This window comes from Paenibacillus borealis, assembly GCF_000758665.1.
Classification (GTDB): domain Bacteria; phylum Bacillota; class Bacilli; order Paenibacillales; family Paenibacillaceae; genus Paenibacillus_AQ; species Paenibacillus_AQ borealis.
Genome location: NZ_CP009285.1, coordinates 5,587,707 through 5,703,049, shown reverse-complemented (window position 1 = coordinate 5,703,049; position 115,343 = coordinate 5,587,707). Strand labels below are relative to the sequence as shown.

Annotated in this window: 95 protein-coding genes and 1 pseudogene (2 of these 96 cut by a window edge); 64 read left to right on the top strand and 32 right to left on the bottom strand. The window is 52.7% G+C overall.

The genetic code is table 11. From position 1 onward, the window contains the following. A protein-coding gene (locus PBOR_RS24475) for a glycoside hydrolase family 2 TIM barrel-domain containing protein (RefSeq protein WP_042216210.1) crosses the window boundary here: on the top strand, positions 1 to 3,066 show its 3' portion. The gene continues 423 nt to the left of window position 1, outside the view; 3,066 of the gene's 3,489 nt are visible here — the last part of the coding sequence; its start codon lies beyond the left edge, outside the window; the stop codon is at positions 3,064 to 3,066. Between the two features lie 96 nt (positions 3,067 to 3,162). On the opposite strand, the gene PBOR_RS24470 is transcribed toward PBOR_RS24475, so the two are convergent. Continuing rightward, positions 3,163 to 4,488 carry a sugar phosphate nucleotidyltransferase gene (locus tag PBOR_RS24470; protein ID WP_042216207.1) on the bottom strand — a complete coding sequence of 442 codons (1,326 nt, stop codon included), beginning with the start codon at positions 4,486 to 4,488 and terminating at the stop codon, positions 3,163 to 3,165. 14 nt (positions 4,489 to 4,502) lie between these two features. Beyond that, the gene (locus PBOR_RS24465) at positions 4,503 to 5,318 is read right to left on the bottom strand and encodes a DUF6492 family protein (RefSeq protein WP_042216206.1); all 816 of its coding nucleotides are present in this window, start codon (positions 5,316 to 5,318) and stop codon (positions 4,503 to 4,505) included. A 211-nt stretch (positions 5,319 to 5,529) separates the two neighbouring features. Between PBOR_RS24465 and PBOR_RS24460 the strand changes: the two genes are divergently transcribed. Next, a complete protein-coding gene (locus PBOR_RS24460) occupies positions 5,530 to 6,285 on the top strand; it encodes a YheC/YheD family protein (protein WP_042216204.1) in 756 nt (251 codons plus the stop codon). Between the two features lie 61 nt (positions 6,286 to 6,346). Here the strand turns inward: PBOR_RS24460 and PBOR_RS24455 are convergent, their stop codons facing one another. Together PBOR_RS24455 and PBOR_RS24450 are read right to left on the bottom strand one after the other, a co-directional pair. After that, the gene (locus PBOR_RS24455) at positions 6,347 to 6,925 is read right to left on the bottom strand and encodes a TetR/AcrR family transcriptional regulator (RefSeq protein WP_042216202.1); all 579 of its coding nucleotides are present in this window, start codon (positions 6,923 to 6,925) and stop codon (positions 6,347 to 6,349) included. Positions 6,926 to 7,016: 91 nt separating this feature from the next. After that, the gene (locus PBOR_RS24450) at positions 7,017 to 7,850 is read right to left on the bottom strand and encodes an SDR family oxidoreductase (RefSeq protein ID WP_042216200.1); all 834 of its coding nucleotides are present in this window, start codon (positions 7,848 to 7,850) and stop codon (positions 7,017 to 7,019) included. 355 nt (positions 7,851 to 8,205) lie between these two features. Between PBOR_RS24450 and PBOR_RS24445 the strand changes: the two genes are divergently transcribed. Together PBOR_RS24445 and PBOR_RS24440 are read left to right on the top strand one after the other, a co-directional pair. Next, a complete protein-coding gene (locus PBOR_RS24445) occupies positions 8,206 to 8,637 on the top strand; it encodes a MarR family winged helix-turn-helix transcriptional regulator (protein WP_042216198.1) in 432 nt (143 codons plus the stop codon). Positions 8,638 to 8,676: 39 nt separating this feature from the next. Next, positions 8,677 to 10,065: an MATE family efflux transporter gene (locus PBOR_RS24440; RefSeq protein WP_042216197.1), complete on the top strand. Its 1,389-nt coding sequence runs from the start codon at positions 8,677 to 8,679 to the stop codon at positions 10,063 to 10,065. A gap of 899 nt (positions 10,066 to 10,964) precedes the next feature. On the opposite strand, the gene PBOR_RS37105 is transcribed toward PBOR_RS24440, so the two are convergent. Beyond that, positions 10,965 to 11,162, bottom strand: a complete 198-nt coding sequence (locus tag PBOR_RS37105; protein WP_157764116.1) for a hypothetical protein — start codon at positions 11,160 to 11,162, stop codon at positions 10,965 to 10,967. Between the two features lie 63 nt (positions 11,163 to 11,225). Here PBOR_RS37105 and fabZ point away from each other — a divergent pair. The 7 genes and pseudogenes from fabZ to PBOR_RS24405 all read left to right on the top strand — a co-directional run bounded on the left by fabZ (position 11,226) and on the right by PBOR_RS24405 (position 19,209). Then, positions 11,226 to 11,736 (top strand): annotated as a pseudogene (gene fabZ, locus PBOR_RS38155) (3-hydroxyacyl-ACP dehydratase FabZ). Positions 11,737 to 11,847: 111 nt separating this feature from the next. Next, complete coding sequence (locus PBOR_RS24430) at positions 11,848 to 12,867, top strand: LacI family DNA-binding transcriptional regulator (protein ID WP_042216195.1); 1,020 nt, start codon at positions 11,848 to 11,850, stop codon at positions 12,865 to 12,867. A 183-nt stretch (positions 12,868 to 13,050) separates the two neighbouring features. Then, positions 13,051 to 14,031, top strand: coding sequence for an ABC transporter permease (locus tag PBOR_RS24425; RefSeq protein ID WP_218918855.1), 981 nt, complete (start codon positions 13,051 to 13,053; stop codon positions 14,029 to 14,031). A 15-nt stretch (positions 14,032 to 14,046) separates the two neighbouring features. Further along, the gene (locus tag PBOR_RS24420; RefSeq protein WP_042216193.1) at positions 14,047 to 14,934 is read left to right on the top strand and encodes a carbohydrate ABC transporter permease; all 888 of its coding nucleotides are present in this window, start codon (positions 14,047 to 14,049) and stop codon (positions 14,932 to 14,934) included. 60 nt (positions 14,935 to 14,994) lie between these two features. Further along, positions 14,995 to 16,635, top strand: coding sequence for a type 2 periplasmic-binding domain-containing protein (locus tag PBOR_RS24415; RefSeq protein ID WP_174479830.1), 1,641 nt, complete (start codon positions 14,995 to 14,997; stop codon positions 16,633 to 16,635). Positions 16,636 to 16,697: 62 nt separating this feature from the next. Then, positions 16,698 to 18,047 carry a glycoside hydrolase family 30 protein gene (locus PBOR_RS24410; RefSeq protein WP_042216191.1) on the top strand — a complete coding sequence of 450 codons (1,350 nt, stop codon included), beginning with the start codon at positions 16,698 to 16,700 and terminating at the stop codon, positions 18,045 to 18,047. Between the two features lie 169 nt (positions 18,048 to 18,216). Continuing rightward, positions 18,217 to 19,209, top strand: a complete 993-nt coding sequence (locus tag PBOR_RS24405; protein WP_042216190.1) for a Gfo/Idh/MocA family protein — start codon at positions 18,217 to 18,219, stop codon at positions 19,207 to 19,209. A 126-nt stretch (positions 19,210 to 19,335) separates the two neighbouring features. On the opposite strand, the gene PBOR_RS24400 is transcribed toward PBOR_RS24405, so the two are convergent. The 3 genes from PBOR_RS24400 to PBOR_RS24390 form a co-directional block, all read right to left on the bottom strand. Further along, on the bottom strand, positions 19,336 to 20,352 hold the full coding sequence (locus PBOR_RS24400) for an ABC transporter substrate-binding protein (protein ID WP_042216188.1): 1,017 nt from the start codon (positions 20,350 to 20,352) through the stop codon (positions 19,336 to 19,338). Between the two features lie 420 nt (positions 20,353 to 20,772). Continuing rightward, on the bottom strand, positions 20,773 to 22,383 hold the full coding sequence (locus PBOR_RS24395) for a response regulator (protein ID WP_042216185.1): 1,611 nt from the start codon (positions 22,381 to 22,383) through the stop codon (positions 20,773 to 20,775). Then, entirely contained in the window at positions 22,380 to 24,119 is a 1,740-nt protein-coding gene (locus PBOR_RS24390; protein ID WP_042216182.1) for a cache domain-containing sensor histidine kinase, read from the bottom strand. Before PBOR_RS24390 ends, PBOR_RS24395 begins: the two co-directional genes overlap by 4 nt. Positions 24,120 to 24,436: 317 nt before the next feature. Between PBOR_RS24390 and PBOR_RS24385 the strand changes: the two genes are divergently transcribed. The 6 genes from PBOR_RS24385 (at position 24,437) to PBOR_RS24360 (ending at position 32,802) form a co-directional block, all read left to right on the top strand. Continuing rightward, positions 24,437 to 26,041, top strand: coding sequence for an extracellular solute-binding protein (locus tag PBOR_RS24385; RefSeq protein WP_042216181.1), 1,605 nt, complete (start codon positions 24,437 to 24,439; stop codon positions 26,039 to 26,041). Beyond that, positions 26,038 to 26,655 carry a LacI family DNA-binding transcriptional regulator gene (locus PBOR_RS24380; protein ID WP_052429623.1) on the top strand — a complete coding sequence of 206 codons (618 nt, stop codon included), beginning with the start codon at positions 26,038 to 26,040 and terminating at the stop codon, positions 26,653 to 26,655. The genes PBOR_RS24385 and PBOR_RS24380 overlap by 4 nt, the downstream gene beginning before the upstream one ends. Beyond that, a complete protein-coding gene (locus PBOR_RS24375) occupies positions 26,648 to 27,931 on the top strand; it encodes an alpha-amylase family glycosyl hydrolase (protein WP_042216179.1) in 1,284 nt (427 codons plus the stop codon). Before PBOR_RS24380 ends, PBOR_RS24375 begins: the two co-directional genes overlap by 8 nt. 541 nt (positions 27,932 to 28,472) lie before the next feature. After that, positions 28,473 to 29,396, top strand: a complete 924-nt coding sequence (locus PBOR_RS24370) for an ABC transporter permease (protein ID WP_042216178.1) — start codon at positions 28,473 to 28,475, stop codon at positions 29,394 to 29,396. A 16-nt stretch (positions 29,397 to 29,412) separates the two neighbouring features. Then, positions 29,413 to 30,336 (top strand): carbohydrate ABC transporter permease, encoded by a 924-nt coding sequence (locus tag PBOR_RS24365; protein WP_042216177.1) that lies wholly within the window; start codon positions 29,413 to 29,415, stop codon positions 30,334 to 30,336. A 36-nt stretch (positions 30,337 to 30,372) separates the two neighbouring features. Next, positions 30,373 to 32,802, top strand: coding sequence for a glycoside hydrolase family 31 protein (locus PBOR_RS24360; protein ID WP_081972162.1), 2,430 nt, complete (start codon positions 30,373 to 30,375; stop codon positions 32,800 to 32,802). Positions 32,803 to 33,405: 603 nt separating this feature from the next. Here PBOR_RS24360 and PBOR_RS24350 read toward each other — a convergent pair. Continuing rightward, positions 33,406 to 34,830 carry an alpha/beta hydrolase family protein gene (locus tag PBOR_RS24350; RefSeq protein ID WP_042216175.1) on the bottom strand — a complete coding sequence of 475 codons (1,425 nt, stop codon included), beginning with the start codon at positions 34,828 to 34,830 and terminating at the stop codon, positions 33,406 to 33,408. A gap of 227 nt (positions 34,831 to 35,057) precedes the next feature. Here PBOR_RS24350 and PBOR_RS24345 point away from each other — a divergent pair, with 227 nt between their 5' ends. Beyond that, entirely contained in the window at positions 35,058 to 35,573 is a 516-nt protein-coding gene (locus PBOR_RS24345) for a stalk domain-containing protein (RefSeq protein ID WP_042216174.1), read from the top strand. 150 nt (positions 35,574 to 35,723) lie between these two features. Here the strand turns inward: PBOR_RS24345 and PBOR_RS24340 are convergent, their stop codons facing one another. Together PBOR_RS24340 and PBOR_RS24335 are read right to left on the bottom strand one after the other, a co-directional pair. After that, positions 35,724 to 36,998: an MFS transporter gene (locus tag PBOR_RS24340; protein WP_042216172.1), complete on the bottom strand. Its 1,275-nt coding sequence runs from the start codon at positions 36,996 to 36,998 to the stop codon at positions 35,724 to 35,726. Positions 36,999 to 37,011: 13 nt separating this feature from the next. Next, positions 37,012 to 37,647 (bottom strand): TetR/AcrR family transcriptional regulator, encoded by a 636-nt coding sequence (locus tag PBOR_RS24335; protein WP_042216170.1) that lies wholly within the window; start codon positions 37,645 to 37,647, stop codon positions 37,012 to 37,014. A 190-nt stretch (positions 37,648 to 37,837) separates the two neighbouring features. Here PBOR_RS24335 and PBOR_RS35690 point away from each other — a divergent pair, with 190 nt between their 5' ends. The 14 genes from PBOR_RS35690 to PBOR_RS24260 all read left to right on the top strand — a co-directional run bounded on the left by PBOR_RS35690 (position 37,838) and on the right by PBOR_RS24260 (position 58,896). Beyond that, on the top strand, positions 37,838 to 39,616 hold the full coding sequence (locus PBOR_RS35690; RefSeq protein WP_052429622.1) for a sensor histidine kinase: 1,779 nt from the start codon (positions 37,838 to 37,840) through the stop codon (positions 39,614 to 39,616). Further along, positions 39,609 to 40,670 (top strand): response regulator transcription factor, encoded by a 1,062-nt coding sequence (locus PBOR_RS24325; RefSeq protein WP_042216168.1) that lies wholly within the window; start codon positions 39,609 to 39,611, stop codon positions 40,668 to 40,670. Before PBOR_RS35690 ends, PBOR_RS24325 begins: the two co-directional genes overlap by 8 nt. Positions 40,671 to 40,775: 105 nt before the next feature. Continuing rightward, a complete protein-coding gene (locus PBOR_RS24320; RefSeq protein ID WP_042216166.1) occupies positions 40,776 to 42,098 on the top strand; it encodes an ABC transporter substrate-binding protein in 1,323 nt (440 codons plus the stop codon). Positions 42,099 to 42,131: 33 nt separating this feature from the next. Next, the gene (locus tag PBOR_RS24315) at positions 42,132 to 43,019 is read left to right on the top strand and encodes a carbohydrate ABC transporter permease (protein WP_042216164.1); all 888 of its coding nucleotides are present in this window, start codon (positions 42,132 to 42,134) and stop codon (positions 43,017 to 43,019) included. Then, positions 43,016 to 43,888 (top strand): carbohydrate ABC transporter permease, encoded by an 873-nt coding sequence (locus PBOR_RS24310; RefSeq protein WP_042216162.1) that lies wholly within the window; start codon positions 43,016 to 43,018, stop codon positions 43,886 to 43,888. Before PBOR_RS24315 ends, PBOR_RS24310 begins: the two co-directional genes overlap by 4 nt. A 15-nt stretch (positions 43,889 to 43,903) precedes the next feature. After that, the gene (locus PBOR_RS24305) at positions 43,904 to 45,727 is read left to right on the top strand and encodes a cellulase family glycosylhydrolase (RefSeq protein WP_052429621.1); all 1,824 of its coding nucleotides are present in this window, start codon (positions 43,904 to 43,906) and stop codon (positions 45,725 to 45,727) included. Between the two features lie 1,072 nt (positions 45,728 to 46,799). Beyond that, positions 46,800 to 47,678 (top strand): ABC transporter permease, encoded by an 879-nt coding sequence (locus PBOR_RS24300; RefSeq protein ID WP_245648294.1) that lies wholly within the window; start codon positions 46,800 to 46,802, stop codon positions 47,676 to 47,678. Then, complete coding sequence (locus PBOR_RS24295) at positions 47,672 to 48,532, top strand: carbohydrate ABC transporter permease (RefSeq protein ID WP_245647887.1); 861 nt, start codon at positions 47,672 to 47,674, stop codon at positions 48,530 to 48,532. Before PBOR_RS24300 ends, PBOR_RS24295 begins: the two co-directional genes overlap by 7 nt. Before the next feature lie 80 nt (positions 48,533 to 48,612). Continuing rightward, complete coding sequence (locus PBOR_RS24290; protein WP_042216156.1) at positions 48,613 to 50,157, top strand: extracellular solute-binding protein; 1,545 nt, start codon at positions 48,613 to 48,615, stop codon at positions 50,155 to 50,157. A gap of 80 nt (positions 50,158 to 50,237) precedes the next feature. Then, complete coding sequence (locus tag PBOR_RS24285) at positions 50,238 to 51,992, top strand: sensor histidine kinase (protein ID WP_042216154.1); 1,755 nt, start codon at positions 50,238 to 50,240, stop codon at positions 51,990 to 51,992. Then, entirely contained in the window at positions 51,970 to 53,520 is a 1,551-nt protein-coding gene (locus PBOR_RS35685) for a response regulator transcription factor (protein ID WP_052429620.1), read from the top strand. The genes PBOR_RS24285 and PBOR_RS35685 overlap by 23 nt, the downstream gene beginning before the upstream one ends. Positions 53,521 to 53,628: 108 nt before the next feature. Beyond that, positions 53,629 to 54,666: a LacI family DNA-binding transcriptional regulator gene (locus PBOR_RS24270; RefSeq protein ID WP_042216152.1), complete on the top strand. Its 1,038-nt coding sequence runs from the start codon at positions 53,629 to 53,631 to the stop codon at positions 54,664 to 54,666. Between the two features lie 149 nt (positions 54,667 to 54,815). Further along, on the top strand, positions 54,816 to 58,001 hold the full coding sequence (locus PBOR_RS24265) for an alpha-mannosidase (protein ID WP_042219852.1): 3,186 nt from the start codon (positions 54,816 to 54,818) through the stop codon (positions 57,999 to 58,001). A 295-nt stretch (positions 58,002 to 58,296) separates the two neighbouring features. Next, positions 58,297 to 58,896, top strand: coding sequence for a chloramphenicol phosphotransferase CPT family protein (locus PBOR_RS24260; protein WP_042216150.1), 600 nt, complete (start codon positions 58,297 to 58,299; stop codon positions 58,894 to 58,896). Positions 58,897 to 59,344: 448 nt separating this feature from the next. On the opposite strand, the gene PBOR_RS24255 is transcribed toward PBOR_RS24260, so the two are convergent. After that, positions 59,345 to 61,084: an ABC-F family ATP-binding cassette domain-containing protein gene (locus PBOR_RS24255; RefSeq protein ID WP_042216148.1), complete on the bottom strand. Its 1,740-nt coding sequence runs from the start codon at positions 61,082 to 61,084 to the stop codon at positions 59,345 to 59,347. 138 nt (positions 61,085 to 61,222) lie between these two features. Continuing rightward, positions 61,223 to 62,125 carry an AraC family transcriptional regulator gene (locus tag PBOR_RS24250; protein WP_042216147.1) on the bottom strand — a complete coding sequence of 301 codons (903 nt, stop codon included), beginning with the start codon at positions 62,123 to 62,125 and terminating at the stop codon, positions 61,223 to 61,225. A gap of 150 nt (positions 62,126 to 62,275) precedes the next feature. Here PBOR_RS24250 and PBOR_RS24245 point away from each other — a divergent pair, with 150 nt between their 5' ends. Continuing rightward, positions 62,276 to 64,936 carry a glycoside hydrolase family 78 protein gene (locus tag PBOR_RS24245; RefSeq protein ID WP_042216145.1) on the top strand — a complete coding sequence of 887 codons (2,661 nt, stop codon included), beginning with the start codon at positions 62,276 to 62,278 and terminating at the stop codon, positions 64,934 to 64,936. Positions 64,937 to 65,330: 394 nt separating this feature from the next. Here PBOR_RS24245 and PBOR_RS24240 read toward each other — a convergent pair whose 3' ends face one another. Beyond that, on the bottom strand, positions 65,331 to 66,212 hold the full coding sequence (locus tag PBOR_RS24240) for a LysR family transcriptional regulator (protein WP_245648293.1): 882 nt from the start codon (positions 66,210 to 66,212) through the stop codon (positions 65,331 to 65,333). A gap of 157 nt (positions 66,213 to 66,369) precedes the next feature. Here PBOR_RS24240 and atoD point away from each other — a divergent pair, with 157 nt between their 5' ends. From atoD to PBOR_RS24215, 5 genes are all read left to right on the top strand, one after another. After that, positions 66,370 to 67,029: an acetate CoA-transferase subunit alpha gene (atoD, locus tag PBOR_RS24235; RefSeq protein WP_099052490.1), complete on the top strand. Its 660-nt coding sequence runs from the start codon at positions 66,370 to 66,372 to the stop codon at positions 67,027 to 67,029. A gap of 1 nt (position 67,030) precedes the next feature. Continuing rightward, positions 67,031 to 67,702 carry a 3-oxoacid CoA-transferase subunit B gene (locus tag PBOR_RS24230; protein ID WP_042216138.1) on the top strand — a complete coding sequence of 224 codons (672 nt, stop codon included), beginning with the start codon at positions 67,031 to 67,033 and terminating at the stop codon, positions 67,700 to 67,702. Beyond that, positions 67,699 to 68,889 (top strand): acetyl-CoA C-acetyltransferase, encoded by a 1,191-nt coding sequence (locus PBOR_RS24225; RefSeq protein WP_042216136.1) that lies wholly within the window; start codon positions 67,699 to 67,701, stop codon positions 68,887 to 68,889. Before PBOR_RS24230 ends, PBOR_RS24225 begins: the two co-directional genes overlap by 4 nt. A 502-nt stretch (positions 68,890 to 69,391) precedes the next feature. Beyond that, a complete protein-coding gene (locus tag PBOR_RS24220; protein WP_042216134.1) occupies positions 69,392 to 69,895 on the top strand; it encodes an RNA polymerase sigma factor in 504 nt (167 codons plus the stop codon). After that, on the top strand, positions 69,888 to 70,928 hold the full coding sequence (locus PBOR_RS24215; RefSeq protein ID WP_042216132.1) for a hypothetical protein: 1,041 nt from the start codon (positions 69,888 to 69,890) through the stop codon (positions 70,926 to 70,928). The genes PBOR_RS24220 and PBOR_RS24215 overlap by 8 nt, the downstream gene beginning before the upstream one ends. Positions 70,929 to 71,024: 96 nt before the next feature. Here PBOR_RS24215 and PBOR_RS24210 read toward each other — a convergent pair whose 3' ends face one another. Then, complete coding sequence (locus PBOR_RS24210) at positions 71,025 to 71,810, bottom strand: 3-hydroxybutyrate dehydrogenase (protein ID WP_042216130.1); 786 nt, start codon at positions 71,808 to 71,810, stop codon at positions 71,025 to 71,027. 26 nt (positions 71,811 to 71,836) lie between these two features. Continuing rightward, complete coding sequence (locus tag PBOR_RS24205; protein ID WP_042138820.1) at positions 71,837 to 73,216, bottom strand: GntP family permease; 1,380 nt, start codon at positions 73,214 to 73,216, stop codon at positions 71,837 to 71,839. Positions 73,217 to 73,564: 348 nt separating this feature from the next. Here PBOR_RS24205 and PBOR_RS24200 point away from each other — a divergent pair, with 348 nt between their 5' ends. The 3 genes from PBOR_RS24200 to PBOR_RS35680 all read left to right on the top strand — a co-directional run bounded on the left by PBOR_RS24200 (position 73,565) and on the right by PBOR_RS35680 (position 75,546). Beyond that, positions 73,565 to 73,966, top strand: coding sequence for an RrF2 family transcriptional regulator (locus PBOR_RS24200; protein WP_039295309.1), 402 nt, complete (start codon positions 73,565 to 73,567; stop codon positions 73,964 to 73,966). Between the two features lie 77 nt (positions 73,967 to 74,043). Beyond that, the gene (locus PBOR_RS24195; protein ID WP_042216129.1) at positions 74,044 to 74,949 is read left to right on the top strand and encodes a methyltransferase domain-containing protein; all 906 of its coding nucleotides are present in this window, start codon (positions 74,044 to 74,046) and stop codon (positions 74,947 to 74,949) included. Positions 74,950 to 75,105: 156 nt separating this feature from the next. Then, on the top strand, positions 75,106 to 75,546 hold the full coding sequence (locus PBOR_RS35680; RefSeq protein WP_157764114.1) for a GreA/GreB family elongation factor: 441 nt from the start codon (positions 75,106 to 75,108) through the stop codon (positions 75,544 to 75,546). Between the two features lie 87 nt (positions 75,547 to 75,633). On the opposite strand, the gene PBOR_RS24185 is transcribed toward PBOR_RS35680, so the two are convergent. After that, positions 75,634 to 77,571, bottom strand: a complete 1,938-nt coding sequence (locus tag PBOR_RS24185) for an NAD(+) synthase (protein ID WP_042216127.1) — start codon at positions 77,569 to 77,571, stop codon at positions 75,634 to 75,636. 487 nt (positions 77,572 to 78,058) lie between these two features. Further along, positions 78,059 to 78,400 (bottom strand): antibiotic biosynthesis monooxygenase family protein, encoded by a 342-nt coding sequence (locus PBOR_RS24180; protein WP_042216125.1) that lies wholly within the window; start codon positions 78,398 to 78,400, stop codon positions 78,059 to 78,061. 268 nt (positions 78,401 to 78,668) lie between these two features. On the opposite strand from PBOR_RS24180, the gene PBOR_RS24175 reads away from it, so the two are divergent. Further along, positions 78,669 to 79,517: an MBL fold metallo-hydrolase gene (locus PBOR_RS24175; protein ID WP_042216123.1), complete on the top strand. Its 849-nt coding sequence runs from the start codon at positions 78,669 to 78,671 to the stop codon at positions 79,515 to 79,517. Positions 79,518 to 79,683: 166 nt separating this feature from the next. Here the strand turns inward: PBOR_RS24175 and PBOR_RS24170 are convergent, their stop codons facing one another. Next, positions 79,684 to 80,454, bottom strand: a complete 771-nt coding sequence (locus PBOR_RS24170; protein WP_042216121.1) for a DeoR/GlpR family DNA-binding transcription regulator — start codon at positions 80,452 to 80,454, stop codon at positions 79,684 to 79,686. Between the two features lie 333 nt (positions 80,455 to 80,787). On the opposite strand from PBOR_RS24170, the gene PBOR_RS24165 reads away from it, so the two are divergent. The 4 genes from PBOR_RS24165 to fucU are packed head-to-tail and all read left to right on the top strand — an operon-like array spanning position 80,788 to position 85,201. Further along, positions 80,788 to 82,554, top strand: a complete 1,767-nt coding sequence (locus tag PBOR_RS24165) for an L-fucose isomerase (RefSeq protein WP_042216119.1) — start codon at positions 80,788 to 80,790, stop codon at positions 82,552 to 82,554. Positions 82,555 to 82,580: 26 nt separating this feature from the next. Then, entirely contained in the window at positions 82,581 to 84,074 is a 1,494-nt protein-coding gene (locus tag PBOR_RS24160) for a rhamnulokinase (protein ID WP_042216117.1), read from the top strand. Next, positions 84,071 to 84,721 carry a class II aldolase/adducin family protein gene (locus tag PBOR_RS24155; protein WP_042216115.1) on the top strand — a complete coding sequence of 217 codons (651 nt, stop codon included), beginning with the start codon at positions 84,071 to 84,073 and terminating at the stop codon, positions 84,719 to 84,721. The genes PBOR_RS24160 and PBOR_RS24155 overlap by 4 nt, the downstream gene beginning before the upstream one ends. A 39-nt stretch (positions 84,722 to 84,760) precedes the next feature. After that, a complete protein-coding gene (gene fucU, locus PBOR_RS24150; RefSeq protein ID WP_042216112.1) occupies positions 84,761 to 85,201 on the top strand; it encodes an L-fucose mutarotase in 441 nt (146 codons plus the stop codon). Positions 85,202 to 85,566: 365 nt separating this feature from the next. On the opposite strand, the gene PBOR_RS24145 is transcribed toward fucU, so the two are convergent. The 6 genes from PBOR_RS24145 to PBOR_RS24120 form a co-directional block, all read right to left on the bottom strand. Further along, the gene (locus PBOR_RS24145; protein ID WP_042216110.1) at positions 85,567 to 86,409 is read right to left on the bottom strand and encodes a sugar phosphate isomerase/epimerase family protein; all 843 of its coding nucleotides are present in this window, start codon (positions 86,407 to 86,409) and stop codon (positions 85,567 to 85,569) included. Positions 86,410 to 86,505: 96 nt separating this feature from the next. Continuing rightward, positions 86,506 to 87,192, bottom strand: coding sequence for a rhamnogalacturonan acetylesterase (locus PBOR_RS24140; RefSeq protein WP_042216108.1), 687 nt, complete (start codon positions 87,190 to 87,192; stop codon positions 86,506 to 86,508). Positions 87,193 to 87,205: 13 nt separating this feature from the next. Next, a complete protein-coding gene (gene uxaC / locus PBOR_RS24135) occupies positions 87,206 to 88,630 on the bottom strand; it encodes a glucuronate isomerase (RefSeq protein ID WP_042216106.1) in 1,425 nt (474 codons plus the stop codon). Between the two features lie 36 nt (positions 88,631 to 88,666). Beyond that, positions 88,667 to 90,154: a UxaA family hydrolase gene (locus PBOR_RS24130; RefSeq protein ID WP_042216104.1), complete on the bottom strand. Its 1,488-nt coding sequence runs from the start codon at positions 90,152 to 90,154 to the stop codon at positions 88,667 to 88,669. Between the two features lie 32 nt (positions 90,155 to 90,186). Beyond that, a complete protein-coding gene (locus PBOR_RS24125; protein WP_081972161.1) occupies positions 90,187 to 91,599 on the bottom strand; it encodes a tagaturonate reductase in 1,413 nt (470 codons plus the stop codon). Positions 91,600 to 91,774: 175 nt separating this feature from the next. After that, positions 91,775 to 92,770, bottom strand: coding sequence for a LacI family DNA-binding transcriptional regulator (locus PBOR_RS24120; protein ID WP_081972160.1), 996 nt, complete (start codon positions 92,768 to 92,770; stop codon positions 91,775 to 91,777). Between the two features lie 217 nt (positions 92,771 to 92,987). On the opposite strand from PBOR_RS24120, the gene PBOR_RS24115 reads away from it, so the two are divergent. Both PBOR_RS24115 and PBOR_RS24110 read left to right on the top strand, forming a co-directional pair. After that, entirely contained in the window at positions 92,988 to 94,103 is a 1,116-nt protein-coding gene (locus tag PBOR_RS24115) for a glycoside hydrolase family 88/105 protein (RefSeq protein ID WP_042216098.1), read from the top strand. Positions 94,104 to 94,140: 37 nt separating this feature from the next. Further along, positions 94,141 to 95,121, top strand: coding sequence for a pectinesterase family protein (locus PBOR_RS24110; RefSeq protein ID WP_042216097.1), 981 nt, complete (start codon positions 94,141 to 94,143; stop codon positions 95,119 to 95,121). Between the two features lie 193 nt (positions 95,122 to 95,314). Here PBOR_RS24110 and PBOR_RS24105 read toward each other — a convergent pair whose 3' ends face one another. Beyond that, a complete protein-coding gene (locus PBOR_RS24105) occupies positions 95,315 to 95,542 on the bottom strand; it encodes a hypothetical protein (protein ID WP_052421961.1) in 228 nt (75 codons plus the stop codon). A gap of 459 nt (positions 95,543 to 96,001) precedes the next feature. On the opposite strand from PBOR_RS24105, the gene PBOR_RS24100 reads away from it, so the two are divergent. The 3 genes from PBOR_RS24100 (at position 96,002) to PBOR_RS24090 (ending at position 98,078) form a co-directional block, all read left to right on the top strand. Further along, on the top strand, positions 96,002 to 96,532 hold the full coding sequence (locus tag PBOR_RS24100) for a hypothetical protein (RefSeq protein WP_042216095.1): 531 nt from the start codon (positions 96,002 to 96,004) through the stop codon (positions 96,530 to 96,532). 140 nt (positions 96,533 to 96,672) lie between these two features. Continuing rightward, entirely contained in the window at positions 96,673 to 97,800 is a 1,128-nt protein-coding gene (locus PBOR_RS24095) for a DNA alkylation repair protein (RefSeq protein ID WP_042216093.1), read from the top strand. Next, on the top strand, positions 97,797 to 98,078 hold the full coding sequence (locus tag PBOR_RS24090; RefSeq protein ID WP_042216092.1) for a Dabb family protein: 282 nt from the start codon (positions 97,797 to 97,799) through the stop codon (positions 98,076 to 98,078). The genes PBOR_RS24095 and PBOR_RS24090 overlap by 4 nt, the downstream gene beginning before the upstream one ends. A 179-nt stretch (positions 98,079 to 98,257) precedes the next feature. Here PBOR_RS24090 and PBOR_RS24085 read toward each other — a convergent pair whose 3' ends face one another. The 3 genes from PBOR_RS24085 to PBOR_RS24075 form a co-directional block, all read right to left on the bottom strand. Next, positions 98,258 to 99,160 (bottom strand): manganese catalase family protein, encoded by a 903-nt coding sequence (locus PBOR_RS24085; RefSeq protein ID WP_042216090.1) that lies wholly within the window; start codon positions 99,158 to 99,160, stop codon positions 98,258 to 98,260. A gap of 93 nt (positions 99,161 to 99,253) precedes the next feature. Next, the gene (locus PBOR_RS24080; RefSeq protein WP_157764113.1) at positions 99,254 to 100,528 is read right to left on the bottom strand and encodes a metallophosphoesterase; all 1,275 of its coding nucleotides are present in this window, start codon (positions 100,526 to 100,528) and stop codon (positions 99,254 to 99,256) included. A 172-nt stretch (positions 100,529 to 100,700) separates the two neighbouring features. Continuing rightward, positions 100,701 to 101,267, bottom strand: a complete 567-nt coding sequence (locus PBOR_RS24075) for a hypothetical protein (RefSeq protein WP_042216086.1) — start codon at positions 101,265 to 101,267, stop codon at positions 100,701 to 100,703. A gap of 139 nt (positions 101,268 to 101,406) precedes the next feature. Between PBOR_RS24075 and PBOR_RS24070 the strand changes: the two genes are divergently transcribed. The 4 genes from PBOR_RS24070 (at position 101,407) to PBOR_RS24055 (ending at position 104,003) form a co-directional block, all read left to right on the top strand. Continuing rightward, positions 101,407 to 102,006, top strand: a complete 600-nt coding sequence (locus PBOR_RS24070; protein ID WP_342671086.1) for a TetR/AcrR family transcriptional regulator — start codon at positions 101,407 to 101,409, stop codon at positions 102,004 to 102,006. Positions 102,007 to 102,162: 156 nt separating this feature from the next. Further along, positions 102,163 to 102,828 carry a ribonuclease H gene (gene rnhA / locus PBOR_RS24065; protein WP_042216082.1) on the top strand — a complete coding sequence of 222 codons (666 nt, stop codon included), beginning with the start codon at positions 102,163 to 102,165 and terminating at the stop codon, positions 102,826 to 102,828. Positions 102,829 to 102,898: 70 nt separating this feature from the next. Next, complete coding sequence (gene ung, locus PBOR_RS24060; RefSeq protein ID WP_042216080.1) at positions 102,899 to 103,567, top strand: uracil-DNA glycosylase; 669 nt, start codon at positions 102,899 to 102,901, stop codon at positions 103,565 to 103,567. 31 nt (positions 103,568 to 103,598) lie between these two features. Continuing rightward, the gene (locus tag PBOR_RS24055; protein ID WP_042216079.1) at positions 103,599 to 104,003 is read left to right on the top strand and encodes a hypothetical protein; all 405 of its coding nucleotides are present in this window, start codon (positions 103,599 to 103,601) and stop codon (positions 104,001 to 104,003) included. 76 nt (positions 104,004 to 104,079) lie between these two features. Here the strand turns inward: PBOR_RS24055 and PBOR_RS37770 are convergent, their stop codons facing one another. Continuing rightward, positions 104,080 to 104,502: a hypothetical protein gene (locus PBOR_RS37770; protein WP_157764112.1), complete on the bottom strand. Its 423-nt coding sequence runs from the start codon at positions 104,500 to 104,502 to the stop codon at positions 104,080 to 104,082. 515 nt (positions 104,503 to 105,017) lie between these two features. On the opposite strand from PBOR_RS37770, the gene PBOR_RS24040 reads away from it, so the two are divergent. Together PBOR_RS24040 and PBOR_RS24035 are read left to right on the top strand one after the other, a co-directional pair. Next, complete coding sequence (locus PBOR_RS24040) at positions 105,018 to 105,314, top strand: transposase (RefSeq protein ID WP_042210202.1); 297 nt, start codon at positions 105,018 to 105,020, stop codon at positions 105,312 to 105,314. Next, the gene (locus PBOR_RS24035; RefSeq protein WP_157764190.1) at positions 105,311 to 106,183 is read left to right on the top strand and encodes an IS3 family transposase; all 873 of its coding nucleotides are present in this window, start codon (positions 105,311 to 105,313) and stop codon (positions 106,181 to 106,183) included. Before PBOR_RS24040 ends, PBOR_RS24035 begins: the two co-directional genes overlap by 4 nt. A 271-nt stretch (positions 106,184 to 106,454) precedes the next feature. On the opposite strand, the gene PBOR_RS24030 is transcribed toward PBOR_RS24035, so the two are convergent. Continuing rightward, positions 106,455 to 107,594, bottom strand: a complete 1,140-nt coding sequence (locus PBOR_RS24030) for an AI-2E family transporter (protein WP_081972159.1) — start codon at positions 107,592 to 107,594, stop codon at positions 106,455 to 106,457. Positions 107,595 to 107,805: 211 nt separating this feature from the next. Between PBOR_RS24030 and PBOR_RS24025 the strand changes: the two genes are divergently transcribed. Beyond that, entirely contained in the window at positions 107,806 to 108,282 is a 477-nt protein-coding gene (locus PBOR_RS24025) for a general stress protein (RefSeq protein ID WP_042216072.1), read from the top strand. 49 nt (positions 108,283 to 108,331) lie between these two features. On the opposite strand, the gene PBOR_RS24020 is transcribed toward PBOR_RS24025, so the two are convergent. Beyond that, positions 108,332 to 108,631: a hypothetical protein gene (locus PBOR_RS24020; RefSeq protein WP_042216070.1), complete on the bottom strand. Its 300-nt coding sequence runs from the start codon at positions 108,629 to 108,631 to the stop codon at positions 108,332 to 108,334. Between the two features lie 399 nt (positions 108,632 to 109,030). On the opposite strand from PBOR_RS24020, the gene PBOR_RS24015 reads away from it, so the two are divergent. The 6 genes from PBOR_RS24015 to PBOR_RS23990 all read left to right on the top strand — a co-directional run. Continuing rightward, on the top strand, positions 109,031 to 109,792 hold the full coding sequence (locus tag PBOR_RS24015; protein WP_174479829.1) for a DeoR/GlpR family DNA-binding transcription regulator: 762 nt from the start codon (positions 109,031 to 109,033) through the stop codon (positions 109,790 to 109,792). Positions 109,793 to 109,832: 40 nt separating this feature from the next. Beyond that, a complete protein-coding gene (gene pfkB / locus PBOR_RS24010) occupies positions 109,833 to 110,747 on the top strand; it encodes a 1-phosphofructokinase (protein ID WP_042216067.1) in 915 nt (304 codons plus the stop codon). A 44-nt stretch (positions 110,748 to 110,791) separates the two neighbouring features. Next, positions 110,792 to 112,744 (top strand): PTS fructose transporter subunit IIABC, encoded by a 1,953-nt coding sequence (locus PBOR_RS24005; RefSeq protein ID WP_042216065.1) that lies wholly within the window; start codon positions 110,792 to 110,794, stop codon positions 112,742 to 112,744. Positions 112,745 to 112,886: 142 nt separating this feature from the next. After that, on the top strand, positions 112,887 to 113,387 hold the full coding sequence (locus tag PBOR_RS24000; protein ID WP_042216064.1) for a Crp/Fnr family transcriptional regulator: 501 nt from the start codon (positions 112,887 to 112,889) through the stop codon (positions 113,385 to 113,387). Positions 113,388 to 113,704: 317 nt separating this feature from the next. Next, positions 113,705 to 114,388 carry a YitT family protein gene (locus tag PBOR_RS23995; RefSeq protein ID WP_042216062.1) on the top strand — a complete coding sequence of 228 codons (684 nt, stop codon included), beginning with the start codon at positions 113,705 to 113,707 and terminating at the stop codon, positions 114,386 to 114,388. Positions 114,389 to 114,814: 426 nt separating this feature from the next. After that, positions 114,815 to 115,343 carry the 5' portion of a TIGR00266 family protein gene (locus tag PBOR_RS23990; protein ID WP_042216060.1) on the top strand. 269 nt of this gene lie beyond the right edge of the window, so only the first 529 of its 798 coding nucleotides appear in the window; its start codon is at positions 114,815 to 114,817; the stop codon falls past the right edge of the window.

The following is a 115,343-nucleotide window of genomic DNA, read 5'->3' as shown; positions in this document are numbered from 1 at the left end:
AAGACGGCGCCGAAGACGCATATCGCCGCTGACGGGATCTATATTGCGGCCAGAGCAGCGGATGGTGAGGCCTGGACTGTAGACGTGGATGTTGAGCTGCATATCGCTGAAGCTGCGGCGGCGGGCACGAAGCTGAAGCTGCGGCATAGTATTCTGGATGCGCAAGGAACGGTAATTGCCGCAGGAACCTCTGAGGTACCTGCGCTTCAGGGCGGTTTAACCGTACATACCCACAGCCGTCTGACTGTTGACCAGCCTCTGCTATGGGATATTACCAGTCCCCATCTCTACACACTGCAATCAGAACTGCTGGCAGACGATGAGGTTATTGAAGTGGAGAAGGAGCGCTTCGGCTTCCGGACGATGGAGCTGGACAGCGACAAGGGCTTCTTCCTCAACGGCCGTCATGTCAAAATATACGGAGTCTGCCAGCATCACGACCTTGGCGCTCTGGGCGCTGCTGTGAACAAGGCGGCGCTGCGCCGCCAGTTCGTCCTGCTGCAGGAAATGGGCGTCAATGCGATCCGTACCGCGCATAATATGCCCGCTGTGGAGCTTATGGAGCTGGCCGATGAAATGGGGCTGCTGATCGTGTCGGAAGCCTTCGACATGTGGGAGCGCAGCAAGACGCCTTATGACTATGCCCGGTTCTACCCGGAGTGGTGGAAGCGCGATATCGCCAGCTGGGTGCGGCGTGACCGCAACCGTCCAAGCCTGCTGATGTGGAGCATCGGCAACGAGATTTACGATACCCACGCTGACAGCCGCGGCCAGGAGCTTACCCGGGAGCTGCAGGAGGAAGTGCTGGTTCATGACCCGAGGGGCAATGCGTTCGTTACCATCGGCTCAAATTATATGCCTTGGGAGAATGCGCAGAAATGCGCTGATATCGTCAAGGTGGCAGGCTACAACTATGCGGAGAAATATTATGAGCAGCATCACCGGGAGCATCCGGACTGGATAATCTACGGCAGTGAGACCTGCTCGACAGTGCAGAGCCGGGGAGTCTATCATTTCCCGCTGGCTCAATCTGTTCTGGCCGATGATGATCAGCAGTGCTCTTCTCTAGGGAACAGTTCTACCAGCTGGGGCGCCAAAAGCACGGAGGCCTGCATCACCGCAGACCGGGATGCTTCCTTCTCGCTGGGGCAGTTTCTCTGGACGGGCTTTGACTATATCGGGGAGCCTACTCCTTATCACACTAAGAACTCTTACTTCGGACAGCTGGATACCGCCGGTTTCCCTAAGGATTCCTATTATATCTATCAGGCGGAATGGACAGATTACCGTACTCATCCGATGATTCATATATTCCCATATTGGGATTTCTCGCAGGGCCAGCTGATTGATGTGCGGGTCTGCTCGAATGCTCCGCGCATCGAGCTGTTCTTGAATGAAGTCTCGCAGGGCAGCGTGGATATCGATCATGTCCACGGACATAAGCTACTTGGAGAATGGCAGCTGCCCTACGCGGACGGTGTCCTGCGTGCAGCTGCTTATGATGAGCAGGGGAATGTAATTGCGGAGGATCAGATTTCCTCCTTCGGGGATGCAGCTTCGCTGGTGTTAACTCCTGACAAGCAGGAGATTGCCGCAGACGGTACGGACCTTATCTTCGTAACGGTCAGCACGCTGGATCAGTCGGGGCGTCCGGTAGCGAATGCCAATAACCGGGTTCACCTCAGTATTGAAGGTCCCGGACGACTGATCGGTCTGGATAACGGGGACAGCACGGACTATGATTCCTACAAAGGCGTAAGCCGCCGTCTGTTCAGCGGTAAGCTGCTGGCAGTGATTGCCGGCACACTGGAGGCCGGAACCATCACCCTGCGTGTGGCTTCTGCGGATCTGGCTTCTGCTGAGCTTAAACTGCAAGCGGTGCTTCCTGCACCGGGAACGATCGCCGAAGATGAGCTGTATCTGTATGCGCATAATCCGCTGGAGGCGGATGCGTCCCCCGGTAATCCGGAGAGCAGCAAGGAAGGGGGAATCCCTGTCCGCAAGCTGGAGCTTATCTGCCCTGAGGGTAATATTCTGACGCCGGAGCGTCCGTCGCTTCCTGTCCGTGTGAAGCTTCATCCGCAGGGTGCCGCCTGGCAGGATGTCGAGTGGCGGATTACGAACGCCGCTGGCATTGATGCCAATATCGCCACCATCGAGACCAGCGGCCATGAAGCGGTAATCACGGCCTTGGGTGACGGGGATGTATACATCCGCTGCGGGACAGCCAACGGTGCTGACGGGATTCGCCTCTATTCACAAATGGAATTCAAGCTCACGGGTCTTGGCCAGGCTTATCTGAATCCGTATGAGTTTGTCTCTTCCGGATTCCACAGCAGCCACAGCCGGAATCTGACCAACGGCAATGAACGCGGTGTTGCCACAGCCCGGGAAGGGGAGAGCCGGATATGCTTCGAACGGATCGACTTCGGGGAAGATGGAGCCGATGAGATTGTTCTGCCAATCTTCTCGCTGGATGATCAGGAATTCCCGATAGAAATATGGGAAGGTGTTCCCGGGGAGAACGGTGCCGAACTGCTCACCACAGTGACTTACCAGAAGCCGTCCCGCTGGAACGTATATCAGGAGGAACGCTACACGCTGCCCAAACGGTTGACGGGCATCACTTCACTGTCCTTCGTCCTGCGGAAGAAGATTCATCTGAAGGGCTTCTCGTTTGTCCGCAGGCACAAGGCGTTCGAGCGTCTTGCTGCACTGGCCAACAGTGCGGTTTACGGGGATGCCTTCACAATAACAGAGGACGCCATTGAAGGGATCGGCAACAATGTCTCGCTTATATTTGCCGGGATGGACTTTGGCGGGGCGGAATGCTCAAGGGTAGTCATCTGCGGACGCTCAGCGCTTGCGAACAATACAATGCAGATTCTGTTCAGCGGTCCTGCCGGTGAATCCAAGCAGCTGATTGAATTTGCCGGAAGCGCCAGCTACACGGAGCGTGAATTCACTCTGGAGCCGCCGGTAAGCGGCAGCCAGACCGTCACATTCCTGTTCCTGCCGGGCAGCCGGTTTGACTTCAAGTGGTTCCAGTTTCTGCCGTCCGTATAGCAATCAGGGATATCCCAAACAGCCACCATCTGGCGTTTGAGATATCCCTTTTTGTTTGTAGCGGCGGGTGCGAAGAACAAGCCTTGAAACTTCTTATCAGCTGCCATATACACGCCCGTCATCGCCGGGCTCACTAATCCGTACCTCAATAAGCTTCATGTCGCTGAAAGCTCTGATCGCATGCCGTTCCCCACGGGTCATTGTAAATATCCCGCCAGCCGATGCAGCGGCAGCGGCTCCGTTCACCGCGACCTCTCCGTGGCCGGACACAATCATCCATGTTTTGGCAGCATGCTGACCGTCCATTTCCGGTATGCCGTGTTCCGGCAGCAGTGTCAACATTATTGTAAGTACCAGGCTGGTGCCGTTTGCCGTCCGGTCCAGGACGGTATAGCTGCCCCAGCCGGTCTCACCATACATCGGCGCCTTAACGGAATGCTCTTGCAGGATGTCCTTGATAGTATTTGCATCCTTCTTGGCCGCGATCAGGATACCTTCGGGACTACCTATGGCGACTATGCCGGGGACACCGATTACATGCAGGGGAACATTCAGTTCATTGACAACATGGGTGTCCCGGCAGTCTCCCCATAGGCCTCCTTCTCCAATCACCGGTGAGTGCAGCCGGGCAGTCAGCGTATCCCAGCTTCCCAGATCGGACCACTCCCCTTCATGCCGTACAACGGCAGCCTTGGAGCTGCGCTCCGCCACTTCCTTGTCAAAGCTGCGGACGGGGAGTCCGGGATATTGCGCAACAAATGCCGTTTGATCAGTGGGCAAGCCTATTTTCTGCAGATGTGCCAGCAGGAAGCTAAGCCGGAACGCGAATATCCCGCAGTTCCATAAAGCATGTTCCTGCATCAGCTCCCGGGCTTTGGCTATGTCCGGCTTCTCTGCAAAAGAAAGTACCCGGGCATATGCCTCCCGGCCCCCTTGCGCCGGGACAATATAGCCGTATTGATCCGAAGGATAGGCAGGTTTAGTTCCAAGCAGGAGGAGCTCTGCCTGTGAGGATGCCAGGATATCCGGAAATTGATGAAACAGCCGGAAGAAGTCTTCGTCCGCATACATATCAGCCGGAGCGACGCAGATGATATCCTCCGGTTTAGCCTTTCCTGTGGAGTGCAGATGCAGGGCACCTGACGCGGCTGCTGTAAATGTGCCGCGTTTATAAGGCTCCCCGATTACCGGATATTTGTTTCCGGTATACCGGCGGGTGATGGCCAGCTGCTCCTGATGCGCAACGAACAATACGGATCCGTCCAGTCCGGCATGAGCGAGCTGACGGCATACCCGTCCGATCATGGACTCTGTGCCTCCGTCCGGTGCAGGGAGCAGCTGGAGGAACATTTTGGACCGGATGCTGCCGGATAGAGGCCAGAGGCGCTGGCCGGAGCCACCGCATAGAAGAATAGTATGCAAGGCGTTCTGCCTCCTTAGGGCTTAGCCGGAGTGGAATACCCCTTGCGCTGATGGAAGGACAGCGAACGGTAGGTACGGGCGAGTCTTTGAATCCGTTCTTGTCCTAGTGCTGCAACCGGGGTGCTAAGGGATTTATTGTTGGCGTTTCTGAGCAGCACAGCGGCGCTGTTCCTGCTGTACACATAGTTGGCATAGGTTTCAAATTCAGAGAAGCCGAACTGTCTTTTTTTGTTGATACTGCGGAGAATGGCAGCATGCCAGGGCATCCCGTGCCGGGCTTCAATGGTTCTTTTGAGACTGGCCAGCTTCGCGGACTCGAACAGCATATAGTGTGTAACAAAAGACTTAGGGGAGGGAGCGGCGGCGCCGAGCAGCTTCCGGTAGGTGCGGAAATATTCCGGTTGGCTCCAGTTGCGGCAATAAAAGATGCTTTTCCCGCCGGAACGGAAACGATGGGGACGAATCAGCACTGTATCCGCATCAACCACCAGGAAAAATTTCTCGCGGCAAATATGATCACCGTTCATCTTAAGCAGCTGCTGGTACAGCCAGCCGGAACGGTTCCAGCGGGAAGAGGAGTAGCGGATAGCTTTTTTTGTGAACGGCAGAACGGTAGTTTCATCGACAAAGACACAATTTTTGCGGGAGCACAGCTTCCTGATCTTGCTGCTGTTCGGCGAGACAATATAAATATGGCTGATAGGGTGGCGGACGTAGCGGCGGAGACTGTCGATCACATGGGGGAGGGTAGCGAGATCTTTTTCAATAGCCGGGATCAGGACATCGATTGAAGGGCCGCTTTTTGTTACATTTTCCGAAGCATCTGACATGGTTTCATCTCCGTACCTATATTGACACTTGAGCGTCTGCATTAGTTTATGCCTGCGGATTAACGGTTGACAGGGCAATGATCATGCTGAAAGATAATCTTCCCGTAGGGGGCAAATGCTTTATTCCAATATGTTCTCTTCCGCATAGAATGCAGCGACTATGTAAATCAGGGGAGGATGAAGCCCTCATCCCGGACAGGAGAGTGCAAGCGTGCCAGTCAAGCCGGTTCTATCAGGAAAGAGTAAATGGTACAAGACCAAGCTGCTGCTTAGGAATAATACAATTAAGCCCTTCATCCCGGATACCCGGAGATTCACCAGACGCAATCTGGAGCAGATGATTCACAGCTACGGAATGATCTATGTTAAGCCGGAGCAGGGAACCTATGGCAACGGGGTTATCCGCGCTGAACGGGGAGAGCGGCAGGGGTATACGTATCAGTACGAGGAGACACTACGCCATTTCGATACGTTTGAGGCTTTTCATAACAGTCTCGCGAAGAAGATCGGCAGAAGGAGCTATCTGATTCAAAAAGGCATCCATCTGCTGAAGCATCACGGGCGCCGTTTCGATATCCGGGTGATGGTGCAGCTTAGCCCCAAGGGCGTCTGGGAAGCTACCGGGATCATTGGCCGCCTGGGGCATCCGCGCAAAATAGTGACCAATTACCACAGCGGCGGCAAACCGACCGCAGTGGAGCAATTGCTCTCAACTCATCTGTCGGCCGGGCAGCTTGTGCAGCTGAAAGGAGAGCTGAACCGGCTGGGTACACGCATCGCGGCTCAACTGCAGAAGACCTATCCGCGCCACCGGCAGTTCGGTGTAGATGTCGGTCTCGACCGGAGCTTGAAGCCGTGGATTATTGAAGTGAACATGAATCCTGACCCTTATATTTTTAATCAGCTCAAGGATAAGTCGATCTACCGCAGAGTCATGAGATACCGGAATTTCGGGTTGAAACTATAAGTAAGCATACCAAAAGAAGGCCTGCCAACCCGCGCAAGGCCTTTCTTTGTGTAACGATTATTTACAGGCTCACGCTCTGCCAGCAGGAAGCAATCAGACCTTCGATCACCTCATCGCTGATGGTCAGATAATGGTTCAATGCGCTTTTGACAACATAGACGATGGAGCCGTAATGCATCTGCACCATGAATTTGGGGTCCATATCGGCGAACAGCTTCTGCTGGACGGCTTCGGCGTAGAGCTTCTCCAGCGGGTGGCACCAGCCGCCCTCATAGACAGCTTGCTTAACTTCATCTTTAATATAGGGCGAGAACGAATACTGCTCAATAAATTGGAAGCCCTGCGGATACTCCAGTGACAGAGTAATCAGATTCCTCCAGGCCCGCTCCAGGCGGTTGCGTATGGGCTCATCGGTATAGATACCATCAAGCACTTTATGCCCGTTAAAAGTAACGATCCCCTTATACAGTTCATTAATAATGTCTTCTTTACTCTCAAAATAATGATAAATACTTCCGGTAGAGATCCCGGATTTCTTGGCAATCAGCGACATGGAAGTCGCCTGCAGCTCCTTCTCAATAATCAGACCAAGCGTCGTTTCCAGGACGGCCTGCTGAACCTTGTTATAGTTATCAAACATAAACCCGCCTCCAATCGAACATTCATTCTAATGTAAGGCAAGAGGTTACGGCTTGTCAAGGCATGTAGGGGGACGGCAGTACGGCTGCGTTTTAGCGGTTATTCTGTGCCATGGTCTCCAGATACTCTTCAATTGGCACGGAATTACGCAGCGCCATTAAGCTGTTCCCCGCAGCGCCGATCACCGTCCGGAATTTGCTGTTTACCCCGGTGGCCAGGTCTGCTATCGCATCTACAATTTCTTGCGGATCATCCAGTTGACTGTTATCACGGTTCCCCATAAGCGCACTCAGTTTATCCATCATCTCATCGTACACCGTAATCTTCTCATCTCTGTTCCAGATAATATTATTCGTGAAGTTATTGCCGGAAGAACCGCCTTGCTCGATAAGTCTCAGCTCAATATTCAGCGGCTTCAGCTCGTAGTACAGACCTTCCGTTAATCCTTCCAGCGCGAATTTGGACATATTATAGAGGGAGCCGAGCGGTACAGCGGTTGTCACGCCCATGAAAGAGCTGATGTTAATGAACATGCCTCCGCCATTCTGCCGGAAGTGCGGCAGGAACGCCCGGATCACATTGATCGGCCCGCGGGTATTGACGGCGAATTGCCAATCGATATCCTTCTCAGCAGCCAGCTCAAGCGGTCCATAGGTGCCCATTCCGGCATTATTGACGACAACATCTATTTTGCCAAAAGCCTCGATCGCCGCATCAACTGCGGTTCTCACCTGGTCAAGATCCGTAACATCCAGCTTGAACAGTCTGATATTCCCGTACTGGCGCAGCTCCTGCTCATTCTCCGGTGTACGCAGGGTGGCGGCAACATTCCAGCCCATTTTGGCAAAATGAATCGCCGTAAGCTTACCGAGCCCCGAACTGGTGCCTGTAATGAAAATCGTTTGAGCTGCTGTATTAGTAGACATAAATAATACCTCCCGGGTTATTAGATCGAACGATCATTCTAGTGTGCGATAAAAAAATATGCCGTCCATTAGAATGATCATTCTAGGGACATTATTATCCTTCCGGTGAGGATTGTCAAGGGCAAGTATACATGCTGTTTGTTTGGATTCCGTTTAAATTGAGTTTACATTCCCTAAGTACATTAGGTCTGTAGCCGTGAGATTGGCAATTCCAAAGGAGGAGAGGCCTGGTCTGCTTCGATGTCCAGATAGTTAAAAGATGTCCATTTAGTTAGAATATTGACAGTTAGAAGTCTATACATTATGCTTGGCATATTGCTTAGAATTCTATCTAAAATGACAAGGGGACACGAAGATGACCGAACCCATTTTGCATACACCGTATTCAGATTTGATCCGTGAGATTGGACTCAAGCTTAAGAGCTCTGCTGATACCCGGCTGAACGAGCTGGGACTGAATTCTGCGCAAGGCCGGATGATCGGATATATCTATGAGAATCAGGACAAAGGCGTAATCCAGAAGGATCTGGCGGAGCAGTTCAAACGGCGCGGGGCCAGTATCACCAGCATGCTCCAGGGCCTGGAGAAGAAAGGCTATATCGCGCGCGTCACTGATGAGAAGGATGAGCGGCAGAAGAAGCTGACCGTATTGGAGAAGGGAGTTGTCCTGGTGGAGGAGTTCAACCTGATGTTCTCGGATGTCGAAGCCGGCATTACCCTGCAGCTCAGCAAGGAGGAGGCAGCCACATTATTGTTGCTGCTGTCCAAAGTTAATCAAAGCCTGTAATGAATTTGATCATGAGGGTACATGTACGGAGGAATGAATATGAAACAAGAATTGTCCAATCAATATTATCTGGAGTCCGCTCCAATGAAGAAGGCTATATTCCATTTGTCGGTTCCCATGATGATCGGAATGTCGGTCGGAACGGTCTACAATGTGATCAATGCGTATTTCATCGGTTTGCTGCATAATACGGGGATGCTGACGGCGATTACGCTGGGCTTGCCGATCTTTACCGTCCTGATGGCCTTCGGCAATGTATTCGGAGTGGGCGGCGGAACCTTCGTGACCCGGCTGGCCGGGGAGAAGGATACGGAGAAGGGCAAGCGGATCGCCGGTTATACCTTCTACGCAAGCATTATCGCCGGTATCGTTATCGCAATACTGGCTCTGCTGGCGATTAATCCGCTCACCCGGCTGCTTGGTGCGGATGCGGCAACCTTTGATTACACGAAGACCTATGCCCTGACGATGTTCGCCGGAGGTTTCGCAATTGTGCTTAACTTTGCGCTCGAACAGCTGGTCCGCGCGGAGGGGGCGTCGAAGGAGTCGATGTACGGCATTTTCATCAGCACGGCACTCAGCCTGATCTTTGACCCGCTGTTTATCTTGATTCTGGGCTGGCATGTGGCTGGAGCGGCGCTGGCGATGTGCCTGGCTAACCTCGGATCGGCACTCTATTATCTCTATTATCTGGAGAAACGGAGTCAGAATCTGAGGGGATTCCTGAAGCATTTCAGAATATCCCTGCAGGATAAGCTGGAGATCTATAAAGTCGGCATCTCGGAGCTGCTGCAATGCGCTTTTCTGATCGTGACCACACTGCTGCTTAATAACTATTCCATCCAGTATGGTGAGAATGTCGTAGCCGGGTTCGGGGTGGCGCTGAGAATTGTGCAGATTCCCGAGTTCCTGTCGATGGGGCTTTTCCTGGGCCTGATCCCGCTCTTCGCCTTTAACTATGCCAGCAGGAACAGCGCCAGACTTATGTCCGGTATTAAGTATTCTTTTGCCTATATCGCAAGCATTGCGGTAGTGTTTGTAAGTCTGGTCTATGTGTTTAGAGGACCTATCCTGCATTTGTTCTCCAGCGATAGCTCGGTGATCAGTATGGGAACTTACATCCTGGCAGCCATGCTCATTTCTGCGCTGTTCAATGGTTTTACCGGTCTATTCATGAGCATTTTCCAGGCTACGGGCCAAGGTGCACAGGCGGGGATTATGGCGGTTACGCAAGGCGTGCTCTATATTCCGGTGATTATCGTGCTGCATTATTTCTTCGGCCTGCATGGTGTGATCTGGTCCATGACCGTTACCGAGGTGACCACCAGTCTCCTGGGTGTGATCCTGTTCCTCGGCTTCAACCGGAAGCTGGGGAAATTGGGTAGTGTAGACGATCCGGAGGGTGTTGCTCCGGTGGCGTCGGTGTGACGTCTTGAAGCCTTGAAGCCCTGAAGTAAATTACTTAGATTTCTTTAAAAACCTTGAATCTATATAGGGTAAACTTAGAATCTGAATTGCTGCATGGACGAACTCCTTGCTCTGCAGGAGGCCGTCCATCAGCTGACCTTTATTCTTGAGTTTAGCTATATTCAAGGTTTTTTGTCGTTTAGGAAATTATACGATGTATTCAGGGGTCCCCCAAAAGTAGGCAATTAGAGGGAATGAGGTGTAAAAGTGCTCCTGATTCCGCTGGTAGTGGCGTGTAGAGGGAAATGAGGGGCAAAAGTGCTCCTGATTCTGCTGGTAGTGGCGTGTAGAGGGAAATGAGGGGCAAAAGTGCTCCTGATTCTGCTGGGAGTGGCGTGTAGAGGGAAATGAGGGGCAAAAGTGCTCCTGATTCCGGTGGAAGTGGGCGTGTAGAGGGAATGAGGTGTAAAAGTGCTCCTGATTCAGGTGGAAGTGGCCTTGTAGAGTGAATGAGGCGTAAAAGTGCTCCTGGTTCCGGTGAGAGTGGGCTTGTAGAGGAAATGAGGTGTAAAAGTGCTCCTGATTCCGGTGGTAGAGGGCGTGTAGAGGGAAATGAGGTGTAAAAGTGCTCCTGATTCCGGTGGTAGTGGGCTTGGAGAGGGAATGAGGTGTAAAAGTGCTCCTGATTCAGGTGGGAGTGGGGCAGCGGAGATAGAAAAATAGAGGGACAAATCCCACTAATTACGCCGAAAGTAGGCAGAATGAGGGAAATAGAGGGATAAATCCCATTAAAGACGCCAAAAGTAGGCGGGACGAGTGAAATTAGTGGGATAAATCCCTTTGATTCTGCTGGAAGTGGGCTAGTGAGTGGAACAAAGGGTTGTGCAGCATCCCTCAATACGCCTCATCATCGCCTGCACCTATAACACGCCGTCCGCACTCACCTCACCACTCGTGCTCGCCCCCGCATCCGCGCCGCCCCCGCATCCGCGCAGCTCCCGCATCCGCCCCCATACCCGCACCGGCACCCATCGCCCCCGCCCGCACCACCGCCAGTCACCCGCACCATACTTCACCCTGGTTACTTGCCGCCCGAATTCGCCCGCCCAACTCCGCATAGCTAAATCCCGCTGCTTTATAGTAAAATGAGATAAATTTAATCACGGAGGAGTTACTACTGTATGCTGGACGTCAATGAAATTCAGGCGCGGATTCCCCACCGTTATCCGTTTCTGCTGGTAGACCGGATCACTGAGCTTGATGAAGGCAAGCGGGCGGTCGGAATTAAGAATGTGAGTATAAACGAACCTATTTTTTAGGGATTTATATGTTTTGGGGTCCCCGCAAAGTACCTGAGTAATCATCAAAGCTAAACACCACTTTGTGGGGGGATCGTCCAAGGGCATTTCCCCAAATATCCTGTGATGCCTGGTGTATTGATCGTTGAGGCATTGGCCCAGGTAGGCGGTATAGCCATGTCCACACAGGGAGAGGGCGGAAGCACGACCCGGACTGCTCACGGGAATCGACAACTGCCGGTTTAAGCGTCAAGTGAAGCCGGGAGATCAGCTGCGCCTTGAATTTGAAGTCACCCGCGTCAAGGGGATGATTGTAAAAGGAACCGGAACCGCCACTGTAGAGGGTGAGCGGGTGTGTGAGGCAGAGATTATGTTTGCGTTCAGCGGGCAATAACTAGCGAAAAAGGTGGCAAGAGAAAGATCATGAGAAAAAGTATTGTATTTAAAACGGTTTCATGCTATTTTATAAACTATAAAAACGTTTTTATTGCAGAGGAACAATGATATGGGAAAGATAACAATCAAAGATGTGGCCAGAGAAGCAGGCGTCTCCATCTCCACGGTATCCAACGCTTTGAATGACGTGGATGTGCTCAACCCGGAGACCAAATCCCATGTGCTGAAGGTGGCCCAGCGCCTGAATTATGTTCCGAACCTGAACGGTAAGCTGCTGAAGTCCGGTACGACGAAGATGCTTGGTTTTTTCACCACAAGTGTGTCAGGTCCATACTTTTATAAGCTGGTAGAATCCATGGCCCGTCAGTGCGACCGCCTGGGTTATGGCTTGAATGTATTTGTTACCAAGGACAAACAAGTGGTCATGAGCAACATTCTCGGACGGCGCGTGGATGGTGTCATTATCTACGAGGAGCTTGGCATCGATGAGAAGGACATTGCCGCGATGAAGAAAGACAAGATTAAGGCGGTATTTCTGGACCGGGTGCTGGAGGACGAGGGTATGGGGAGCATCATTTTTGATTCTTTTGAGTCAGGCTATGAGGCTACAAAGTATTTAATCGGCCTGGGGCATAAGAAAATTGCCTACATCTCCGGCGTAGATACGATGTTCGACAGTGTGCAGCGTAAGGAAGGTTATCTGGCCGCACTCCGCCAATATCAGCTTCCGGTGGATGAGGATTATATTATTCAGGGTTATTTTGAGGAAGACAGTACTTATAATGCCGTGAAGGCCTTTATGCGCGTGCATCCGGAGAAACTGCCTGATGCCTTCCTGGCCGGTAATGATATCAGTGCAATCGGCTGTATTCAGGCGCTTAAGAGCTACGGTTATGAAGTGCCGGAGGATGTCAGTGTAATGGGCTTCGATGATATTGATATCGCTCCATACTACTCGCCGCCGCTCACGACAGTGAGGAATCAGATCGCAAGGCAGGGCATGCTGGCGATTGACCATCTGGTGCGCATGATTCAAGAGAAAGAGCAAGGTGCCGTACAGAAATTGCAGGGTGAACTTGTTGTAAGAGGCTCAAGCCATGTAAAGATGGACCGGAATGACCGCCCATAAAGAGCAGGAGTGGTCGTTTCCAGATATAAGCATCCATATGTTTTACAATATTAGGGTTCCTTCTGTTTCTTCTTCATCCGTTTTATAAAAAAATGCACAGCAGGGGGGCTTTTTTTTGCGCGGAAATAAAAACGTTTTTATTGATTTAAACATCTGATTTCTTGATTTGGAGGGGAGAAGAACGTGAATAAAACAGCTGTAGTACCGTCAACTTCAATGCCGCCGAACGCCAAGAAGCCTATGGGGCAGCGGATCAAAGATTTTGTAATCGATTACAAAAGGCAGTGGGAGATTCAGTCCATGATTTTGCCGGGCATTATTTTTATGATTATTTTCTGCTACATACCGATTTACGGTCTGACGATTGCCTTCAAGAACTACACGGTCATAGACACACTATCTTCCGCACCCTGGGTGGGGCTGGATAACTTCAAGATTATTCTGTCTGACGAATACTTCTGGGATGCGGTCGTGAACACGCTGGGCATCAGCTTCCTGAAGCTTGGGATCGGGTTTATCATTCCGATTATTCTCGCCATTATGATTTACGAGCTGAACATGGGGCGCTTCAAAAAATTCGTCCAGACCATCTCCTACCTGCCGCATTTTCTGTCATGGATCGTACTCGGCGGGATGCTGATCACCTGGTTCTCCACCTCAGGCTTGTTCAATGAGCTGCTGCTGAATCTCGGGCTGATTTCGAAGCCGTCCAACATTCTGCTGGATTCCGGCAAGTACTGGTGGATTGCTACTTTGTCCGATATCTGGAAAGAAGCCGGATGGGGCACGATTCTGTATCTGGCCATTATGTCAAAAATAGATCCGACCTACTATGAGGCGGCCAAAATAGATGGAGCCAGCCGGCTCCGGCAAATCTGGAATATTACCCTTCCGAACATGAAGTCGATTATCAGCCTGAATCTGATTCTGACTGTAAGCGGTTTACTCGGCTCCAATCTGGATCAGACGCTGGTCCTCATGAACTCTCAGAACAGGGCCAGAGCGGAGGTCATCAATTCGTATGTATACCGCATGGGGATGACGCAAGGTGACTTCTCTTATGCTACTGCCGTCGGTTTAGGTGTCTCCATCGTATCGGTGATTCTGCTGGTTACGGCTAACAAAATCACCAGTAAGTTAAATGATAATCAATCCGTGTTATAAAAGGAGGCATTTGCTGTGAACCGAAAGGTGGTTAAAGAAGATATCGACAGCCGGATCTTTGACGCGGTCAATATGGTTCTGCTGATAATCTTCATGGTTATTATTCTCGTTCCCTTATGGAATGTAATTATTTCATCCTTAAGCTCAGGCAAGGCGCTTGCCGAGGGCGGATTTATTTTCTGGTCCAAAGAGTTCTCGCTCGAAAATTACCGCGCGGTATTCAATGACAGCAGCATCGGGCAGTCTTTCCTGGTCTCCATCTCCAAAACCTTCGTCGGGGTCTTCACCCATGTGTTCTTCTGCGCAATGATCGGCTACGGTCTCAGCAAAAGATACATCCGCGGCCGCAAGCTTTATGTGGCGATGGGCGTCATTACGATGTTTTTCTCCGGCGGGATGATTCCGACCTACCTGCTGATTAAATCGCTCGGACTCCTGAACAGCTTTTGGGTATACATCATACCCGCATTATTCAGCTATTACGACGTTGTCATTCTGATGAACTTTTTCCGGAATGTCCCGGATTCGCTTGAAGAGTCGGCCAAAATCGACGGCGCAGGCGACTGGCATATTTTCCTGAAAATCTTCATCCCGCTCTCCATGCCTGCTATGGCGACAATCGCCCTGTTCAACGGGGTGGGGCAATGGAACGACTTCATGACAACCAAACTATATATCACCAACCAGGCGCTCTACCCGCTGCAGATGAAGCTGTATGAGATTATCGTGCAGTCGCAGACCCAGTCGATGCAGAACATCGGGGGCTCCGCCGTGATTGAAACCACCACCAAAGGGGTTCAGCTAGCAACAATTGTCATTACCACCCTGCCGATTGTTGTGATGTATCCAGTGCTTCAAAGGTACTTTATCTCCGGCATGATGATGGGGGCGGTCAAAGAGTAGAGAAGAGGGGGCGTATTTTTTCAAAACCGGTTTCTAAATCATAAATTGGGAGGCTTATCAATGATTAAGATGAATAAAGTCCTGGGGAAAAAAGGTGTTAAGCTCGCGCTGCTGCTGATGACAGCAATGCTGGTTGTGGCAGGCTGCAGCTCAAACGGCGGTTCGAAGAAAGGCAGCGATGTCTCGATTGAAGACCGTTACACGGTGGATCCGGAAACCCCGGCCTGGCAGCTGGATAAGAAATCGGAGTCCACTGAATTGACCTGGTATGTGAACGCGGACTGGTGGAATACAGATTTCGGCAAGGATGTGGTGACCAAGAAGATCAAAGAGGATCTGAACATCGACATCAAGTTCATTACCGGGGACGACACCAAGCTGAATACGTTCTTCGCGGGCGGCGATATGCCGGATCTGCTGACGATCTTCGACTCGAACTCTCCGGTGGTGCAGAAAGCCGCTACCTGGGCGCTCCCGCTGAATGATCTGGCCGAGAAATATGATCCATACTTCAACAAGGTCGCTGCGGCCGACACGCTGAACTGGTTCCAACTGAAAGACGGCAAAACCTACGGCTATCCTAACTATTCTAATACACAGGCTGATTATGACAGCGGCAACATTCCGGCCAAAACGGCTTTTGTTATCCGTAAGGATGTCTATGAAGCACTGGGCAGTCCATCCTTCGGGACCCCGGAGGAATTCAAGAGTGTTATGAACCAGATCAAAACACAGTTTCCTGATATGATTCCCTTCGGCTTCAACTCCATTGGGGAAGGCACCGGCTCGCTCGGGGATGTGCTGCAGGATTTCATCGGCGTTCCACTGGAAACCGAAGACGGTAAGTTCTACAACCGCAATCTGGATGAGGATTATCTGACCTGGCTGCGGACGCTGAATGCCGTATACAGAGACGGGGCGATCAGTGATGACAGCTTCGCCGATGACGGTACAGGCTTTGAGGAAAAAGTGAAATCCGGTAAATATGCCACGATGCTGCTCGACGGTACTCCTCAGCAGGGCGGCAATCTGCAGATCTTCATGAGCGCTAATCCGGGAAAAGAGTACATTGCCATCGATGGCCCGCAGAGCACAGTAGGACATCAGCCTACACTGAATCAGTCCGGGATTACCGGTTGGATGATCAGCTACATCACCAAGGACTGCAAGGACCCGGCCAAAGCGATTCAAATCTTCACGTACCTGCTGAGCGAAGAAGGCCAGAAGCTGATGAACTACGGTATTGAAGGCGAGACCTACAAGGCAAATAGCGACGGCACGGTTGAACTGCTGCCGGAAGTGAAGGATCTGCAGCTGAATAATGCGGATAAATTCAAGAAGGATTACCGGATGGGCGAATTCATGTTCTTCGGACATGACCGCCACAAAGCGCTGAGCAAGGATGCCTTCCCTGAATCGATCAAACAAATGCAGGAATGGGGCCAAGGCAAGCTGAAACCGCATTTCATTCTGGAGAACATCAATCCGGATCAGGGTACAGCCGAAGCCCGCGGCCTGACGGCGATTAACACCACCTGGAACACAACAATGGTAAGCATGATCCGTGCCAAGGATGATGCAGCCTTTGACAGTACCCTGGCTGATTATAAAGCCTTCCTGGACAAAAACAGCTGGGATAAAATCGTAGAGATCCGCAGTGAGAAAATGAAGGCCAACAAGGAAAAGCTGGGCATTAAATAAGCAAGGCGCAGGAAGGGGGCCCGCTTTGGGCCCTTTTGCATAAAAAGATGGAGGGATAACACATGCGTGATATTACTATGTATCAGTCCAACGGGGAAAACGAGTTGTTTGTAGAGCAGTCTGTTGCACAGCTGCCACAGCTTTCTGGTGACACGGTTACTGCCACAATAGAGATAGATGCCGGCCAAACGTATCAGGAGATAGATGGTTTCGGGGCCTCCTTCACGGACTCGGCCGCCTATCTGATTCATCAGGTGCTTGACGGGGAGCAGAGAACGGAACTAATGAGCAAGCTGTTTGATCCGCAGGACGGCATCGGCTTGTCCTTCCTGCGGAATCCGATGGGGGCATCGGATTATGCCAGAACGGTCTACAGTTATAATGATCTGCCTGAGAACGGGACCGATCCCGAATTGTCCGGATTCTCCATTGCCCATGATGAAGCGGATATTATTCCTTTATTGCAGCAGGCGCTGAAGCTTAATCCGGAAATCAAGCTGATGGCTTCGCCGTGGAGTGCACCGGGCTGGATGAAGACCAGCGGGTCGATGCTTACCGGTCAGCTGAAGCCGGAGCATTATCAGGTGTATGCGGATTATTTCGTCCGCTATATCCAGGCCTTCGCGGCTCATGGTCTGCCTACCTACGCCGTCACTGCGCAGAATGAGCCGCTCTATGAACCGCAGCACTATCCGGGCATGCTGATGCTGCCGGAGGAGCAGCTGGTGTTCATCCGCGACTATCTGAAGCCAAGCTTCATAAATCATGGGCTGGATACTAGAATCCTCTGCTACGATCACAACTGGGACCGGCCGGATTATCCGCTCACAGTTCTGGAGGAGGCCGCAGCTGAAGTGGATGGTGTAGCCTGGCACTGGTACGGCGGCGCACCGGCCGCGCAGTCAGAAGTGCTGGCGGCTTATCCCGGCAAAGAGGTACATTTCACCGAAGGCTCGGGCGGGGAATGGATTCCGCCGTTTGAGCAGGCGTTCTCCAATGTAATGCGCACAGGCATTGAGATTCTGCGCAATCACAGCAAATCGTTCGTGCTGTGGAATATGGCGCTGGATGAACAGAACGGCCCCACTGTTCCCGGCTTCGGCAAGAGCACCTGCCGTGGGGTTGTGACGGTCAACCAGCAGACCAGGGAGCTTACGTATACCTTGGATTATTACGCACTGGCACATTTCAGCAAAGTCATACGGCCCAAGGCGCTGCGCCTTGATTCTGCCGCGAGCAATGAGCTTGTGCGCTCCGTTGCCTTCCGCAACCCGGACGGATCGGTTGCGGCAGTCTTGTTCAACGACGGAGAAGCAGAAGAGACTGTAGCTGTGAAGCTACAGGGTGAAGAGGTGCTGACTTTCTCCATGGCACCGAAAAGCGCTGTTTCGTTGAAGGTGGACAGCAAATAGGGAGTAGGCCGGGGTTCTGCTTCGGCAACGCGTCTTAGGCAGTCGGGATATTCCCGACAGTCTGAGGACGGAGAAAGGACAGGGACGCCTGTCCTTTTTTTAATGGCACAGCCTGCGTTAAGATATAGGCAACTAAGAAGCCTCATACGAAGAAGGAGCGATTCATCCAGTGAATACAACCAAGCTTTGTTTCATCGGGGCAGGCTTTCATGCCGCCACGAATATATATCCTGCCGCAGTGGAGGCGAAGGCGGATATTCAGGCTATTGCGACCCGTAGTCTGGAGCGTTCGGCAGCTGCGCTTCAGCGTTTCGGGAGCAGCGGGACACCATACGGGGATTATAGAGCGATGCTCCAGAATGAAGCCTGCGACGGCGTGGTTGTGGTAGCCCAGCCCGGGGATCAGCCTTCACTTGTGCTGGACTGCATCCGGGCCGGCAAAAATGTCTATGTAGACAAACCGCTGGGCTGGAATGCAGCGGAGGCGCTTGAGCTGGCAGAGGCGGCGGAGGAAGCCGGGGTTGTTCTGATGGTGGGCTTTATGAAACGTTACGCTCCGGTTTATCAGAAACTTAAAGCACTTATTGAGGATGGAAGTCTGGGTTCCGCCAGATCTTTTCAGATGAAGTTTGCCGTAGACAGTACGCCCTTCTGCAAGGATGAGGAACAGTTCATCAAGCTTGCGGCCATTCATATGGTCGATCTGATCCGTTATTTGTTCGGAGAGGCCGTTCAGGTGTCAGGTATGTCGGGCAGCAGCGGGGAGTATATCTCACAGAGTCTCTCCATAAAGTTTGCCAGCGGAGTGGTGGGCAGCCTGTATTTCTCAGGCATGAGCGCCTGGTCCAGGGAGAGCGAGAGTGTGCTGGTTACCTTCGACCAGGGGTTTGCTCATGCCGATGAGCTTAACTCGCTCACGATCCACAGAGCGTATTCCGGCAGCTCGCTGCCGTGGCAATCACTGGAGGAGCAGGATACCGTCCTGACCCCTTCGGCTTCAGCGATGTCCGGTGGTCTCCGGGATCTGTATCTCCGGGGTTTCGTCGGGGAAATGGAGCATTTCATGAACTGCTGCCGGAAAGCTCAGGCTCCGCTCTCCAGCGGACGGGATAATGTACAGACGATGGAATTATGCGGTCTAATCTTATCGGCACTGGCTTAAGCTGGCGAAGAACCCGCTAGCCGATGAAGCTGAACGGGTTAGATGAATGAGCAAAGGGATGTCCCTGCCGTTTAGTTGGCGGAGGACATCCCCTTTTAATAGGCTGGATATGGATATGAAGCGGAACTACTTAGTGCCAGAACTATTAAAAATACTGGTGATCTCGTCCAGCAGCCTGTCCAGGGTAATCGGGTCATCGAAGTTGTACTTACTGTCGAAGGTATAAACGCGGCCTTCTTTGACGGCAGGAATAGCTTTCCATAAGCCGCTGTCCATCAGTGCTGTCTGTCTCGTTACGGTTTCGCTGCTGTTGTCGGTCAGGATGAACATATGCGTGCCTATATACTGAGTCAGCACCTCGTCGGAGATGTTCGCGAACCGTTCGTCGGCATCAATCAGCTTCTGGACACCTTCTGTCGGCTTGAACCCGAGCTGCCCGTACAGCGTTTCGTTTAGGCCTTTGTTGCCCATGATATACAGGTCAGAGCCCAGGACAAGCAGGGAGGTAGCAGTTTCGCCTTCTGTTAAATTCAGCTGCTCCTTCACGGAGGCGACCTTCGCTTTATAAGCATTGAACCAGGTATCCGCCTCTGCAGTACGTCCGAACAATTCAGCTAACTGGCGGACACGTTCTTCCGTCGGGAAGGTGCCGTCCAGACCAACCACCACGGTCGGTGCGATCTGGCTTAACGCTTCAATACCCGTCTCATCCCAGTCGTCAAAGATAATCAGGTCCGGTGATAATGCCAGGATCTTCTCAGGGGAGAAAGGATACCCGATATCTTCAATGCCTTCGAGCAGATCAGGGTACGCAACCTGTGTCCCGATGACACTAAGCGAGGCACCTATAGGCTTCACTCCAAGCGCCAGCAGGTCACCGGGATTGCTGCCGACATATACAATGTGCTGCGGATCGGTTGGAATTTCAACCTCTCTCTTTTTATAATCCGTGTATAGCCGTGTTGCAGGCGCAGCGGGCTCTGTTGCCGACGGAGTGGCAGCCGGTGCTTCGGTAGCAGCCGCCGTTGCAGCTGCAGAAGCCGGAGCCGCGTTATTACTGTTGTTCGATTGTCCGCAGGAGGCCAGAATTAACGTTAGGAGCAGGAAGGTTAAAGGAAGAAATATCTTTTTTGTGCTTAGCATGGGTGACGCTCCTTTATGATGGTTTGTTATGGATCTTGCGGGAGAGGCTTCCGGTCCGTACAGAATGAGCAGACCTTATTTCTTACAACAACCTTGTTTTTCGCTAACTAGCATATCCCGCTATTTACAACGGATTTGAATGGTCCGCAGAGACAGGGGGAAAGGTTGGAGGTAAGAGCAGCCGGTCCTCAACTGTGAAATTGTTCTTGCACCTAAATGAAGATGATAATCATTATCACTGGATTATATTTTATTATAATAGAGAGGAACAGCAAGGTTGTCAATCCTCAAAGAAACTCTTCTAAGCAACAGCTCTATCAAAATCAATATAAATAAAATCCCCTACATCATTTGGAAGATGTAGGGGATGATTTTTGATAGAGATAATTTAGCTATAACTAGATGCACAATATCAAATAGCTACAGCACAGATTGAGAATGCTGATCCTTCTTATATTCATTCGGCGGCAGGCCGACCTCCTGCTTGAACAGCTTGGAGAAATAGGAGTAGTTAGAGTAGCCTACCTTGTTCGCAACGGTGTAGACGGAATGGTGGGTCGTTTCGAGCAGATGCTTGGCGGCGGCGATGCGGACCTGAATGACATAGCTGCCCAAGGAGATGCCGGTCTCCTTCTTGAACAGCCGGGCCAGATAATCCGGATTCAGGTAGACGATCTCCGCCAGATCGCCCCGGGTCAGATCATCGCCGTAATGGGTATGGATGTATTGCTTGATCTCTTCGGCTATCGACTGGGGCTGCGAGGTGAAGTCGCGGTATTTCATCGCCGTGCTGACCAGATAGTTCAGGTATTCCTCCATATCTTCAATGGATGCCAGGGAGTGCAGCAGCAGCTGATCATGGGTTTTGCCGGTATATAATTTATGGACCTGAATGCCCTTCATTTTGAGGAAGGAATAGACAAGCTGTACAATATCAAGCCGGAACAGGCTGAGGACAGAGGTGTCCAGCGCCCGGCCCCTGAGCATCCCCCGCAGGTATCCGGTCACCTCGGCCAGAAAGGCGGAAAGGTTGTTCTGGCTGAGCAGCTCTTCCAGCTGCGACAGATCCGGCGGAAGATAGGCGGCTTTGCTATGCTGCAGATACGACTCCACCAGGAAGGTATGATTCCGGCTGCGGGTGATCTCCTCGTCCATCGTCAGCGCAGCTTTGAAGATATTGCCGACGTCGCCGAGTTCACCGGATAAACCGATCGTACAGCAGGCGTCGCATTTTAAATACGGATTGGCTTTTTGAATAAAAGAAGTACAAAGCCCTTCCAGCAGCTGAAGCTCAGACGCCTGGTTCCATTTCAGAATGGCGATCCAGTTCGATTCCTTATATTCAAGAATACTCTCAATCGAGAAAAGCGGGCTCCCCAACAGCTCATACAGCACATTTAGCAGCGCGAAATCAAACAGATATTTCTCTTCCTTGCCCATGCTGCCGTTATGGGGGAACAGATTGAAGAGCACAGGCTGAATGATCTCATTCATCTGATAGCTCAGGTTCTGCTCCTCCATGGCATGGAAGATGGCTGAGGTCCGGATGGGGAAGGCCGTGCTGTCGTTGACCAGCTTGCGCCAGAAATGCTCGAGAATTTTCGCCTGATTCTTTTGCCAGTATTGCCCTTCCTGAATGGCTTTCTCGTTATGCTGCTGCTCTCTGGCACGTGCAATCGCTTTCTGGATAATCAGCATTAGTTTATCGAATTCGATCGGCTTGAGGAAATACTCGAAGCTCTGCAGCTCAATCGCCTTCTGGGCATAGTTGAAATCGGCATAGTTGGTCAGCAGGATCGTCTGGACCTGATATTGCTGCTCTCTGATCCAGGCCAGCAGCTCCAGCCCGCTCCCCTGCGGCATTTCGATATCGGAGATGAGAATCTGCACGGAATGGTTCTCCAGGATGTCCTGGGCCTGCGAGACATTATTCGCGGTGAATACAGTTTCGATCTGAAGAAGAGTCCAGTCAATTCTCTTCTGCAGCGCGGCAATTACATAGTAATCATCATCAACCAGCAAAATATTCATAAGAGTCGCTCCGTTCCTGTTGAGAGTTCCGGCAGATCCGGGAGGCAAAGGGTGATGCATGCGCCGCCTTCTGCGGGATTGGAAAAGCTGACGGTTGCTTTGCTCAAATAGAGGTATTCCAGCCGTTTAAGCGTATTCATAATGCCGATCTGGTTGCCTTTGGACTGGTCCAGCGGCTCACCCTGCACAAGCTTATCCAGCACCTCTGCGGGGAAGCCGGGACCGGTGTCGGAAATCTGGATTACGGTCATTTCTTCATCGTCTATTCTGCGGCGTTTCACAGTAAGCCGGATCTGCATCTCATTAGCTCGTGAGATAGCGTATTTGATCGAATTCTCGATAAAGGTCTGCAGCACCAGCGGAGGGATCCTCATGTCCGTGGTCTGCGCTTCCTGTTCAATCTGATAGATGAAGGCGTCGCGGTAGCGGCTTTTCTGAATATCGAGGTAGATCCGCACATGCTCAATCTCATCCGCAAGCAGGACAAAGTCCTCGCTGCCTTGAAAAATATATCTGAAATATTTCGAGGTGGACATCGCCATCTGCTCAATCTCCTCGTACATTTGAATCTGCGCCATGCTGTAGATGCTGGTCAGACAGTTAAGGAAGAAATGCGGCTTGATCTGCTGCTTCATGAAGTCCAGCTGGATATTCTGCTTCTCCAGTTCCTGCTCGTACATGGCGATTTTGATATTGCGGATCTGTTCGACCAGGCCTTTGAACTGCGCGCTGGCCTGCTCCAGCTCGATGATTTTGCTGCTCTTGAAGTCGGCCGGCTGGCCGTCTTCATTAAGATGTGCCAGATTCTCCGAGAAGCTCTGGATCGGTCCGAGCACCCTGCGGTTGAAGAACAGCATTACGGCGCACAGCGTTGAGGTGACCATGAAGAAGAGCAGCATGATGAGCAGCTGGGCAATCATAATTTTCTCAAAAGTCCCGAATTTGATCACCATCTTGGCGCTGAAGGCCGTACCCGAGAACTCACTCTTAATGGTTGTGCGCGACTGGAACAGGTTCCGGATGCCCGTTTCTTCCTGCAGCGGCTTGCCGCTGTTCGTAACCAGGGTGGAGAGGTCCGTCCCGTTCTCATCGACGAGTGAAGCGTAGCCGTTAGCGCCCAGATTAATCTGGCGGAGCGGGGTAATGAGGTTATCGGCCGAGATCATCCCGATGAAATAACGGTTGTGATAGGGAACAATGTTAATAATGTAATATTTGCCGTTCACGAGTATAGGGGTCCAGCGGGAATAGAACTTCTCATACACCTCTTTATCATCGATGAAAGAGATAATCTGCTTCTTCAACTCCCGGTAGACGGTATAATCGATGCTGATGGGGGCGCAATTCAGGAAGAAGGACTGGTTTTTTAAATAGTAAAAGAAGTTATATTCCTGCCCGTAATTCTTCTGGAGCTCCGTGAACCGTTTGTGCAGATCCTCGTTTGAATTAATGAACTCCTTGCTGGTCTTGTCGTGGGCATTCATCATATTCAGGCTCTCATCGTTCGCAAGCGTCCAGCCCATGTAATGATTAATGTAGGCAAAATCATGATTAATCCGGTTGATATACAAATCGGCGGTATCCTGCAAATACCGGGTGGACTGCTGCTTGACGATGGAAATGGAAGCAACGCTGATGACAAGATCCAGAATAAGCACAATGAATGAGATCAGAATCGTGATTTTTACATAATGGCGTATCGGGTAGGGTTTGTTTCTTGCCGGTTTTTTGGCCATAGTTGTCTGGTGAAGTCCTTTCCTGCATGTCCGTTTCCGGACGTACACTTACGAGTAGGTAACACAGTCATTATAAAACCACGGGATCAAAAATACATGGGGAAATCCCGGCTTTTCACCCCAAAGTCCGGATACAGCAACTAAAAGTCTGAATAGCGTCATGAAAAACGCCTGAAACCGGGGGCTGGCTTCCCTAAATAATGTAAGCGGATGCATAGGTCCGAATAACAGGGCGTTATTGTCCGGAATGCGGAGAAGCAAGCGGGTATCATTAGGGATGTCAAAAGGATCTAATACACCGAAACGGGGGATTATGAATGGTTAAACAGAACAGGAAGCCGGTGGCCAAGAAGTGGGCCATCTCACTAATGGCTGCAGCGATGCTTGTCGGACTGGCCGGATGCGGCGGCAACAAGGAGAATAACACGGCGGCTGTAAACACTGACAGCTTCAATAAAGAAGGCCTGCCGATTGTCAAGGAACCGGTAACGCTTAAGGTACTGACGGTACGCTGGGGCAGCATGGGCGATACCTTCACCAAGAACCAATGGCTGATTGATCTCGAGAAGAATACCAATGTCAAAATCGACTGGCAGGTCATGTCCTCTAACGACTGGGCTGAACAGAAATCCATCCTGCTGGCCAGCGGCACACTGCCGGATGTCGTGCTGGGCGATCAGACCTTCACCGACTCCGATATCGTGAACAATCTCAGCTATTTCCGTCCGCTGGATGATTATATTGATCAGTATATGCCTAATCTCAAGGCTGCGATGGAAGAAACACCGGATATGAAGAAGATCAGCACCTTCCCGGACGGTAAAATCTACTCCATGCCAACCAGACTGCCTTCGCGTCCGAAAAGCTCACGCCAGCCGGTCATCAACAAAACCTGGCTCGACAAGCTGGGCCTGAAGGTTCCGGAAACGATTGACGAGCTCTACACCGTGCTCAAAGCCTTCAAGGAGCAGGACCCGAACGGAAACGGCAAGGCGGATGAAATTCCGTATATCGAAGTAAGTAATGATATCATCAGTCCTTTTGGAATTGCCGACCTGAACACCAACAACATGCTGGTTAAAGATGGCAAGGCTGTATATTATCCGATAACGGAAGAGTACAAGGAAGGCATGAAATGGGAGAATAAGCTCTATACCGAAGGTCTGCTCGACAAAGAGCTGTTCACCCAGGATGCTACGATGATCTCGGCCAAGTTCCAGAACCCGGACGCTCCAATCGTCGGCTTCACCTACCAGTGGACGCCGGATGCCGTATTCGGCAAATGGAGCGACCAGTATGTAACGATTCCGCCGATTGCCGGACCTGACGGCAACCGTTACACCATCGGTAATCCGATCGGGATGAGCCTGAACCGCAATGAGCTGCTGATCACCTCTTCCTGCAAAACACCGGAAATTGCCGCACGCTGGGCTGACCAGTTCTACACCAATGAAGCGAGTATCCAGAACTTCTGGGGTGCGATTGGAACGGTTATCCAGAAAAATGCCGACGATACCTATACACTGATGGATCCGCCAGCCGGAACCAGCGCAGATGCCTGGTACTGGGATCAGTCCCTGCGGGATTTCGGACCGAAATATGTCAGCCCGTCCTTTGAACAGAAAATCGTACTCAACCCTGAAGCGGGTGACGGCCTCAAGCTGCAGCTCGACAAGCTGGGCAGTGAATATGTAACTACACCGTTCCCTAACGTAATGTACACCTCCGAGGAGTTCGAAGAGCTTCCAACGTTGACCACGGATATTGATACTTATGTGAACACGATGCGTGCACAGTTTATCAGCAAAGGTGATATCGACGGGAGCTGGGATGCTTATGTGAAGAAGCTGAACGACATGGGTCTGGATAAGCTGGTGAAGATCCGCACGGATGCATACAGACGTTATAACAGCGTGAAATGACGGTTACGATGAAAAAAGTCGCCCGGAGAGCGGGAGTCTCCATCTCCACGGTCTCCCGGGTGTTATCCGGCCGGCCGGCGGTCAGGGAGGAAGTCTCGCGCAAGGTGAAGCAGGTGATGGAGGAGCTTGGATACACACCGAATATCATCGCAAAAAGTCTGGTATCGAAGTCAGCCCATTGCCTCTGTATTCTGCTGCCGGGATCCTATGGGCAGGCTATCCTAGGCCTGATATTTATGGAGACCATTCGCGGAATTATAACGGAGGCGGGCAGCCTGGGATACGACATCCAGATCTGTACAGGTGCAGATGAGCAGGAGGAGCTGGAGGCTGTCTCTGGTCTCTTGAAGGGGCAGCGCGTAGACGGTGTGATTCTGCTGCCATCCAGCGGGGAAGAGGCTGTGATGGGGTATTTGCAGAGCAGCGGCTACCCTTTTGTCCTGGCAAGCCGCTGCGGCGGCGAAGGCATTATAAGTGTGGGTGCGCAGCAGAATATAGCCGCCTTTGAGGCTGCGCAGCAGCTGGTCAGGGCGGGATATGAGCTGGGAACCACGGCTGCCCGGCAGTTGATTGAGCAGATCAGGCATAACAACTGGGAGTGTAAGTATGGCTAAATTAACGGAAGTAACACTGCGCAATCAGGTGGTCTATTCGATCTATGTGCGCAATCACACCGAAGAAGGAACCTTCAAAGCGGTGGAAAAGGATCTGGAGCGCATCAAAGCGCTGGGCGTGGATATCATCTGGCTGCTGCCTGTGCATCCGATTGGCCTCGCGGCCCGCAAGGGCGGGCTCGGCAGTCCTTATGCCAATCAGGATTACCGGGAGATTAATCCGGAGCTGGGCAGTCTGGAGGATTTTCGGAATCTGACGGAGGCCATTCATGGGCACGGGATGAAATGCATCATCGATGTGGTCTATAACCATACCTCCCCCGACTCCTGGCTGGTGGAGCATCACCCTGAATTCTTCTACAGAACTCTGGAAGGCAAGCTCGGTAACCGTGTAGGCGACTGGGGCGACATTGTGGATCTGGACTATAACAATCAGGAGCTGTGGGATTATCAGATCGAATCGCTAAAAATGTGGGCGGGCATGGTAGACGGCTTCCGCTGTGATGTTGCTCCGCTGCTGCCGCTGGATTTCTGGCTGCGCGCCAGGGAAGAGGTGGCTGCGGTCAATCCCGGCTGTCTGTGGCTGGCCGAATCGATCGAACCGGACTTCACAATGCATCTCCGTTCACGGGGCATGGTCAGTCTGTCCGACAGCGAGGTGCTCCAGGCGTTTGATGCCTGCTACGACTATGATGTATACCCGTATTTCACAGGGTATCTGAACGGCAGCTGTACACTGGGCAGCTATGTCGAGAAGATCAACGCGCAGGAATATATCTTTCCCGGCAACTATGTGAAGCTGCGGTTTCTGGAGAACCATGACCGGCCGCGGGCCAAAGCGCTGTTCCCGGAAGAGAATGAGCTGATCAACTGGACGGCATTCATGTATTTCCAGAAGGGCATGCCGCTGATCTACGGCGGACAGGAAACGGAGAATGAGCTCTGTCCAGATCTGTTCGACAAATGTACTGTCAGCTGGAATACGGGCAAGGACCTGTCCTGGCTCTTCAAGGCACTGTATCCTATTAAGCACACAGAAATTATGGCCCAAGGTGTCTGCCGGTTGACGGCACATGAAGAAGACGGAATTGTCTGCGGCATTCATACCTGGGGAGAGCAGAAGCTGGCTGGAGTTTTCAGCCTGAGAGGCAGGCAGGCGGATGTGGAGCTGGAGCTTCCGGATGGAGATTATGTCAATTTGATTGACGGCAGCAGGGTAACCGTGGTTGAGGGGAAATTGCACAGCAGCGGCCAGCCGGTGATTATTGAAGCTTAGGTGAAACCCGCAATATATAAATCTTTTAAATAAGCAGTGTGAGCAAGCTTCAAGCTGCCTTTTGAGAAAATGCCGTCCCGCACCGATGTCTGCTGCAGGGCGGTATTTTTGTTGAAAGGGTAAATCCCTTTGAATGCGCCAGAAGTGGGCGGGAAGAGGAAAATAAAGGGATAAATCCCTTTAATCCCACCGGGAACGGTGGATGGGGTTAGCCTGGTTCGTGGTATGCTGCCGGATTAGTCTTCCGTGAGCTTTTATTCTCTGGTCAGGTGTCCGAAACATGGATTCTGCCCCAAAAGTCCGGATAACGTCAGCGGAAGTCTGCATACCGTCTGGCTTAGTATCTCCCGGGTAACGGGCACCTCGAGGCGCTCTCCTGCAGACGCCGAAAGTCCGGTTAACGCTGTGAGGAGGTCCGGCTGGAACGGCCGGTGGCAGGTATACTGAATGAAAATATAGATAAGCGTATGCTGCTGGAGCGAATTTGCCGAAGTCGAACAGAAGCTTATGCTACAAACTCAAACTTTTAGGAGGGGTTTCAATGAAATCCGGTCAGGCCAGTCCGGCAGCAGCCATCGGACAGATCAAACGAAATTGGGGGCTGTATTTATTACTGCTTCCGGCAGTTGTGCTTACGTTATTGTTCGCATATAAACCGATGTACGGGGTACTTATCGCCTTCAAGAATTACAGCCCGGCGCTGGGAATTGACGGCAGCCCGTGGGCGGGATTCAAGTATTTTGACAAGTTCTTCAATTCCTATCAATTCTCGAACACGATCAAGAATACGCTGATTATCAGCGTGTACAGCCTGATCACCTTCCCGATCCCGATTATCCTTGCGCTAATGGTCAATCAGATGCGGCCGAACCGGTTCAGACGTTTTTTTCAGACCGTATCGTATATGCCGCATTTCATTTCTACAGTCGTAATGGTGGGCCTGATGATGATTCTGCTCTCGCCAAGCACCGGGCTGGTCGGTAATCTGTACAGCCTGTTCGGCGGGGAGGCTCCCGATCTGATGGGCTCGACCTCACTTTTCAGCAGTGTGTATGTCTGGTCGGATGTGTGGCAGCATGTCGGCTGGGACAGCATTATCTTTATTGCCGCGCTCTCATCGGTCGATCCGAGCCTGTACGAAGCTGCAACGGTGGACGGGGCCAGCCGCTGGAATAAAGTCCGCTATATCGATATCCCGATGCTGATGCCGACGGCAATCACGCTGCTGATTCTGCGGGTAGGCGGCCTGCTGGGCGTAGGCTTCGAGAAGGTTTATCTGATGCAGAATGATTTGAATATCACCTCCAGTGAGATTCTGTCCACCTATGTCTACAAAATAGGTCTGCTCAGCAGTCAATACAGCTTCTCGTCGGCGATCAACCTGTTCAATACGGTTATTAACTTTATTCTGCTGATCATGGTAAACCAGCTTTCCAAAAAACTTAGTGAAAACAGCCTGTGGTAGAAAGGGGAGCAGCACAATGGGAGTACTAGAGCCTGCAGCCAGCAAGAGAACTGGCAAAATCAAAAATAACCGGTCCTCGGATTCGGTAATGGAAATTATTATGTATGTTATCGCCATCCTGTTTCTGATCATCCTGATCTATCCGCTGTATTTCATCGTCATTGCTTCATTCAGTGATCCGTCCGCTGTAGCGGGAGGTAAGGTCTGGCTGTTCCCCAGCGGGTTCACGCTTGACGGCTATCAGGAGCTGCTGCGGCATAAAAATATCTGGATCGGCTACCGGAATACCATCCTCTACACGGTGGTTGGGACCGCGATCGGTCTGGTTGTGAATATATCGGCAGCCTATGCGCTGTCCAGAAAAGATCTGGCCGGACGCAAAATCCTCTCGCTGTTCTTCATCTTCACCATGTTCTTCAATGGCGGGCTGATTCCGACCTTCCTGACGATCCGGGACTTCCATATGTATGATACCTTCCTGGTTATGGTGCTGCCGTTCTCGGTCGGCGTATACAACATTATTGTGGCCCGGACCTTTTTTCAGACGAGCCTTCCGGGAGACCTGTGGGAAGCGGCGCAGATTGACGGCTGCGGGAATCTGCGTTATTTCCTGCAGATCGTGCTGCCGCTGTCCAAAGCGATTATTGCCGTGCTCGGCCTGTGGATTGCCGTCGGGTATTGGAACTCCTATTTCAACGCCCTGATCTATCTGAAGAATCCGAACATGTATCCGCTGCAGCTGATTCTCCGCAACATTCTGATCACGAATCAGATGCAGTCCGGCATGGGCAGCGGTGAAGCGGCACAGATTGCCCTGCGTCTGGCCAATATGATGCGTTACTCCGTCATTATCATTGCTACCGTTCCCATTATGTGTGTGTACCCGTTCGTTCAGAAGTATTTCAATCAAGGTGTCATGATCGGTGCCGTGAAGGAATAGACAGATTGCTTATATACGCAGAAATGAGGTTTATCAATGAATAGAACAACTCAAGAGCTGCTGCCGTTGCCGGAACATTTACGGTTCGCATCTGAACCTGCCGCAAGTGCGGGTGCAGTCATTAAGGGTGACTGCTACCGGTTCACGGTGCTTACTCCGGCGCTGATCCGGATGGAGTACAGTCCGCAGGGGGGCTTCGAAGACCGGGCGACCCAAATGGTGATGAACCGTGAGTTCCAGGTCCCTGAATTCCGGGTGAACGATCTCGGAAACAGGCTGGAAATTATGACGGACCGGCTGCAGCTCACCTATGACAAAGCGCCATTCTCACGTCATGGGCTGAGCGTGAAGGTGAGGAATGCATCCGGACATTTGATGAGTGTGTGGCATTATGGTGACACCGTGCAGGACCTTGGCGGCACGGCGCGCACGCTGGATAATGCCGACGGCGCTATTCCGCTGGAGCCGGGGCTGCTGTCGCGTGGAGGCGTTACGGTGGTGGATGACAGCCGTTCTCTGCTCTTGGAAGCAGACGGGACCGTGCAGCAGCGGGAGCAGGAGGGAATCGATCTGTACCTGTTCGGCTATGGACATGAATACCTGAAGTGTCTGAAGGACTTCTACCGGCTGTGCGGCAGGACTCCGCTGCTGCCGCGGTATGCGCTTGGCAACTGGTGGAGCCGGTATTACCGGTATACCGAGGAAGAATATAAGTCGCTGATCGAACGATTCGGGCAGGAGCAGCTTCCGTTCTCCGTGGCCGTGATGGACATGGACTGGCATCTGGTCGATATTGATCCGAAGTACGGCAGCGGCTGGACCGGCTACACCTGGAACCGGGAGCTGTTCCCGGACCCGCAGCGTTTTCTGACCTGGCTGCATGGCAGGGGCTTGCGCGTAACGCTGAATGTCCATCCCGCTGACGGGGTACGGGCCTTCGAGGAGCCTTATCTGGCAATTGCGGCTGAGCTGGGCATCGACCCGGAGCATGGGGAGGCGGTGGAGTTTGATATTACGGATCCGCAGTTCTTGCAGGCCTACTTCAAGTTCCTGCATCATCCGTTGGAGGAAGAGGGCGTGGACTTCTGGTGGATCGACTGGCAGCAGGGCGGGATTACCAAGGTTCCGGGTCTTGATCCACTGTGGATGCTGAACCACTACCACTATCTGGACAGCGGGCGGCGGGGGAAGCGGCCGCTTACCTTCTCGCGGTATGCGGGTCTTGGCAGCCACCGTTACCCGGTGGGCTTCTCCGGCGATACGATCATCACCTGGGAGTCGCTGGACTTCCAGCCTTACTTCACGGCCAATGCATCCAACGCCGGGTATGGCTGGTGGAGCCATGATATCGGCGGCCACATGGGCGGGTATCTCGACGATGAGCTGGCGCTCCGCTGGGTGCAGTTCGGTGTGTTCTCCCCGTTGCTGCGCCTGCACAGCTCAGCCAGTCCGTTCAACAGCAAGGAACCTTGGCGGTTCAACAAGATTGCCGGGGAGGCCATGAAGGAATCCCTGCGTATGCGGCACCGCCTGCTGCCTTATCTGTATACGATGAACCGCTACGCCAGCCGGGAAGGACTTCCGCTGGTACAGCCGATGTATTACCATCACGCGGAGCAGCGTGAAGCTTATGAGGTGCCGAATCAGTATTATTTCGGCACGGAGCTGATCGCATGTCCGATTACGCGGCCTGTGAATGGCAAGACGGGTGTCGCGGAGTTCAAAGCCTGGCTGCCGGAAGGCCTGTGGACCGACTTCTTCAGCGGAAGAGTGTATGACGGAGGCAGAAGATTGTCCCTGTACCGCACGCTGGAGCAGATTCCGGTGCTGGCGAAGGCGGGGGCGATCGTGCCGATGGCTGATTTGAGCAGGTATACGTCATCTGTGGACAATCCGGAGCAGCTGGAGGTGCGGGTGTTCGCCGGAGCAGACGGCCAGTTCCAGCTCTGGGAGGACGCAGGTGACACTGCGGAAGACCTGGACGGGAACTGGTGTGTTACCGGGATGAACCTGGCATGGGGACAAACCGGACAGTCGGGAGTCTTCACCATTCAGCCTGCGCAGGGCAATACTGCGGTGGTGCCGGAGCGGCGGAGCTGGAAGCTGGTCTTCATGAGCTGTGCTGAGACGGAGGTGACAGTCCAGGCTGGAGGAGGAGCAGCGGTTGCGGCCGAAACCAAGTATGATGAGGCTTCGCATACCTTGACCGTGACTGTGCCGGAGCTTGAGGTGACTGAGATGCTGGAGGTAACGCTCACCGCGGCGCGGGTTGCGGTGAACCGGGTGGAGGAAGAGGTATTTGCCCTGCTAAACCGTGCGCAGATCCGGTTCGACCATAAGGAGCAAATCTGGCGGATGGTGAAGGAAGCAGCGGGTCCTGCGGCGGCGCTCGCAGCGCTGGCTTCTCTGGAGCTGGAGCCGGCGCTGTATGGTGCGATTTGTGAGATTGTGACGGCCCGGCTGTAAGCGGGCTGCGTCTCCGGATGTGAAGCGCGGAGTATAATGTGAAGCGCGAAATGTGAAGCATGGAACATGGAACATGAGGCATGAACATGAACATGAACATTAAGCATGGAGTGTTTAGTTTGTCCCCCTATGAATTCCCCGTTATAGCAGACGGGGAAATTCGTAGGGGGCTTTTTGAAGCTGGGCAGGTCATGCATTCAGGATGGAGAGTTAAGATTCTGATCGAGTGGATACGGGGAATTCTAGCGGTTTCTAGCATATATTAGCAGCCTTGTCACATGGTACAGCTGTTACGGACTGAGGAGACCTTATTTCCTCGAAAAGCATCGTTTTTCAGTGCTAACGGACACAGATGCAGCTATTTGCCAAGATTCACCGGTAATCGGCTCCATGGAGAGGCAATAAGCGCGCTGGAGTCCGTTAGCCCGGCGAATTATGCCCAGGAATGAAAATAAGCGCGGTACAGTCCGCAAGGAACAGGTGTAAGGGCTAAGCATGCCAGAAGTAAGCTGGAAGCAAGCCAGAAGCAAGCAAGTAAGAACCAAGCAAGTAAGAACCAAGCCAGAAGTAACCAGCAAGCTAGCGATTTGTGTTCCAAGGAGATTAAGGCCTAACCACCTCATCATACCCGGCAGCCGCAGGATCACCTGTATCCCGAGGAATTCCTTTCAAATGTTCGTTGAAGAAATCCAGCACAAGCTGATTCATAATTTTGTTGCTTCGCCTAACGTCAATGCTGCCCGTCATTCCGGTGTACTTCAGCAGGCTTGAATAGAGCTGCAGGTCTGTGAAGTTGAAGTGTGCTGTGCCTTTGATATAGAGCTTGCCGCCCCCGTTAAGCCCGGCATTATTCATTATTTTTTCCTCGGCATCGATATCCGGATCTGCAATCTGCTTCTTCCGCTTATAGTAATCCTCTGACTCTATGAACAAAAACGGTTTACCCGGGGACGGACCTGTGAGGGTATACAAGCTTCCATCCAGATTAATTCCGGCCTTAAGCTCTGGAATGGAGAACATCGCCTCGTACGCAGCCGCTCCACCGAAGGAGTGTCCTGCCATCCCGATTTGTTCAGCATCTATGTAATCGGCGAATTGCTGCTTCAATTGGCTGAGGACAAAGCGGTTATCGTCGTTCCATGTTTTGCCCAGCCGTGTTCCTGTTGCTATGAAATTATCGGCACTTAAAGAGTCGCTGAACCCGGTAACTGTGCCGTCTGGAAACAAGGTAGCTGCTGTACTGTAGGTATGATCTACGGCCGCTACAATATAACCGTGCGACGCCAGGTTCTCTGCAAGCGAGGTATGATACAGCAGGCTGGAGGTTCCGAGGCCATGATTAATCAGGATCAGCGGATAAGGTCCTTCTGAGCGCAGCCAGTCCGCATTCCGGTAAGCATTCGTATGAATATACGCCCAATAATCGAGGATGAAAGATGGAATTCCCCATGATCCGGCAAAAGCGGACATCAGCCTCCGGTTGCTCTGTCTATCACCAGGCAGCAATGGCGCAGTCTGGCGACCATTCCCCGCTGCGGCCGGATACCAGACATATACCATCAGCTCCCGGGAATCCTCCGGATCAGGGGTCTGAGTTTCGGAGCGGCTGCTGTCCGTGAGATGAAGAGTCTGCATTCCAACGGTAAATGGCCCTGAAGGAGCAGGTATCTCCACGACCGGGATCATGGAAGACAGTGATGCCGAGCCGATCACCACGAGTATACCTGCAATTGCACAGCTGCTTTTCAATCGGCGGAATGCAGATTTCCCGGGTTTTTGGCCAGTGGATAACAGCTTCTGCGAACGGGCTCTGATTATGCCTGCAATGCGGAGGATCATGCCAAGCAGCACAATTACATACACGCCCGCCATTTGCCAGCGGTACCCTTCGAACCCAAGCTGTGCCGCACACAATGTGCCGCTAACCGCAGTTAATGCTATTTTTACCTTGAGAACGCCCTTGCCTGACACGAAGCTGAACATTGATAATAATGCGGACACAGTCAAAATAATCTCCAATACTCTCATATGTACCTCCTATATTTACAACCACAGTAAGACCGCATGTTTCATAGATTCAGCCTTTCTAAAGTGTACATATGGAAGGTTAAATACCGGTATCTGCCGGGTTTAAATTTGGGTTAAAAGGGTTCTTCGGACAGGCGTTTCCAATGGAATCACCCGCAAATGGCGGCACAGGCGGCTGTAAAATGGTAGAATAGTAGTCAGAGTCTTTGACGGGGAGTGAATTTCTTATGAAAAAGATTGCTGCCGGATTCATTGCCGGGGCGATACTGATGGTGGGTGCGCAGGCGCTGGGCGCTTCGGCAACACTGGTAGGAAAGGCAATTCAGGCGGAGTATACCGTGAAGGTGTATGGGAAGAAGCTGGCCGATCCGGCCATAGTAATTGACGGCAAAAGCTATGCACCCGTCCGTGCAATCGGGGAATTAGCTGGATTCAAGGTTTCCGTAGAAGGCAAAACGATCAGCCTGGATGAAAAGACAGAGGGAGGCGCTTCTTCCTCAAGCGATAAGAATGCTATTCTTGGTCCTGTGCCGATTGCTACACCTGATCCCGCCTTAACCGTGACCAAGAGCAAGATTGAAGTTATCGACGCTAAAATTGATACCGCAGTCAATAATATCCTGGCCACCAGCAGCCTGCTGAAATCGAGTCCGGACAGCGCTGACTTGAAGCTGAAGCTGGAACAGTACAAAGCGGAATACGCTGACCTGCTGAAGCAAAAGGATCTGGAGCTGCAGAAATAAACTGAGGCAGCTGTGAAAAAGCATGAGGAAGAATAAAGAAGCATGAAAATTGAGACAGGATGTCCCTAAAGCCGAATGTAATGGATCATGGGCTTGGGGGCATCCTTTTTGCTGTGCATTCGATCTAAAAAACAGTTATCTTGTACGTCCTTAGCCTGCAATGTCAGCGGCTGAAGAACTCCCGTTAGGCAGGGCCAGTCTGCGGACGAGCGGAGGCAGGGCGAACCCGTAATACACGCTGACCAGCAGGGTGCATATGCCCAGAATGTAATGCAGCCAAGTGATTGACACGACGGCCGGAAAGGCAATTGCCACAAAACCAAGCGCCAGGGAGTGCCCGAGCATCATTACGGGCTCAATCAGCGCGTTGACACGCCCCATGTTCTGCGGGATGACCAGCTCCGGCAGCCAGCTGCCAAGGGCGATATTCACCGGTGCAATGCAGATGCCTTCGATCAGAACGAGCGGAAGATAGATCCAGAGGGTGTCCGCCGAGCCCAGGGCAATGATCAGCAGGCTGGATAACAGCAATCCGAAGATCAGTACCTGGGAGCGTGTGAACCGGCGGATCAACGGGGAGCCGGCGAGGCTGCCGATCAGGAAGCCGGTGCCCAGGCAGAGGGTAATCAGCGAGGCATGAAGCATATAGTTATCCGGGCTGAGCTTGTATTTCATTGCAAAAATAGGCAGGACGGCAAACACGCCGTTGACGATGCCGAAGAACAGGAAGCCGGAGATGAGTGTAAGGAGCAGCTTGTGCCCGAGGATATAACGCAGCCCTTCACGGAAATCCTTAAGCAGCTGCGGAAACCGGATATCCCGCAGTGCGTGGTGTCCGCCGGGCATCCGCACTTCAGCTGTGAACCGGCAGCTTAGGATCAGGAGTCCGGAGATAATGAAGCTCAGCGCATCGATCAGAATCGCGCCCTCAATGCCGAGGAGCCGGTAAGCTGCTGCGCCCAGACTCATTCCGAACAGCATGAACAGCCCCATAATCATCTGGTTCAGGCCCGCTGCCTGAACATATTGCTCCTGTCCGATGCTGCCCTGCAGCAGGCCCATCTCGGCGGGACCGAAGAACTTCGCGACGGCGCTGCGGAGGAACAACAGCAGAAAGCATAAGGTCAGCAGTTCAAAATGCAGGCACACCAGGAGCAGCAGCGTTAATCCGGCCCGGATCCAGTCGCTGTAAGCGGCAATCTTCTTGCGGTCGAGCAGGTCGGCGATGACTCCGACAAGCCAGAACACGGCCAGCGTCGGCAAGGAATACATCAGTTCAGCCGTTGCCGCCAGCGCCGGACGCGTGCTGAAATGGTCCACAAGATAATAGGCAAAGGCCATATTCCCGACAACTGTCCCGAGCTGTGAAGCGAAGGCGGCCAGGAACAGCCTGGTAAAGACGGGATTGCGGAAGAGTGCGGACATGTGGCGGGGCCTCCTATTCTTCAGCCGGGCGGTGCCCGGGGTTCAGCAATTGCTCCAGATATTCAAGCAGAGCTTTAATCTGGAATTCCGTGTGTGCGAGCTCAGGCCCTACGGCAAGGGTATGGGTCATGATTCCTTCCTGGTAAGAGGCGGTAATTCTTGCCAGCTGCGCCAGCGGCAGAAGCGGGCTGAACTCCCCGCGCTCTACGCCTATATGCAGCAGTGCGGCAAACCGTGCAATTCCGGTCTCGTACCGCTTCAGCAGCAGGCTTCGCCGCCGTTCATCCCTTGAACCGCCCAGGAAATATTCATAGAAGGCCGGCAGGAAACTTCCGCCCGGCGTTTGCAGAAGGTCAGCCTGCTGATCGGCGTACAACTGCCGGATGACTTCCCATACCCCAGAGTGCGACGATAACAGGGCTGCTGTATAGGCCTCATATTCACCATCCTGCTGATCCAGCAGCGCCTCAAAGATCTCTTCCTTGGTCTGAAAATACAAATAGATCCAGCCGCGGCTCATTCCGGTTTCATCAAGGATATCCTTGAAGGTAGCCGCTTCATAACTTTTGGCAATGAACACCAGCTTGGCCGCATCCAGGATCTTTTTCCGCCGTTCTTCTTTCTGCTGACCGGATATTCTGGGTGACATTCCGTTTCCCCCCTTTTTTTATAAATGACACATGCGTCATTTATATTATAATGACACGCGTGTCATTTAACAAGCGGTAATTGAAAGCAGGATGAATTCTTCTGATTAACCAGCAATATTGTCAGCACCGTATTGTCATGCTATATTTTGACGGTAAAAGCAATCCAGCTTCACGGAAAGGAATCTGCCTATGATGAAGCGGACAAGTCTCCGGGTCCGGCTCCTGGTCATCATGATTTGCCTGACCACATTGCCGGTCCTCACTGTCACCACCATTGCCACCTACAATACGAGGCAATCCGTGGAGAAGGAAATAATCAATGCGAATGACTCCCGGATGCAGTGGGCGGACCAGTATCTGGATGAGCTGATTGAACAGCTGGATACCCTGTTCTATACCCTGCAGATTAACCCGCAGCTTATGGCGGGGCTAACGGGTACGGACAGCCCGGACATTAGTGTCCAGTACCGTTCGCTGAACAATATCCGCGAAGCCATAACCTCGCAGTTCTATACGAACTCCCGGAAGGTAGACGAGCTGACACTGTATATGCATGACCAATTTAAATCGATTTCCGTTGACTTCGTGAATAGTGGAAGCGTTTCCCCGCTGGATATACACGAGGGCCCCTGGAGCCGGCTGTCGCGCGGGCCGGTCAATATGTATTTCAAGCAGAACGGCAGCGGCATCTATGCCTATCACGGCATTAACCGGTTCGAGGATCACCGGCTGCTCGGAGGTATAGGTGTGCGGATCAACACAGAGGTGTGGGAAGAGGTCAGCCATATTCTCCAGTCGGAAGACGAGAGCTCGGTCTTCCTGCTGAATGATGAGGGGGAGCTGCTCTCCGGCTCGACGATTTCCGAGAGCTCCAGTGACATCGGCAGGCGGCTGCAGGAACTTGCCGTCTCTGATCAAGAACTGGAATTCCGGCAGCAGGGCGGCTACTTCTTCTTCATGAAGAAGGTGGCAGACGGCCAGCTTACCGTTGTGAAGGCCATCCCCTTGTCCACTGTTGCCAGAAGCGCACGGCCTACGATTGCTGCCGGCTTTCTGACCGGCGGACTCTTCATGATCGCCTCCATTTTGCTGTCCATCCTGTTCTCCCTGCGGATTACCCGTCCGATTGTCAGCCTGGCGGTGTCAATGCGCAAGGCGCATGTCAGCAATTTCGAGCAGCACTCCGTGCAGAGCCGCGATGAGATCGGGCTGCTGGAGCGCGGCTATAACTCAATGATGGAACGGATCCGGGAGCTGATTGAAGTCGAGTACCGCCAGGAGATTGAGGTTAAGAATGCCCAGCTGCTCGCCTTGCAGGCCCAGATCAATCCGCATTTCCTGAACAATACGCTTCAGCTGATCGGGGGAATGGCCTTGTCGAGGAATGCCGATGATATTTATAACATCACCCGGGTGATTGGCGATCTGCTGCGTTATTCCATCAGCAATGAAGGCGGCCTGGTGAAGCTGGAGGAAGAGCTTAAGCATGTGCGCAATTATGTGTTCATTCAGGAGAACCGCTTCCTGGGGCGCTGTACGGTAGTGATTGAGGCAGATGAGTTCTCGCGCGCCAGCCTGCTGCCGCGCTTCACGCTGCAGCCGCTGGTGGAGAATGCTTTTGAGCATGGCCTGCAGCCGCAGCGCGGTCACTGGAAGCTCCTGATCCGGATCAGGACGGTCGGCAGCCGCACCGTGTTCATGGTTAAGGATGAAGGTGTCGGCATGACGCCGGAGCGGCTGGAGGAGATCCGGGCAGCACTCAGGGGCAATGTTACGATGCTGGCTGATCCCGCTGCGGCGGAGCATCCCCGGCGGAGAAAGGGCATCGGCCTGCACAATGTCCATTCGCGCCTGGTGCTGCAATTCGGAGAGAAATATGGAATGAAAATATACAGCAAGGCCGGAGCGGGAACACTGGTTGTCATCCAGTGGCCCGCGGCCGCAGAGGGGGAAGAGCGGAATGCTTAAGGTTCTGATTATTGATGATGAGCCCTGGTCCAGACAGGTCGTGAAATCGCTCGGCGCCTGGGAAGAACACGGAATGCAGGTAATCGGCGAAGCGGAGGACGGAATCGAAGGACTTGAGCTGGTGGAGGAGCTTCATCCCGAGATTGTAATTACCGATATGCGGATGCCCGGACTGGACGGGGTCGAGCTGCTGGAAAGGCTGAAGCGGCAGTATCCGGAGGTGCAGATTATTGTGATGAGCGGGTATGACGACTTCGTCTATCTGAAGCAGGCGATCCGCTCGAAGGCGGTGGAATATCTGCTGAAGCCGGTGGACCGGGCGGAGCTGAATAACGTTCTCTCCGAGTGCGCGAAGGAGCGGGAACGGCAGCGCCTAACCGGATCGCCGCTGATGCTCATGGATCAACCGCTGATGGAGCATTATCTCGCCTACCGCCAGCGGATCTATGAGCAGCTGCTGGCGCTGAACAAACAGGCGGCGAGGGAAGAGCTGGAGAAGCTGGCCCGGGAGCTGGAGCGTTCAGTGCCGCAGCATCAGCTGGAAGCGATGATTGAACGGACAGCCCGTGATCTGCTGCTGCTTGCCGGAGAAGCCGGGAAGACAAGCGGGGGATTAGCGGCGGCGGATGCGGATACGCCGGACAAGCTGTGGCCGTCGTTCCAGGCGATGGCGGCGGGGCTGGGTGATCACTTCTCGGAGATCATCAACCTGATTCTGGAGCAGCGCAGGAACCGCATCAGGCTGGATCTGGCGGAGGTAGAGGATTATATCGGCGGCCACTTTCAGGAGCCGCTGTCTCTGGAAGGCATTGCCGCGCATTTCCTGGTCACCAAGGAGCATCTGAGCCGCGCCTTCAAGGCTGCAACGGGAGAGACAGTACTCGACCGGGTCACGCGCCTGCGCATGGAGAAGGCGAGAGAGCTGATTGCCGTTCGTGACATGCCGATCAAGGATGCTGCCGGACTCTGCGGTTATGAGGATCTGGCGTACTTTTACCGTGTCTTCAAGAAACACTTCGGCATTACCCCCGGCGAGCTGCGGAATGAGAAATGAAAGCGCATCAATATAGTGCAACTCCTGATGTTAATATCCTCAAAAGACGCGGCCCCTTATATCCCCTACACTAAAGAAGCAAACACAACGAAGGGGGTAACAGAGATGAAGAAAGCGCTTAATACAGCAATGACAATGATGCTTGTCCTGGGGATTGTATCGGGGTGCAGCTCCGGTTCAAATGGAAATACGCCAAGTGAGAGTGCAAGCAGTAAGCCTGCGGAAAGTGCGGCAGCAGCAGCGACTGAAGGCCCGGCTCGGCAAGTTGAGCTGAAGGTATTCATGAGCTTCCCGCGCTTCAAGGATCAGTTCGATAAGTATTTCGAGCAATTCAAGGCCAAGGAGCTGGCGGACAAAAATATTGATGTCACCGTGAAGCTGGAGATGCCGAATCCGGATCAGGCGAAGCAGATTCTGGAGACCCGGATGGCCTCAAATGATGCGCCGGATGTATTCACCCTCCATGCGATTGCGGATGTGCCCCGGTATTACAAGGCAGGTTATCTGAGTGATCTGTCGGATCAGGACTTTGTACCGAAGCTGTACGACAGTGTGCGGCAGACCGTCACCTATGATGATAAAGTTGTAGCCCTGCCGCTGGAGAGCCTGTCCTGGGGGTATCTGTACAACAAGCAGATCTTCAGCGAGCTCGGCATTCAGCCGCCGCAGACGCTGGAAGAGATGAAGGCGGCGATTGACAAGCTGAATGGGGCCGGGATTAAGCCGTTTGAGCTGAGCTTCCAGGAATCCTGGATTCCGCAGCTGATGATGGCCTTGTCTCTTGGAGGCATCGTATCCTCTGAGCACCCGGACTGGGTGGAGAAGATGAACAAAGGTGAAGCCTCTTATGCCGATGTGAAGGATGTCTTCAACATTATTGATCTGATTATGGAGAGCGGCACGGATAAGCCGTTTGAGGTGGGCAGTGCGGCAGGCTCTACAGATTTTGCGAGCGGCAAAGCGGCGATGTGGGTACAGGGACCGTGGCAGGCTGAGTCCATACTCAAAGCCAATCCTGATATGGAATTTGGTGTGGCTCCGCTGCCTGTTAGCAACGATCCCGCGGCTACACAGATCAATCTGGCGACCTCGACATCTCTGGCAGTATCCCCTAACAGCAAGAACAAGGATGTGGCGCTGGATCTGGTGAATTATGTGCTCGACGATCAGGATTCTTCGGCGCTGTTCGAGGAGCTGAAATTTAATCCGGTCGCGAAGCAGCACACCTACAATACCTATCCTTGGGTGACCGAGGCCAGCTCTTATGTCTCCGAAGGCAAGGCTTATCTGGATCTGTCACTCCCGAACGGCGTAACCGATGAGACAGCCAAGCTGCTGCAGAGCTATTACACCAAGGGGGTAACCCAGGAGGAATTCATTAAGACGCTCGACAAGACCTGGGCTAATGCGGTAAAAGCAGGCAATTAAGGGATTCCCAGAAACAGCATAGGAGTGATAGAGATGAGTGGAAGCAGTAAAAGCAAACAGTCGCTCATTCTGCTGGCCTTCGTGTTTCCCGCCCTGCTGTTCTACGCCGTATTCATGCTTGCTCCCGCCTTCGGCGGGGCATGGTACAGCTTCACGGACTGGAACGGATTGAATCCCGCCTACCATCTGGTGGGATTCTCCAATTACATCGAAGCGCTGACGGATGATGCTTTTTTCACCGATTCAGTCTGGTTTACTTTGAAATTTGTAATCTTTATGGTCGTGCTGCAGAATGTGCTGGCCGTCCTGCTGGCGGTGCTGATCGAATCACGCCGCCGCAGCAAGGCCTGGTTCCGAACGATCTTCTTCATGCCCAACATGATCAGCATGATTATCGGCGGCTTCATGTGGCTGTTCATCTTCACCAAGGCGCTGCCTTATATCGCTGAACATGCGGGACTTCCTTTTCTGGACCAGTCCTGGATCGGCGATCCGAAATACTCTTTTCTGGCGATTGTCATTGTCTCCCTGTGGGGAGGCGTAGGCTATCTGATGGTGATCTATATTGCGGCGCTGCAAGGGGTGCCGGGTGCACTCAAGGAGGCGGCTGCAATCGACGGTGCGAACAGCTGGCAGACCTTCCGCAGCATTACTCTGCCTATGGTCTATCCTGCTGTAACGATTGGTATCTTCGTGACGCTGAACAGCTCGTTCAAGGCTTTTGATGCCGTGTTCGCACTCACCGGGGGCGGACCGGGAAGAGCGACGCAGGTGCTGGCGCTGAATATTTTTGAGGAAGCGTTCAAGATGAGCGGCCGCTACGGCTACGCCAGTGCCAAGGCGATGATCCTGTTCCTGGTGGTCCTGGTGATCACGCTGATTCAGCTGAGCATCATGAAACGAAGAGAGGTGGAGGCATGAGCACCGTTCGGTTGAATTCTACACCTAAGTCCGGAATAGCGGGGCGGCGCAGAGTGTCTTCGGTGATCGTCTTTCTTTTTCTGCTGGTGGGTGCTGTCATTACGCTCTTTCCAATCTACATGGGGGTACTGAACTCTCTGAAGACGGAAGGCGACATGATGAATAATATCCTGGCGATTCCGCGTCAGCTGGAATTCGGGAATTACAGTGATGCTTTTGAGAAAACCAATTTCCTGCGCAGTCTCGGCAATACCGTGGTGGTGGCGGCTACCGGTCTTGTCGGCATTATTCTCTTCTCATCCATGGCCGGCTACAAGCTGTCCAGAACACCAGGCAGACTGAGCACGTTCCTGTTCAACCTGTTCGTCCTGTCGATGCTGATTCCGTTTCATTCCATTATGATCTCGCTGAACCGGATCTCCATGAAGCTGGCAGTGCAGGGCTCAACGGTCGGCCTCGGCCTGATCTATATCGGACTTGGCGTGTCGATGGCCATCTTCCTGTACCACGGATTCGTCAAATCGATCCCCCGGGATCTGGATGAAGCGGCGGTGATTGACGGCTGCGGGGAGCTGAGGCTGTTCACTACGATTATTTTTCCGCTCCTGCTGCCGATTACGACAACTGTGGCGATTCTCAATCTGCTGTGGATGTGGAATGATTTCCTGCTGCCGCTGCTGATGCTCACGGATGCCGATCAATATACGTTGCTGTTGTCCACCAATATGCTGTTCGGGCAATATGGCAATAATGACTGGTCGGCGATTCTGTCCTCGCTGGTGCTGACCATGCTGCCCGTTGTAATTCTATATCTGCTGCTGCAAAAATATATTCTGAATGGCATTGCCGAAGGCGCCGTCAAAGGGTAAAGGGAGGAAATACAAATGATTCACCCGGACCATCAAGAAGTAAGCGGGTTTCTCTATGCAGATGGACACCGTTTAAGAAACGGGGAAGGACGCGAGCTGCTGCTGCGCGGGGTAGGACTTGGAAGCTGGCTGCTTCCCGAAGGCTACATGTGGCGTTTCCCGGAACAGGGGGACCGTCCGCGACGGATCGAGGCGATGATTACCGGGCTTATTGGTGCTGACAGGGCGGCGGAGTTCTGGGAGACCTATTACGACCGTTACGTGGCCGAAGCGGATATTGTGCGGATTGCCGAAGAAGGCTTCAACTCGGTCCGGATTCCGATTAATGCCCGCTATATCCTGCGGGAAGAAGAGGGGGAGTCCGGCTGGCATGAGGAGCATCTGGTGCGGCTGGATCAGGTCATTGGCTGGTGCAGGGAGCACAGAGTCTACGCCATTCTGGATCTGCATGGAGCACCCGGCGGCCAGACCGGAACGAATATCGACGACTCCGCGCAGGATCTGCCGGAGCTGTTCACGGATGAGTCCAACAAGCAGTTGACTATCGCCATCTGGCGGATGCTCGCGGAGCGGTATAAGGACGAATGGATCGTAGCGGGCTATGACCTGCTGAACGAGCCGCTGCCGGACTGGTTCTCTCAGTACAATGACCAGGTGATGCCCCTGTACCGTGAGATTATCACGGCTATCCGGGAGGTCGATGCGCGGCATATGATTATTCTGGAAGGCGTGCACTGGGCGACGGACTGGTCGATCTTCGAGGGATTGCCGGGCAATGAACTGCCGGACCCTAATCTGATGCTGCAGTTTCACAAGTACTGGAACAATCCCGATACTGCGAGCATTCAGAAGTATCTCGACGCAAGAGAGAAGCTGAATGTGCCGCTGTTCATGGGCGAGGGCGGGGAGAACAACAAGGACTGGTACACCGGTGCGTTCCGCTTGTTTGAAGATCACGGCATCTCCTGGAACTTCTGGACCTGGAAAAAGCTCGACACGGATAACTCCCCCTGTTCCATCATTCTTCCGCAAGGCTGGCATAAGCTGGTCAGCTATCTGGAGGGAGGCGCGAAGCCGGAGCGCGTCGAGGCGCAGGCGATCCTGGACGAATATTTGCGCAATCTGAGCCTGGACAACTGTGTGTACCATGCGGACGTTGTCCGCTCCTTGTTCCGGCGTCTGCCGGTACGGATTCCTGCTATTTTTTATGGCTACAAGGGGAGCGGTGTCAGCTTCGGACGCGCTCCCGGCAGGCTGGCTCCGGCAGGCGCCGGCTTCCGGGAGGAGGATGGAATGGACTTCCGCTTCGTGGAAGGAGACCGGACTGCACCGAATTTCCAGCATGGCCGCGGTCAGTCCTGGCTGCCTGAGGAGAGGCTGTGTGTCGTACTGGCAGAGGGTGATTGGGCGGCGTATGAATTTACGGCTACCGATCGGGATTCGCAGGGAGATGCGGAGCGGCTGAGCCTGCTGGACCGGCCGGAGCCGCAGGACCCGCGGGGCTTGGAAGACAGGCAGGGCCTGGAGGACTGGCGGGAGCCGCAGGGCGCGCAAGACTCGGAGGACACGCAGGGCATGGTGGATTCGCAGGTCTTGCAGGAGGCGAAGACTTCGCTGGCTCTGGAGCTGCGGGTGCTGATGAGCGGGGTGGACAGTGAGCTGATGGTGAAGCTGGACGGTCAGGAGGTCGGCCGGGTTCACGGTGCTGCCTCGGACTCCGGGCAGAACTGGCAGACGGTGGGGATCCAGAGCGGCCAGCAACTGGAAGCTGGAACACATGAGCTGACAGTCAGCGCTGCGGCTGGTGCGGTAGCTATCGAGTGGCTGGATTTGCGGTAGTGCAAAGGTACTGTAAAGCTACAAAGAAGGTGCAGTATGGATACAGCGAAGGAACGGTGAGGGGCAGTAAAGGTAGTAAAAGTGGAATAAAGGCACATTCAAGGCACATTCAAGGCACAGTAAGGATACCGCGAAGGAACGGCGAGGGTGCAGTAAAAGTAGAGTAAATGGTAGGGTAGAGGTAATGTAAGAATAGAATATAGTTAGAGTGCAAGTAAAGTTGAGGTACAGCGAAGGTACAGTAAAGGTACAGTAAAGATACAGTAAAGATACAGTAAAGGTACAGTATTGGAACGCATGCAAGCATGCATGTCTGCGCTGATAGATCATTCAGGATCATTCAGCTAATGTGATAAGGCCCGTGAATTGCGTTCCCGCAGTTTACGGGCCTTTTTGTATGCAGTAATACTTTGTTACCTCAGGAATTTCCTCATTCATCCGCTTTCCGTGGCAGGGAGCGGTTGACTTTTTGTGAAATCCTGCACAAAATACAACATTTCCCTCCTAATATCGACTCAAATCCAATATTGTTGTATCAAGTGCAACATTTTTCCTGTTTCAGACGGCTTAACAGAATTATTCTTGTATTTTATACAACAATCCTTCCAGACACCCGGTTATCGATGAATTGAAGTTGTAAAACGTACAACAATTTTGTCCCAGTGCGTCCAGAGTGTCTCCGTGCTACCGGCAATGAATCCAACGCAAGCAATTCACGTTTTCCGCCAGTCCTACAGCGATCGTTCAGTAACTTGATTGGTTATTGTCTAAAGTGCGGCTTTACAGACTAACGCTGCCGGGACTGCCACTGCCGGTCATCCATGTTGCTTCGCCGGTCGTTCCTCTGGTCGGTCGTTCCCCTGTGATCCGGCTCCAGCAGGATAGTAAATTTGTTCTATCAATTCCTTAAATCCGTTCCTGGCTGCGCCGCGGTTCCCTTGTTATTCTTAACTTGTAAACGATATCAATGCAAAGAGGTGAATTCCTTGTGGCGCATTTCCCGGCTCCCCTGAACCGTACCCCAACGCCGAAGAGCGCATACAGAGCTAAGGTGTGGAAGCGTATATGGAGCATGCGTGTTCTGTATCTGATGCTGCTTCCCGGTGTAGCCTACTACATTATTTACAAGTATATTCCCGTGTACGGAGTGCTGATTGCCTTCAAAGATTATGACATTTTGAGCGGGATTTTGCGCAGTCCGTGGGCAGACCCCTGGTACAAGCATTTTCAGTTTTTTTTCGAATCGCCTTATTTCAGTCAATTGCTCACGAACACCTTCCTGATCAGTCTGTACAAAACAGTCTGGGGAACGATTCCTGCCATCGGCGTGGCTCTGCTCATTCACGAAGGCCGCAGTCTTTGGCTGAACCGGATCGTACAAACACTGAGCTATATGCCCCATTTTCTGTCCTATGTCATTATCTACGGCATTGCTATTGCCTTTCTGTCCGAAACCTCCGGCCTCGTCAACCGCTGGGTGGTGGAGGCGGGCGGGAACGGCATTCCGTTTCTGACCTCGACAGCTTATTTCCGCAGTGTGCTGGTGGGAACCGATGTCTGGAAGGATCTTGGCTGGGGGGCTATCATTTATCTGGCAGCCATGTCCAGCATTGATGCTACTCTGTATGAAGCGGCCCGCATCGACGGCGCGGGAAGGCTGCGCCGGATCTGGCATGTGACACTGCCCGGCATACGTTCCGTGATTATCCTGCTGCTGGTGCTGAAGGTCGGCTCCGCACTGGATGCCGGTTTCGAGCAGATTTACATTATGTACAATCTCCAGGTAATGCCGGTGGCAGATATTATTGATACCTGGGTATTCCGGGTAGGCTTGGAGCAACTGAATTTCAGCCTGGCGACAGCGGTCGGATTGTTCAAATCCTTGATAGGACTTGTGCTTATATTCCTGTCTAATAAGCTGGCCCGGAGATGGGGGGGCAATCTGTGGTAAGCCGCGGAAACGAACGCTATTTCGATTATTTCATTAATGTCCTGCTGATATTGCTGGCCGTGATTTCCGTCTTTCCCTTGCTGTATGTGTTCGCCGTATCCATTACGCCCTACAGCGAAGTGCTGCGCAACGGCGGTTTTGTGCTGATTCCCCGCCGGATTACCTTTGAGGCCTATAAGGCGCTGTTCGGAATGGATGCCATTCCCCGCGCCTTCCTCGTGACCAGCTTCGTTACGGTAATGAACACACTGATCAATCTGGTCCTGACGGTGCTCATGGCCTACACCTTGAGCCGAAAGCATCTGGTGGGCCGCAGCTTCTTCATCTTCCTGATCGTGTTCACCATGATGTTCGGCGGCGGCTTGATCCCGACCTACCTGGTCGTAAAAGGAACAGGCCTGCTTAACACGGTCTGGGCGATGATTATTCCCGGGGCGATGTCGACCTGGAATGTGCTTGTGGTCAAAACGTTCTTCGAAAGCCTGCCCGAAGAACTGTTCGAATCGGGACGGATCGACGGTGCGGGCGAATTTACGGTGCTGCTGCGGCTGGCCCTGCCGCTCTCCATCCCGGTGCTGATGACCATCGGCTTGTTCTGTGTCGTAGGCAGCTGGAATACCTTCTTCAGCGCCGTCTACTATATTACTGACCCCGGCTTGAATCCGCTTCAGGTCATCATCCGCGGTCTGTTATTATCCTCCGAGCAAATGGAATATAATGCGGACATTGTGCTGCCGACAACGACCTTGCAGATGGCTTCGGTAGTGGCGGCAAGCCTGCCGGTCATCTTGGTCTATCCCTTCGTGCAGAAGCATCTGACCAAGGGCATGCTGATCGGCGCCGTGAAGGGGTAACGGATTGTTCCCGGCGCCGCTGAAGCCATTTGCGGTGCCGACTCAATACAACATTTGGTATACGAAAGGGGAGAATCACTATGAAACAAAAGAAGCGTATTCCAGCTGAACTGGCCTGTGTATTAACAGCGGGCCTGCTGCTGGCTGCCTGCGGAGGAAGCCCGCAGTCAGATTCTTCCGCTACGGAGGGGCCAGGCTCATCAACAGACGCTCCGGCGGACACCCGGGCGGAGAAGGTAGCTATCGAGGTCATGCGGGTAGGCTGGAACACCACCACCCAGATGCCCAAAGAACAAGATAACTTCGTGAAGAAGACGCTGGATGAGAAGCTCAATATTGATCTGAAAATGACGCTGACCTCTTCTGCGGATGAATTCATTCAGAAGCTGAATATCCGGGCGGCGGGCAGCGACCTGCCCGATGTGATCCTCTTCAATGGGCGGAATGAGTTCCAGGAATATGTCAAGAAGAACATTCTGCTTGATCTGGAGCCGTATAAGGAGAAATTGAAGCCCGCAGCGGATGCCATCGGGGACAATGTGTACAGCCGGGTGGAGGTTAACGGCAAGCATTACGCCATATCGCTTAATCCCCAGAGTAACTGGAATTTATTCTGGATACGCAAGGATTGGCTGGATAAGCTGCAGCTGCCGGTTCCAGAGACCCTTGATGAAGTGTTTGAGGTTGCGAAAGCGTTTACCGATCAGGACCCGGACGGGAATAACAAGAAAGACACGTTCGGCATCACAGGCAGCCTCGGCACTCTGGTCCATTTGATCAACCTGCAGCATGGCGTCGCCGACGCGCTGTATATCAAGGACGGGAAGATGGTCAACGGCATGTTCGAACCGGAAATGAAGGAAGCGCTGGCTTATACTCAGAAGGTGCTGAATTCCGGCGTGGTCGATCCGGAGATTGCCAGCAACAAGGGCGACAACGCCAAAGACAAAGCGTTCCAGGGCAAGGCCGGCATTATCATCAGCGACTGGACGCAGATTATGAAGGACAATGAAGTGGAGAAATGGAAGGGCGCCAATCCGGATGCGGAATTCCTGATGCTGAACAAGCTGCAGGGACCCAAAGCGAACATTCTTGCCGCCATGGATAAGTCCAGCGTATCCGGCATCGTAGCCATCTCACGCCAGGCCGCCCAAGACGAAACCAAGCTGAACCGCATTTTTGACCTTATCAATTATACAGCCTCCGGTGAGGGCTCCGAGCTTGTGCAGTTTGGCCAGGAAGGTGTACATTTCACCAAAGAAAACGGCAAGCCGGTGATTACGGACCGGTCCGCAGAGGCGGCATTCACCTGGGTCTACCAGCTGGCCGGCCGGCCGGAAGCGGAATATCTGAGCACCAAATTTGCCAAACAGATTGACTATATTCAGGTTAGCGAACAGGTTGAAGTGCTGGATACCTACAACGGGTTTGTTGTTTTCCCGCAGAACTACAACGCAGCCGACGCCGACCGCTTCAAGAATGAGGAAATGCTCAAATTCCAATACGGCAGAACAAAGCTGGAGCAATACGACAGCTTCCTGGAGAAGCTGAACACGACCTTCAAGTACCAGATCTTCCAGGACAGCGCAATGAAACAGCTGCAGGAGCTGGGTTATGCGGAATGAACAGGATAAACCTGCGGAGCCCGGCAGTTGTGATATACTGTAGCATGAATTTACGGTAATGATAACCGGGAGGGAAGACGATGGGAGGCTGGAAACGCATATGGCCACAAAAGTTCAGAAACCGCTTGTTTGCCGCTGTTGTGATCTTCCTCCTGCTGCCCTTTTTCCTGCTGCAAATCTATAATTACCGGATGATGGAACGGACAGTGTCCCGCGAGTTTCAGGAAAAGGCCATCGAGCAGCTTAACGTGGTTAACGACGCCTTGAACAACGAGATCAATAAAGCTTTCCTCTATTATGTGTACCTGGAGCGGGACCCGTATACCCGCTCCGTATTGCTGTATCCGGGACAATTCAATCCTGCGGAGAAAGCGGTATTCCTGCAAAGCACCGCCCGTCCGGCATCGCTGGAGCTGCCCGCCCAGATTACCGTCACGCTGGCTGACAGGTCCGGCACGCTGTACCACACCGACGGGCTTGTGCAGACCGGGCAGGAGCATGCCGATTTTGCCTCGGAGAGCGGGTTTGCCGGACTCGGTGCTGAGGGAGACTCCTTCCGCTGGGTGACCGGCGAGGATTTGTCCATGTATGCAGTATTGCTCGATAACCGGCAGCAGCCGTTCGGTTATCTGCGGATTAATTTTTATTATGACGGCTGGCTTGCCGAAGCGTCGCAGGATCTGCTGCTCCAGCAGCATTATGTATTGATGGACCAGGGAGGCCAACTGCTCAATTCCTCCGATTACTTCCGGGCGGTGGACCGCACGGCCATCCAAGAAATGATCCGTGTTCCGGCAAGAGAGGAACCCATGCAGCGGGTTGATTATGAGAGCTCGTCGATTTTGACGATCAGCCCGCTCTACAATTTGGATTGGTATCTGGCCGCGTCCATGCCGCTGAATACTTATCTTGGGAATATGAAGGAACTGCGGGAGCAGAATTTCAATTTCTCCCTGCTGTTGTCCGGCGGCTTCCTCCTGCTTACCTTCCTCATCGCCGGTGCCATGTCCCGGCCCATCGCGCTGCTCCGGCGCAAGATGGCGTTATCCGCACAGGGGGAATTGAATACACGGGTGGAAGAATCCTTTTTTCATGGAGAGATGAGGGATCTGGCGGCTACGTTTAATACGATGATGACGGATATCGGCGGATTGCTGCAGAAGCTGAAGCTGGAGGAACGGCAGAAGGAAGCACTGCACTATCAGATGCTGACCGCCCAGATGAATCCGCATTTCCTGCTGAACACGCTGAACACGATCAAATGGATCGCCTATGAAAAGGAAGAGCATGATATTGCAGAAATATCGATTTCTTTGGGCAAATTGCTGGAAACAAGCCTTTACTCGGATGTAGAGCTGATTCCCTTGCAGAATGAGCTGGATCTGTTGCAGGCGTATGTATATATCCAGAATATCCGCTATGAGGGCAAAGTAAGGGTCACTCTGGATGTGGAGGAAGGGCTGGCCTATGCCCTTGTTCCGAAGCTGGCGCTGCAGCCGCTGATGGAGAACGCCTTCAAGCACGGCTTCTCCACGCTGCAGGAGGATTCCCGGGTCTCTGTCCGGGCAAGGAGATCGGGACGCACGCTGATTCTGGAGCTGGAGGACAACGGCGTCGGCCTTGCCCGCGCCGGGGAACACCCGGAGATTCGCGCGCGCAAAGGCATCGGAATCGCCAACATCCGCCAGCGCCTGCAGCTGCTGTTCCGGGAAGATGGCAGTCTCGTTCTTCTGGAAGGGGAGAAGGGGACAATGGCACGCATCACAATCCCGTTATTGATTGCAAATCCTTTCCAATCCGGAGGTGCAGAGCATGTGGAAAATTCTTCTGGTTGAAGACGAACAGTTTGTCCGGCGCAAGCTGCTTAAACTGGTGGACTGGGAAGCTTATGGCTTCAGTGTGGCAGGTGAGGCTTCCGACGGAGAGGAGGCTTTGCAGCTGATGCATCAGCTGAGACCCGATCTTGTCATTGCCGACATTCTTATGCCCCGCATGGACGGACTGGAATTGCTGCGGCAGACGCGCCATGCCGGGCTGGACAGCCGGTTTGTCATGCTGACCTGCATGGGCGAGTTCGAATATGCCCGCAAAGCGCTGGAGCTGGGAGCCAGCGGGTATGTGCTCAAGCTGTCGCTGAGCATCCCGGAGCTGCAGGAGATGCTGCTTAAGATCGGCGAAGATTTGTCTGCCTCGCGCAGGCAGCGGCATGCACTGCTCGGGCAGGAATTCGACCGCTATTATCCCCTCGTCTGGGAGGCGGTGAAGGCGGGACAGGAGACAGCGCCGCCAGCGCCTCCGGCATCCTACCGGCGGCTGCTCATGGTCTCCTGCATCGGGACCGCCCGGCCGCTGCTGGCAGCCGTCCTGGAAGCCTGCCCGCCAGACACCTGGACGGAGGAGGTGTGGACCGGTTCTTTTACGGCAGACGGCTGTACGACCTGCTTCTTCTGGTCTGAAGGCAGCCTTAGGCTGCCCGGCAAGCTTGCAGCGGGCCTGCCCCTTCAGGCTGTGGCCTGCGGTCCGGTTCCGCCAGGTCTCATCCATGCGGAGTGGACCCGGCTCTACCGGCAGCTAAACGACCTCTGGTACGGAATTAAGGGCAAAGCTCAGGCAGATGGCAGCGGCGCAGAGCCTGCGCCTACAGCCTCCACCGGGCCGGATGCGGCCGGAGAGCCCAAGCTTCCGCCTGTATGGGTCATGGAGAAGGAGATTGTTCTGGCCTTTGCCCAGCGGCGGAGCGCGGATATGCGGCATACAGCTTGCGCGATGTGGGAAACGTTGCGGTCAAGCCGGCTTCCTTTCTCCCTGGTGATAGAGAAGGCGGAACGCCTGGTGCGGACCTTTGCCGAAATCGGCAATCAGCCTCCGTCCGGATCTGCTCAGCGTCTGCGCGAAGCGGTAACCCACCAGGAATTGCTCGATTGCTTTTTGGCTGTGGCGGAAGAAATGCAGTTACGCATGGCCGCAGCGGAGGGGGTAACAACCAATCATCCCGAAATCAACCGCGTACTGGAATACATCCATAGCCGTTTTGCCGAGAATATCACACTGCGTGCGGTCGCCCGTTATGTTGCCATGGAGGAGCATTATCTCAGCGGTCTTTTCCGCCTGAAGACAGGGGAGACTCTCATCAGCTACCTGCAGCATGTGCGCGTGAAGAAAGCCCGGCGCTTACTCCGCGAAACAGACTTAACCGTTAATGAAATCGGCCGCAGCGTCGGATTCCCGAACGACAATTATTTTATCAAAACGTTCAAGAAATGGTCCGGACAAACCCCCGGGGCCTACCGCAGGGATGAAAGGGGGGGCGGAGACGGTACACCCGCCTTCGGGGAGGCCAGTCTAGATTCCGATCGCACTTAGCAGGGGCCATGCGTATTGCAAAAGGGCCCTGTTTTTTCGGATACAAAAATAAAGAAAGCGCTGTACAATATTTTATAACACGTGTTATACTCTCGGTGAGGTGCTGATATGGGCAAAAAAAGAGTAACCAGCTTTGACGTAGCCAAGCGGGCGGGCGTGTCCCGCAGTGTGGTATCTGCGGTGCTTAACGATACTCCGGGCATAGGGGTTGGAGCGGAGACGCGTGAAGCCGTGCTGGAAGCTATCCGCGAGCTGAATTATCATGTGGACGCCGGTGCGCGCAGCATGAAGACGGGAAGAAGCATGACGCTTGCCGCTTATGGAGATACGCGCCATCCGCTGTTCACCCGGCTGCTGGAAGGCATGCAGCGGGAGTGTGAGCTCAGCGGATATCATATTCTGCTCTGCTCTCCGCGCCATAAGGGGAATGCCAACGGCAGGGCCGAGCTGCTGGAGTTATATCACCAGCGGAAAATTGACGGGATAGTGACGCTTGACCACACCAGCTACGGGGATCAGGAGTGGGCTTCCCGCATAGGAGATGCCGGAATTCCCTATGTTTCTGTAGAAGGGTACGCGGAGGTGTCAGGCGTATATTCTGTACTGGCCGATTATTCGGGCAGTGTGGAGACCGCGCTGAATTATTTGCTGCGGGAGGGTACGCCGCAGCAGCCGGGGCCGGTCTATGCCGAGGTGTACCACGAGCATAGCGCGGATAACTGGGCGGAGCGGAACCGCCGTGACGCCTATACAGGCTGGTGCAGCGCACACGGGATGGAGCCAGTCGTGATCCGGTTGGAGGAGCACCATGGCGCATGGACAGAGTGCCTGCAGAGGCTGGCGGATAGCGGTCCGCAGCATGCGCCGCTGCTGGTCAACTGGTCAAGCGCGATTCCCGACCTGTACCGGGCGGCCCACAAGCTTGGCCTGCGCATTGGTGAAGACGTAAGGATCATGGCGGCAGATGATACGATTCAGGGCCACCGTCTCAGCCTGCCGTCTCTAAGCTGCGTAGAGATTCCCTATGTAAGTATGGGGGAGGAAGCTGTGCGCTGCTTACATACGCAGATGAACGGCGGGATGGGAGCAGGACAGGCAGAGAAGATTTGGCTGCCCGCCGTATTGCGTCCAGGAGAAAGCGCCTAGACTGCTGTGACGGGAAGTCTAGCAAGGCTTGGCTAGTGAAATTGTGGGTTGTGTTGTAAGGGAGAAGGGACCATCCTTAAGCGGATGGACCATCCTCTCTGTCTGCTTGATAACACGTGTTATATAAAAGGAGGAGAATCGGAATGGGAATGTTCTGGACTGAAGAGAAGCTTGCACTGCGGTTGAAGGAGCTGGAGGGTTACCGGTACCGTGAGGTTATTACGCTTGATGAATGGGCGGTTACTGATGATCAGGACGGAGACAATGGTGTCTATCCGTCCGCCCCGGAAGGAGACAAGAAGCTTCGTATAGGGGATTACTGGACCGGCAGTGACGTATATTTGTGGCTGCACCGCAAAATAACCGTACCCGCAGCTTGGCGGGGGAAGCGTATTGTAGGTATATTCGATTTCGGCCGGACAGGCGGTGGGAACAACAGCGGCTTCGAATCCCTGCTGTTTCTGGACGGCAAGCCGTATCAGGGTGTGGATTCCAATCATCAGGAGGTGTTTCTTGAGGAGGATGCCGCCGGCAGGGAGCTGAATTTCACCTTCCGCTTATGGTCAGGCCTGAACGGAGACGGCCAGCTGATTCCTCAGGAGCACCGGATCAAACGGGCAGAGCTGGCTTATCTGGATGAACCGGCCGACAATCTGTATTATACAGGCCGGGCGGCACTGGCTACCTATAAGCAGCTTGCCGACAGCCAGATCGAGAAGCATGAGCTGCTGATGGCATTGAACCGCTCGTTTAATATGCTGGACTGGTCAAGACCCGGCAGCGCAGATTTCTATACTTCAGTCCAGGAGGCCGAGAAGGGCCTGCTCGAAGCCCTGGCCCTGCTGGAGCAGCAGCATCCGGTTACCGTAACCGCGCTCGGCCATACCCATATTGATGTAGCCTGGTTATGGCGCCTTACCCATACCCGTGAGAAAGCGGCCCGCTCCTTCTCTACGGTGCTCCGGCTGATGAAGCAATTCCCGGAGTACATCTTCCTGCAGACCCAGCCGCAGCTCTATGCCTATATCAAGCAGGATTATCCGGAGATTTATAGCGAAATCAAGCAGCGGGTGGAAGAAGGACGCTGGGAAGCCGGAGGTGCGATGTGGCTGGAAGCGGACTGCAATCTGACCAGCGGTGAGTCGCTGGTGCGCCAGATTCTGTACGGGACGAAATTTTTCCGCGAGGAATTTGGCGTTGACTGCAAGTATCTATGGCTGCCGGACGTGTTCGGCTACAGCTGGGCGCTGCCGCAGATTCTGCGTAAGTCGGGCATTGACACCTTCATGACGACGAAGATCAGCTGGAGCCAGTATAACCGCATGCCGCATGATACGTTCCAGTGGAGGGGGATTGACGGCAGCGAGGTGCTGACCCATTTCATTACCACACCGGAGGCTCCTGATTCCAGTGCCTGGTATTATACGTATAACGGACTTATTGAGCCTTTCTCTGTGCAGGGGATTTGGGACCAGTACCGCGACAAAAACCTGAACCGTGAGCTGCTGCTCTCCTACGGCTATGGCGATGGCGGCGGCGGTGTAAACCGCGAGATGCTGGAGATGCGCCGGCGGCTGGATACCATGCCGGGTCTGCCGCAAGTGAAGCCGGGCCGGGCGGATGACTATTTCGAGCGGCTGCATGAAACGATAGAAGGCACCGATCAATATGTGCATACCTGGGACGGGGAGCTGTATCTGGAGTTTCACCGCGGGACTTACACGAGCCAGGCTTATAATAAAAGAATGAACCGGAAGCTTGAGCTGCTGTACCGCGAAGCGGAATGGCTGCAGATGCTCCTTGCAGCGGAGACAGGCGGATTCTCACAATATCCTGCAGAATCGCTGCTGGAAGGCTGGCAGATTATTCTGCGTAACCAGTTCCACGATATTATCCCCGGCTCCTCTATCCATGAGGTCTATCAGGATTCACGGCTGGAATATGCGGAAGCAGAGCAGCTGGGCCGGGCTGCCCTTGATGCAGCGGCTGATGGACTCGTCAACCTTAATAGCCCTGCTGCGGCAGATGGTGAAAATAACCCGGCGGATACCGTGTCACACAAGGAGTACACGCTGTTTAACAGTTCTCTCTTTGAGGGTACCCGTCTGGCAGCCGTACCTCACGGGGCAGAGAATGCCGTCTGGAGAGATGCGGCAGGCAAGCCACTGACTGCCCAGCGCTCCGGAAGTCAGTGGCTGGTGGAGGTAGAAGCTGTTCCGGCGATGGGCAGTGCAGTGATCCGCGCTGCACAACCTGACGCTTCCGGAGAGAAGCCTGAACCAACCGTTCCTTTTACCTGGAAGGATTCAACGCTGACAACCCCTTATTACATTCTGGAGTGGAATGCTGCCGGACAACTGAGCCGGATCTATGACCGCAAAGAAGCGCGCGAGGTGCTGGCACCGGGCGAATGCGGCAATCTGCTGCAGGTATTCGAGGATAAGCCGAAGATGTATGATGCCTGGGATATCGATCTGTTCTACCAGGAGAAAATGCGGGAAATTACTGATCTGCAATCTGTCCGGCTGACCGAAAGCGGTCCTCTGCAGGCGGTGCTTGAGTTCAAGTGGAAGTATATGGACTCCTCCATTATCCAGAAGGTTAAGGTATATGCCGGAAGCGCGCGGATTGACTTCGAGACCCTGGCCGACTGGCATGAGCAGCATCAGCTGCTGAAGGCGGCATTCCCTGTTGCCGTGCGGGCTACAGAAGCTACCTATGATATCCAGTTTGGCAACGTGAAGCGGCCGACCCATTGGAATACAAGCTGGGATTATGCCCGGTTCGAGAGCGTCGGACACCAGTGGGCTGACCTGTCGGAGCGAGGCTATGGCGTCAGCCTGCTGAATGACTGCAAATACGGCTACGACATCAAGGATCATACGATGAGGCTGTCACTGATCAAATCGGCAACCAGCCCGGACCGGCTGGCTGACCAGGGCGAGCACCGCTTTACGTATGCCTTGCTTCCGCATAAGGGGGATTGGGCTGCGGCAGGCACCGTGCAGGAAGCGTGGGCGCTGAACAATCCGCTGCTCGCCGTCGAAGGAGGCTATGCAGCCGGTAACGGTAAGTCGCTGATTACCTGCGATGCCCCGAACATTGCCGTCGATGCCGTCAAGCTGGCCGAGGACGGCAGCGGATGCATCGTCAGACTGCATGAGTATACCGGAACACGCAGCACGGTGAATATCGGCAGTGATTACTCCGCCGTCTCCTGGCAGCTGCGCGATCTGATGGAGCGCCCGCTGGAGACCGGGGCGGTGGACGGACCGGCCATCCGCCTTGATTTCAAACCATATGAGATTCATACGGTGCATATTGTCTTTGCCTGAGCTAACCTGCCCATTCAGAATTTGGCAGACCGAAGGATCCCGGATTATGGGGATCTTTTTTTAGGTATGCGAAAAATCGAATACAATGTGCTTCCGTGAAGGTAACTCGAACTGAGGCACCCCCCTGATGCCAAAGAAAATAAAGTATATAGACTGGCGGGTACTTTCATTAAGCTAACGAGCAGGATTGTTCACACACTACACGAATATGTTAGATATACAAATTTTACTATGTTCGCAAAAAAGACGTTATCTGTAAGATCCTCAATGATTATTTTTTGAAGGGATGATTACTTTGAAGCAAGGGATCATAGTTTTTCTAAATGGAACTTCAAGTTCCGGAAAGACTTCCATATCGACAGAATTATTAAATCAGTATGAAGTCTCATTCCATCATTTATCAATTGATAATTTTTTCAATGGGCTGTTTCATGACTACATTGATTTTATTAACACAAGTATTGAATCAGCCGAAGGAGAAGATGTGCAAGTTCCGGCCCAAATCATTATTGATCCATTGATTACTTTATTCTATTCAACAATTAAATTCATGTCGGCAAAGGGGATGAACGTAGTTGTAGATACAGTAAATGATAATGACGAGCGGTTTAATACATGTCTAAGTTTATTAATCGATCATCCTGTACTATTTGTCGGAGTAACTTGCTCGAAAGAGGAACTTATCAGGAGAGAAAAACTAAGGGAAGATAGAGAGAGCGGATTAGCAATCTCACAGTACGATCAAGTTTATTGCTTTAATGAGTATGACCTTGAACTAAATACTGAAATTTTGAGACCAGACGAATGCGCCAATTTGATCTTAGATTTTATTAGATTGAATCGCGAATACTCTGCTTTTAAAAAGTTGGATAAGAGAAGTGTTGGTGTGTCATAGAAGCTATGCTTCGCGACGGGATACAAATATGCGGTGGATAATCCTTGTTTTACGGGGAGATGATCATCTGAAGCTATTCATTGATTGGCTAAACCGCAAGCGGATACGCCGATGCGAAGCCTGTAAGACAGAGCTTAATATTTATGCATATTCATCCGATGAATCACAGATTATGTACTGTGTAGCATGCAATAAGTATTATAGCAGGGCAGACCGTAGCTCTCCCATAATTAAGTATGAAGTTCCCGAGGGGCTTTTAAAGCTATGGGAAATGGACCCGTATCATAGTTGTTATACAGGGATTCCAATTAGCGAAGCATATGAGCCGAAGTGGATTAAATTTCTCCGAAGAATATTACCCTAACGGAATACTTTAGTTAAAATAAAACAGCGACCGTCCAGGACGTTTCTTGTCCGTGGCAGTCGCTGTTTCGGTTTCAAGGGCCGTTTACAGCTGCTTAATCAGCTCCTCCAGCTCATCCATCAAACCTTGTGCAAGTTCGAAATCCGTAGCTTTTAAAGCTAATTCGATTTTCGTTTCAACAGCTTTTTTATTTTGTTCCAGTTCCAGATAGTCTTTATCGAAATGCCGGGCATAAATCATCTTTTTGAATTTCTTGACCGTCATCTTTCTAATCGTCTTGCCATCAATGATCAGAACATAGTCCATCCCGTTTACCACCGAATAGAAATCATGCGAAATCATGAGAATCGCACCTTTATAGTCTTGAATGGCTTTTTCCAGTGCGATTTGTGTATAGGTGTCCAAATGGCTTGTCGGTTCATCAAGCAGCAGTACGTTCGCTTTACTGGCAGAAACTTTAGCTAACTGAAGCATATTTTTTTCGCCGCCGGATAAGGATTCTATTCTTTGCTCAAGGATTTCCCCTTCAAAGCCGTAGCTTGAAAGATGCGATCTAATCTCATCATAGGTTGCGATCCCGGCATCGATGAATTCCTCTAATATTGTATTAGAATCCTTCAGAATTTCGCCTTGAAGCTGGGATAAATAAGCCACTTTGGCATCCGCATGTATTTCAATTGAATCCTGATTATTGTTGAAAATCTCCCGGAGTAATGTCGTTTTCCCGGTGCCGTTTGGACCGATCAGAGCTACTTTATCCGTAGATTTGATCTCAAAGTTAACATTCTCTAACAGCAGCTCTTCAAAGGCAACGCTATAATCATTTACATGTATAACAATGCTGTCCTCCAATTCATTACCGATACCGAAACGGATGTCAGGCTGCTTAATCTCTACGAATGGAGCTTTAATTCTGCGCGCTTCCAGTCTTTCCTGAAATTTAACCCGCGCTTTCAGCGCTTTCCCTCTGGAGGCTTCTGAATTATAAGTGGCGATAGCCCTAAGATTATTGACGATGTTCTCGTTTCTCGCAATTTCTTCCTCTTCAGCGATGGTGAGCTCCTGCAGTTCAATTTTGGTTTGCAGCAACGAGAAATTGTAATCAATGTACCGCCCGTCAAACTCCTGGATCTCCATGTTTTCAAGGTGCAGGATTTTGTTGAAGCAATGATTGAGCAGATATCGGTTATGCGTAACCACCAGCAGCATGCCTTTGTGGGTATTAATAAGATTCTTAAGCGCATTTAGGTTGTCAAAATCTAAAAATACATCGGGCTCGTCCATAATCATTAAGTCCGGACTATTCAGCATTTCCTTCATCACTTGAATAAGCTTGAATTCCCCGCCGCTCAGGTCGGATACCCTAACATCCTTTAGCTTCATGAGGTTTGCCAAATTCAGCTTCTTATTAATATTGCTTTCGTAATCATTCCCGTCCATTGCATCGAAGGCGTCTAGAGCCAATTGATACTTTTCCAGCAGCGAATCCATATCCGATGATGTTTCCATCTCAGTCAAAATGGAATTTATTTCATTCTGTATTTTAATAAATTCTTCCCCTATATATTCAAAAACAGTTGTATCTTTAGTTTTGTCCGGTTGGGAAAACTGGCTTACATACCCGATTCTGCAACCCGGGTCTATCTCTAGCCTGCCATCGTACAAATATCTTTCCGGATCCATCAGGATATCGATCAATGTGCTTTTGCCGCTTCCGCTTGTTCCTATGAACGCGCAATGCTGTGCCTCTTCAAGCGTAAATGAAATGTTTGTATATAGTTCTTTTTGTGGAAATGAAAAGGATAATTGTTCCGCTTTTATCATAGTGTTACCTTTCTTTATTACAAAATTTGTCACGATCTTAGTAGGTATTGAGGAGCATAGATGTTGAGTTTGCCGTTGATAGACTAACACTATTTTCAGCTAACATCAATCATTTTGAGTACCCGCTAAAGCTTCCGCTTACTCCTCCAGCTCTTGTGCCTCCCGTTGCTTCCTGCTGAATGCCTGACGGTAGCTCCCCGGAGTAGTGCCGATAATCCGCTTGAACACCTGATTGAAGGCTTTGAGATCACGGTAGCCGGCCTGCTCGGCGACAAGCTGAACCGGTGCCTGGGGCTGCTGAACCAGCAGCAGACAGCTTTTCTGAATCCGGATATTCTGCAGATAATGATGGAAGGTCTGACCGGTATGCGCCTTGAACAGACGCTGGAGATGGCGTTCGCTCCAATCGAAGCTGCGGGAGAGGGACGTCAGCGTAATTTCCTGTGCATACTCCTGATTAACATAATTCATGATCTGCAGGAAGTGGGTCTGCTTATTCAGGGGAAACTGAACCTCGTCATGCCCCAGCCGGTATATGCTCACCAGCAGCTGGATGAACAGGGTCAGCAGGTAGCTGCCGGAACCGGTCTGCGGAAGATGATACTCCCGGTGAAGGGCCAGAAACAGGCTCTCGATGGAGCCGTTCAGATCCGTCACGGAGAATGCGGGCAGCTGATGATTACGGATCTGCTCCAGGTAGGAGGCAATCGGCGGGTCCGGGATCAAGGCGGTAAGGTTGTCCAGCAGCTCCGGCTTAAACAAACAATTGTAGACAACGAGCGGCTCCCGGAGAGTACTGGGTGAAGACGGACGGAAGACATGGGAGACCCCGACGGGAATGAAGTACAGCTGCCCCTTGCCGGTCTGCTGAGCCTTCTGCCCGATATAATGAAACCCTTTGCCTTCGGCAACGAACGTCAGCTCCATGAAATCATGGGAATGAAGCGGGAGATCATAGTTCTCGGTAGCGCGGTTCACATATAACAGGAGATTGTTCCGGAAGAAAAACTCCCCTTTTAGCGTATGATTGGCCGAATGCATCAGCTCACTCCTCTAAGCAGCAGAATGTCCTTTTTACCCCGGTGAAATGTCCATATTACAGGTCTTGCCAACCATCTGGAATTCTATAATTGTAATAGAAAGCGTTTCATATTTATAGGGGCAATCCCAGAAAAGACGGGGTGTAATGAGATGATAGCTGTTCATAAATTACGTGTGGAGTACAAACAAAATCCGCTGGGGATAGATGTGCGCTATCCGAGAATCAGCTGGCAGCTGAATGCGGATGAGCGGGATGTAATGCAGCAGGCGTATCAGCTTCAGGTAGCAACGGATCAGGACTATGTAAGCACGGTATGGGATTCGGGCCGGGTGGAGTCCGGACAATCGCTGCATATTGAGCTGAAGGAGCTGGAGCTGCAGTCCAGACAGCGTTATTATTACCGGATTAGAATATGGGATCAGCTGAACCGGCCGACAGAGTGGTCAGAGACCGCCTGGTGGGAGATGGGCCTTCTCTCGCCGGAGGATTGGGAGGCAGAGTGGATCACGGCTCCGCTGGCTTGCCTGGATACTGAGGCAGAACAGAACCCGCTGCTGCGGCGCAGCTTCCATGTAGACCGGCAGGTTATCCGGGCCAGAATGTATGTGACCAGTCTCGGTCTCTATGAAGTGGAGCTGAACGGAGCCAGAGTCGGCAGGGATGTTCTGACACCCGGCTGGACCAGCTACAGCACCCGCCTGCAATACCAGACCTATGATATTACAGGGCAGCTGGCAGCGGGGGGCAATGCGGTCGGCGCCTGGCTGGGGAACGGCTGGTACAAGGGGAACCTGGCCTGGGATAACAAAAAGAATGTGTTCGGTGACCGCACGGCACTGCTGATGCAGATTCACCTCACCTTTGCGGATGGGGATGAGCAGATTATCAGAACGGATCAGGAGTGGGCGGTATCGCCCGGCCCGCTGCTGATGTCGGAGATTTATCACGGCGAAACCTATGATGCCCGCCTGGAGCAGTGCGGCTTCAGCCAGCCGGACTATGATGATCACGCATGGATACCTGCGGAGATTCTTCCGTACACCAGGGATATTCTGCTCGCCCAGGAGAATGTTCCGGTAAAAGCAATGGAAGAACTGGCCCCCATCACACTCCTGCGCACTCCGGCCGGTGAGACTGTGCTCGATATGGGCCAGAATATGGTCGGCTGGATGCGCTTCACGGTGGAAGGGCAGGCAGGACAGGAATTTCAGCTGCGGCATTTCGAGGTGCTGGATCAGGAAGGTAATGTGTACACAGATAACCTGCGGGCGGCCAGACAGACGGTTACTTATATTACCAGAGGCGGAGGCAGGGAGAGCTTCCAGCCGCGTTTCACCTTCCAGGGCTTCCGGTATGTGCAGCTGATAGGCTTCCCAGAGAACCTCTCGCTGCAGGATTTCACCGGGGTGGTCCTGCATTCGGATATGGAGCCGACCGGAACCTTTACCTGTTCCAATCCGCTGCTTAACCAGCTGCAGCATAACATTCTCTGGGGGGAGAAAGGCAATTTCGTTGATGTGCCCACTGACTGCCCGCAGCGCGATGAACGGCTCGGCTGGACCGGGGATGCGCAAATGTTTATCCGCACGTCGGCCTACCTGATGAATGTGGCCCCTTTTTTCAGCAAATGGCTCAAGGATCTGGCTGCCGATCAGCTGGATAACGGCGGTGTTCCGTTCGTAATTCCCCACGTGCTGGATGAGAATTCCCATTCTTCTGCGGCCTGGGGCGATGCGGCTGTTATCTGTCCGTGGACGATCTATCAGTGTTATGGCGACAAGCGGATTCTGGAGCAGCAGTACAGCAGCATGCAGGGCTGGGTGGAGTATATCCGCCGGCAGGGGACAGATGAGTTTCTGTGGAACACCGGCTTCCATTTCGGAGACTGGCTGGGCCTGGATGCGAAGCCTGACAGCTACATTGGCGCTACGGACAGGGATTATATCGCAACGGCCTTCTATGCCTATTCTGCCGGGCTTATGGGGAAGACTGCGGCAGTGCTGGGCAGAACAGAAGATGAGCAGTACTACTCACAGCTGCATGTGCGGATCAAACAAGCTTTTAACCGGGAATTCATTACCCCTTCCGGACGGGTGAGTGTAGCTACGCAAACGGCCTGTGTACTGGCATTAATGTTCGGTCTGGTGGAGGGGAAGGCGGAGGAACGCACGGTTGCCAAGCTTATAGAGCTGCTGGAAGAGAGCAAATATCATCTCACTACAGGCTTCGTCGGCACGCCTTATCTGAATCTGGTGCTGGCTGGAGCAGGGCATTACGATGCTGCTTACAAGCTGCTGCTGCAGACCGATTACCCTTCCTGGCTGTATCAGGTTACCCGGGGAGCAACGACCATCTGGGAGCATTGGGACGGGATTAAGGAGGACGGCAGCTTCTGGAGCAAGGATATGAACTCGTTCAATCATTATGCATACGGGGCAATTGGCGATTTCCTGTACCGCTGCGTGGCCGGGATCGAGCAGGTGGAAGAGTATCCGGGTTATAAGCAGTTTCTGATCCAGCCGCATCCGGGAGGCGGTCTGACTTCAGCCGCTGGCGCGCTGGAATCCATGTACGGTAAGATCCGCTCCGGGTGGACGATTGATTCCGGCAAAATAGAGCTGGTAACCGTAGTTCCGCCCAACACCTCGGCTACTGTACTGCTCCCGGACGCTGCGCTGGCGGGTGTGCTGGAGAATGGGCAGCCGCTGCAGCAGGCCCGCGGCATTCATTCCGCAGAGCAGCTGGGGCAGTCGGTGAAGATTACGGTCGGCTCCGGTGAATACAGATTCGGATATGCCCTGCAAAAATAATCGGAGTAGCAGAGTTCCTGTGGAATGACAGGACTCTGCTTTTTTGTGTAATAGGAAATTATGAAATTAATCTTTATATTAGAATCCCCTGAAGGGGGGGGATAGCCTTTAATTGTATTTTCTGTAATTAAAAGATGGCAGAATTCCGGATTTTCCAGGTTAATTGTATTCTGTACAATTAAAAATAGCGGTGAGCCCCCTTTTACAAAATATGTGGATTTTTAACTGTAGAAAGTGCAATTAAAACCCTCGCAGCGCAATAATCGCCCATTTTAGTTGCACAAAATACAGTTATAGCTTAGACGGTGCGAATCCCGGCCCAGCCAGCTGTCCAAGCGGTGAGCCCGGGACTAATCAGAAAGATTACCAGTTCAAGCTATATAGATTTATTGTGCTATACAACCAAAGAATGATCCTCCAGGAAGCGGATGAATTCCCGCATGCATTTACTGATGTAACGCTCCTTGTTCCAGATCAGCACGACGTTCCACGGAATGGACGGATTCCGCAGCGGCAGAATGCGCACATTCTGGTTGGATACCTTCTCACAGAGCGGCTCAGGCAGAAAAGCGATGCCCAGATTAGCGGATACCAGCTCAACCAGCAGATCCCATTGAGCGCTCTCATAAGCAATATTGGCTTCAAACCCTGCGCTGACGCAGGCTTCAATAATATGCTGGCGCATGGCGAAGCCTTTGGCGAACAGAATCAGCGGTTCTTCGCGGAGATCGGTCAGGGAAGCCTCTGTGCGTGCCGCCAGCGGATGCGATTTATGGACAACAATTGCCAGATTCTCACGGACAAAAGGCTTGATTCCGAAGCTGCCCTCCCGGACAGGAAGCAGAACTGCTCCCAGATCGATACTGCCCTCCAGCACCATATTCTCCACATTCTTGGAGCCCTGTTCAATGAGCTCGAAGGAGATGTTGGGGTATTTTTTTTGGAACGGAGTCACGACTTTTGGAACGAATACGGAGCTGATCACCGGAGGAAGTCCAATCTTGATCGTGCCGGTCTTGAGGTTGCTGATGTCATCCAGCGTCATATGCAGATTGTCCACTGCCGCAATAATCAGCCGGATCTGTTCCATCGCTGCTGAGCCGGCATCGGTCAGCCTGACGTATTTGCCCGAGCGGTCAAACAAGATGACGCCAAGCTCGTCCTCCAGGCTCTTGACCATTTTGCTGAGGGTGGGCTGAGTCAGGTGAAGCTTCTCCGCCGCCTTGGTGATGTTGTGCAAATTGGCTACCTCAAGCACGTATTTCAGGTTCCGCACATCCAAAAGTAAGCGCCTCCAATCTATGATATATTTTCATGGTTCGCATGCGATGTCTGAATTTTACCCCCCAAAAAGCGCGTTGTACACTATATACATAAAGTCATCCGCATCACATTTGTCAATGGGCTGCAGCAAAAAACAGGAGGGGTTTGGTGTGGGGAAAGTAACGACGCTTGAAGAAATAGGCGGACTGTTTCATGACGGCATGACCATTATGGTTGGCGGTTTCATGGGAACCGGCGCACCTGATGCACTGGTGGGTATTCTGGTTGAGCGGGACATCAAAGACATTACGCTGATCTCCAGCGACACGGCTCTGATGGATACAGGAGTAGGCCCGCTGGTCTTGGGCCGGCGGCTGAAGAAGGTCATCGCTTCGCATATCGGCACCAATCCGGAGACGGGCAGACAGATGCTCGCCGGGGAGCTGGCGGTGGAGCTGGTGCCGCAGGGAACGCTCGCGGAGCGGGTGCGGGCAGGCGGTGCAGGACTCGGCGGCATTCTGACGCCTACAGGAACAGGGACAATGGTAGCCGACAATAAGCAGACGCTGACAATTGAGGGCAGAGAATATCTGGTGGAGCTGCCGCTGCGGGCTGACGTTGCCCTGCTGAAAGCGCACAAGGCGGATAAGGCCGGCAATCTGGTGTACCGCAATTCGGCGCGCAATTTCAATCCGCTGATGGCACTGGCCGCCGATCTTGTCATTGTTCAGGTGGATGAAATTGTGGAAACCGGGGAGCTTGACCCTAATATTGTAGTTACGCCTGGTGTTCTGATCGATAAAATCATCTGCTATAAGGAGAGCGAATAACATGGATACGAAAGAGCTGATTGCACGCAGGGCGGCGGTTGAACTGCATGACGGGGATGTAGTCAATCTGGGCATCGGGCTGCCGACGCTGATCCCAAATTATCTGCCGGCAGGCATCAACATTATTCTGCAATCCGAGAACGGCTATATCGGGCTTGGACCGGTGCAGGATACGATCATTCCCGATCTGGTCAATGCAGGAGGCAAACCGGCTAACATTCTGCCCGGGGGTTCCTTCTTCGACAGTGCCACTTCCTTTGCGCTTATCCGCGGCGGACATGTGGATGTTACGATTCTTGGCGGACTTGAAGTGGATGCGCACGGTAATCTGGCCAACTGGATGGTTCCCGGCAAAATGGTTCCCGGCATGGGCGGCGCCATGGATCTGGTCACAGGTGCAAGAAAAGTTATTGTCGCCATGGAGCATACCTCCAAGAACGGTGCCCCCAAAATCGTGAGCGACTGCAGCCTGCCGCTTACTGCGCGCGGCGCAGTAGCGATGATTATCACGGAGCTGGCGGTGTTCAGGTTCACCCCGCAGGGACTGGTGCTTGAGGAGCTGGCACCAGGCATAGAATTGGAAACGGTTACAAACAAAACGGGTGCAGCGTTTACGGTTTCTGCGGATCTGTCTCCCATGCGGAATATCCCTTCGGATGAGGTGTTGTTATGAATACAGCCAAAGAAATTGTCATTGTCAGCGCAGTGCGGACGGCACTCGGCACCTTTGGCGGAAGTCTGGCCGGGATTTCCGCTGTAGATTTGGGGGCGCTGGTCATCAAGGAGGCGCTGCGGCGGGCGGGCGTCACACCGGACCAGGTTGACGAAGTGATTATGGGCAACGTGCTTCAGGGCGGGCTGGGCCAGAATCCGGCGCGGCAGGCGGCGGTTAAGGCGGGCATTCCGGTTGAGGCATCCAGCTTGACCATTAACAAGGTGTGCGGTTCGGGCATGAAGGCGGTCCATCTGGCTGCGCAGAGTATTATGGCAGGAGACAGCGAGATTGTTGTAGCCGGCGGGATGGAGAATATGTCGAAGGCGCCTTATGTGCTGGATCAGGCCCGCTACGGCTACCGCATGGGCAACGGGACACTGATCGATACGATGGTGAATGACGGGTTGACCTGCGCATTCAACCATTACCATATGGGCATCACGGCGGAAAATGTCTCCGAACAATTCGGGATCAGCCGGGAAATGCAGGATGCCCTGGCGGCGTCCAGCCAGGAGAAGGCCGTGCGCGCCATTGAAGCAGGCCATTTCAAGGAAGAAATCGTACCTGTCATCATTCCGCAGCGAAAAGGCGAGGCCATTATCTTCGATACCGATGAGTTCCCGCGGAAAGGAACGACCGCCGGGAAGCTGGCAGCTCTCCGCCCGGCCTTTAAGCAGGACGGCAGTGTGACTGCCGGGAACGCCTCGGGCATTAATGACGGCGCTGCGGCGCTGGTCATTATGTCGGCGGAGAAAGCTGCTGCGCTTGGGCTGAAGCCGCTTGCGCGCATCCTGTCCTACGCGTCCGGCGGTGTGGATCCCTCCATCATGGGGATGGGTCCGGTTCCGGCAACGAAGAAGGCGCTGCAGCGTGGCGGCCTGACGATCGGCGACATCGATCTCATCGAGGCTAACGAGGCCTTTGCGGCGCAGATGCTGGCGGTAGGCCAGGCCCTGGACTTCCCGGAGGAGAAGGTCAATGTGAACGGCGGGGCCATCGCCCTGGGTCATCCGATCGGTGCGAGCGGGGCAAGAATTCTCGTAACACTGGTACATGCACTGAAGCAGCGCGGTGCCCGCACCGGACTTGCCACGCTCTGCATCGGCGGAGGGCATGGCGTAACGACGATTATTGAGCGGATCTAGGGCGGATCTAGAGCTGAGCTGGAACAGATATAGAACAGATCTAGAACAGATCTAGAACAGATCTAGAGCGGATCTAAGCTGCTGACACCCGCGAAGGTGGCATACTTGCCAGGATGATCAGAAGGTTTGTGAAATATGGAACAAGACTACTGCAGGCAAAGCTCCTATCACTGGGGCTTTGCTTATTTTTGATGAAAACTGCCAGACCAGCCTCCCCTCCCCAGATCCATTATCCTGAAGCGGACTGAGATTCCTCTATTTCCCATAAAAACCTGTAATATAGGATGAAGCGGACTGAGATTCCGTTATCTTATTCTTTTGAACCCGAAAGAAGGCATTTCAGGTCAATTAAGCGATTCTGAGTCCGTTTAACCTGTAATTTCGCCGGATTTACTCAAATAACGGATTCTCAGTCCTCCTCATAAACAGAAATACATACAAAAATATTGGATCGTGAGATATTTTGTAATCCTCAATCGTGTTAAAGGCAGGAGGCGAAAAAATGGAATGTCATTCTTTATTGCGTACGGATAAAGAATTTGCTGAACTATATCAACGGCGTGCAGATTTAGTCTACCGGCTTTGCTTCATTTACTTGAAGAATCCCGTTGATGTTGAAGATGCTGTTCAATCTGTATTTCTGAAACTGATTAAAGCTCCTATGGCTTTTAATGACCTGGAGCATGAAAAAGCATGGCTGACGGTAACTACCCGCAATTACTGTAAGGATATTCTTAAAAGCTGGTGGACAAGCCGCCGGGTAGCATTAGAGACTTTGCCGGATATTGTGTCTTGGAATGGTGAGGAACCAAGCGGTAAGGTGATTACAAAGCTGCTGTCACTTCCCGAAAAATACAAGACGGTTTTATATCTGTACTATTTTGAGGAGTATACGGTAAAAGAAATTGCAGAGATGTTAGAGCGCAAAGAAAGCACGATCCAAACGCAACTATCCAGAGGCCGTAAACGCCTTAAGATAGATCTGGGAGGTAATTATTTTGAGTAACAAGAATATTAATCAGATTTTTGAAGCTCTTACGCCAAGTGCGGAACAAAAAGAGAAAACTTTACATAGCATTCTACTGAAAGGCCCGGATGAGCATTCTTTTGAGCAAAAAGGGCAGAGAAAATTTCCTCCTGTTAAGCTGGTAAGACACGCGCTGCTTGCTGCCGTACTGATGGTGTGTTTAACCACAACTGCTTTTGCAGCAGCATATATGGGACTGGATGAAGCCTTCATTAAATTCCTTAAACCTGCCGATAACGATCAGGCTTTGTATTTGTCCAATGGCGCTTATGCAGTAGACCAAACAATAGATAATGAGTATGGATCGCTCACCATTAAGCAGGTGATAGGTGACAGCAATCTAACCTATATTTTAATGGACTTCACAGCTCCGGAAGGCACTGTTCTAAATGCGGCGAGATACCGTTTTCTCAGCATGACTACGACGAATCAAAGCTACCACAGTACAGGCTTTGAGGTGCTCGGCGATGGAGATCCTAATGATAATAAACTTAGCCTCGTCATGAATATAATGACCGAAAATTCCCTGGCAGGCCAAACCATTGACTTTAATCTTTATGATCTGCAAGCTGCAGATCCCTTACCCGGTATCTTTGAAACCGTCATTCCGGGTTCCTGGAAAACTTCTTTTAAGCTGGATTTCAAAGAGTACTCAACCCTTTATCAAATCAATCAGGGCATTACGATGTATGGTTATGAAGCAATCTTAAAAACGATCTCCGTTTCACCTATTTCAATTACGTTGAAGATTGACAGCGGATCATTGAAGGAGATTAACAAAGCCGCCGGCAGATCAGAAGAAATTGCTCTCAATGTATACTTGGACGACTTCCCTGTCACGATAAACTATAAAGACGGTACCTCGGAAACGACCAGCATTTTTACCGGATTAGCTACAAGCGATTATTTGAGCAACCAAATGCTTACGATCAAAACGTTTGATAATTTAATCAATGAGAAGGAAATTGTATCCTTCAAATTTTTCGGTAAAGTATTTCCGGTGAATAACTGAAACATCAAAAAGCAAGGCTCCAAGGACCGGAGCTTTGCTTTTTTTAATAAGCAGGATCGCTGCTGTATACCTTTTACCGGCTATTCATAAACTGGCTTACTGCGCGGTATACCCGCCGTCGATCAGCAGCGTGGAGCCGGTTACGCCCCCGAGGCGCTCGCTGGCGATCAGCATGGCGTAGTCGGCGATTTCTTCAACGGCCAGCAGGCGTTTCTGCGGGACGAGCGGATAGATGACTTCCTCCAGTACGCTCTCCAGCGGCACGTTCCGGGTTCGGGCGAGATCCTCCATTTGTCCGCGCACCAGCGGGGTATCCACATAACCCGGGCAGAGCGCATTCACGGTAATGCCGTGGGCAGCGCCTTCCAGCGCAGCGACCTTGGTCAGTCCGATCAGGCCGTGCTTGGCGCTGTTATAGGCGGCTTTACCGGCAAAGCCGATGACTCCGTTGATGGAGGCCATGTTGATGATGCGGCCGTAGCCCTGCTCCTTCATAATCGGGAAGGCATGCTTGATGCCGATAAAGGCGCCGGTCAGCATTACCTTCAGCATGAACTCGAATTTCTCCACGGGGAAATCCTCAATCGGTGACACATGCTGCAGCCCCGCGTTATTCACCAGTATGTCCAGTCTCCCGTAGACTTCTTTGGCTTTGGCAATAGCCGCGCTGTATTCCGCCTCCTGGGTAACATCGCATCGAAGTCCATAGGCTTCATAGCCCTGGGACTTTAATTCTTCGGCGGCGTTGACGGCCAGCTCCTCACGTACATCGGAAATGACCACCCTGGCGCCTTCATGGGTGAACTTGCGGGCGATTTCCAGACCGATGCCGCTGGCAGCGCCGGTGACGAAAGCTACTCTGTTTTCCAAAAATCTGCTCATTTCTGCATAACCTCCATGTGGATGAATTAGAAGATGGAAAGAACAATGGCAAGGGTGAATACGGCAATCGTCTTCAGGCAGGTGATGGCAAAGATATCTTTATAGGATTGCTTATGCGTAAGTCCGGTTATCGCCAGCAGGGTGATGACGGCACCGTTATGTGGAAGCGTATCCATACCGCCGGATGCCATGGAAGCGATGCGGTGCAGCATTTCCGGGCTGATCCCCAGCGTCTGTGCCATGGACAGGTAGGATTTGCCCATGACCTCCAGGGCGATGGACAAACCGCCTGAGGCCGAGCCCGTTACCCCGGCGAGAATGTTGACGGACAACGCTTCGGAAATTAGCGGATGATCGCTGATATTCATGATCCATTCCTGGATCGATTTGAAGCCTGGCAGTGTTTTGACAACGTTGCCGAAGCCTACTTCGGAGGCTGTATTGAAAATGGCAAGCAGGGAGCCCATAGCAGCGGCGGTCAGGCCAGCGGCCATTTTGCCTTTGACCTGGCGGATATTAATGCAGCCGGCAGCCACAACCCCGATGCAGAGGGCGATAATCAAGGCCCAGCTTGAGGATACCGTTTTGACATTGGCGATATTGAACGTTTCCAGCAGCGAGCTGCTGTACCAGTTCGTCACCGACATGGACGTCCGGCTGAGCAGGAAGTTAAATACGAGCACCAGCAGAAGCGGCAGAACGGAGATCCAGATGTTTGGATATTTGGCGTTCTCGAGCACCTCCGGCTCGTTCTTATGGCCAGTGCCATAGCCTTCCCCGTTAGCGGCGGCCTGCTTGCGGCGGCGTTCCAGCCACCACAGGCCGCCGATGAAGACGATCAGCGCGCCGGCAATACCGACGAGCGGAGCAGCATAGGCATCTGTACCGAAATAAGTGGTCGGGATGATGTTCTGAATCTGCGGCGTACCCGGCAGGGCATCCATCGTATAGGTGAACGCTCCAAGTGCGATGGTACCGGGAATGAGCCGCTTCGGGATATCAGCTTCACGGAAGATCGCTACAGCGAACGGATAGACAGCGAAGGCTACGACAAACAGCGACACGCCGCCATAAGTCAGCACGGAGCAGGCGAGAACAACAGCCAGCATCGCCCGTTTTGAGCCGAGTGCTTTGACAATCGTCTGGGCGATGGAAGAGGCCGCGCCGCTAAGCTCCATCATTTTACCGAAGATAGCTCCCAGCAGGAAGATCGGGAAGAAATTCTTAACGTAGTTTGCCGCATTCAGCATGTAAACTTCGGTGTAGCTCGGCATCAGGGCGACCCCTGAGATAACTACTGCAAGCAGTGTGAAAATAGGTGCAAAAACAATAACCGGAAACCCCCGGTAAGCGAAGAACATCAGCAGGCCAAGCGCCAGAACGATGGCTAAAACCTGAATAACCATGAGAACCCCCCTAATTAAATGTGTAACCTACCTTTTGCCTAAACGGAACCCTAGCTCTGTTCCAGAAACATCGAATATGCTTTCGTCCCTTCCAACCTTGTGCGCGCAGGTCATTTGTTATGATGGTAACGCTTACATTCAAAGTGTACAACAGCATTCTGCAGGCGTAAAATTCAAGCGGTGCATGCAATCCATGAAAAAATTTTATGGATAGGCCGGGACTATTTCTCCGCTTTCGCTTCAGGAAGGAGATCATTTCTGCACTTGCAATTTTGCTGTATAAAATATATTATAGATAAATAAAGTCTTTGATTGCGAACAAAGTCCATATTTAAGGTGGAACAAGACATGAAATACTCAAAAGCAACGAACTATGCGCTGCACACGATGCTGTTCCTGGTGGCTTACGCTCCGGATAAGCCGGTAGGCGTGCAGCAGCTTGCCGAGCGGCAGAATGTATCCCCAACCTATTTGTCCAAAATCCTGACCAAGCTGGTAAAGGCGGGGCTGGTAGAATCGGCATCCGGCGCGAATGGCGGATATCGTCTGAGACGCAGGAAGGAAGAGATCTCGTTCCTGGATATTATCCATGCGATCGAAGGCACGGCTTCGCTGTTCGACTGTACGCTTAATCATTCCAGCGAGTGTCTTATCCAGCAGGAGATGGTGAAGGCCGAGGGGCAGATGGAGGAGTATTTGCGCAATAAAATGATGTCCGAGCTTGCCGGAAAATTAACGGAGAGCCATTAAGCTCCGTTATTTTTTCGAGAATTTCATAGATATTCGAAGTCTGTTAAGTCTGTAAAACAAGAGAGGAATGATTTGAGATGAACAACGGATTATTTGATGCAGCAGTATGGGAGAAGGCCTGGAAGGAAGACCCTAAGGCAATGGCCAACAAATTCAAAGCAATGGGGATGGACCCGCACCGCAGCTTCGATCATAAGGCGAAGGTGTTCAACGAAGAGGTATTCAGCAGCGCCGGAAGAGACAGAAGTGAGCGGATTATCAGCTGGATGGAGGGCCAGGGGGTAGATTTCAATGGGTTGACTGTCCTGGATGTGGGCGCGGCTTCGGGCGGCTTCACCGTCCCTTTTATCGAGAGAGGGGCCAAGGTGACGGCAGTAGAGCCTAATATTCCGCTAGCCGAACTGTTTCTGCACAACACCGCAGGCTACGGCCCCGGTCAAGTGGAGCTGGTGCGCGTAGCCTTTGAGGATATCGATATTGCGGCCAAAGGCTGGCTGAACGCCTTCGATCTTGTGTTTGTGTCCATGTGTCCGGCGGTATTCGACTGGGAGAGTGCGGAGAAGGTTATTAGCTGCGCCCGGCAATACTGCTACATCAGCACATCGGCGGGGGTTCAGGAGCATAGCCTGATGAATGAGGTGCTGCCGCTGCTGACCGGCCGGGCAGTGCATGCGGAATCTTCGGATATGGCCTACCTGATGCAGCTGCTGTATTTGAAGGGATATTCCTACGAATCGATTGTGACCCGCGAGACAAAAAGCAAGGAGCTATCCATAGAGGCGGCGCTTGATGAAGTAATAGAGATGCTGCCTATGCATCATTTGGACGGGAAAGAGGCTGCCCTGAAGACAGTTACGGAATATTTGCAGACGGCTTATCCTGATGATAAGGTAGTTATCCGCCAGGGCGGACGGTTCGGCAAGGTGCTGATCAAGCTCCAGGATCTCAATATGTACAACAGAGCTGCGGCAGCCAAGCAGTAAATCACAACTTCATATATACATGACATTGTCTTTCCATGGAAAGATGCTATCATAGAGAGTAGATCCCCACGCGGGATCTATTTTATTATCCGGGAGGACTGAGGGCTATGAGCAGGAACAAGCGTATTTTCGAGCATGACCTGATGAAGAAAGTGGGTGAAATCTACTATGAGCCATAGTCTCGTAACGATTTCCCTGCGCCAGGAGCTGGTGCGGCAGTTGGTCTATCTCGATGAGCATAAATTCACTATTCTGGACAGGGGCAAGTGGGAGTCGCCGGCCGAGCGGGCGGAGATTCAGTCCATGATCAGGAGGTATCAGGAGGCGGTGGAGCAGATTCTGTCCGGCGGGGATGAGGCGCTTGAGCAATCAACTGTTCTGGTCGGTTCGCGGGTATCGCTGCGGATCGGCCAGGAAACGCTGAAGGATGCCTACAGAATTGTAATTCCCGGTGAAGCTGAGCTGGATGAATTCTGCATCTCCCTCTGGTCTCCGATGGGCAGGGGGCTGATTCTGGCGCGTCCCGGCGATACCGTCACGATCCAAACCCCGTTTGGCAGTGATGAAGTGCTGATACTGGATAATGTATATGATTGAAGCTGATTAAAAAAAGAGGCGTCCCGCATCATCCTGTGATGATTGGGGACGCCTCTTTGACGTGTTCTGAGAGTGGCCGGGCGGTGATTACAATTCTTCGATTTCCTGCAGCCAGAGCGCAGCGGAAGCATCACTCGGCATGCGCCAGTCGCCGCGCGGCGAGAGGCTGACCGTACCGACCTTCGGCCCGTCCGGCAGGCAGGAGCGCTTGAACTGCTGGGTGAAGAAGCGGGTAATGAACACCTTCAGCCAAGCCACCAGCTGCTCCTTAGGATAGGCCTCGCCGAAAGCGTGCTGGGCGAGGTAGAGCATTTTGCCGGGCGAAGCCCCTGTACGCAGCATGTAATAGAGGAAGAAATCATGCACGATGTAAGGTCCCAGAATGTTCTCGGTGAGCTGAACGATCTCTCCGGTAGCGGAAGGCGGCAGCAGCTCCGGACTGATTCCGGTCTCGATGATGCTGTACAGGAACTTGCCCACCGTCTCATCGGCTTCATGATCCGCATACCAGGCGACGACATACTGGATCAGCGTCTTCGGAATACCGGAGTTCACGCTGTACATGGACATATGGTCGCCGTTATAGGTACACCAGCCAAGCGCCAGCTCGGATAAATCGCCCGTTCCGATGACGATGCCGCCGTTCTTGTTGGCGAGGTCCATCAGAATCTGCGTACGCTCCCGGGCCTGGACATTCTCATAAGTCAGGTCATGCACATCTTTGTCATGGCCGATGTCCTCGAAGTGCTGGAGGCAGGCAGCCTTGATATCAACGACCTGAAGCGAGGCACCGAGTGCTTTGATCAGGCCGACTGCATTGTCGTAGGTACGGTTCGTTGTACCGAAGCCCGGCATCGTGACGGCAAGCACATCACTGGCCGGACGGCCGAGCAGCTCCATCGCCCGCACTGCGACCAGCAGCGCAAGCGTAGAGTCGAGGCCGCCGGAGATGCCGATTACGGCCTGCTTGGTGCCGATGTGGCGGATGCGCTTCATCAGGCCGGAGGTCTGAATCGAGAGGATTTCCTGGCAGCGTTCGTCACGCTGCAGTGGATTACCCGGGACAAACGGATTGACACCCACTGTCCGCTTCAGCTCACGCTGGCTGTTCTCACGGACGGGTGAAACGTAGAGCAGCTCGCGGTAATTGCGGCCGCCCTTGCCGGCCCGGAAGGTACCCATCACGGTGCGGGAATATTGAAGCCGCGGCAGGTCGATGTCGGCGGTGATCATCCGGCTCTCATGGGTGAAGCGCTCAGACTCGGCCAGCAGCTGGCCGTTCTCCGCGATCAGCGAGTGCCCGCCGAAGACAACATCCGTGGTGGATTCGCCGGTATTGCAGCCGGCATAGACATACCCGGCTACGCAGGAAGCGGACTGGCTGCCCACCAGCTGGCGGCGGTAATCGGCTTTGCCGACCAGCTCATTGCTGGCAGACGGGTTGAACAGCAACGTTGCCCCTGCCTGGGCCAGCAGGCTGCTTGGCGGCACCGGCACCCAGAGATCCTCACAGATCTCCACGCCGAAGGATACATTGCCATTGCTCTCGCAGGCAAAGATGAGATCATTGCCGATCGGTACAACGGCTCCGCCGATCCGCAGCTCGGACACTTCCAGTTCTTCCGCACCGGCGAACCAGCGCGGCTCGTAGAATTCGCTATAACCGGGAATGCAGGTCTTCACGACAATTCCGAGAATTTGACCCTGCTGGATGACGGCAGCGCAGTTGAACAGCCGACTCTTGATGGAGATGGGCAGGCCGGCAATGACGATCATCTTATGTTCTGCCGTTGCGGCAGTGATCCGGAGCAGAGCCTCCGTGGCAGCGTCAAGCAGCCTGGGCTGCAGGAACAGATCCGCACAGGTGTACCCCGTGATGCACAGCTCCGGGAGTACCAGGTACTCCACCTCCTGTGCCGCGGCATTATTTATCACTTCAATAATTTGTCCGGAATTGAATACGCAGTCGGCCACCTTGAGCTCGGGGGAAGCGGCAGCGACCCGCGCGAATCCGTGATTCTGCATGCATTTCACCTGTCCTTTACCTGTCCTTTAGTAGAAGTACACTATCTAAATATTGTACCCATGAATTGGCATCGGTAACAAGCGGGGATTTGCAGCAGGGTGCGGCAACCGAAGGGGATGCGCTTTTAACTTCGAAGAAGCTCCTGAAGAAGCCGGGAACAGCGTTGGCAAAGGTGTGGCTGCGTTGGCGGCAGGCAATAGTTGGATTTTCTCCACTTGATCATGAACGGAGGCGCATTTGCCGGGCAGCAGTTGGATAAACAGCACTTAATAGGCCGGAAATAGTCCAGTGTAGGGACAATGCCCGGAATTAAATGACGTTTCTCCAACTAATTACCTCTGACGCTCCCAAACATCCAAATTAAGATACGTTTATCCATTTAATGATGCAGAGCCAGAAAGGATACGACCAAAGATCACCATATATGCAGCTGCTAATTTCCATGGGGGGATTCAGCCGGTACCCAACCATTGATTTTAGGATGGGTTAACGGACCGGGGGACTCCCCTTTTCAAATCCATAGTCTCTTTCAACCTTGCAGATTCTTGTCTTATAAGTCAGATACCAGTCCGCAATCCCTTTCCGCTGGGCGACCAGATGCCGTTCGTTATGCTTCCATTGCTGGATAGCCTCGAGAGAATCCCAATAAGAGACAGTAATCCCTACACCTTCTCTGGCACTTTCTACTCCGAGAAATCCTGGCTGAGCGGCTGCAAGTTTGTCCATTTCATCGGCCATCTCCGCATATTGGTTATCCCCGTCGGTCCGTTCGGATGTGAAAATCACAGCATAATAAGGGGGCTCTGGTGTGTTGGCAATTTCACTCATGACTTTCCCTCCGTTTGTGGATTATTTCTTTATCTATAGTAGTGCATCTATTATCCGGATGTATAGCCTGACGGACTAATCTGCTTGTCAGAGCTTCACGAAGCACGCGCTGGTCTACATATGCGGGATGGCAGGGAGGGGATTGTGCAGCGGTAAGAAAACGGGCGGAGGAGTAAATCCGCGATTGAAGCCAGGGGCTTGTCTGCTGCGTTTGCGTGTATGCTTGTTTTGCGTTAGAATTTTGCCGAGAAGAAGGGAGGGCACTATTATGCCTACTGGAAAAGAATTAATCGAGGAAATCCGTGAAACAGAGGTGCCTTACGGCTGTCTGGCCGTCTGGTTTCTGGGACAAGCCAGTGCGATTATCAAAGGGGCAGAGGTGACCGTTTATATTGATCCATATGTCTCTCCTGACCCGGACCGGACGTTCCCGCCGCCGATTCCGCCTGCGGAAATTACGAACATGCAGGTATGCCTGATCACCCATGATCACTCGGATCATCTGGATGAGCGTGCGTTGCCTGAGCTCGCCAAATTGAATCCCGAAGCCCGGTTTATGGCTCCGGCGGTCTGCCTGGAACGATTGCAGGGACTCGGAATACAGAAGGAGCGCCTTACGGCAGCCTTGCCTGCTCATGCAGCAGAACCCGCACCCGGCCTGCAGGTGTTCCCGGTTGCCGCAGCGCATGAACAGCTGGAGCGTGATGAACAGGGCAACCCCAAGTATGTCGGCTACATCCTGCAGCTGAACGGGGTCACGCTGTATCATGCCGGAGATACGGTTCTGTTCCCTGAGCTGATTGAGGAAGTCGGCAGCCGGAAGATCGATCTGGCGCTGCTGCCGATTAACGGCCGCGACTACTACCGGGGAAGCCGCAATATTGTCGGCAATATGAACTACCGGGAAGCGGTGGAGTTTGCGGCGACCAGCGGCTTCGAGACCGTCGTTCCGCTGCATTATGATTTGTTCGCCGGAAACGCCGAGAATCCCGGGTATTTCGTCGATCACCTGTACCGCCATTTCCCGGAGCAGAAGTTTCATATGATGGCCAGAGCCGAACGGTTCGTCTATGTGTCAGCGCAGGCTTTTAAGAACAGCAGCCCTGACTCCGAGTAAGCGCATTCAAAACATCAGCCGAATTTCTTGAACACCATCCACAAAAGCGAAATCAGACACACGCCGACGGCGGCGAGAACCAGCGGAAACCACAGCGGAGCGGAGGTTGCAGTAATCTGGATCATCCCCATTCTGTGGTTCACCTCCTTCCGGTGCAGAGTTTGCGCTACTGCAGCGCAGGATAGAGCAGAGACACCTGATATTTGCTTAAGAAATCAATCCATTCTTCGGACGGCCGCTGATCGGTGACGATATAATCCACTTTGTCGAAGCTGAACAGCCGGATGAAAGCGATCCGGTCGAACTTGGAATGGTCGGCCAGGAGAACAACCTTGTTCGCCTGCTGCTGCATCAGCACCTTGAGCTCAGTCTCCGCTTCGTTCGAATCGCTGAGTCCGCCGGTCATGGAGAGCGCCTTGCAGCTGAAGATGGCCACATCCACATTATATTTCAGGATCGTTTGCGACGCCGTCGGCCCTACAAAAGAGCTGGTCTCCGGACCCAGAATGCCCCCCGTGGAAATGAGCTTCTGTCCGGAATGCTGGAACTCTGACAATACCGCCAGGGAATTGGTGATGATTGTCAGATTTTTTTTGTCCTCCACGATTCTCCGCAAGCCTTCAAAAGCCGTTGTGCTGGTATCGGTCATCACACTGTCCCCGTCACTGATCAGCTCCAGCAGACTTGCGGCAATCATCCGCTTCGCTTCAATGTTTACCTGGTGCCTGTGGGAGTATGAGGGGTCCTCGTTCGTATGGGCGTTCAGAATCGCCCCGCCGTAATTCTTCTTGGCAATGCCCTCCTTATCCAGCCGGTCGAGATCACGCCGGATCGTTTCCTCCGATACACCAAATTTCTGCGCCAGGTCCGCTACGTGGACCTTCTTGTGCCTGTAGAGCTCGTTGATTACAAGATCACGCCGTTCAAAAGCCTTCATTCCGTTGCCCACCCTTGATTAATTAGTTCCAGTCATAGTATATCAACTAGTTTACTACATATTTCTGCAAAACTTAAACTATTAAAACGAGCATAATCCCACACAATATTTATATTATATCACATAATACCACATGAATATCAAATGAAAAGTGTGGAATATTGTTGACTTTATGGGTTTGGAAATCTATGATGGAGAAGAAAAGGATTAGTCGGCGGGCAATAGCCATAGTTTGCAGACAGCAGCAGGCTGTATTTGATAGCGCTTACTAATCGGAGTATACCGCTCCTATGTAATTATTTTATCCATTATTCATTTCGGGGAGGAACAGCAGTGACAGCAAATTATCCGAAGATTGGTATCCGGCCTACGATTGACGGCAGAAGACGCGGGGTGCGTGAATCGCTTGAGGTCCAGACGATGGGTATGGCGGAGCGCGTGGCGGCATTTTTGCAGGAGAATTTATTTTATCCGGACGGTTCGCATGTGGAATGTATTATTGCCGATTCTACGATCGGCGGTGTGAAGGAAGCTGCGGCGGCAGCGCAGAAGTTCGCGGGTGCAGGTGTAGGCGTATCAATTACGGTGACTCCATGCTGGTGTTACGGATCGGAAACGATGGACATGGATGCCTCCATTCCGCATGCGGTATGGGGATTTAACGGAACGGAGCGCCCGGGGGCGGTATATCTGGCGGCAGTGCTGTCTGCTTATGCGCAAAAAGGCATTCCGGCCTTCGGCATCTACGGCGAAGATGTTCAGGAATCCAGCAGTGAGGAGATCCCGGCGGATGTGCAGGTAAAGCTCCTTCAGTTCGCAAGGTCCGCACTCGCGGCTGCGCTGATGAAAGGGAAGTCTTATCTGTCGATGGGCTCCGTATCCATGGGGATCGCCGGTTCTATCGTCAACGAGCAATTCTTCCAGGAGTACCTCGGCATGCGCAATGAATATATCGACATGTCTGAATATGTGCGGAGATTTGAGGAAGGGATCTATGATCCTGAGGAGTTCAAGCGGGCACTGGCCTGGGTGAAGGACAACTGCCGGGTCGGAGCGGACAATAACCCGCAGCATCTGCAGCTCAGCGAAGATGTTAAGGAAGAGCAATGGGAGACCTGTGTCAAAATGGCGCTGATCGCACGCGATCTGATGACCGGCAATCCGGAGCTTGCGAAGCTTGGCTTCGAGGAAGAAGCAAACGGCCACAACGCCCTGCTGGGCGGCTTCCAGGGCCAGCGTCAATGGACGGACCATTTCCCGAATGGCGATTTCATGGAGACTATCCTTAACTCCTCGTTCGACTGGAACGGCAGACGTGCGCCTTATATTGTCGCGACCGAGAATGACAGCCTGAACGGGGTCACGATGCTGTTCAATTATCTGCTGACGAATACGGCGCAGATATTTGCCGATGTCCGTACCTTCTGGAGTCCGGCTGCGGTGAAGCGTGTGACCGGATACGAACTGGAGGGGGCAGCGGCAGGCGGTCTGCTGCATCTGATCAACTCCGGCTCGGCGGCACTGGACGGAACTGGAGAGCAGAGCATTGACGGTAAGCCGGCGATCAAGCCTTTCTGGGACATTACGGATGAAGAAGCGGCTGCCTGTATTGCACAGACCCAGTTCCGCCCGGCCTCGCAGGAATATTTCCGCGGGGGCGGCTTCTCGACAGACTACCTGACCAAGGGCGGAATGCCGGTCACCATGGCCCGGCTGAATCTGGTCAAAGGTCTGGGTCCTGTGCTCCAACTGGTGGAAGGCTTCACGGTGGAGCTTCCGGGAGAAGTGCATGATACGCTCGATCAGCGAACGGACCCTACCTGGCCGACGACCTGGTTCGCACCGAAGCTAACGGGCAAGGGCTCGTTCCAGTCTGTATATGATGTAATGAACAATTGGGGCGCCAACCACGGTGCGATCAGCTACGGGCATATTGGAGCGGATCTGATCACCCTGGCCTCGATTCTGCGGATTCCGGTCAGTATGCATAACGTGGAGGATTCGCGTATTTTCCGGCCGCGTGTCTGGTCGCTGTTCGGCACAGAGGATCTGGAGAGCGCTGACTACAGAGCCTGCCGCAACTTTGGGCCGCTCTACTAAATCTGCAAAGTGAAGCGGGTGCGGAGATGATGGGCGAAGAGATTATCAAGCTGCTGGCAGTCGATTTGGGTGCGAGCTCCGGCAGGGTCATGCTGGGAACCTACGCTGGCGGAATCGTGGCGGTGGAAGAAATCCGCCGCTTCCCTAACGGGCCCGTAGAGGCCGATGGGCAGTTGTACTGGGATGTTCAGAAGCTGTTTCAGGAGATGAAGCAGGGGATTCTCGCGGCCGTGAAGTCTCACGGGCCCTTGCAGTCAATAAGTGTCGATACCTGGGGAGTCGACTATGGCTTCCTGGATGCAGAGGGAGAACTGCTGTATTCCCCGCATCATTACCGGGATCAGCGGATGGAGGGTATTGCTTTGGCGTTGGAGACAGCCCTGCCCCCTGAGGAGCAGTTCAGGCTGACGGGCAACCAGTCCAGTCCGATTAATACGGTGTATCAATTATTTGCCGATCTTCAGGCTAATCCGGAGCTCACACAAAACGCTAAACAGCTGCTAATGATGCCTGACCTGTTCAATTATATGTTCAGCGGCACAGCGGTGGCGGAGCAGACCATCTGGAGCACGAGCGGCCTGCTGACTCCGGATTCGTCGGCTCCTTCCGGCGAAGTGCTGCGCAGGCTGGAGCTGCCGGCGGAGCTGATTCCCCGGCTGGTGCCGGCTGGCACTATAATCGGCGAACTTCGGCCCGGACTTCAGGAAGAGCTTGGTTCCGGCCCGCTCAAGGTCATTGCCGGAGCTTCACACGACACAGCTTCCGCTGTCGCTTCCATCCCTTACGGGCTTGGAGGCTCTACCGGCGGAGAGGGTTCCGCCGCCTTCATCAGCTGCGGAACCTGGTCGCTGGTCGGGCTGGAGACTGCGGAGCCAGTGCTGAGCGCCGGGGCATGCACCTACGGCTTCACCAATGAGAGCTGCTTCGGCGGCACGAACCGGCTGCTGAAGAATATCACCGGCCTGTGGCTGCTGCAGGAGACCCAGCGCGGCTGGGCAGAAGCAGGGGAACCGCTCAGCCATCAGGAAGCAGCGGAGCTGGCTGAGGGTCTGGACCGGTCCGCAGCGCGAATCGCCGTTCTGGACCCGAATGATCCCCTCTTCAGCACACCAGGGGATATGCCCATGCGGATTGAATCGTATTGTATCCGCACAGGCCAGCCTGTACCGCAGACCCGGGCGGAGATCATCCGCACCATTCTGGAGAGTCTGGCCCAGTCATACGCCGGAACGATCCGTGAACTGGAGGCACTCACAGGCAGACCGGTCAGCTGCATTCACATGGTCGGCGGAGGCATCCAGAACAAGCTGCTGTGCCAGCTTACAGCGGATGCCACAGGCAAAGAAATTATTGCCGGACCGGTAGAGGCGAGTGCAATTGGCAACGTATTGGTGCAATTGACGGCATTGGGAGCGATTGAAGTCCCGGAAGCCAGAGCTGTTGTAGCCCGTTCCTGCGCCCCTGTCCGCTATCAGCCGGCTCTATTTACTATCCATAGCGATCAAGGAGGGCAAGTATGAATACGAATGAAGAGGAACTGCGCCGGCTGATCTGCGATATCGGCCGCAATCTGTTTAACAAGGATTTTATTGCTGCCAATGACGGCAATATCTCGGCACGTCTGTCGGCAACGGAGGTAATCACTTCGCCAACGGGTGTCAGCAAAGGTTACCTGCAGCCGCATATGCTGGTCAAAGTGAATCTGCAGGGGGATATCCTGGAAGCTGCGGAGGGCTACCGGCCATCCACGGAAGTGAAGATGCACCTGAAGATTTACAATGAGCTGCCGGAGATGGGCGGCGTAGTGCATGCGCATCCGCCGTATGCTACCGCTTTTGCCATCAAGGGCGAAGCGCTCGACAAGATGATGATGCCCGAGTCGGTCATTGCCATGGGGGATATTCCACTGGCGGCATACGGGACGCCTTCAACCGAGGAGATTCCCGATTCGCTGATCCCCTTCCTCGGCAAGAAAACGGCTGTTCTGCTGGAGAGCCATGGCGCATTGACCTGGGGCAAGGATGTCATGGCTGCTTATATGAATATGGAGCGGCTGGAATATACGGCGAAGCTGACCTTCCTGACCCGGATGATCGGCGGAGAACGTGAGCTTCCTCAGCACCGGATCGAGGAGCTGGTAGCTTTGAAATCGTTCTACGGCATGTAAGCCGTGGCTTCGACACAGGAATGAAGGAGGATAGTAGTCATGCTCAAAAAAATACCCAAGCTCCTCTCCCCCGAGCTGGTCCGTACCCTGATGGAAATGGGCCATGGGGATGAACTGGTCCTGGCAGACGCCAATTATCCGGGCCACGGGCTGCATTCCAGAGTGCTCCGGGCGGACGGCATTGGCATTCCCCGGCTGCTGGACGCGATCCTGGAGCTGCTGCCGCTGGATCATTATGTGCCGGCACAGGCGGCATTTATGGCTGTGGTGGATGGTGATCCTACCGTTCCAGTGATATGGGAGACGTACAAGGAGATCCTGGCCAAACATGACGCTGCGGCACAGGTGGAGTATGAGGAGCGTTTTGAATTCTACAACCGCTCGAAGCGGAGCTATGCCATCGTGATCACCGGGGAAGAGGCGCTGTACGGGAATATTATTCTCAAAAAAGGCGTGATCCCGCCGGATGCCGGGGCATAACAACAGATTCAAGTCTGCGTTATGTCACAGGATAAAGGATATTTCTTCACTTGACCTAATTAGGATTTAATTGTATTTCCTGCAGTTAAAAAGATGGTGAAAAACCGGATTGTCCGTTTAACTGTATCCAGTACAATTAAAAACAGCAGTAAGTCTTCTTTTACGAAATATGGTGGTTTTTAGCTGTACAAAGTGCAATTAAAACCCTCGCAGCGCAAAATTTGATCACTTTAGTTGTACAAAATACACTTAGGACCGGAGCGAACGACCGGTTACTGTAAATTGCTCATTTCTAGTATTGAGCCGGCCCTATACCCGGCAAACATAAACAAGTGCCCCGTACGCCATATGGCCGGGGCACTTGTTCATATTTCGTTATACATCCGCCGCAGCAGCTGTGCGCTGCCGTGCAGCTGCTCCTCAGGAGTGCTCTCCAGCAGGCCCTGAATATGCGGACGCTTATATTTCATGTAATGGAGCAGCGGAGCGAAGTTCAGCAATCCCTGTCCTGCGGGGACGATCTCAATCCTTCCGTCACTAATCGTGAAATCCTTCAGATGCAGGACTGCGATCCTGTCACCCAGCAGCTCAAGCGCTTCGGCAACAACCTGCTCCTGCTGCAGGTAGTTATCCGGCGTCATCAGATTGGCAGCATCGAATATAATTTGCAGATTATTGGAATCTACTTCGTCCAGCAGCCGTCTGGCCAGCTGAGCCGTGTGCAGCGGGTGGTTAATCCCCGCCTCAATGCCCACCGTTACCCCGAAACGTTCTGCTTCCGCAACCATTGCTTTAACAGAAGCCACAACTTGTTCAAAAGCTTCCTCAGTGAAATTATCCGGCGTATATCCCCGCCCCACGCTTCCTGTTTCGGTACCTACCAGGCTTGCACCGAAATCACGGGCCAGCCGCAGCTGGGTGCTGAAATCGTTCAATGCCTGTGCACGCCGGGCGGGATCAGGATCGATGATGTTTACATAGCAGCCGAGTACGGCAATCCTGATGCCGGCCTGCCTGAAGGCTTCGCCATAATAGGCAGCCGTTCCCGGACTGAGTGCGCCAAGTCTGGGCGCACTTTCCGGAAAGGACTTATGCAGCGCAAACTGGATAGAGGAGAAGCTCTGCTCTCTCAGCTTCTCAATCAGCTGCGGTAAAGGACAAGGGTTGAAATCATGGGCGCGGACGCCAAGATTAAACGGAACGTTCATATCGTTTTACTCCTTTGATCTGCAATTTCCCGCAAATAAGGCCGCCTGTGTCCGCAAGGGCACATGGCGGCCAATTCAAGCGAAGCGGTTACCGCACTACACCCGCAGATAAGGGTGCAGAGCGGATAGTCCCGCAGATTGTTCCATTGCTTCCGCAACCAGCGAAGCAATCCGCTGCGCGCCGACCTGCGAGAAATGAGTGTCATCCGTGATCCCGTCAGGATAGTTGGGATGACTGCCCGGCGGCAGATGCATGAACAGCTGCTGTGAGCCTTCGATTCCCAGCGAGCGGTAGAGCTGCTGCGAGGAGGCGAAGATATCGAGCAGCGGCGTTGCGGTCTCTGCTGCAACCTCGCGCATGGCCTGCGGGTAGGCTCCCACGGCCTCAGGATCAGGGTCACCCTCCGCGGTGAAGCGGCGGCGGCTGACGGAGGTCAGCAGCAGCGGGAAACCGCCGCGGCTGCGGGCAGAATCGATGAACACCTTGAGATTCTCGCGGTAATCGGTATCCGGATCCGTGTAACGCGCCGGATCTTCGAGCTTCTGGTCATTATGCCCGAACTGGATGAGCAGGAAGTCTCCTGCCTGGAAGTCCTGCTCGATCTCTGCGAGCCTGCCCTCAGCCAGGAAGGAGCGTGTGCTCCGTCCGTTCACGGCCCGGTTCTCGATCCGCACATCCGGTCCCACATGCCCGTGCAGAAATTCTCCCCATCCGGTCATCGGCGATTCAGAGGCTGCCTTCCGGGCAGCGGTAGAGTCTCCGGCGATATAGATTGTCGGCATCTTCAGCACTCCTTCATCGCGCGGTAACCTCCACCGAACTGCCGGAGGTCTGGAAGCCGAAATAGCCTGCTGCGTTATTGTAGGAGATATCCTCTACCATAGCGCCCAGTAAGTCTATGTCATCCGGTGCCTCGCCGCGTTCCGCGAGTTCACCGATCAGCTCGCAGAGCACCCGGCGGAAATACTCGTGCCGGGTATAGGAGAGGAAGCTGCGTGAATCGGTCAGCATGCCGACGAAGTTACCGAGCAGGCTGCCCTCAGCCAGCAGGGTCAGCTGCTGGCGCATACCGCTGCGCGTATCGTTGTACCACCAGCCGGAGCCGAGCTGGAGCTTGCCGGCAGTATCCTTCTGGTAGCAGCCCAGCAAGGCCAGCAGGGCAGGGTAGTCGCCGGGATTCAGCGAGTACAGGATGGTCTTAGGCAGGCCGCTGCCGCTCTCGGCACGGTCAAGCAGCTGCGACAGCGGTGTGGTCAGCGGCAGATCGTTAATGCCGTCGTATCCGGTATCCGGCCCGAGCTTCCGGAACATCGGCGTGTTGTTGTTGCGGTAGGCATGCAGATGAAGCTGCATGGTCCAGCCTTTGGCCTGGTAGAAGCCGATCAGTGCAGTCAGCAGCTCTGTGCGGTAGAGAGTGATTTCCTGCGGTGACAGCGCCGCACCCTGCAGTCTTTTGGCGAAGATCGCCTCTACAGCTTCCGGTTCACCGGCTTCGTAACGCAGCACATCGAGGGCATGGTCTGACAGGCGGCAGCCATGCTCATGGAAGAAGTCAACACGATTGCCCAGTGCCTCAAGCAAGGCTGCATAAGTCTTAACCGGCTGGCCGGCGGCTTCCTCCAGCTTGCCGATCCAGGCGCTGAAGCCCTCGGCATCGATGTTCAGTGCCTTGTCGGGACGGAAGGTCGGGAACACCTGGAACGCGGTCTCAGAGTCTCTGAGCAGCTTGTGGTATTCCAGCGAGTCTGCCGGATCATCGGTAGTACAGATTACCTTGACGTTCGAACTGCGGATCAGACCGCGCCGGGTGAACGCCGGTTCGGCCAGCTTGCGGTTGACCTTCTCCCAGATGGCCGGCGCAGAAGCTTCATTCAACAGCTCATTCACGCCGAAGAAACGGCGGAGCTCCAGGTGGGTCCAGCTGTACAGCGGGTTGCCGATGGCTTTCGGGAGCGTGCGGGCCCAGGCCAGAAATTTATCATAATCGGAGGCGTCCCCGGTAATATGCGATTCCGGCACCCCGTTCGCGCGCATCAGCCGCCACTTGTAATGGTCACCATAGAGCCAGGCTGCCGTCAGGTTCCCGAACGGTTTATCTTCATAGATTTCGCGCGGGTCCAGATGGCAATGGTAATCGACAATCGGCATTGTTTTGGCATGCTGATGAAAGAGCTGGCGTGCGGTATCGCTGGATAACATGAAATCTTCATTAAGAAACATGGATAAGATCTCCCTTTGCATGAATTTGGATAGGGTTTATAGCGTAACGCCGGTTTTGAAAATAGCCAGCTCACGGACTTCATTCTGCTCGTTCCGTGTTTTTTGGCCGCTGGCGACATCAATGATATAAGTAATGAATTCCTCCAGCACATCGGCCATCGGTGTTTCCAGCAGAGGACCGGCGTTGAAGTCCATCCAGTGGCCTTTTTTGGCAAAAAGATCGTTGTTGGTGGCCACCTTCACCGTAGGCACAAAGCTGCCGAACGGCGTTCCGCGCCCGGTCGTGAACAACACCAGCTGGCAATCCGAAGCTGCGAGAGCGGAGGCGGCTACCAGATCGTTGCCGGGAGCCTGCAGGAGGCTCAGCCCTTTTTTGCGCAGCTTCACGCCGTATTGCAGCACATCCACCACCGGCGAGGTTCCGGCCTTCTGGGTGCAGCCCAGCGATTTGTCCTCCAGGGTGCTGATGCCGCCGGCTTTGTTGCCGGGAGAAGGATTCTCGTATACAGGTTCGCCGTAGGAGAGGAAATACTGCTTGAAGTTATTGATCAGCGACACGATCTCTTCATAGACCTCATGGCTTTCTGCACGCGCCATCAGCATCTTCTCCGCACCGAACATTTCCGGCACTTCCGTCAGCACCGAGGTTCCGCCCTGGGAGATGATGAAGTCGGAGAACGCCCCCAGCAGCGGATTGGCTGTGATCCCGGAGAACCCGTCGGAGCCGCCGCATTTCAGGCCGATGTTCAGCTCACTGAGCGGAACCGGCTCACGGACATCGTGCTTCGCAGCCTCATACAGCTGCTCCAGCAGCTCAAGGCCGGCTTCTACCTCATTGCCCACCTCCTGGGCAACCAGGAATTTCACCCGCGACTCGTCATAATCGCCCAGCATGCTGCGGAATTCGGCGACAATGTTGTTCTCGCAACCAAGTCCGAACACGAGCACCCCGCCGGCATTCGGATGATTCACCGCGTCGAGCAGAATGCTGCGCGTCATGCGGTGATCATCGCCGAGCTGGGAGCAGCCGTAAGGATGCTTCAGCACCGTGAAGTTATCGAAGCCGCCAAGATCGGGATGCTCAGCCTTGAACTCCTGCAGCATTTGCTCGGCAATCCCGTTCACACAGCCGACCGTCGGGATAATGAACAGATCATTTCGGATGCCGACCTTGCCGTTACTCCGGCGGTAGCCCTGGAAGGTCAGATCACGGCGGGGGTAGGTAACCTGATGAACATCCGGCACATACTCATATTCCTCTTCGCCGGACAGATTGGTCTTGATATTATGCGTATGAATCCAGTCCCCTGCGGCAATCGGAGCGATGGCATGGCCGATAGGATAACCGTATTTGGTGATAACCTCATCAATCTGGAAATCGGCCAGGGCAATCTTGTGGCCCTGCGGAATATCCTGGGCTGCCTGAAGCGTCAAGCTGTCTATGGTGAGCTGCTCCCCGGCCGATATCGGCCGCAGGGCTACAGCTACTGTATCTCTGGGGTTCATTTTCATTAAGTGCTTCATGTTGGACCCTCCTAAGTTTTGTTAGTTATTGCTTAGCCGACAAGCTGCTGCAATGCGGCGCGGGAATCCTGTTGCTCCAGCTGCTGCAGATGGACGTTAATTTCAGCTTCCAGTCCAGTCAGCAAGGACAGATCCTGTCCCCACAGGCTGGTGTTGCTGAGAATGGTACCTGCGAAGCTTGCCGGATCACTCCATGCCTGTGTGAAAATCTCCAGGATTTCCGGACTGTCCTGCAGCGGCACACGGTCTCCCCGGTAGCTGAGCAGGAGTGCGGCGAAGGCGAGCGTAATCCGCTCCGGAAGCTTGCCGCGTTCCTGCTGATAGCGGAGGAGCACCGGGAGCAGCCGGGTTTTGAATTTGGAGATGCTGTTCAGTGAGATAGAGGTCAGCTCATGGCGGATGAACGGATTTCTGAACCGCTCCTGCACGGCACCGGCATAGGACAGCAGCTCTTCCGCAGGCAGATCGAGCATAGGAATCAGTTCGTCTTCGATCAGCTGCTTCACGAAGCGGGAGAACGTTTCGTCATTCATAACATCCTCAACGGTTTCCAGACCCGCCAGCAGCCCTAGAGGAACCATAGCCGTATGCGGTCCGTTCAGCAGATGAACCTTGCGCTCGCGGTATGGAGTCATATCAGGGGTGACCACAACATTCAGTCCGGCCTTGGCCAGCGGCAGCCGTTCAGCCAGTGATTCCGGTCCTTCAATGACCCAGAACAGGAAAGGCTCGGCTGTAACCATCACATTGTCCAGATAACCCAGCTCGGCTTCCAGCTCAGCGGCCTTATCACGCGGATAACCCGGAACGATCCGGTCAACCAGACTGCAGCAGAAGGTATTCTCCTCCTTCAGCCATTGCAGGAATTCCCCGCCCAGATTCCAGTCAGCGGCGTATTGCTGCACAATCTCCTGCAGTTTCTCGCCGTTGCGGTCGATCAGCTCGCAGGGGATGATGACGAAGCCTTTTTTGCCCAGCTCGAAACGGCGGTGGAGCAGCGCAGTCAGCTTGCCAGGGAAGCTCTTCGGCGGCGTGCCGTCTGCACGGTCGCCCGGAAGATAGGCAATACCGGCTTCCGTCGTGTTGGAGGTGATGAATTCCAGCTCATCCTTCTCAGCGAGCGCAAGGTAACTCTCGTAATCGGTATAAGGGTTAATTACACGGCTGACCGAAGAGATGATTTCCCGCGAGTTGACTGTCTGGTTATCCATAATACCGTTCAGCAGCACGGTGTAGAGATTGTCCTGGGCGGCCATGAATCCGCCGAGCCCCTGTTCAATCGGCTGTACCAGCACCGCGCTTCCGTTGAACAGACCTTGATTGTTCATCTGCTGCAGCTGCCAGTCCACGAAGGCGCGCATGAAATTGCCTTCACCGAATTGGATCATCCGCTCGGGATGCAGGGTTAACTCCGGGTGAGTGCTTCTGGATAAACGGTTTGTCATAATGGTCATGATCTCCTTTTAAAATATAATGTTAAAATGCACACGTTAACATTTTATTTTGAGCAGATCCGGAAATACCGTCATTGTAAGACGTTTCCGTGTCTGCTGAAAATACAAAACGGGCAAGCCGGGTAACCCGGCAGGTGCCGGTAATTCACTGCGGCAGAGCCTGCGCTCAGATCTTGGCGACAGTATCGCGTACCGTGAGCCCGGTCTTGACGAATAACTGCTGCGGTTCTGTCTCGGGCTGCAGCAGCAGCTGAATCAGCATTTTCATACCGAGTTCACTGATCTCTGCAATGGGCTTGCGGACGGTGGTCAGGGCAGGGTTCGTATAGCGGGCGAACATAATATCATCGAATCCGATCAGCGAAATCTGTCCCGGCACATCGACCTTATGGGCATAACAGGCGTTCATCGCGCCAATGGCCATATCATCATTGGAGCAGAATACAGCCGTAGGCTGATCCTCAAGGCTGAGCAGTGTGGTCATCGCCGCATAGCCGCTCTCGATGCTGTAATCTCCTGAAGCGAAATAATCTGGATTCAGCGCCAGACGGCCTGCGATCAGGCTGTCCATGAACCCTTGCTTGCGTTCGCTGGAAGATTTGAATCCGGGCTTCCCCTCAATAATAGCAAGCTTCCGGTGCCCTTGAAGCACAGCGTAATCAATTGCTTCCTTCACGCCTTCGCGGTCATTGGCTACAACATTCATAATGCCCGGGTCCTCCAGCTGGCGGTTCAGCACCACAAGCGGTATGCCCATCTTCTTCACATGATAGATGAAGGCATTATCCTCATCGCTCTGGCTCATGACCAGAATGCCGTCGAAACGCTGGGGCTGAATATTGCTGAAATTATGGACACCGTCTATTCCGTTAACCGTCAGATTGTAGTTCTCATCCAGGATATGCGTAATGCCTTTGATAGCATCAACCAGGAAGCTGGCTGAAGTACCCTGCTCAATGCTTGAGAAGAACAGCCCGATGGTGAACGATCTCTTCGTAACCAGACTCTTGGCGCTGTAATTCGGCACATAATTCATTTCCGCGGCGATTCGCTCAATCTTATCCCGGGTGACTTTCTTGATCAGCGGGCTGCCGTTCAGCGCTCTGGATACAGTCGTGTGGGAGACGCCGGCGACGCGTGCAATATCTTTGATGGTAATCATAATATCTCTCCGGGAAAACAGAATTGTTAACGATTTCAGTTTAGTGCTGCAGCCGCTTCAAGTCAAGAGTTTATTGAAATGCACACGTTAAAATTTTATCTGGAACATTGCTGCAGCCAGCGGTATAATCTAGAGATAAGAATAGATGTGTGCTGTGCACATGAATTGATCCTCATTTTTCCCGCTGAACATCACTGCAGGAGGTAATAAGCTGATTATGATAAGAACTGACTTTGGTGTCCGCATGGCGGATTCCATTATGGCCCGTACACCGAGGCTGTATGAAGACAGAGGATATGATGGCAGATGGTCCTATGATTACGGAGTAATTCTGAAGGGATTTCAGCTTCTATGGGAGCGGACGGGTGAACAGAAATATTATCAGTTCATCCGTGACAATATGGATTATTTCATCAGCGAAGAAGGTACGATCCGCGGCTACCGTCTGGACGAGTATAATATCGATCATTTGAATAACGGCAAGCTGCTGTTTGTTCTATATAAGCAGACAGGGCTTGAGAAGTACCGGCTGGCGGCAGAGCTGCTCAGATCACAGCTGAGAAGTCATCCCCGCACCTCAGAAGGTGTGTTCTGGCACAAGAGCATATATCCGAATCAGATCTGGCTGGATGGCCTGTATATGGGTTCGCCTTTCTATCTGGAGTATTTGCTAGCTTTTGAAGACGGTGAGGGACTGGACGATGTCACCCGGCAGTTTATCCTGAGTGCACAGCATACCAGAGACCACGAAACAGGACTGCTCTATCATGCCTGGGATGAAAAGCGCTTACAGCACTGGTGCGATCCTGCTACAGGCCTGTCGGCGAATTTCTGGGGACGTTCGCTGGGCTGGTACGTTATGGCGCTGGCTGACGTATTGGAGCTGCTGCCTGCGGATCATGCGGATTATAAGAAGCTAACCCGGATTTTTACAGGTACTTTATCTGCTCTGTCGAAGGTGCAGGACCGTGCATCGGGTGTCTGGTTTCAGGTGCCGAATCAGGGGAAGCGCAAGGGCAATTACCTGGAGGCCTCCGCTTCCAGCATGATCACCTATGCAACAGCTAAGGGGATCAGGCTCGGACTGCTCGGCAGCGGCTGGCACAAGATGCTGGACCGCGCAATGAACGGGCTGGTTTCCGAGTTCGTGCTGGAGACTGGAGAAGGCTGGCTTAACTTGAACAAAACCTGCCAGGTGGCCGGCCTCGGCGGAGCGGATCAGCGGGACGGCAGCTACGCCTACTATATAAGCGAGCCGATAATCACCAATGACCAAAAGGGATTAGGTGCTTTCCTGCTGGCTTGTGCAGAATACGAGTATTTGCAGCGCTGATCCGGGGTTACATCAGAATTATAAGGGGGAGAAAGCCATGCTGGTAGGCAAAGGGGAATTTTGCGATTATCCAACCATTCAGGCAGCAGTGGATGAACTTGAACGGGACCCGCTGGAGAAGCCGGTGACCCTGTATATTATGTCAGGGGTGTATGAAGAGGCGGTAAGGATTTACCGGTCCCATCTTAATATAGTGGGCATCGGGGAGGTGGTAATCACCATGAACAGGCATGCCAAGGAACTGGACCACTCAGGGGAAGAGCAGGGAACCTTTGCGACACCGACATTGTTCCTCGGCGGCCGGAGGCTGAAGCTTGAGAACCTGATCATTGCCAACACGGCAGGACAGGGGGAGAACATCGGGCAGGCTGTAGCCGTATCCGCCCATTGTGATGAGACCATTTTCCGGAACTGCAGCTTCAGGGGGCATCAGGATACGCTGTTCACCGGACCGTTGCCGCCGTATACCAAAGAAGGGAAGGCCTTTGGAGGCATTCCGCTTAAGGAGAAGCATGCCGTTTGCCGCCAGCTGTACACGGGTTGTTATATCGAGGGGACGATTGATTTTATTTTTGGCGGAGCAGCGGCTTATTTCGAGCACTGTGAGATCCGCAGTCTGCGTCATTATGACGATGGGCCGGGTTACATAACAGCGGCATCCACGCCGCAGCATCAGGAGTACGGCTATCTGTTCAACGAGTGTTATTTTACGGCGGACCCGGAGGTCAGCGGAGTCTACCTGGGCCGTCCCTGGCGCAGCTATGCCAGAACGGACGTGGTGAACTGCCGGCTGGGCGGCCATATTCATCCCTCCGGCTGGGACCACTGGGGGAACCCCGGGAATATGCAGACGGCCGTTTACCGGGAATACGGCATAGCCGCTGATGACCCTGTACGTTCTAAGCGTGCAGCCTGGGCGTATATTCCAGAAGAGAAGGAAGCGGCGGCAGGCAAAGAGCCCTTTTTTGCCGGGACGGACTTCTGGACAGCGGGAGGCGCGGAGCCTTCTATGAGCTGAAGCTATACAGACTGCGAATGTGCAGTCTGCTAGCAGGCAAAAGGCGTATGCATGGGCAAGCCATGTGTACGCCTTTTTGAATAGAGATGAATTTATATGTTCTGGGGTCCCTGCAAAGTACCTGTATCATCATCGAGGCTAAAGCCCCAAACAGGAAAATTCCGCCGGAAAGGGAAATTACAGCCTAAGCCTGTTAGCGGCGTGAGGCTTGATTGTGCTGGAATTTGGTGATATCGCGGGCATAATGCGAGACAGTACCGTCGAATCTTTTCAGCCGCACATATTCCTCGGAGAACTTTTCTACAATTCCGACTCCAACCTGGGAGTACATCCCGTCGGGGTCGAGCTGTAACGCGGACACGAAGGTCTGCGATAAAGCGGCAACCCAAAAATCAGCATTTTGGACAAGTGTCTGCGGCATAATTCCAGCTCCTTCCATTCATAATTATAAATATGACGTTGTAGAATCTTAAACACTATTCTACGACAGGCAGCGGATTTTGAAAATAGGATTTCTTTTCTGAAATAGTTGAAAATATTACCCGTTCATTGATGAAGGGGAGGGAGGTTATTCCTGCGTGGTGTTGAGAGAAAGAAGACTTTTCTGGTTGTAGTGAAGTTTAACGCTGAGCCTGAGGTGGGGTATACTTATTTTGCACATCATGATGTATTGCAGTTTAGCCATGAGATTACGCCGGAAGGCTAGAGGCAAGGAGTTACAGATTCGCAGCTGAAGCATTATGTACAAAGATAAGAATTTATAGGTCATGCAATAAATGTTCCTTATCTTTCTCGCTGAAACGGATACAGTCCTTTAAAGGACGGCATAGGCGTTTCCGCTTGCAATGGAATAAACATACGAAGTAAGGTGGACGGCAATATGGAAGAAGAAACGCGGCTGGCGCGGGATATATTCATCCGGCATCTGGGCAGTGCAGCACGAATGCATCGTGAAGGTGCCCTGAAGCAGTACAAACAATACGGCATTACCCGGGAAATGGAGCTTCAATGGTTTCAGGAGATGATAGCGGAAGGTTGCGGAAGCCTGTCGATCCGGGACTGGGAGGCTGTTGCCGGGCTTGAGGCCTTGTCCAAGAACTATCAGGACGCGGTAATTGTGGACAAGACAGCTTCATTCGCTTCCCGCAATCTGATGAGCGCCGATAGTATCGTCAGACTGATGTATGCCGAAGCACTGGTGGACATCATCCGCGCCCATAAAATGGTGATTACCCGCGAGCTGCTGTTCAGCGCCTGCCGGGTGACCGTGCAGCTGCTGGAAAGTGTGGTAAGTCAGCCGCTGGTGACAGACCCCGGCCATGAGCTTCAGCAGCTCGGGCTTAAGGATAAACGGGCGCTGAACAGCCGGGCGAAGAAAAGCATTGAACAAGTGGAGCAGCTGATTAACTGAACGGTATAACCGTTGTGTATCCAGTCTACAAGCTTCCCACAATACATTACCGGCTCTAACATGACATAAGGCTGTCCAGTTAATTATGTTACGCTGTTCTGACAAGTGATCTGAACACAATCAGCAGGAGGAATCATAGGATGGCGGAACCATTAAAAGCAATGTACAACAAGGAATTCCTGCGCAGCCTCGGCACGAAGATCCATGCCGTATACGGTTCTTTTGATACGGACGGCTTCACCGCTACGGCTATGAGAGAGCCTTGGGAGGAACTCGAGCTTAAGGCGCGGATGCGGCGGATTACCGAGACCCTGGGCACTTACCTACCATCACATTACGAAGAAGCGTTGAACATATTGTACGCGATAGACAAAGACTGTGTAGGATTCCCGTATCTGATCTTCCCCGATTTCGTCGAGGTGTTCGGCGGCAAGGAGGAGCACTGGGAGCTTTCGATGGCCGCGCTGGAACGGTTCACCCCGAAGTCCTCTGCAGAGTTTGCCGTCAGGCCGTTTATGCTGCGGGACCCGCAGCGGATGATGAAGCAGATGCTGATCTGGGCAGAGCATCCGGATGAGCATGTACGGCGGCTGGCCAGTGAAGGCAGCCGGCCCCGTCTGCCATGGGGTCAGGCGCTGCCGGTGTTCAAGCGCGATCCGTCCCCGGTGCTGCCGCTGCTGGAGAAGCTTAAGGCGGACCCATCGCTCTATGTACGCAAGAGTGTGGCCAACAATCTGAACGATATCGCGAAGGATCATCCTGCCGTCGTCATTGAGACAGCCCGCCGCTGGAAAGGCAACAATGTGAATACGGACTGGATTGTGCGGCATGGCTGCCGGTCGCTGATCCGTAAGGCGGCCCCGGAGATTATGGAGCTGTTCGGTTATGCTCCTGAAGAGAGCGGTGCGCCGCTGGTCACCGCGGCTGTCCTCGCGGCAGAACCGGCTGAGCTGCGGATCGGTGACCACTGCGAACTGCAGTATGCCCTCACCATCCGGGAAGGTGAACCGGTGCGTATCCGCATTGAATACGGGATAGACTTCGTGAAGGCAGGAGGAAAGACCTCCCGCAAGCTCTTTCTGTTGTCAGACAAAACCGTCCCTGGCGGTTCCAGACTGTCTGGTGCACGGACGCACCGCTGGGCCGACCTGACCACCCGCCGGCATTATCCTGGACAACATACCTTAACGCTGCTGGTAAATGGCCGCGAAGCGGCAAGCACATCACTGCTTCTTGAACCTCAGAATGAAAGGGGAACGGTTCAATGATTACGAACAATCTGTTAATCAAGCTGAAGGACGGCAGCCCGGAGCGTGTTGCTGAAGCCCGTGAAGTGCTGCTGGGCATGCGTGGTCAAATCGGGCATATCCATGAATTGAAAGTGGAGGTTGATGTCCGCAGCGGCTCCTATGATCTGATGCTGATCGTGCAATACGAGAGCATGGCGGACATGGAGGCGTATTTGGTTCATCCTGTACATGTCGGGGTTTCGGAGTATATTGCAGGTGTTCTGCAGTCGGCAGCTTCTTTTTGTTACGAATCCTGATTCGGTAAATGTCAGGGATTCTGCGAATCTTGAGGTATATGCGGATGATCCGCAACCTCCTGCACCAACCCGCACAACAAAGCGGATGTTCCGCAGCCTCCTCTCAGGGCTGCCGGAACATCCGCTTCTTTATTCAGCCAGCTGTGTCCGCCGCATTATTTATGCGCTGACCCTAGCCGCTAATCCTTGATATTACCGGCCATCTTGAGCCGTTTGGCAATCTCTTTGAATTCCTCGGCAGAGATCCCCGGTGCGAATTCCTCCTTGGATTCAGGGGCTTCAGGAATCGGAACGCCTTTAGGCACGCCCTGAATAACTTCTAGCGGAAGCCCGTCTTCTGGATGGGTGCCCTTCCAGATCTGGTCTATGGAGCTGAAATCCTTATCGCTCCAGGTATAGAGCTTCGTATGAACACCTTTTTCTTCATACTTTCTGGCTTCATTGAATGATTTATTGTCCAGGGAAGGTATCGGCACTAGCTTGGTTACGTTGACGCCTGTGGCAATCTCCAGTGCCTTGGCATAGGCGACCACATGAACGCCCCCACGGACAAGGAGGAAGCCGACAACAGCACGTGCAGCCGGATGGTCGGTCATTTCATAGACCTTCATCTTGTGTGTTCTTGCGCCGCACTCGAGGAAGAAGTTATGCAGCAAATCTTCTACCAGGTTGCCGCTGTTGAACACATTGGCTCCGGTCCATGGGTTGCCCATTGAATCGAACGGCATCGCACCCTGGGCTCCGGCCAGGAAGTGGTAGGACAGCCGGGCATCTTTTACCGCATCCAGCGGAGTGGAGTCCGGCTTCTTATATTGTGTCGAACCTCTCAGACATTTGTTTACAGCATGAGAGACGAGTTCGACATGGCCTAACTCTTCTGCAGTGATGCTCATCACCAGATCGTAGAAGGGCTTCAGCTTTTCTTTGGAACGGAAATTAAACGATTGATACAGATAGTTGTTCAGTGTTGACATCTCACCAAATTTACCGCCAAGCAGTTCCTGTACAGCGGCAGCAGCATTCGGATCTGGTTTCTCGACGTCCGGAATTTCAATCATAATTTCATCCATACGCTTGAACATTGAACGATCATCTCCTCAGCAATAGGTGTAAGTTAAACGGCCTGCCAGCCTAACTTAAACCTATTACCCGCTCTTCAAACATCTCTGCAAACATCAATGGACCGGAAGCTGCACATGCAGCTCATGATTGTTCTTCGTTTCCCGGGCAGCCATTCCCAGGACGTAACTTCTTGTCCCGCTGGCGGGTGCCGACTGCCAGAGGCGATAGCCTTCCGTGGCGATTACAGCTGCATTGTCAGTACTTGCGGTTCCTGCAAAATAATTCTCATTCAGCCGGCCGACTACATCCGCCATCTTGCTCAGCTCTTCCTCCGTGTAATTAGCGTACGCAGTGTCCGATATCAAACGGGAATAACTGCGGGTCGCCGAGCGTTTACGGAAATTTGCTTCGCTATAAGTGTTGAAATGCAGCAGATTCTGGTCTGTACTGCCCGATGACGCAGCCCACAGCTCCATCCCTAGTTTAGCTGTACTGTAGTCCAGGGTTTGGTTGGCGGAGGAATAGTTTAAGATACCGTATTGATGAGGGAACACAGATAATGCACTGTCTGCGATGTCATATATGCTGTTGCCGTCCTTCTGATATTCACTTATATCCTGAATATGAATGTGTCCGCTGAGAGTGGTATGGATATTATTGCGCAGCAGGGCGTCAATAACCTGTCCGTTATCATCCACAGTGAAGCCTTCCTGGATGAAGTCACTGTGATCCAGCAGGCTGTGATGCATGACCGCTACGATCTGCGCGCCTTGTGCCGCAGCCATTTCACCACACGCATCAATCCATTTCAGTGTTGAAGCGCTCACCCTGCCCTCCAATTGAGGATTTCCCAGATCTTTATTATTTTTGTATTGTGCAGTATCGAGCATGAGCAGCCACAGATCATCTGACGGGGCAGCCAGATAGCTCAGCGAGTCCTTATCCTCCAGCAGCGCTTCATCATAACCGAAGCTGCCATAGATCTTGCGGAACTGTTTGGCGGTAACGGAATCTGCAGAATATTGGCGCTTACCCTTAAATTTACGGGCCCAGGGATTCTGGATATCGTGATTGCCGGGTATAACATATACCCGGGTTCCGGTCTCCTGTTCGATGGTCTTCAGATGTTTGGCCAGGTCCTTATGGCTGGCTTCTTCACCATTGTTGCTGAGATCTCCGCTAATGATGACGGCATCCGGCTTACGGATTCCGATGTCATATCCGAGGGCTTTCATCATTTCGTTGCTGTATCCCAGCTGTTTACCATCCCCGGCAGCCAGAAACTGGTTGAAGGCAGGTCCGAGATCCCTGAGGCTTTGTGATAAATAGTGTGTGTCGGTAGTCGTTAGAATACTAAGATCATGGCCGGACTGTATACGATATTGCACTTGTTGTTTCTCTTCTTGCCCGCTGCAGGCTGAGATAAGGAGCAGCAGGAGGGGGAGTATGACGGACTTGCGGACGGATAACATGGGTTCTGCACCTCTTTTCCTGGTAAAACTCCAAAAAGGTGTCCCCGGCAAGATTGCCCTGAAGGGAACACCTCCTGTACAGAATAGCTTATTTCTTGACTTCAGTGACACCGGTTACTTTACCTTGGTCAGCTGCCGTGTAGGTAGCCTGATATTTGGCATCCGAGAAATAGACATTGCCTTCGATGGTGGCATTCACAACGGCGAAGCCGTCAGCCTCAACATAGACATCGCCGACAAAGGTGCCGCCCTGAATCCGGGCATTTTCACTGCGGATTGTCATTTTTGGAGCGGTAAGTGTGAACGAATTGGTGATGTTGTGATCTGCATCCTGGGTATAGAGCGCGATCTTGCGGGCAGGCTCTTCCTTATTGATGAACTGTCCGTCCACTACCAGCTCTTCCGTGAAGGTCAGGTCGTTCAGGACAGCGGCGATCCAGTGGCCGTCTTTGCTGATTGCCTTCTTGAAGGCTTCATTATTATCAACAACGGAAACTGATGTTATGGCATCCGGTGCTTCTGTGGCCGTGGCCGTGGCCGTGTTGCCGTTATTTGCGGACGTGTTTGTATTTGCCGCATTGTTGTTGGCCGAGTTGCCGCATCCGACGAGCAGGGTCAGCGTGAATACGGCAGCTATTGCTGCGATCTTTCTCATGTAAATAACCTCCTTGGGGTGTGTGTTGCTGTGGATTGGTTTTTCCTTTAAAATTAATATAGAATGATTAGTGCGGAATTAATGTGATTTTATTCACAATAGCAGGTTAATATTTACCGATCGTTCTATAAATGGTAAAATGGACCCAGAAAGGAGCATGATGATGGCGAGAAGCAAAGAATTCGATATTGATGATGTACTCTTGAAGGCGATGAATATCTTCTGGCAGCAGGGTTATGAGAAAACCTCGATGCAGGATCTTGTAACCGGCATGGGCATTCACAAGAGAAGCATGTATGACACGTTTGGAGACAAGCATACTTTATATATAAAAGCGCTGGAGCGGTTTGCAGCAATCAACGCATCCCGGATGGAGGCACGGATCGAAGGCATTACCTCGGCGAAAGCTGCGATCAGCCTGCTGTTCGAAGCGACGATCCACAGGAGTGAAGACGAACCCAAAGGCTGTCTGCTGGTGAATACCGCAGTGGAGCTGTCCAATCATGACCCGGAAGCTGCCGCCAAAGCGAACGATGCTTTTCTGAATACAGAACATCTTATTGAACAGCTCATCCTGCACGGGCAGGCCAACGGTGAGATTTCCAGCAGGCATCAGGCCTCCGCGCTTGCCGCGTATCTGCATAATGCCATTGTCGGGCTGCGGGTAATGGTCAAAGCCACCAGGGATACCGGCAAGCTGCAGACTATCGTCGACACTACGCTTGCAGTACTGGATTAATGCTGCCGTAATAGTATGAACGCGCCTGCTGGGAATTATCCAATTTAAATTTCGGCCGGCAGCGGGCGCGTAACTTATTTGCACTTCAATATCATTGCGGTTTGGATTACAATAATATTTTGACGATTCATAAGCGTGCAGGAAGGAGCTATAGTCATGGCTAAGCAGAAATACTATGTAGTGTGGGAAGGCAAGCAGCCGGGAGTGTACAGTACGTGGGCAGAATGCCAGGCGCAGACTGATCATTATACCGGAGCGAAATATAAGTCCTATGAGAGCAGAGCGGCGGCTGATACGGCCTACAAAGCAGGCTGGAAAGGTAACTGGGGCACAGGTGCGTCCTCATCCGGCGCAGGTGCCAAGAGCAAGTCTGCTAACAGCTGGAGCCGCAGCGCCTCGGTAGAAACGTCGGAGGAGATTGATTATGACAGCATCTCTGTAGATGTCGGCACCCGCGGCAATCCCGGACCGGTTGAATACAAAGGGGTAGACACGCAGACCGGGGATATCATTTTCTCCTGCGGTCCGATCAGCAAGGGAACGAATAACCTTGGAGAGTTTCTGGCGATTGTCCATGCCCTGGCTCTGCTCAAGAAGGAAGGCAGCAGCCGGACGGTCTATACCGATTCTGTTAATGCGATGAAATGGGTGAAGCAGAAGAAGGTAGCTACAACCCTGCCCCGGGATGCTTCCACAGAGGAAATCTGGACGCTGATTGACCGGGCGGAGAGCTGGCTGCGCAGCCATACATATGAGAACAAGGTGCTGAAATGGCAAACGAAACAATGGGGCGAGATCAAAGCGGATTACGGGCGCAAATAACTTCGGTCTGTTTTGGTTAATAACAGGTAATGAATGAATACTACAGGGAAGCAAGCAGGAGGAGAACGGGATGTTCGGCAATGATTGGGATGAGGTACTGAAGGAAGAAACGCATAAGCCCTATTTCGAAGAACTGCGTTATGCGCTGGCACGTGAATATAAGCAATATACAGTCTATCCGCCAAAGGACAAGCTGTTCTCGGCGCTGAAGCTGACGCCTTACAGCAAGACACGGGTGGTCATTCTGGGTCAGGACCCGTATCATGGAGCGGGACAGGCTCATGGACTGAGTTTCTCGGTCGAGCCGGGAGTACGGATTCCTCCCTCACTGCGCAATATTTATACTGAGCTGCATAATGATCTGGGGGTACCTGTTCCGAACCATGGGTCTCTGCTCCACTGGGCAGAAGAAGGGGTTCTGATGCTTAATGCCGTGCTGACAGTACGTGAAGGCCAGCCGAACTCGCATAAAGGCCTGGGCTGGGAGACGTTTACCGATGCCATCATGGAGAAGCTTAACGAACGGACAGAACCAATGGTGTTCATTCTGTGGGGCAGTCATGCCCAGCTCAAAGGGGCTTCGATTGACCGCAGCAGGCACAAGGTTATTCAGTCTCCGCATCCGAGTCCATTCTCGGCTCACCGCGGATTTCTCGGCAGCCATCCGTTCTCTCAGGCTAACTCCTATCTGGAGTCGCACGGGCTTACAGGAATCGATTGGTCCATACCGAATGTATAAGTAGCACGGACACAGCGAAGGGGGTGGAGCCATGAAGCATTGGGTAGGCAGACCAGTCATTATGTACTGCGGTGAAGAGCCATATACGATCATGAAAGGCGTCCTGCGCAGATGGGACCCTGCAGCTTCGGTAGCCGTAATCGGACATCAGGAAATCGCCGTCCCTTTTCGTGACATTGTGTTCATCAAGGCACTGGCTCCCAAGGAGAGGGCATTGCCCCCGGTTCTCCATTCTGTGGGATACGTGATGAGAGAACGCCAGCAGTTTGACAATGCGGTATACTTCAAGTCGGCGGTCACCATCTGGAAAGGCGATCAGCTGGTTGCCTTCAATACGACCATTGTGGCGCATACCAAGGGTTCAGTTACGCTCCGTGACGGGCAGAATTTGCTGAAGGGCAATCACATTTTTGTGGTCCGCTCTTTGCGGGGCTGAGATTGTGGAACGGAAGGCTTGGGAAGTACAACAAAACGGGCAAACCTCTTATTCAGAGATTTGCCCGTTTTTTGTTTTAGTTATTTGGATGATTATGGTATTTGACTGTTGTGGATAAGATCTGTAATCCCTCTGATCCCGCAGAAAGTGAGCGGAACGGAAAAATCAAAGGGAAAAATCCCTCTGATCCCGCAGAAAGTGAGCGGAACGGAAAAATCAAAGGGAAAAATCCCTCTGATCCCGCCGAAAGTAAGCGGAACGGGAGAATCAAAGGGATAAATCCCTCTAATCCCGCCGGATGCGGACCAAATGAGCGAATGAGGAGCATTAGTGCTCTTGATTTCATCGGATGCGGACCAAATGAGCGAATGAGGAGCATTAGTGCTCTTGATTTCATCGGATGCGGACCAAATGAGCGAATGAGGAGCATTAGTGCTCTTGATTTCATCGAATGCGGACCAAATGAGCGAATGAGGAGCATTAGTGCTCTTGATTTCATCGGATGCGGACCAAATGAGCAAATGAGGAGCATTAGTGCTCTTGATTTCATCGGATGCGGACCAAATGAGCAAATGAGGAGCGTTAGTGCCCTTGATTCCGGCTGATTCCTACTCAAATGAGCAAATGAGGAGCATTAGTGCTCTTGATTTCATCGGATGCGGACCAAATGAGCAAATGAGGAGCATTAGTGCTCTTGATTTCATCGGATGCGGACCAAATGAGCAAATGAGGAGCATTAGTGCTCTTGATTTCATCGGATGCGGACCAAATGAGCAAATGAGGAGCGTTAGTGCCCTTGATTCCGGCTGATTCCTACTCAAATGAGCAAATGAGGAGCATTAGCGCTCTTGATTTCACCCGATTCGGACCAAATGAGCAAATTAGGAGCATTAATGCCCTTGATTTCGTCCGATGCCTACCAAATGACCAATTAAGGAGCATTATGCTGTTAGTATTAATCGTGGACACCCGTTAAGAGAATAGGGATAATGAGATTAACGAGGAGGTGCCCACATGAGTGGAACACGGAGAAGCTACAATGAAGAATATAAAAAACAGACCGTAAAGTATATCCAGGAGCAAACCAAGACGGTGGCAGAACTCGCCCTGGAACTGGACATCCCCGCCAAAACCCTGCACCAATGGCTGGGGAAGTACCGGTCGTTTCAGAGTGAGCCCATAGCCACCCCAGACAAAGTCAGAGAGTTGGAACGTCAACTGAAGGAACGCGACCAACAGGTGGCAGACCTGACGGAGGAAATGGCCATCCTAAAAAAAGCAGTGCACATCTTCAGCAACCCAAAGAACTGAGATTCCAGTTTATAGAAGATCATCGCTCCGAGTTCCCAGTGGAGAAGATGTGCAACGTCTTTCAGGTATCACGGAGCGGTTATTACAAATGGAGAACAGCGAAGCCCAGCCCCCAAGCCACCCGCAAAGCGTTACTGCTTAAGCGGATTACCTATCATTTTCACGACTCGCATGGTCGTTACGGTAGCCCCAAAATTACGGTTCTCTTGAAGCGTGAGGGGTACAAGGTAAGCGAACGCACAGTAGGAAAGTACATGAGAGAACTGGGCCTGCGCTCCTGTGTCGCGAAGAGGTTTCGCGTACACACGACCGACTCTAACCATCCTTTGCCCATTGCCCCTAACTTGCTGAACCAGCAATTCCAAACCGAAAAGCCAAACCAGGCGTGGGTCGCAGATATTACTTACATTCCCTGTCGGGAAGGGCGGATGTACTTGGCGAGCGTGCTGGACCTATGCACCCGGGAGATCGTAGGCTGGCGGCTGGGCGACCGGATGACCACAGACCTCGTACAGGGCGCTCTAGACGATGCCTACCAAGCGAAACGCCCCGGGAAGGGCTTGATTCACCATTCGGATCGAGGCTCGCAGTATGCCTCTGCAGACTACCGGGGACGCCTGGAGAAGTACCAGATGACTGCAAGTATGAGCCGCAAAGGGAACTGTTATGATAACGCCTGTATCGAATCTTTTCACAGCCTCTTGAAAAAAGAGTTTGTGTACTGGACTCGATTTAAAACAAAGAAGCAGGCCTATGATTCCATCTACCAATACATTGAATTTTTCTACAACTGTAAACGAATCCATGGGGCACTGGGTTACGTATCTCCGGTTCAGTTTGCAGCAACATTTAAGCGGAAAACCGCTTAGGTTCACGTCTACTTTCTTGACAGAGGTCCATTAGTGTTCTTGATTTCATCGGATACGGACCAAATGAGCAAATGAGGAGCAATAGTGCTCTTGATTTCATAGGATGCTATCCCAGAGGTAGTCTGAGTGGAACGATGTGAGGTTGCCTTAAAGGCTGCAGGGCCTGCATGAGCTTGTATTAGCTTGCCACAGGCCTCATCGGCTCCAGCCGGACTCGCCTTTTGAGCGAATTCGTTCTTGATATATAGCACTCAAAGCAGGTTTAACTGAACTACAACTTCTCTTCTTTAACAATCTCAATCTCGATACCTGCGGGAGTTATTGGCCCGGGGCCGCCCGGATCATCCTCCCGCTCAGCGATGATGATCTCGTAAATGCGCAAGAACAGGATTTTGAGAATCATATATACTGGTAGCGCAATGAGCACACCGATTATGCCGAAGAAATCGCCGCCTATCAATACAAGCACAACGGTTGTCAGCGGATGGACATCCAGTGATTTGCCGTAGATAATCGGAGACAGCACATTATCCTGAATCTGCTGGGCAACGACGATAATGATCAGAGACCAGAGTGCCATCGAAGGAGATTCAATGAATCCAACGATAATAACCGGAATCGCTGCCAGCAGTGAACCGACATACGGAATGAAGTTGAGCGGAATGGAAATCACAGCAAGCAAGAGTGAATACGGCAGGCCTATGATCAGAAACCCGATGTAGAGCATAATGCCCAGCACCACATTCAGCAGGACGCGCGTAACGATGAAGCCGCTTAGCGCACTGTCGATATCCTTCAGCATATCCTGGCCTTCCTTGCGGAACTTTCTTGGTATCAGGCCCTGAAGAATCGGTGATAGCTTATGTCCATCCTTCAGCATGTAATAGAGAATAATCGGCAGCGTGGCGATGACTACGACGATGCTGGAGATGACACCGATCAAATTGGACATGGAATTGGTCACCCAGGTAATAGCGTCATTCAAGTATCCGGAGAGCCGGGTAGCCAGATCGGTATCGCCCTTGAAAAAACGGGACAATGACGGATCATTCTGCAGCTTGTTGAACTGATTCTGCAGCCCTTCTACCAAATACGGGGTATTGTCAATGAAATTCTGGATTTGCTCGCGCAATGTCGGCCAGACCAGCACCCAGAACAGTACGAACAATCCGATAAAGACGAGATAGATTAGGAGAATCGAGAGTGCGCGTCCAAGTTTTTTGGTCTCCAGAAAGTTGACGAGCGGGCGCAGCAGATAAAACATGAAGCCCGACAGCATCATTGGCACAAGCAGAAGATTAAAGATGGACACGAGAGGCGTGAATAGGAAGATAACTTTGGAACCCAGATACAATATCGTCAAAAAGGCGATAATGGCCAGGCTTGTCCGGAAATATTTGCTTTGAAGCACAGGAGCCCCTCCAATCTTATAATTTATGTTTATGTATACGCATCAGGAGCAACAGCGTTCTATCTTATTTTAAAAGAATGCTGTATATCAATTTGCCTGATTCTATCTTTATAACCGAATTAGGAGAGATTGATTCACTACTGGTGAGACTTGCCGCCAGGTTCAAGCTGCAGGCAGAGTGGTAATATCGCAATAACAGGAGGGATGTTAGATGCCTACATTGGTACTCGGGATTTTTGGCCATCGGAGCGATGCTGCACTGGCGATTGAGGAATTGAAAGAGAATGGGATCAAAACGAAGAATATATCTGCAGTCACGAAGCAGAAAAATACGCTGGAGATCATCAGCCATGATACCGGAATTGGTGCTGCCCAGACCGGAGAAGGCAATGAGGGCTTGTTCGGTACAGCCCGTGGGTTAGGAGTGGGGCTCGACATGCTGGCCGATACCGCTGTAGCTGCGGGTCCGGCTGCACGCAAACTGGCTGGAGCCGATATTGAGACGGATGGTCTTACTGTAAGTCTGATCGGTATTGGCATTCCGCAGGAGGATGCGGAGGCTTATGCCAGGCATGCCGATATGGAACATATTATAGTCATTGTCTTCCTCGATGAGGAGGAGCAGCGTGAGAAGGTGGATTCTATATTCGCCAAGCATCAGGTTCTGCCATTGAGCACAGGTTTATAGGGATTTCGCAAATTAGCTTGTATGAGCATTTAATAAGCAAAAGAATATATCAACGCGGCCGGCGGGATTTTCGTCTGGCTGCTTTTTTTTTTCGTGATTGTACGAATAGAATAGGGTCCACTTCAAAGCCTGCCTGTCCTCCGGTTTCTTTGGTGACCTGTTTTGCTTTGACCAGGGAGAGAAAAGCAAATATTTCACCTAATGCCCCAAAACCTGCGGCAATGATTGCATAGTCTTCTGCACTGAGTTCTTCAGCTTCTGCAGGGGAGGATTTGCCCGCACCTCCGCTAGTGTTATTGTTGTTACCGCCTGTATAGCCGGATCTATAGTTATTGTTGTTATAGGCCATCTCCTGTTCACCCGCTTTTCCCCATATGTAATATAAAATATGTCGCTGACCGCGTTTGTGAAATAGGCGTTCGGGTGGTTATTTGCTGCAGCCGTTATTTGCCCCTTTCAGGATGAAATGAGCAGAGATGAGCATCCATGCAGCCAATCGATCAGCGGATAACGGAAAAAGCCACTGTATAAGGGATATTATAAGCTTTTTCCTTAAAAATAAGCGAATAAAAAAGCACTTTACAGTTTATGAAAACGCTGTTACAATCATAAATGAGCATAAATGATCAATATCAGTCACGATTGAGTTTTTATTCGAATTTAATTAACAATAATCCCGAACGCAAATAGACGATTGTGTATAAAAGGTATCCGGCAGCAGGTGCTGCAAGTCCGAGGAGTGAAGCGCATGTTTGAAGAAGAACGGAAGCTGAGTATTCTGCAGTTTATTGAGAACCATACAAGAGCATCGGTTCAGGAGCTATCCCAGGAGCTGTCCGTCTCAGAATCAACGGTCCGCCGCGATCTCAAGGAGCTTGAGGAAGCCCGTTTATTGAAACGTACACACGGTGGGGCAGTGTCCCTTCAGAGTGTAAACTTTGAAGCGGCTGTTCCGGATAAGGAAGACCGGTTCCTTGATGAGAAGCTGCGGATTGCCCGCAAAGCCGTGGAGATGATTGAGGAAGGCGATGCTATTCTTCTGGACGGGGGCACGACTACTTTGCAGATTGCCCGGGCGCTGAAATCGTTCCGCAATCTCAAAGTCATCACCAACTCGATTATGGCGCTTAATGAGCTGAAGGACAGCCGCCATATCGAAGTTTCGATTACAGGCGGAATGCTGCGGCCGGACACGATGGCTTTTGTCGGACCGATGACAGAACGCTCACTGGATATGGTACGGGTAGACAAAGCATTTCTTGGGACTAACGGGCTGGATATAAGAGAGGGCATCACGACTCCGAATATGCTGGAAGCCGCAACCAAGCGCAAAATGATCTCTGTCGCGAAGCAGACCATCCTGCTCGCAGACCATAGCAAGATCGGGCAAATCTCGTTCTGCAAAGTGGCTGATCTGCAGGAGATGGATCACTGCATTCTCGATACGGATACGCCGGATAACTTCCGCCGGGAGCTGGAGAAGATGGACGTTGATTATACGATAGTGTGAATGTGATAAGAAGACAAACATGATAAATGAGGGATGAATGATGATTTATACCGTGACGCTTAATCCTTCCGTCGATTATATCGTGGAGGTTGAAGAGTTTACTATAGGCGGGTTAAACCGGATGAAACGGGATATGAAGCTGCCAGGAGGGAAGGGAATCAATGTATCCCGTGTGCTGAAGCAGCTGGGGGTAGAGAATACCGCGACCGGTTTTCTGGGCGGTTTTACAGGGGGATATATTGAACAGTGGCTGGGCCAGGAGAAGATCGCAAGTGATTTCGTTCATATAGCCGATGATACCCGGATCAATATCAAGCTTAAGGCCGGGGAAGAGACAGAAATTAACGGAGCCGGACCGGAGATTGCGGAGTCCGAGACAGCTTCTCTGCTGCGCAAGCTGGATGCCCTGAAGCAGGGCGATATTGTTATTCTGTCAGGAAGTACTCCACCGTCGCTTGGCGGAGATTTCTATAGCAGGCTGATTGCGGTATGCAAGCAGAAGGGGGCGGAGTTTGTAATTGATACAACAGGGCAGGCGCTTACAGACGCGCTGGCTCACGGACCGCTGCTTGTCAAACCGAATCATCATGAGCTGGCAGAGCTGTTCGGCACTCAGATCAGCACCAGGGAGGAGATTATCACCTACGGACGCAAGCTGCTGGAGGGCGGCGCCAGGCATGTGCTGGTATCGATGGCCGGTGAAGGCGCATTGTTTATTTCGGAGCAAGGTGTTTACCATGCCGCTGCGCCTGCGGGCCGGGTGAGAAATTCAGTAGGCGCAGGAGATTCCATGATCGCCGGGTTTGTGGGGACCTTGTCGCTTACCGGAGGAGATGTGCTGGAGGCTTTCCGTGCCGGCGTCGCCTCAGGAAGCGCAACGGCATTCTCTGACGATCTGGCGGACAGACAGAAGATAGAACAGCTTCGGCCGCTCGTTGTAATTTCCCAGCTGTAAACAACATAACGAAAGATTTTAAGTAAACCGGGGAGTTGAGATTAATGAAAATTACAGATTTGATGATACAGGAAACTATGATTATGGAGCTGCAGGCTACGACGAAGGAAGCGGCGATCGACGAACTGATTGCCAGCCTCGCGGCCAGCGGACGCATTAATGACGTGAAGCTGTTCAAAGAAAAGATTCTGGACCGTGAAGCCCAGTCCAGCACAGGAATCGGCGGAGGCATCGCGATGCCTCATGCCAAGACCAAAGCCGTGAAGGAAGCGACGGTTGTATTCGCCAAGAGCAGTGCCGGACTCGATTTTACCTCACTGGATGAAGCGCCGGCGCATTTATTCTTCATGATTGCAGCGCCGGACGGAGCTGGAAATATGCACCTGCGCACACTGGCTGCGTTATCAAGGCTGCTCATTGAAAGCGAATTCATCGAACAGCTTATGGGTGCCAAGACTCCTGCTGAAGTAACCCGCTTGTTTGATGCCAAGCAAGCTGAGGCCGAAGCTAAGGCAGAAGCGGAAGCTAAGGCGGCAGCAGAGAAAGAGGCTCTCAAGAAGGCAGCACCGCAGGCTGCAGAACCTGCACGCATGATCACCGGGAACCCGGATTCGCAGAGCTTTGTTGTTGCTGTGACCGCATGTCCTACTGGAATCGCTCATACCTTTATGGCTGAGGATGCCCTGAAGAAGAAAGCCAAGGAGATGGGGGTTAACATCCGTGTCGAAACCAACGGCTCGGAAGGTGCGCAGAATGTGCTGACTGCGGATGAAATTGCCCGGGCGAGCGGTGTTATTATCGCTGCTGACAAGAACGTGGAGATGGACCGCTTCAACGGCAAGCCAGTCCTTCAGCGTCCGGTAAGCGATGGAATCCGCAAGTCAGAGGAATTGATCCGCATCGCGGTCCAAGGCAATGCGCCAATCTACCACAGCTCCGGCCGTAACGAGGCTGGTGCAGCATCAGCGAAGTCCGGTACGATTGGAAGCAAGATCTACAAGGATCTGATGAACGGGATATCCCATATGCTGCCGTTCGTAGTCGGCGGCGGGATCCTGCTGGCGATATCATTCCTTATCGAGCAGGTAGCCAGTGTCGATAACCCGCTGGTGAAGCTGCTGCAGACGATCGGCGGCGGAGACGGGGCGTTCCACTTCCTGATTCCGATTCTTGCCGGCTTTATCGCACTTAGCATCGGCGACCGCCCGGCACTCATGCCTGGTATGGTCGGCGGGATCATGGCCCTGAATGCCAATGCGGGCTTCCTCGGCGGCCTGGCTGCCGGATTCCTGGCCGGTTATGTCGTTATTATGCTCCGCAAAGCATTCTCTGGTCTGCCGCGTACCCTTGACGGTCTGAAACCGATTCTCCTGTATCCGGTATTCAGTTTGCTTATTACCGGCGCAGTCATGTTCTATCTGTTCAATCCGGTCTTCAGCTGGATCAATGAAGGTATGATTGATGCACTTAACCATCTGGGTACAGGCAACAAAGTACTGTTGGGATTGGTGCTTGGCGGTATGATGGCCATCGATATGGGCGGTCCATTCAATAAAGCGGCATACACTTTTGCTATCGGCGTATTCACTTCAAGCGGGAATACGAACGGGCTGATGATGGCCGCTGTTATGGCCGGAGGGATGGTGCCTCCGCTGGCAATCGCCCTGGCCACTACGTTCTTCAAGCATAAATTCTCGGATACCGAACGTAAGTCCGGTTTGACCAACTACGTGCTGGGCTTGTCATTCATAACGGAAGGGGCGATTCCCTTCGCTGCTGCAGATCCGCTGCGTGTACTCACTTCCTGTATCGTGGGTTCAGCCGTAGCCGGCGGACTTACCCAGCTGTGGAATATCAATGTCCCTGCGCCGCATGGAGGCGTGTTCGTAGCCTTCTTATCCAGCAACGCGCTGCTGTTCCTGCTGGCCGTCCTGATCGGCTCCGTCATTTCCGGGCTGATGCTGGGCCTCTGGAAGAAGCCGCTTGCGGTTAAGTAACTTAATCATTTCTATCCTGAACCGTCCGGGAGCAGAGCAGCATTCTGCTTTCGGACGGTTTCTTTGTCTGCACGCTCCATTTTTTTGTTGTATTTCGGTATAATTAAAAATATATATAAGAGAAGGCAAAGGAGAATGCGAAATGATTCTGCACAGAGGGGAAGTCTTGTTTCGTCAGGGCGACGGCGGCCAGAACCTGTACCGGGTGAAGAGCGGACTGTTTAAGGTGACAAGACTGCATGAGAACGGGAACATGGTGCTGTTCAACCTGCTGTATCCGGGTGAGACAGTTCCCCATCATTCCCTCATTTCGCCGAAGGAGGCGCATGGAACAGCGGTGGCCATGATGAAAAGCGAGGTCGAGCTCATTCCCGCTGCGGAATGGTACCGTGAGCTGCGGGAGGACCCTGAGAAGGTGATGGAGATCGCCCTTCTGCTCCAGGAGAAGGTGCGGTTTATGCAGACACGGCTCGACCATCTTACAGTCGGAACGCCCGGGGAGCGGATGGCGCTGCTTACCCGCTGGCTGAACGAATACTCACATGGCGCACAGCTGACAGACCTGCTGACACAGGAAGAGATCGGGCAATTAATTGGTGTACGCCGGGAAACGGTCAACCGTTTGTTGCGGAATCAGGGCTGATTGCTTATTTTTAATGGAAACTGTTTAGACTGCCCCTTCCGCGTGGTATAATCTATTCAGAACATATCAAACTAAAGAAAGGATCAGGATACCATGTGTCCCCGAAGGACGATTCCCCAAAGGACGATTTGGAAACGTTATGATCTGTCTTATACTTAGCTTCCCTGTAGAATGTGCGCGAACCGTTATTAATTGACAAACGCCACCTCTACGAGGGAAGGGAGTATTGTATGCGAAGGAGCAACACCTCCGGTTTAACCCGTCGTAGAGGCTGGTGGGACGTCTAGCCGCCATAAACGATAAGGGGAGACCGAGTAATGAGGAAACAAGACAGTGGCATGAGTTTGCCGCTCCGACTAGCTGTTATTTTGTCCGGAACACTATTGCTTGCATTTACGTATTATCACATTAATTATCAGAACCATTTGACCGAAGGCGGATTTGTAGGATTATCGCTGCTCGGCAAATATGTACTAGGGATTTCACCATCACTATCGATCCTGATCTTAGACATTCCAGTGCTCTTAATTGCAATCATCTTCAAAGGAAAATCGTTCGTTGTGAACACCTTCATTTCTGTAGTGGCCTTCACGGTATTCTACGGACTTATGGAACGCTATTCCGGATGGGTTATTGATCTGCAGGATAACTTGCCGCTCGCGGCGCTGTTGTCCGGTGTACTGACAGGTCTAGGAGCGGGAATGGTCCTGCGAGGTGGCGGGGCAAGCGGCGGTGACGATATTTTGTCGCTATTGATTAGTGAATGGAAAGGAATTAAGGTAGGAACCGTATTTATCCTGATGGATGTAATTGTTCTGGCATTGTCCCTCTTCTATATGCCGTTAAGAGAAACGTTGTACACAGTGATGGCTGTAGTTGTGGCCGGTTATGTGATTACTTTTACAACCTCTCTGGGCAGACCGAAGCTGGCCAAAGCTCCGAAGATTCAGCCCGCACTGGGCAAGCCGCAGGATGGCACGGTAATGAACAATGCAATGTGAACCCCGTATACGGGGATGATTAAAGGTCAGCGGACTTAAGTCCGGCTGGTCTTTTTTTTTGAGAAATCCTGCACAGAATACAACATTCCGCCTGTTATATTGACCGTAAACCGGATATTGTTGTATGAAATGCAGCATTCTGCCCCCTCCAAGCCGATTAATGAGACAATTCTTGTATTTCATACAACAATCCGTCTGCATACCCGGTATTAGTGAATTGAAGTTGTAATATCTGCAATAATTTTGCATATGATCATTCCGTTAATTGGATTTCGGTATTGGGGTGCTTTTTCGTCTTTGTTATAGTTCGGACATTGCCACCCAGGGTACTGAAACCGCCAGACGGGAACGCGCGTATATATTTCATTCAATCTGCAAGGCCTCAAGGACATGCTATGCCCAGAATGTAAAAGGAGGATGTAAGGAATGAGTGCTCACGAAATTGACTATGCGATTATGGGTGAGGAAATTCAATGTGTTGAGGTGCAGCTGGACCCGGGGGAGAGCGTGATTGCCGAAGCGGGCAGCTTCATGATGATGGACCCGGAGATTACGATGGAGACGATCTTTGGTGACGGAAGCGGGAGCTCGCGGGGCGGCGGCGGGCTGATGGGCATGCTGAAGGGAGCAGGCAAACGGCTGCTGACCGGGGAGAGCCTGTTCATGACCGTCTTCACGCACAGCGGGGGTTATGGACGGAAGAGTGTAACCTTTGCCGCCCCGTACCCGGGCAAAATTATCCCGCTGGATCTTCAGCAATACGGCGGTAAAATCATCTGCCAGAAGGATTCCTTCCTCTGCGCAGCCAAGGGCGTGTCGATCGGCATTGAATTCCAGCGCAGGCTGGGGGCGGGCTTCTTCGGCGGTGAGGGCTTCATCATGCAAAAGCTCGAAGGAGACGGACTCTCCTTCGTTCACTCCGGAGGTCATGTGCTGGAGCGGACGCTGCTGCCTG

Bases quoted from the DNA above. Each gene is read 5' to 3' on its own strand.
- PBOR_RS24465 (WP_042216206.1), bottom strand. From the start codon at position 5,318: ATGTCAGATGCTTCGGAAAATGTAACAAAAAGCGGCCCTTCAATCGAT.
- PBOR_RS24455 (WP_042216202.1), bottom strand. From the start codon at position 6,925: ATGTTTGATAACTATAACAAGGTTCAGCAGGCCGTCCTGGAAACGACG.
- PBOR_RS24450 (WP_042216200.1), bottom strand. From the start codon at position 7,850: ATGTCTACTAATACAGCAGCTCAAACGATTTTCATTACAGGCACCAGT.
- PBOR_RS24445 (WP_042216198.1), top strand. From the start codon at position 8,206: ATGACCGAACCCATTTTGCATACACCGTATTCAGATTTGATCCGTGAG.
- PBOR_RS24440 (WP_042216197.1), top strand. From the start codon at position 8,677: ATGAAACAAGAATTGTCCAATCAATATTATCTGGAGTCCGCTCCAATG.
- PBOR_RS37105 (WP_157764116.1), bottom strand. From the start codon at position 11,162: ATGCGGAGTTGGGCGGGCGAATTCGGGCGGCAAGTAACCAGGGTGAAG.
- PBOR_RS24430 (WP_042216195.1), top strand. From the start codon at position 11,848: ATGGGAAAGATAACAATCAAAGATGTGGCCAGAGAAGCAGGCGTCTCC.
- PBOR_RS24415 (WP_174479830.1), top strand. From the start codon at position 14,995: ATGATTAAGATGAATAAAGTCCTGGGGAAAAAAGGTGTTAAGCTCGCG.
- PBOR_RS24410 (WP_042216191.1), top strand. From the start codon at position 16,698: ATGCGTGATATTACTATGTATCAGTCCAACGGGGAAAACGAGTTGTTT.
- PBOR_RS24400 (WP_042216188.1), bottom strand. From the start codon at position 20,352: ATGCTAAGCACAAAAAAGATATTTCTTCCTTTAACCTTCCTGCTCCTA.
- PBOR_RS24395 (WP_042216185.1), bottom strand. From the start codon at position 22,383: ATGAATATTTTGCTGGTTGATGATGATTACTATGTAATTGCCGCGCTG.
- PBOR_RS24390 (WP_042216182.1), bottom strand. From the start codon at position 24,119: ATGGCCAAAAAACCGGCAAGAAACAAACCCTACCCGATACGCCATTAT.
- PBOR_RS24385 (WP_042216181.1), top strand. From the start codon at position 24,437: ATGGTTAAACAGAACAGGAAGCCGGTGGCCAAGAAGTGGGCCATCTCA.
- PBOR_RS24380 (WP_052429623.1), top strand. From the start codon at position 26,038: ATGACGGTTACGATGAAAAAAGTCGCCCGGAGAGCGGGAGTCTCCATC.
- PBOR_RS24375 (WP_042216179.1), top strand. From the start codon at position 26,648: ATGGCTAAATTAACGGAAGTAACACTGCGCAATCAGGTGGTCTATTCG.
- PBOR_RS24370 (WP_042216178.1), top strand. From the start codon at position 28,473: ATGAAATCCGGTCAGGCCAGTCCGGCAGCAGCCATCGGACAGATCAAA.
- PBOR_RS24365 (WP_042216177.1), top strand. From the start codon at position 29,413: ATGGGAGTACTAGAGCCTGCAGCCAGCAAGAGAACTGGCAAAATCAAA.
- PBOR_RS24360 (WP_081972162.1), top strand. From the start codon at position 30,373: ATGAATAGAACAACTCAAGAGCTGCTGCCGTTGCCGGAACATTTACGG.
- PBOR_RS24350 (WP_042216175.1), bottom strand. From the start codon at position 34,830: ATGAGAGTATTGGAGATTATTTTGACTGTGTCCGCATTATTATCAATG.
- PBOR_RS24345 (WP_042216174.1), top strand. From the start codon at position 35,058: ATGAAAAAGATTGCTGCCGGATTCATTGCCGGGGCGATACTGATGGTG.
- PBOR_RS24340 (WP_042216172.1), bottom strand. From the start codon at position 36,998: ATGTCCGCACTCTTCCGCAATCCCGTCTTTACCAGGCTGTTCCTGGCC.
- PBOR_RS24335 (WP_042216170.1), bottom strand. From the start codon at position 37,647: ATGTCACCCAGAATATCCGGTCAGCAGAAAGAAGAACGGCGGAAAAAG.
- PBOR_RS35690 (WP_052429622.1), top strand. From the start codon at position 37,838: ATGATGAAGCGGACAAGTCTCCGGGTCCGGCTCCTGGTCATCATGATT.
- PBOR_RS24325 (WP_042216168.1), top strand. From the start codon at position 39,609: ATGCTTAAGGTTCTGATTATTGATGATGAGCCCTGGTCCAGACAGGTC.
- PBOR_RS24320 (WP_042216166.1), top strand. From the start codon at position 40,776: ATGAAGAAAGCGCTTAATACAGCAATGACAATGATGCTTGTCCTGGGG.
- PBOR_RS24315 (WP_042216164.1), top strand. From the start codon at position 42,132: ATGAGTGGAAGCAGTAAAAGCAAACAGTCGCTCATTCTGCTGGCCTTC.
- PBOR_RS24310 (WP_042216162.1), top strand. From the start codon at position 43,016: ATGAGCACCGTTCGGTTGAATTCTACACCTAAGTCCGGAATAGCGGGG.
- PBOR_RS24305 (WP_052429621.1), top strand. From the start codon at position 43,904: ATGATTCACCCGGACCATCAAGAAGTAAGCGGGTTTCTCTATGCAGAT.
- PBOR_RS24300 (WP_245648294.1), top strand. From the start codon at position 46,800: ATGCGTGTTCTGTATCTGATGCTGCTTCCCGGTGTAGCCTACTACATT.
- PBOR_RS24290 (WP_042216156.1), top strand. From the start codon at position 48,613: ATGAAACAAAAGAAGCGTATTCCAGCTGAACTGGCCTGTGTATTAACA.
- PBOR_RS24285 (WP_042216154.1), top strand. From the start codon at position 50,238: ATGGGAGGCTGGAAACGCATATGGCCACAAAAGTTCAGAAACCGCTTG.
- PBOR_RS35685 (WP_052429620.1), top strand. From the start codon at position 51,970: ATGTGGAAAATTCTTCTGGTTGAAGACGAACAGTTTGTCCGGCGCAAG.
- PBOR_RS24270 (WP_042216152.1), top strand. From the start codon at position 53,629: ATGGGCAAAAAAAGAGTAACCAGCTTTGACGTAGCCAAGCGGGCGGGC.
- PBOR_RS24265 (WP_042219852.1), top strand. From the start codon at position 54,816: ATGTTCTGGACTGAAGAGAAGCTTGCACTGCGGTTGAAGGAGCTGGAG.
- PBOR_RS24255 (WP_042216148.1), bottom strand. From the start codon at position 61,084: ATGATAAAAGCGGAACAATTATCCTTTTCATTTCCACAAAAAGAACTA.
- PBOR_RS24250 (WP_042216147.1), bottom strand. From the start codon at position 62,125: ATGCATTCGGCCAATCATACGCTAAAAGGGGAGTTTTTCTTCCGGAAC.
- PBOR_RS24245 (WP_042216145.1), top strand. From the start codon at position 62,276: ATGATAGCTGTTCATAAATTACGTGTGGAGTACAAACAAAATCCGCTG.
- PBOR_RS24230 (WP_042216138.1), top strand. From the start codon at position 67,031: ATGGATACGAAAGAGCTGATTGCACGCAGGGCGGCGGTTGAACTGCAT.
- PBOR_RS24225 (WP_042216136.1), top strand. From the start codon at position 67,699: ATGAATACAGCCAAAGAAATTGTCATTGTCAGCGCAGTGCGGACGGCA.
- PBOR_RS24220 (WP_042216134.1), top strand. From the start codon at position 69,392: ATGGAATGTCATTCTTTATTGCGTACGGATAAAGAATTTGCTGAACTA.
- PBOR_RS24210 (WP_042216130.1), bottom strand. From the start codon at position 71,810: ATGAGCAGATTTTTGGAAAACAGAGTAGCTTTCGTCACCGGCGCTGCC.
- PBOR_RS24205 (WP_042138820.1), bottom strand. From the start codon at position 73,216: ATGGTTATTCAGGTTTTAGCCATCGTTCTGGCGCTTGGCCTGCTGATG.
- PBOR_RS24200 (WP_039295309.1), top strand. From the start codon at position 73,565: ATGAAATACTCAAAAGCAACGAACTATGCGCTGCACACGATGCTGTTC.
- PBOR_RS24195 (WP_042216129.1), top strand. From the start codon at position 74,044: ATGAACAACGGATTATTTGATGCAGCAGTATGGGAGAAGGCCTGGAAG.
- PBOR_RS24185 (WP_042216127.1), bottom strand. From the start codon at position 77,571: ATGCAGAATCACGGATTCGCGCGGGTCGCTGCCGCTTCCCCCGAGCTC.
- PBOR_RS24180 (WP_042216125.1), bottom strand. From the start codon at position 78,400: ATGAGTGAAATTGCCAACACACCAGAGCCCCCTTATTATGCTGTGATT.
- PBOR_RS24175 (WP_042216123.1), top strand. From the start codon at position 78,669: ATGCCTACTGGAAAAGAATTAATCGAGGAAATCCGTGAAACAGAGGTG.
- PBOR_RS24170 (WP_042216121.1), bottom strand. From the start codon at position 80,454: ATGAAGGCTTTTGAACGGCGTGATCTTGTAATCAACGAGCTCTACAGG.
- PBOR_RS24160 (WP_042216117.1), top strand. From the start codon at position 82,581: ATGATGGGCGAAGAGATTATCAAGCTGCTGGCAGTCGATTTGGGTGCG.
- PBOR_RS24155 (WP_042216115.1), top strand. From the start codon at position 84,071: ATGAATACGAATGAAGAGGAACTGCGCCGGCTGATCTGCGATATCGGC.
- fucU (WP_042216112.1), top strand. From the start codon at position 84,761: ATGCTCAAAAAAATACCCAAGCTCCTCTCCCCCGAGCTGGTCCGTACC.
- PBOR_RS24145 (WP_042216110.1), bottom strand. From the start codon at position 86,409: ATGAACGTTCCGTTTAATCTTGGCGTCCGCGCCCATGATTTCAACCCT.
- PBOR_RS24140 (WP_042216108.1), bottom strand. From the start codon at position 87,192: ATGCCGACAATCTATATCGCCGGAGACTCTACCGCTGCCCGGAAGGCA.
- uxaC (WP_042216106.1), bottom strand. From the start codon at position 88,630: ATGTTTCTTAATGAAGATTTCATGTTATCCAGCGATACCGCACGCCAG.
- PBOR_RS24130 (WP_042216104.1), bottom strand. From the start codon at position 90,154: ATGAAGCACTTAATGAAAATGAACCCCAGAGATACAGTAGCTGTAGCC.
- PBOR_RS24125 (WP_081972161.1), bottom strand. From the start codon at position 91,599: ATGACAAACCGTTTATCCAGAAGCACTCACCCGGAGTTAACCCTGCAT.
- PBOR_RS24120 (WP_081972160.1), bottom strand. From the start codon at position 92,770: ATGATTACCATCAAAGATATTGCACGCGTCGCCGGCGTCTCCCACACG.
- PBOR_RS24115 (WP_042216098.1), top strand. From the start codon at position 92,988: ATGATAAGAACTGACTTTGGTGTCCGCATGGCGGATTCCATTATGGCC.
- PBOR_RS24110 (WP_042216097.1), top strand. From the start codon at position 94,141: ATGCTGGTAGGCAAAGGGGAATTTTGCGATTATCCAACCATTCAGGCA.
- PBOR_RS24105 (WP_052421961.1), bottom strand. From the start codon at position 95,542: ATGCCGCAGACACTTGTCCAAAATGCTGATTTTTGGGTTGCCGCTTTA.
- PBOR_RS24100 (WP_042216095.1), top strand. From the start codon at position 96,002: ATGGAAGAAGAAACGCGGCTGGCGCGGGATATATTCATCCGGCATCTG.
- PBOR_RS24095 (WP_042216093.1), top strand. From the start codon at position 96,673: ATGGCGGAACCATTAAAAGCAATGTACAACAAGGAATTCCTGCGCAGC.
- PBOR_RS24090 (WP_042216092.1), top strand. From the start codon at position 97,797: ATGATTACGAACAATCTGTTAATCAAGCTGAAGGACGGCAGCCCGGAG.
- PBOR_RS24085 (WP_042216090.1), bottom strand. From the start codon at position 99,160: ATGTTCAAGCGTATGGATGAAATTATGATTGAAATTCCGGACGTCGAG.
- PBOR_RS24075 (WP_042216086.1), bottom strand. From the start codon at position 101,267: ATGAGAAAGATCGCAGCAATAGCTGCCGTATTCACGCTGACCCTGCTC.
- PBOR_RS24070 (WP_342671086.1), top strand. From the start codon at position 101,407: ATGGACCCAGAAAGGAGCATGATGATGGCGAGAAGCAAAGAATTCGAT.
- rnhA (WP_042216082.1), top strand. From the start codon at position 102,163: ATGGCTAAGCAGAAATACTATGTAGTGTGGGAAGGCAAGCAGCCGGGA.
- ung (WP_042216080.1), top strand. From the start codon at position 102,899: ATGTTCGGCAATGATTGGGATGAGGTACTGAAGGAAGAAACGCATAAG.
- PBOR_RS24055 (WP_042216079.1), top strand. From the start codon at position 103,599: ATGAAGCATTGGGTAGGCAGACCAGTCATTATGTACTGCGGTGAAGAG.
- PBOR_RS37770 (WP_157764112.1), bottom strand. From the start codon at position 104,502: ATGAAATCAAGAGCACTAATGCTCCTCATTCGCTCATTTGGTCCGCAT.
- PBOR_RS24040 (WP_042210202.1), top strand. From the start codon at position 105,018: ATGAGTGGAACACGGAGAAGCTACAATGAAGAATATAAAAAACAGACC.
- PBOR_RS24025 (WP_042216072.1), top strand. From the start codon at position 107,806: ATGCCTACATTGGTACTCGGGATTTTTGGCCATCGGAGCGATGCTGCA.
- PBOR_RS24020 (WP_042216070.1), bottom strand. From the start codon at position 108,631: ATGGCCTATAACAACAATAACTATAGATCCGGCTATACAGGCGGTAAC.
- PBOR_RS24015 (WP_174479829.1), top strand. From the start codon at position 109,031: ATGTTTGAAGAAGAACGGAAGCTGAGTATTCTGCAGTTTATTGAGAAC.
- pfkB (WP_042216067.1), top strand. From the start codon at position 109,833: ATGATTTATACCGTGACGCTTAATCCTTCCGTCGATTATATCGTGGAG.
- PBOR_RS24005 (WP_042216065.1), top strand. From the start codon at position 110,792: ATGAAAATTACAGATTTGATGATACAGGAAACTATGATTATGGAGCTG.
- PBOR_RS24000 (WP_042216064.1), top strand. From the start codon at position 112,887: ATGATTCTGCACAGAGGGGAAGTCTTGTTTCGTCAGGGCGACGGCGGC.
- PBOR_RS23995 (WP_042216062.1), top strand. From the start codon at position 113,705: ATGAGGAAACAAGACAGTGGCATGAGTTTGCCGCTCCGACTAGCTGTT.